This is a genomic window from Streptomyces sp. NPDC127068, assembly GCF_042724695.1.
GTDB lineage: Bacteria > Actinomycetota > Actinomycetes > Streptomycetales > Streptomycetaceae > Streptomyces.
On record NZ_JBHXEN010000023.1, the window covers coordinates 1 to 89,292 of the forward strand.

The 89,292-nt window shown below is 72.9% G+C and carries 81 protein-coding genes and 1 pseudogene; 31 read left to right on the forward strand and 51 right to left on the reverse strand.

What is annotated here, in order from left to right; genetic code table 11:
• Positions 1-362: 362 nt before the first annotated feature.
• Positions 363-1,409: a transcriptional regulator gene (locus ACFWIA_RS16390; protein ID WP_387005009.1), complete on the reverse strand. Its 1,047-nt coding sequence runs from the start codon at positions 1,407-1,409 to the stop codon at positions 363-365.
• 102 nt (positions 1,410-1,511) lie between these two features.
• On the opposite strand from ACFWIA_RS16390, the gene ACFWIA_RS16395 reads away from it, so the two are divergent.
• Positions 1,512-2,768, forward strand: coding sequence for an MFS transporter (locus ACFWIA_RS16395; RefSeq protein WP_387005012.1), 1,257 nt, complete (start codon positions 1,512-1,514; stop codon positions 2,766-2,768).
• A gap of 140 nt (positions 2,769-2,908) precedes the next feature.
• Here the strand turns inward: ACFWIA_RS16395 and proC are convergent, their stop codons facing one another.
• From proC to ACFWIA_RS16415, 4 genes are all read right to left on the reverse strand, one after another.
• Entirely contained in the window at positions 2,909-3,721 is an 813-nt protein-coding gene (proC, locus tag ACFWIA_RS16400) for a pyrroline-5-carboxylate reductase (protein WP_385484016.1), read from the reverse strand.
• Between the two features lie 83 nt (positions 3,722-3,804).
• A complete protein-coding gene (locus tag ACFWIA_RS16405; RefSeq protein WP_387005016.1) occupies positions 3,805-4,542 on the reverse strand; it encodes an ABC transporter permease in 738 nt (245 codons plus the stop codon).
• Between the two features lie 31 nt (positions 4,543-4,573).
• The gene (locus tag ACFWIA_RS16410) at positions 4,574-5,344 is read right to left on the reverse strand and encodes an ABC transporter ATP-binding protein (RefSeq protein WP_387005019.1); all 771 of its coding nucleotides are present in this window, start codon (positions 5,342-5,344) and stop codon (positions 4,574-4,576) included.
• 61 nt (positions 5,345-5,405) lie between these two features.
• On the reverse strand, positions 5,406-5,891 hold the full coding sequence (locus tag ACFWIA_RS16415) for an EamA/RhaT family transporter (protein ID WP_387005022.1): 486 nt from the start codon (positions 5,889-5,891) through the stop codon (positions 5,406-5,408).
• Between the two features lie 367 nt (positions 5,892-6,258).
• Between ACFWIA_RS16415 and ACFWIA_RS16420 the strand changes: the two genes are divergently transcribed.
• Positions 6,259-8,601, forward strand: coding sequence for a PQQ-binding-like beta-propeller repeat protein (locus tag ACFWIA_RS16420; protein ID WP_387005024.1), 2,343 nt, complete (start codon positions 6,259-6,261; stop codon positions 8,599-8,601).
• Positions 8,602-8,677: 76 nt separating this feature from the next.
• Here the strand turns inward: ACFWIA_RS16420 and ACFWIA_RS16425 are convergent, their stop codons facing one another.
• The 5 genes from ACFWIA_RS16425 to ACFWIA_RS16445 form a co-directional block, all read right to left on the reverse strand.
• Positions 8,678-8,998 carry an SH3 domain-containing protein gene (locus ACFWIA_RS16425; protein ID WP_387005027.1) on the reverse strand — a complete coding sequence of 107 codons (321 nt, stop codon included), beginning with the start codon at positions 8,996-8,998 and terminating at the stop codon, positions 8,678-8,680.
• A gap of 229 nt (positions 8,999-9,227) precedes the next feature.
• Positions 9,228-11,078: a dihydroxy-acid dehydratase gene (ilvD, locus tag ACFWIA_RS16430; RefSeq protein ID WP_387005030.1), complete on the reverse strand. Its 1,851-nt coding sequence runs from the start codon at positions 11,076-11,078 to the stop codon at positions 9,228-9,230.
• Positions 11,079-11,520: 442 nt separating this feature from the next.
• Positions 11,521-12,225: a TetR family transcriptional regulator gene (locus tag ACFWIA_RS16435; protein ID WP_387005033.1), complete on the reverse strand. Its 705-nt coding sequence runs from the start codon at positions 12,223-12,225 to the stop codon at positions 11,521-11,523.
• Positions 12,222-13,073 carry a sugar phosphate isomerase/epimerase family protein gene (locus ACFWIA_RS16440; protein ID WP_387005036.1) on the reverse strand — a complete coding sequence of 284 codons (852 nt, stop codon included), beginning with the start codon at positions 13,071-13,073 and terminating at the stop codon, positions 12,222-12,224. Before ACFWIA_RS16440 ends, ACFWIA_RS16435 begins: the two co-directional genes overlap by 4 nt.
• Positions 13,074-13,150: 77 nt before the next feature.
• Positions 13,151-14,116: a Ppx/GppA family phosphatase gene (locus ACFWIA_RS16445; RefSeq protein ID WP_387005039.1), complete on the reverse strand. Its 966-nt coding sequence runs from the start codon at positions 14,114-14,116 to the stop codon at positions 13,151-13,153.
• A 72-nt stretch (positions 14,117-14,188) separates the two neighbouring features.
• Between ACFWIA_RS16445 and ACFWIA_RS16450 the strand changes: the two genes are divergently transcribed.
• Positions 14,189-15,124 (forward strand): hypothetical protein, encoded by a 936-nt coding sequence (locus tag ACFWIA_RS16450; protein WP_387005042.1) that lies wholly within the window; start codon positions 14,189-14,191, stop codon positions 15,122-15,124.
• Positions 15,125-15,144: 20 nt separating this feature from the next.
• Here ACFWIA_RS16450 and ACFWIA_RS16455 read toward each other — a convergent pair whose 3' ends face one another.
• Complete coding sequence (locus ACFWIA_RS16455) at positions 15,145-17,082, reverse strand: hypothetical protein (protein WP_387005045.1); 1,938 nt, start codon at positions 17,080-17,082, stop codon at positions 15,145-15,147.
• A gap of 119 nt (positions 17,083-17,201) precedes the next feature.
• Between ACFWIA_RS16455 and radA the strand changes: the two genes are divergently transcribed.
• The gene (gene radA, locus ACFWIA_RS16460; protein WP_387005048.1) at positions 17,202-18,611 is read left to right on the forward strand and encodes a DNA repair protein RadA; all 1,410 of its coding nucleotides are present in this window, start codon (positions 17,202-17,204) and stop codon (positions 18,609-18,611) included.
• Between the two features lie 127 nt (positions 18,612-18,738).
• Positions 18,739-19,797 carry a DNA integrity scanning diadenylate cyclase DisA gene (disA, locus tag ACFWIA_RS16465; RefSeq protein WP_387005277.1) on the forward strand — a complete coding sequence of 353 codons (1,059 nt, stop codon included), beginning with the start codon at positions 18,739-18,741 and terminating at the stop codon, positions 19,795-19,797.
• A 251-nt stretch (positions 19,798-20,048) separates the two neighbouring features.
• On the opposite strand, the gene ACFWIA_RS16470 is transcribed toward disA, so the two are convergent.
• Positions 20,049-20,909, reverse strand: coding sequence for a hypothetical protein (locus tag ACFWIA_RS16470; protein ID WP_387005051.1), 861 nt, complete (start codon positions 20,907-20,909; stop codon positions 20,049-20,051).
• Between the two features lie 185 nt (positions 20,910-21,094).
• Between ACFWIA_RS16470 and ACFWIA_RS16475 the strand changes: the two genes are divergently transcribed.
• Complete coding sequence (locus ACFWIA_RS16475) at positions 21,095-21,688, forward strand: phosphatase PAP2 family protein (protein WP_387005054.1); 594 nt, start codon at positions 21,095-21,097, stop codon at positions 21,686-21,688.
• On the opposite strand, the gene ACFWIA_RS16480 is transcribed toward ACFWIA_RS16475, so the two are convergent.
• Positions 21,682-22,371, reverse strand: coding sequence for a response regulator (locus ACFWIA_RS16480; protein WP_387005057.1), 690 nt, complete (start codon positions 22,369-22,371; stop codon positions 21,682-21,684). The genes ACFWIA_RS16475 and ACFWIA_RS16480 overlap by 7 nt on opposite strands.
• Positions 22,368-23,978, reverse strand: a complete 1,611-nt coding sequence (locus ACFWIA_RS16485) for a sensor histidine kinase (RefSeq protein WP_387005059.1) — start codon at positions 23,976-23,978, stop codon at positions 22,368-22,370. The genes ACFWIA_RS16480 and ACFWIA_RS16485 overlap by 4 nt, the downstream gene beginning before the upstream one ends.
• A 205-nt stretch (positions 23,979-24,183) precedes the next feature.
• Between ACFWIA_RS16485 and ACFWIA_RS16490 the strand changes: the two genes are divergently transcribed.
• The 5 genes from ACFWIA_RS16490 to cseC all read left to right on the forward strand — a co-directional run bounded on the left by ACFWIA_RS16490 (position 24,184) and on the right by cseC (position 28,862).
• Positions 24,184-25,131: an A/G-specific adenine glycosylase gene (locus ACFWIA_RS16490; protein WP_387005062.1), complete on the forward strand. Its 948-nt coding sequence runs from the start codon at positions 24,184-24,186 to the stop codon at positions 25,129-25,131.
• Positions 25,132-25,520: 389 nt separating this feature from the next.
• Entirely contained in the window at positions 25,521-26,060 is a 540-nt protein-coding gene (locus ACFWIA_RS16495) for a SigE family RNA polymerase sigma factor (RefSeq protein WP_387005064.1), read from the forward strand.
• 104 nt (positions 26,061-26,164) lie between these two features.
• Positions 26,165-26,776 carry a hypothetical protein gene (locus ACFWIA_RS16500; protein ID WP_387005067.1) on the forward strand — a complete coding sequence of 204 codons (612 nt, stop codon included), beginning with the start codon at positions 26,165-26,167 and terminating at the stop codon, positions 26,774-26,776.
• 21 nt (positions 26,777-26,797) lie between these two features.
• The gene (gene cseB, locus ACFWIA_RS16505) at positions 26,798-27,523 is read left to right on the forward strand and encodes a two-component system response regulator CseB (RefSeq protein ID WP_387005070.1); all 726 of its coding nucleotides are present in this window, start codon (positions 26,798-26,800) and stop codon (positions 27,521-27,523) included.
• A gap of 7 nt (positions 27,524-27,530) precedes the next feature.
• On the forward strand, positions 27,531-28,862 hold the full coding sequence (gene cseC / locus ACFWIA_RS16510; protein ID WP_387005073.1) for a two-component system sensor histidine kinase CseC: 1,332 nt from the start codon (positions 27,531-27,533) through the stop codon (positions 28,860-28,862).
• A 105-nt stretch (positions 28,863-28,967) separates the two neighbouring features.
• Here cseC and ACFWIA_RS16515 read toward each other — a convergent pair whose 3' ends face one another.
• Entirely contained in the window at positions 28,968-29,681 is a 714-nt protein-coding gene (locus tag ACFWIA_RS16515; RefSeq protein ID WP_387005076.1) for a M23 family metallopeptidase, read from the reverse strand.
• Positions 29,682-30,331: 650 nt separating this feature from the next.
• On the opposite strand from ACFWIA_RS16515, the gene ACFWIA_RS16520 reads away from it, so the two are divergent.
• Positions 30,332-33,352, forward strand: coding sequence for an NACHT domain-containing protein (locus ACFWIA_RS16520; protein WP_387005079.1), 3,021 nt, complete (start codon positions 30,332-30,334; stop codon positions 33,350-33,352).
• Positions 33,353-33,440: 88 nt separating this feature from the next.
• Here ACFWIA_RS16520 and ACFWIA_RS16525 read toward each other — a convergent pair whose 3' ends face one another.
• Positions 33,441-35,969, reverse strand: coding sequence for an ATP-dependent Clp protease ATP-binding subunit (locus tag ACFWIA_RS16525; RefSeq protein WP_387005081.1), 2,529 nt, complete (start codon positions 35,967-35,969; stop codon positions 33,441-33,443).
• Positions 35,970-36,402: 433 nt separating this feature from the next.
• Between ACFWIA_RS16525 and ACFWIA_RS16530 the strand changes: the two genes are divergently transcribed.
• The gene (locus tag ACFWIA_RS16530) at positions 36,403-37,041 is read left to right on the forward strand and encodes an SCO3374 family protein (RefSeq protein WP_387005084.1); all 639 of its coding nucleotides are present in this window, start codon (positions 36,403-36,405) and stop codon (positions 37,039-37,041) included.
• On the opposite strand, the gene ACFWIA_RS16535 is transcribed toward ACFWIA_RS16530, so the two are convergent.
• The 11 genes and pseudogenes from ACFWIA_RS16535 to ACFWIA_RS16585 all read right to left on the reverse strand — a co-directional run bounded on the left by ACFWIA_RS16535 (position 37,014) and on the right by ACFWIA_RS16585 (position 46,855).
• Positions 37,014-37,355 (reverse strand): Lsr2 family protein, encoded by a 342-nt coding sequence (locus ACFWIA_RS16535; protein ID WP_385484077.1) that lies wholly within the window; start codon positions 37,353-37,355, stop codon positions 37,014-37,016. The genes ACFWIA_RS16530 and ACFWIA_RS16535 overlap by 28 nt on opposite strands.
• A 239-nt stretch (positions 37,356-37,594) precedes the next feature.
• Positions 37,595-38,182, reverse strand: coding sequence for an amino-acid N-acetyltransferase (locus ACFWIA_RS16540; protein WP_387005087.1), 588 nt, complete (start codon positions 38,180-38,182; stop codon positions 37,595-37,597).
• 9 nt (positions 38,183-38,191) lie between these two features.
• Entirely contained in the window at positions 38,192-38,683 is a 492-nt protein-coding gene (locus ACFWIA_RS16545) for a BlaI/MecI/CopY family transcriptional regulator (RefSeq protein WP_387005090.1), read from the reverse strand.
• A 163-nt stretch (positions 38,684-38,846) separates the two neighbouring features.
• A complete protein-coding gene (locus ACFWIA_RS16550) occupies positions 38,847-39,032 on the reverse strand; it encodes a hypothetical protein (protein WP_387005093.1) in 186 nt (61 codons plus the stop codon).
• A 19-nt stretch (positions 39,033-39,051) separates the two neighbouring features.
• The gene (locus tag ACFWIA_RS16555; RefSeq protein WP_387005096.1) at positions 39,052-39,780 is read right to left on the reverse strand and encodes a hypothetical protein; all 729 of its coding nucleotides are present in this window, start codon (positions 39,778-39,780) and stop codon (positions 39,052-39,054) included.
• Between the two features lie 518 nt (positions 39,781-40,298).
• Positions 40,299-41,096, reverse strand: coding sequence for a type III pantothenate kinase (locus ACFWIA_RS16560; RefSeq protein WP_387005099.1), 798 nt, complete (start codon positions 41,094-41,096; stop codon positions 40,299-40,301).
• 5 nt (positions 41,097-41,101) lie between these two features.
• Positions 41,102-42,121 (reverse strand): carboxylating nicotinate-nucleotide diphosphorylase, encoded by a 1,020-nt coding sequence (nadC, locus tag ACFWIA_RS16565; RefSeq protein WP_387005102.1) that lies wholly within the window; start codon positions 42,119-42,121, stop codon positions 41,102-41,104.
• A gap of 161 nt (positions 42,122-42,282) precedes the next feature.
• Positions 42,283-44,007, reverse strand: a pseudogene (locus tag ACFWIA_RS16570) (L-aspartate oxidase); the annotation flags it as partial.
• Positions 44,004-45,050, reverse strand: coding sequence for a pantoate--beta-alanine ligase (gene panC / locus ACFWIA_RS16575; protein ID WP_387005105.1), 1,047 nt, complete (start codon positions 45,048-45,050; stop codon positions 44,004-44,006). The gene panC and the pseudogene ACFWIA_RS16570, both read right to left, overlap by 4 nt.
• Positions 45,047-45,976 carry a Rossmann-like and DUF2520 domain-containing protein gene (locus ACFWIA_RS16580; RefSeq protein ID WP_387005107.1) on the reverse strand — a complete coding sequence of 310 codons (930 nt, stop codon included), beginning with the start codon at positions 45,974-45,976 and terminating at the stop codon, positions 45,047-45,049. Before ACFWIA_RS16580 ends, panC begins: the two co-directional genes overlap by 4 nt.
• 693 nt (positions 45,977-46,669) lie before the next feature.
• On the reverse strand, positions 46,670-46,855 hold the full coding sequence (locus ACFWIA_RS16585) for a hypothetical protein (RefSeq protein ID WP_387005110.1): 186 nt from the start codon (positions 46,853-46,855) through the stop codon (positions 46,670-46,672).
• 141 nt (positions 46,856-46,996) lie between these two features.
• Between ACFWIA_RS16585 and ACFWIA_RS16590 the strand changes: the two genes are divergently transcribed.
• Positions 46,997-48,115, forward strand: coding sequence for a DUF5937 family protein (locus ACFWIA_RS16590; RefSeq protein WP_387005113.1), 1,119 nt, complete (start codon positions 46,997-46,999; stop codon positions 48,113-48,115).
• Between the two features lie 36 nt (positions 48,116-48,151).
• Here the strand turns inward: ACFWIA_RS16590 and ACFWIA_RS16595 are convergent, their stop codons facing one another.
• From ACFWIA_RS16595 to ACFWIA_RS16605, 3 genes are all read right to left on the reverse strand, one after another.
• Positions 48,152-48,829: a response regulator gene (locus ACFWIA_RS16595; protein ID WP_385484107.1), complete on the reverse strand. Its 678-nt coding sequence runs from the start codon at positions 48,827-48,829 to the stop codon at positions 48,152-48,154.
• 125 nt (positions 48,830-48,954) lie between these two features.
• Complete coding sequence (locus tag ACFWIA_RS16600; protein WP_387005117.1) at positions 48,955-50,178, reverse strand: sensor histidine kinase; 1,224 nt, start codon at positions 50,176-50,178, stop codon at positions 48,955-48,957.
• 76 nt (positions 50,179-50,254) lie between these two features.
• On the reverse strand, positions 50,255-50,575 hold the full coding sequence (locus tag ACFWIA_RS16605; protein ID WP_387005120.1) for a hypothetical protein: 321 nt from the start codon (positions 50,573-50,575) through the stop codon (positions 50,255-50,257).
• Positions 50,576-50,726: 151 nt separating this feature from the next.
• Between ACFWIA_RS16605 and ACFWIA_RS16610 the strand changes: the two genes are divergently transcribed.
• Positions 50,727-51,800, forward strand: coding sequence for an SAM-dependent methyltransferase (locus tag ACFWIA_RS16610; RefSeq protein ID WP_387005123.1), 1,074 nt, complete (start codon positions 50,727-50,729; stop codon positions 51,798-51,800).
• A gap of 39 nt (positions 51,801-51,839) precedes the next feature.
• Here ACFWIA_RS16610 and ACFWIA_RS16615 read toward each other — a convergent pair whose 3' ends face one another.
• Positions 51,840-53,021 carry an NADH-quinone oxidoreductase subunit D gene (locus ACFWIA_RS16615; protein WP_387005279.1) on the reverse strand — a complete coding sequence of 394 codons (1,182 nt, stop codon included), beginning with the start codon at positions 53,019-53,021 and terminating at the stop codon, positions 51,840-51,842.
• Positions 53,022-53,061: 40 nt separating this feature from the next.
• Here ACFWIA_RS16615 and ACFWIA_RS16620 point away from each other — a divergent pair, with 40 nt between their 5' ends.
• A complete protein-coding gene (locus ACFWIA_RS16620; protein WP_387005126.1) occupies positions 53,062-53,583 on the forward strand; it encodes a PH domain-containing protein in 522 nt (173 codons plus the stop codon).
• An 80-nt stretch (positions 53,584-53,663) separates the two neighbouring features.
• Positions 53,664-54,947 (forward strand): PH domain-containing protein, encoded by a 1,284-nt coding sequence (locus ACFWIA_RS16625; RefSeq protein ID WP_387005281.1) that lies wholly within the window; start codon positions 53,664-53,666, stop codon positions 54,945-54,947.
• 174 nt (positions 54,948-55,121) lie between these two features.
• On the opposite strand, the gene ACFWIA_RS16630 is transcribed toward ACFWIA_RS16625, so the two are convergent.
• The 4 genes from ACFWIA_RS16630 to ACFWIA_RS16645 all read right to left on the reverse strand — a co-directional run bounded on the left by ACFWIA_RS16630 (position 55,122) and on the right by ACFWIA_RS16645 (position 58,888).
• Positions 55,122-56,180, reverse strand: a complete 1,059-nt coding sequence (locus ACFWIA_RS16630; protein ID WP_387005129.1) for a hypothetical protein — start codon at positions 56,178-56,180, stop codon at positions 55,122-55,124.
• 128 nt (positions 56,181-56,308) lie between these two features.
• Positions 56,309-57,373, reverse strand: coding sequence for an ABC transporter substrate-binding protein (locus tag ACFWIA_RS16635; protein WP_387005132.1), 1,065 nt, complete (start codon positions 57,371-57,373; stop codon positions 56,309-56,311).
• A gap of 76 nt (positions 57,374-57,449) precedes the next feature.
• Positions 57,450-58,130, reverse strand: a complete 681-nt coding sequence (locus ACFWIA_RS16640) for an ABC transporter permease (RefSeq protein WP_387005135.1) — start codon at positions 58,128-58,130, stop codon at positions 57,450-57,452.
• Positions 58,127-58,888, reverse strand: coding sequence for an ABC transporter permease (locus ACFWIA_RS16645; protein WP_387005137.1), 762 nt, complete (start codon positions 58,886-58,888; stop codon positions 58,127-58,129). The genes ACFWIA_RS16640 and ACFWIA_RS16645 overlap by 4 nt, the downstream gene beginning before the upstream one ends.
• A gap of 244 nt (positions 58,889-59,132) precedes the next feature.
• On the opposite strand from ACFWIA_RS16645, the gene ACFWIA_RS16650 reads away from it, so the two are divergent.
• From ACFWIA_RS16650 to ACFWIA_RS16675, 6 genes are all read left to right on the forward strand, one after another.
• Entirely contained in the window at positions 59,133-60,290 is a 1,158-nt protein-coding gene (locus ACFWIA_RS16650; protein WP_387005140.1) for an ABC transporter ATP-binding protein, read from the forward strand.
• 67 nt (positions 60,291-60,357) lie between these two features.
• The gene (folP, locus tag ACFWIA_RS16655; RefSeq protein WP_387005142.1) at positions 60,358-61,218 is read left to right on the forward strand and encodes a dihydropteroate synthase; all 861 of its coding nucleotides are present in this window, start codon (positions 60,358-60,360) and stop codon (positions 61,216-61,218) included.
• Positions 61,215-61,775 carry a nuclear transport factor 2 family protein gene (locus tag ACFWIA_RS16660; protein WP_387005145.1) on the forward strand — a complete coding sequence of 187 codons (561 nt, stop codon included), beginning with the start codon at positions 61,215-61,217 and terminating at the stop codon, positions 61,773-61,775. Before folP ends, ACFWIA_RS16660 begins: the two co-directional genes overlap by 4 nt.
• A 115-nt stretch (positions 61,776-61,890) precedes the next feature.
• Positions 61,891-62,250: a dihydroneopterin aldolase gene (gene folB, locus ACFWIA_RS16665; RefSeq protein WP_387005147.1), complete on the forward strand. Its 360-nt coding sequence runs from the start codon at positions 61,891-61,893 to the stop codon at positions 62,248-62,250.
• Positions 62,247-62,843, forward strand: a complete 597-nt coding sequence (gene folK / locus ACFWIA_RS16670; protein ID WP_387005150.1) for a 2-amino-4-hydroxy-6-hydroxymethyldihydropteridine diphosphokinase — start codon at positions 62,247-62,249, stop codon at positions 62,841-62,843. Before folB ends, folK begins: the two co-directional genes overlap by 4 nt.
• Positions 62,844-62,946: 103 nt before the next feature.
• The gene (locus ACFWIA_RS16675; RefSeq protein WP_385484145.1) at positions 62,947-63,441 is read left to right on the forward strand and encodes a DUF3180 domain-containing protein; all 495 of its coding nucleotides are present in this window, start codon (positions 62,947-62,949) and stop codon (positions 63,439-63,441) included.
• A gap of 52 nt (positions 63,442-63,493) precedes the next feature.
• Here ACFWIA_RS16675 and folE read toward each other — a convergent pair whose 3' ends face one another.
• From folE to dacB, 6 genes are all read right to left on the reverse strand, one after another.
• Positions 63,494-64,099: a GTP cyclohydrolase I FolE gene (gene folE, locus ACFWIA_RS16680; protein WP_387005154.1), complete on the reverse strand. Its 606-nt coding sequence runs from the start codon at positions 64,097-64,099 to the stop codon at positions 63,494-63,496.
• A 171-nt stretch (positions 64,100-64,270) separates the two neighbouring features.
• On the reverse strand, positions 64,271-66,313 hold the full coding sequence (gene ftsH, locus ACFWIA_RS16685) for an ATP-dependent zinc metalloprotease FtsH (RefSeq protein WP_387005157.1): 2,043 nt from the start codon (positions 66,311-66,313) through the stop codon (positions 64,271-64,273).
• A 219-nt stretch (positions 66,314-66,532) separates the two neighbouring features.
• On the reverse strand, positions 66,533-67,093 hold the full coding sequence (hpt, locus tag ACFWIA_RS16690; protein ID WP_385484153.1) for a hypoxanthine phosphoribosyltransferase: 561 nt from the start codon (positions 67,091-67,093) through the stop codon (positions 66,533-66,535).
• Positions 67,094-67,138: 45 nt separating this feature from the next.
• Entirely contained in the window at positions 67,139-68,221 is a 1,083-nt protein-coding gene (gene tilS / locus ACFWIA_RS16695; protein ID WP_387005161.1) for a tRNA lysidine(34) synthetase TilS, read from the reverse strand.
• Between the two features lie 364 nt (positions 68,222-68,585).
• Entirely contained in the window at positions 68,586-69,719 is a 1,134-nt protein-coding gene (locus ACFWIA_RS16700) for a zinc-dependent metalloprotease (protein ID WP_387005164.1), read from the reverse strand.
• A gap of 554 nt (positions 69,720-70,273) precedes the next feature.
• The gene (gene dacB, locus ACFWIA_RS16705) at positions 70,274-71,818 is read right to left on the reverse strand and encodes a D-alanyl-D-alanine carboxypeptidase/D-alanyl-D-alanine-endopeptidase (protein ID WP_387005284.1); all 1,545 of its coding nucleotides are present in this window, start codon (positions 71,816-71,818) and stop codon (positions 70,274-70,276) included.
• A 240-nt stretch (positions 71,819-72,058) separates the two neighbouring features.
• Between dacB and ACFWIA_RS16710 the strand changes: the two genes are divergently transcribed.
• Both ACFWIA_RS16710 and ACFWIA_RS16715 read left to right on the forward strand, forming a co-directional pair.
• The gene (locus tag ACFWIA_RS16710; protein WP_385485152.1) at positions 72,059-72,550 is read left to right on the forward strand and encodes an inorganic diphosphatase; all 492 of its coding nucleotides are present in this window, start codon (positions 72,059-72,061) and stop codon (positions 72,548-72,550) included.
• 377 nt (positions 72,551-72,927) lie between these two features.
• Positions 72,928-74,574 (forward strand): threonine/serine exporter family protein, encoded by a 1,647-nt coding sequence (locus ACFWIA_RS16715; RefSeq protein WP_387005288.1) that lies wholly within the window; start codon positions 72,928-72,930, stop codon positions 74,572-74,574.
• Between the two features lie 383 nt (positions 74,575-74,957).
• On the opposite strand, the gene ACFWIA_RS16720 is transcribed toward ACFWIA_RS16715, so the two are convergent.
• Positions 74,958-75,629, reverse strand: coding sequence for a VTT domain-containing protein (locus ACFWIA_RS16720; RefSeq protein WP_387005167.1), 672 nt, complete (start codon positions 75,627-75,629; stop codon positions 74,958-74,960).
• 209 nt (positions 75,630-75,838) lie between these two features.
• Between ACFWIA_RS16720 and ACFWIA_RS16725 the strand changes: the two genes are divergently transcribed.
• On the forward strand, positions 75,839-76,204 hold the full coding sequence (locus tag ACFWIA_RS16725) for a YbjQ family protein (RefSeq protein ID WP_387005170.1): 366 nt from the start codon (positions 75,839-75,841) through the stop codon (positions 76,202-76,204).
• 54 nt (positions 76,205-76,258) lie between these two features.
• Here the strand turns inward: ACFWIA_RS16725 and ACFWIA_RS16730 are convergent, their stop codons facing one another.
• Positions 76,259-76,507: a hypothetical protein gene (locus ACFWIA_RS16730; protein ID WP_387005173.1), complete on the reverse strand. Its 249-nt coding sequence runs from the start codon at positions 76,505-76,507 to the stop codon at positions 76,259-76,261.
• Between the two features lie 151 nt (positions 76,508-76,658).
• A complete protein-coding gene (locus ACFWIA_RS16735) occupies positions 76,659-77,417 on the reverse strand; it encodes a MerR family transcriptional regulator (protein WP_387005290.1) in 759 nt (252 codons plus the stop codon).
• A 150-nt stretch (positions 77,418-77,567) separates the two neighbouring features.
• Between ACFWIA_RS16735 and ACFWIA_RS16740 the strand changes: the two genes are divergently transcribed.
• A complete protein-coding gene (locus tag ACFWIA_RS16740; protein ID WP_387005176.1) occupies positions 77,568-78,980 on the forward strand; it encodes a glutamate decarboxylase in 1,413 nt (470 codons plus the stop codon).
• A 40-nt stretch (positions 78,981-79,020) separates the two neighbouring features.
• On the opposite strand, the gene ACFWIA_RS16745 is transcribed toward ACFWIA_RS16740, so the two are convergent.
• From ACFWIA_RS16745 to ACFWIA_RS16770, 6 genes are all read right to left on the reverse strand, one after another.
• The gene (locus ACFWIA_RS16745) at positions 79,021-79,842 is read right to left on the reverse strand and encodes an ABC transporter permease (protein WP_387005179.1); all 822 of its coding nucleotides are present in this window, start codon (positions 79,840-79,842) and stop codon (positions 79,021-79,023) included.
• Positions 79,839-80,771 carry an ATP-binding cassette domain-containing protein gene (locus ACFWIA_RS16750; protein ID WP_387005182.1) on the reverse strand — a complete coding sequence of 311 codons (933 nt, stop codon included), beginning with the start codon at positions 80,769-80,771 and terminating at the stop codon, positions 79,839-79,841. The genes ACFWIA_RS16745 and ACFWIA_RS16750 overlap by 4 nt, the downstream gene beginning before the upstream one ends.
• A 139-nt stretch (positions 80,772-80,910) precedes the next feature.
• On the reverse strand, positions 80,911-81,552 hold the full coding sequence (locus ACFWIA_RS16755; protein ID WP_387005185.1) for a PadR family transcriptional regulator: 642 nt from the start codon (positions 81,550-81,552) through the stop codon (positions 80,911-80,913).
• A gap of 49 nt (positions 81,553-81,601) precedes the next feature.
• The gene (locus tag ACFWIA_RS16760) at positions 81,602-82,138 is read right to left on the reverse strand and encodes a DinB family protein (protein WP_387005187.1); all 537 of its coding nucleotides are present in this window, start codon (positions 82,136-82,138) and stop codon (positions 81,602-81,604) included.
• 122 nt (positions 82,139-82,260) lie between these two features.
• On the reverse strand, positions 82,261-83,727 hold the full coding sequence (locus ACFWIA_RS16765; RefSeq protein ID WP_387005190.1) for an aldehyde dehydrogenase family protein: 1,467 nt from the start codon (positions 83,725-83,727) through the stop codon (positions 82,261-82,263).
• A 76-nt stretch (positions 83,728-83,803) separates the two neighbouring features.
• Entirely contained in the window at positions 83,804-84,691 is an 888-nt protein-coding gene (locus ACFWIA_RS16770; RefSeq protein WP_387005193.1) for a helix-turn-helix domain-containing protein, read from the reverse strand.
• A 273-nt stretch (positions 84,692-84,964) separates the two neighbouring features.
• Between ACFWIA_RS16770 and ACFWIA_RS16775 the strand changes: the two genes are divergently transcribed.
• Positions 84,965-85,486 carry an ATP-binding protein gene (locus ACFWIA_RS16775; RefSeq protein WP_387005196.1) on the forward strand — a complete coding sequence of 174 codons (522 nt, stop codon included), beginning with the start codon at positions 84,965-84,967 and terminating at the stop codon, positions 85,484-85,486.
• A gap of 313 nt (positions 85,487-85,799) precedes the next feature.
• Here the strand turns inward: ACFWIA_RS16775 and ACFWIA_RS16780 are convergent, their stop codons facing one another.
• Positions 85,800-86,021: a DUF397 domain-containing protein gene (locus ACFWIA_RS16780; protein WP_385485154.1), complete on the reverse strand. Its 222-nt coding sequence runs from the start codon at positions 86,019-86,021 to the stop codon at positions 85,800-85,802.
• 370 nt (positions 86,022-86,391) lie between these two features.
• On the opposite strand from ACFWIA_RS16780, the gene ACFWIA_RS16785 reads away from it, so the two are divergent.
• The 3 genes from ACFWIA_RS16785 to ACFWIA_RS16795 all read left to right on the forward strand — a co-directional run bounded on the left by ACFWIA_RS16785 (position 86,392) and on the right by ACFWIA_RS16795 (position 89,188).
• Positions 86,392-88,587: an FUSC family protein gene (locus ACFWIA_RS16785; protein WP_387005199.1), complete on the forward strand. Its 2,196-nt coding sequence runs from the start codon at positions 86,392-86,394 to the stop codon at positions 88,585-88,587.
• 101 nt (positions 88,588-88,688) lie between these two features.
• Positions 88,689-88,853, forward strand: coding sequence for a 50S ribosomal protein L33 (gene rpmG, locus ACFWIA_RS16790; RefSeq protein WP_387005202.1), 165 nt, complete (start codon positions 88,689-88,691; stop codon positions 88,851-88,853).
• A gap of 80 nt (positions 88,854-88,933) precedes the next feature.
• A complete protein-coding gene (locus ACFWIA_RS16795) occupies positions 88,934-89,188 on the forward strand; it encodes a type B 50S ribosomal protein L31 (RefSeq protein ID WP_385484205.1) in 255 nt (84 codons plus the stop codon).
• Positions 89,189-89,292: the final 104 nt, after the last annotated feature.

Genomic DNA, 89,292 nt, shown 5'->3' on the forward strand with positions numbered 1-89,292 from the left:
CCTTCGGTGTTTCCGACTCTATCAGATCTTTCCGATCCGATTTCCTCGGTGCTTTCCGGGAGAACGCTTTTCGGCGTTTTCCTTTCCGGCGATTCTGACTCTATCAGACTCTTTCAGGGCCTGACCCCCAGTCAGCGGGGCTTGTCTTTGCGGCTGTTGGGCCGTTCCGACGAGTGAGACTTTAGCGGACTCCTTGGCGTCCCGCTAATCGGGACGGCGCTCTTATCGAACGCGGATTCCTCATTCCGAAAAACACATGCGAAGAGACCGATGACGGATCATCGCTACTTGATGGGTGGAGACGGAATGGCTGTCCGGGGACCGACCGGAGTCGGCGCTCACGTCGGACAGCTCGGAGAACATTACGTACGGGGTCGAGGAGTGTCAAATCCGGGGCGGGGGCTGCTGCCGCCGGTCTGGACGTCGACCAGGGCGTCGGCGAGGGGGGTCCGGTAGTAGAGGACCGAGCGGCCCGCTCGGCGGCGTTCCAGGAGACGGGCGTCGAGGAGCACCTTGAGGTGGCGCCCCACGGTGCCGAGGGCCTGGCCGGTGAGGGCGACCAGGTGCGTGGTGCTCTTGGGGGTGTCGAGGAGCGTGAGGACGTGGGCGCGCACCGGGCCCAGGAGGCGGACCAGGGCGGCGGGTGCGGGGGTGGTCCCGTCGCCGCCGGGGTGGGACGGGGTGAGGAGGGGGCCGGTGCAGGGATAGGTGACGGCGTGGGTCCTGTCGTTCCAGGAGACCCAGCCGTGGTCGGTGGTGACGGGGACGAAGAGGAGCTGGGTGCCGGTGAGGTCGCGGGGCGGGTACTCGTGCACGTTGATCTGGAGGCGGCCGGCGCCGAGCCAGCGCAGTCCGGGGCGCAGCCCGTTCAGTGCGGTGGCCCAGCCGCCCCGGGTGAGGTGTTGGAGGCGGGCGATGACGTCGGCTTCGAGGACGCTGCGGCGGTGCGGCCAGGTGGGGAGGACGGCGCGGGTCCAGACCCAGTGGAGCAGGTCGGCGGTGCGTTCGGGCAGGTCGGGGCGGTCGAGGGCGGGGGGCAGGGGGCCGGGGATGGAGCGGGTGAGGTGAGTGCGGGCCGCTGTGGGGTCGGCGCTGCGGACGGCGTCCAGTTCGGTCTCGAAGGTGGCCGTCGCCTCGTCGGTGGGGGTGTGCTCGCCGGTCGGGGCGGGGGTGAGGAAGTCGGCGAGCCAGTAGCGGCCGAGGGCGGCCCGGATCAGATGGGCGGTGACGGGGTCGGCGGCGAGGCGGGACCGGTAGGCGGGGCGGTGGGCGGCGAGCCAGGCGCGGTCGCCGGGGTGCGTGGCGGTGCCGCGTTCCAGGCTCATCAGCGCGGCGGTGGTCTCGCTGAGCGGGGAGACCACGAAACGGCTCGCGGCCAGGGTGTCCGTGGTGACGTGCCACCAGCCCATGGGTGCTTGCTCCTCGGTCGCGCGGCGCTCGGTTCGAGGGTGTCGTTTCGCCCGGGTGCGAAAGAGTAAGGGTTGCGGGGAGGGGCTGCCCAGACTCCGGGGATGCGGACCTATCGGGAGTTGTTCGGGGTGCCGGAGTTCGCGCCGTTGTTCTGGAGCACCACCTTGAACACGGCGGCGGCGACGGTGAGCGGGCTGGCGTTGGGGGTGTTGGTCTACGGGGCGACGGGCTCGCCGTTGCTGGCGGCGCTGAGCATGTTCGGGGCGTCGTTGGCGCAGGTGGTGGGTGCCGTGTTCCTGATGTCGGCGGCGGACCGGGTGCCGCCGCGGGGCGCGTTGGCGGGGCTGGCCGCGCTGTTCGGGGTGGGGACGGCGGTGCAGGCCGTGCCGGGGATGCCGGTGGGGGCGCTGTTCGTGGTTCTGCTGGGCTTGGGGACGGCGGCGGCGCTGGGCGGCGGGGTGCGGTACGGGTTGCTGAACGAGGTCCTCGCGCGGGACGGGTTCCTGCTGGGGCGGTCGGTGCTGAACATGGTCACCGGGCTGGCGCAGGTCGTCGGTTTCGCGGTGGGCGGGGTGTTGGTGACGGTGCTGTCGCCGCGCGGGACGTTGGTGTTGGGGGCGGTGCTGTACCTGGGGTCGGCGGTGGTGGCGCGGTGCGGGTTGCGGGCGCGGGCGCCGCGGGTGACGGGGCGGGCTTCGGTGGCCGAGACGTGGCGGACGAACCGGTTCCTGTGGTCGTCACGGGCCCGCAGGTGCACGTACCTCGCACTGTGGTTGCCGAACGGGTTGGTCGTGGGGTGCGAGGCGTTGTTCGTCTCCTACGACCCGGGCCGTGCGGGGTGGCTGTTCGCGTGCGCGGCGCTGGGGATGTTCGTGGGGGACGCGGTGGCCGGGCGGTGGGTGCCGCCCCGGTGGCGGGCGCGGATCGACCTGCCGTTGCGGTTGTTGCTGGCGGTGCCGTACGCGGTGTTCCTGTTCGGGCCGCCGTTCGCGGTGGCGCTGGTGGCGGTGACGGTGGCGTCCGTGGGCTTCGCGGCGACGCTGTTGTTGCAGGAGCGGCTGATGGCGATGACCCCGGAGGCGATGGGCGGGCAGGCGCTGGGGCTGCACGGGGCGGGGATGATGACGGCGCAGGGGGTGTGCGCGGGGCTCGCGGGGGCCCTGGCCGAGTGGACTTCGCCGGCCGTGGCGATGGGGGTGTTGGCCTCGGCTTCGGTGGTGGTGACGGTGGCCCTGGTGCCGGGGCTGCGCGGGAGCCCGGTCGGGGCCGGGGCTCCGGGCGGGGCGGGGAGTACGGGCGGCGCCGCGGGGGCCGGGGGTGTGGCCGAGTCGCGGGTGGCCGGGGACGGGGTCGGCTGACGGGGCGGTGGGGGGTCGCCGTTGCGGCGCCGCCTCGTGGGGGCGCCGGGTGGTGGGCCGTCTCGTGGGGGCCCGGGGGCGACGGTCGGCCGGTCGGGGGTGACCCGGGGCGGGACCTGGTGCTCGGTGATGCCCGGTCGTCAGGTGCTGGTGCCGGAGGCGAGTTCGCGGCTGCGGTCGCGGGCCGCTTCGAGGGCGGCGATCAGGGCGGCGCGCACGCCGTGGTTCTCCAGCTCGCGGATGGCGTTGATCGTCGTACCGGCGGGTGAGGTGACGTTCTCACGGAGCTTGACGGGGTGTTCGCCGCTGTCGCGGAGCATCACGGCGGCGCCGATCGCGGCCTGCACGATCAGGTCGTGGGCCTTGTCGCGGGGCAGCCCGAGGAGGATGCCCGCATCGGTCATCGCCTCGACCAGGTAGTAGAAGTACGCGGGTCCGGAGCCGGAGAGGGCCGTGGCGGCGTCCTGCTGACTCTCGGGGACGCGGAGCGTCTTGCCCACCGCGCCGAAGATCTCCTCGGTGTGGGCGAGGTGCTGCGCCGTGGCGTGGGTGCCGGCGGAGATCACGGACATCGCCTCGTCCACCAGGGCGGGGGTGTTCGTCATGACGCGGACCACGGGGGTGCCCTCGGGGAGGCGTTCCTCGAAGAAGGTGGTCGGGATGCCCGCGGCGCCGCTGATCACCAGCCGGTCCGCGGGCAGGTGGGGGGCGAGTTCTTCGAGGAGGGCGCCCATGTCCTGGGGCTTCACCGTCAGGATCAGGGTGTCGGCGCTCTTGGCGGCCTCCTGGTTGCTGACGGGGGTGACTCCGTAACGGGTCCGGAGTTCTTCGGCGCGTTCCGGGCGGCGGGCCGTGACGAGGAGGTCGGCGGGCGGCCAGCCGGACCGGATGACGCCGCTGAGCAGGGCCTCGCCGATCTTTCCGGTGCCGAGGACTGCGACTTTCTGGGGCATGACGGGGCCTTCCGCAGGGTCGTTCGTTGCCGGTCATCCTCGCAGAGGGGGTGCGGCGGTCCGCGGGTGCGGCGGGTGGTCCGTCAGGCGGTGCGGCGGCGGAGGGTCGCCGCGCCGAGGGCGAGGACGAGGAGGGCGCAGCCGGCGACGACGCCGACGTCCCGGAGGAAGGCGTCGGTGACCTCGGGGTGCCTCAGGACCTCGTTCATGCCGTCGACCGCGTAGGACATGGGGAGCACCTGGGAGACGGCCTCCAGGACGGGTTGCATCTCCGCTCGGGGGGCGAACAGTCCGCACAGCAGGAGCTGGGGGAAGATCACGGCCGGCATGAACTGGACGGCCTGGAACTCGGAGGCCGCGAACGCCGAGACGAACAGGCCGAGCGCGGTGCCGAGTACCGCGTCGAGGAGTGCGACGAGCAGCAGCAGCCAGGCGGAGCCGACCACGTCGAGCCCCAGGACCCACAGGGCGAGGCCGGTGGCGAGGGCGGACTGCACGACGGCGACGGCGCCGAAGGCGAGGGCGTAACCGGCGATGAGGTCGGCCTTGGCCATGGGCATCGCGAGGAGCCGTTCGAGGGTGCCGGAGGTGCGCTCGCGCAGGGTCGCGATGGAGGTCACCAGGAACATGGTGATCAGCGGGAAGATGCCGAGGAGTGCGGCTCCGATGGAGTCGAAGGTGCGGGGGCTGCCGTCGAAGACGTAGCGGAGCAGGAACAGCATCAGGCAGGGCACCAGCAGCATCAGGGCGATCGACCGGCGGTCGTGGCGGAGTTGGCGCAGGACGCGGGCGGCGGTGGCGCGGGTGCGGTGGATGTTCACGGGGCTCACTCTCCGTGGGTGGCGGTGCGGGTCAGGGGGCGGGCTGCGGGGCGGCGGGGTCGACCAGGGCGAGGAAGGCGGCTTCGGCGGAGTCGGTGCCGGTCTGCTGGCGCAGGGCCGCGGGGGTGTCGTCGGCGAGGAGGTGGCCGTCGCGCATGAGGAGGAGGCGGTGGCAGCGTTCGGCCTCGTCCATCACGTGGGAGGAGACCAGGATCGTGACGCGGCGTTCGGTGGCGAGTCGGTGGAAGAGGTCCCACAGGTCGCGGCGGAGCACGGGGTCGAGGCCGACGGTCGGTTCGTCGAGGACGAGCAGTTCCGGGGTGCCGAGGAGGGCGACGGCGAGCGAGACCCGGCTGCGTTGGCCGCCGGAGAGCCGGCCGGCGAGGTCGTCGGCGTGCGAGGTGAGGGCGACGTCGGCGAGGGCGCGGGCGACGTGCTGGCGGCGGCGTTCGGCCGCGGCGGGGGCGGGGTCGAGGACGGCCGCGAAGTAGTCGAGGTTCTGGCGGACGCTCAGGTCGTCGTAGACGGACGGGGCCTGGGTGACGTAGCCGACGCGGGGGCGCAGCGGTGGGGTGCCGGCGGGGTGGCCGAGGACGTCGAGGGTGCCGGTGACCTTGGCCTGGGTGCCGACGACGGCCCGCATCAGGGTGGACTTGCCGCAGCCCGAGGGGCCGAGGAGGCCGGTGATCTGGCCGCGGGGGACGGTGAAGGTGAGGTCGTGCAGAACGGTGCGGGTGCCTCGGACGACCCGGAGGGAGTCCGCGCGGACGGCCGGCGACTCCTTCCCGCTTTTATTCATCATGTGATGAATACTGCTCCTGGCGGTGGCACCCGTCAAGCGCTGCGGCTGACTCCGGGGGTGCTCAGGTGCGCCGGCGCTTGGCCGGATGGCCCGCTCGGCGTGCGGTGCGGCGTGCGTACTGGGCGCGTTGCGTCTCGTACTCCGCGCGCAGTCGTTTCTCGCCGGGGGCCTCGGTGAGGGAGCGCAGGAAGTACGCCAGTAGGCCGCCGAGGAATCCGATGGTCCGTACGCCGCGTCCCGCGGAGGGGTCGACGGCCCGGGGCGGGGCCTGGGTGAAGCCGTCCCAAGTGCGACGGAAGGCGAGCGCCGAGCAGACCGTGAACATCAGGACGACCGCCACGTTCACGAAGGGGCCCACCCGTGCGGCGGCCATGCCTTCGTAGGCGAAGCGCAGGACGAGGGCGCCGGCTGCCGTGGCGGCGAGGGAGGCGGTGGTCGCGGTGATGCGGCGGGCTGCGTAGTGCTGGTCGTGGTGCAGCCAGGCGGTGCCGAAGAAGCGGAGGGGGGCGGGCTGGGGGCCCGCGGGTGGGGTCGGGGGCTCGCTCACGGGGTGAGTATCCCGTGCTGGGGCGGGGTGGGCCGGGTGCGGAGTTCGTGCGTGTCGCGTGCGGTGTCCCGTGCGGGTGCGCTGCGGTTTTGCGCAGTTCCCCGCGCCCCTGTCGGGGGCCTTCCGGTCTGCGTGGCGCAGAGGTGCCCCGATCAGGGGCGCGGGGAACTGCGCAAAACCGGGGCGGACGCCGACCGAACAGCGCACCCCGGGCTGGACGTACCAAGGGGCGCGGGGAACCTACCGGTGGGTACGGGTGGGGAAATGCTGCGTGGCCACCGCGCCGTCACCCGTACGGACCCGGTGACCCGCTAGTTTGTTCACTGGTGGTGGGATCTGTTGGCCGTGGACGGATGAGGTGGGAGTCGTGCAGCTCCGGGGCGGGGACCCTGAGGAGATCGGCGGCTACCCGGTGGAGGCGCGCCTCGGTTCCGGGGGCATGGGCACCGTCTTCCTGGCCCGTACCGCATCGGGCCGTCCGGTCGCGATCAAACTCATTCACCAACACTTCGCAGGTGACGAGGAATTCCGCATCCGCTTCCGTCAGGAGGTGTCGGCGGCCCGGCGGGTGAGCGGCGTGTTCACGGCGGCCGTCGTGGACGCCGACTCGGAGGCGCTGCGGCCCTGGATGGCGACCGCGTACATCTCCGGCCCCACGCTCGCGCAGCGGATCGCCGACGAGGGGACGCTGTTCGGTCCCGAGCTGCGCACGCTCGCCATCGGGCTGGCCGAGGCGCTGCGCGAGATCCACCGGGCGGGGGTGATCCACCGGGACCTGAAGCCGTCGAACGTGGTCCTCTCCCCCGACGGGCCGCGGGTCATCGACTTCGGCATCTCCCGTGCTTCGGGCAACCAGACCCTCACGATGACCGGGCGGGTGATAGGGACCCCGCCCTTCATGTCGCCGGAACAGTTGCAGACGCCGCGGGCGGTCGGGCCCGAGTCCGACGTGTTCTCGCTGGCGACGCTCCTGGTGTTCGCCGCGACCGGGCAGGGCCCCTTCGACGCGGACAGCCCGTACATGACCGCGTACCAGGTGGTGCACGAGGCGCCCGATCTGAGTGCGGTGCCCGCGGTGTTGCGGGAGGTGGTGGAGCCGTGTCTGACCAAGGTGGCGAAGGGGCGGCCGTCCGCCCACGAGTTGTTGGTGGCGTTGCGCGGGCTCCCCGAGGACCTGGGGTCGTCGTCCGCGCCGATGGCCGAGTTGAAGACCTTGCCGGGGACCCGGCGGTCGGGCGTTCCCGGTCCGCCGGACGGGTGGGACCTCGGGTCCGTCACCGATGACACCCCGGGTTCGACACCGGGTTCGCTACCGGGTTCGGCAGCGGGCGATGACGTCTCCGGACCCGGTGCCGCCTCCGGTTCCGGTGCCCGCTCCGGTCGGCGCCGGGCGTCCCGCAAGCGTCGCCGGTTCCTGGGCGCGGGCGTCGTGACCGCGCTGGTCACCGCGCTGGTCGTCGCCGGGGTGGTGGTGCTCGGATCGGGCGGCGCGGACCGGCCGGAGGCGGGCGGGGGGCGCGAGACGCCGGCCCGGGGGCAGGGGGTCAGCGGGAGTGCGGCACCGCTGCCGGCCGGGTTCGCCCCGTGGCGCAAGACCGTGCGCGGAGGACAGCAGCTCGGTGACGAACTGCGCTGTGTGGCGGCCGGCGGTGACGACCTGTTCTGCGGGGGCGGCGGCGTGGTGGCCGCCCGGCTGCGCGCCTCCGACGGCAGGGTGCTGTGGCGCACGACGTATCCGGGCGTCCCCATGCAGGGGCTGCACCTGATCGGGGTGACCGGGGGTTCCGGCAAGGGCCTCGCGGGCCGTACCGTCCTCGGTTACCACCTGCCCAAGGCGGGCTCCGAGCGCACCGAGGTGGTCGCGCTCGACGCGGCGAGCGGCGAGGAGCTGTGGCGGACCCGGGTCGGCACCAAGGCCACGTACCTGCTGCGGGAGCCGCAGCACGCGGTGCTGACCGGGTCCACCGTGCTGACCGTGGACCCGGGGTCCACCCGGTTCGAGGCGCGTTCGGCGCGCGACGGACAGCTGTCCTGGACGACTGCGCTGCCCAGCGGTTCGTGGTGCGCGCCCTTCCCGGCGGGCGGGAAGGCGTACGCGATGTGCGCCCCGTCGACGCAGGTCACGCTGGGCCGCCCGGCCGAGGTGGGGTTCCACACGCTGGACCCGAACGGCGGCGCCCTGGGGCGGGCGGTGACCGCGGACGGCGCGTTGCGGCCGGTGGGCGCGCTCGGCGGCAGGCTGCTGCTGGTGCGGGAGGCGGCGGGCGCTGGGGAGACGGGCTTCTCGCAGGTGGTCCGGCTGGACATGGCCACCGGCCGCCGGGAGGCCGATCGGCTCCGCGGGTACGGGGGCACGGTGCCGGGCTTCGCGGACGGCACGCTCTACTTCACCTCGCCCACCGGGGAGGTGAGCGCGGTCGACCCGGGAACGGGACGGCGGAAGTGGCACACGCGGACCGCCGCGGAGTGGGCCTCGGCCCCGCTCGCCGCGGGCGGGGTGCTGTACGTGGGGTCGGCGACCGGTCGGGTCACCGCGCTGGACGCGCGGAAGGGTTCCGAGCTGTGGTCGACGTCCCCGCACGCGCAGAGCCCGGGCGGGTTCACCGGTTCGAGCCCCCGGCTCACCCTGGTGGGCCGGGTGTTGGTGGCGGCAGCGGCCGACAACACCCTGTCGGCGTTCGACCTGGCGCAGCCGCCCCGGATTCCGTGAGGCGGTGCGCCACGGGCGGTGCCCCTGCCGCGGAGCGTGGCTCCGCGGCAGGGGCACCGTCAGTGGTCGGGCCGGGTCAGGGGCATTCCGGGCGGACGAAGCCGTCGTTGCCCGTCTGGACGTAGGCGTCGGACACGTAGCGTCCGTTGCCGATCTTGTCCCAGATGTTGGTGGTGCCGAGGGGCCCGGTGATCGTGGTGCCGCGCTTCTGGCAGGTGATCGAGACCCGGGTGCCGCCCGCGATCTGGACCACCACCGGGTACGAGAGGCCGGGGCCGCTGCGCGCGTTCACCGTGGCCACCACGAGGTAGGTGGTGGCCCTCGCGGCCTGGGCGGCGACGGTGTCGCCGCCCACCTGATCGGGACCGGCGCCGAGTGTCGTGATCTTTTCGCTCATGTGTTCCTCCCCCGAGGAGCGTGACGGGTGGTTCCGGCCACGCACGGCAGGGCCGCACGTACCGGTGATACCTCCCCCTGACTGGTGCCCACCCATGTGGGACACATAAGAAGACGCCCCTCACGGGTGCGTAGTTGCACCGTGAGGGGCGTAAGTCTCCCGGGATTTTCGGGGGATTCCCGTGACGCCCGGGAGACGCAGCGTGCGCCCCGCCGGACGGCCCGGCGGTTCAGCCCAGCTTGCTCACATCGCGCACGGCGCCCTTGTCGGCGCTGGTCGCCATCGCCGCGTAGGCGCGCAGCGCGGCCGAGACCTTGCGCTCGCGCTGCTTCGGCTCGTACACGCCACCGAGTGCTTCACGCCGTTCGGCGAGCGTGTCCTCGTCCACCAGGAGGTCGATCCCGCGGTTCGGGATGTCGATGCGGATGAGGTCGCCGTCCTGGACCAGGGCGATCGTGCCGCCGGAGGCCGCCTCGGGGGACGCGTGGCCGATGGACAGGCCGGAGGTGCCGCCGGAGAAGCGGCCGTCGGTGACCAGGGCGCACACCTTGCCCAGGCCGCGGCCCTTGAGGAACGAGGTCGGGTAGAGCATCTCCTGCATGCCGGGGCCGCCGCGGGGGCCCTCGTAGCGGATGACGACGACGTCGCCGGCCTTGATCTCCTTGCGGAGGATCTTGTCGACGGCCTCGTCCTGGGACTCGCAGACCACGGCCGGGCCCTCGAACGTCCAGATGGACTCGTCCACGCCCGCGGTCTTCACGACGCAGCCGTCGACGGCGAGGTTGCCCTTCAGCACGGCGAGGCCGCCGTCCTGGGAGTAGGCGTGCTCGACGTCGCGGATGCAGCCGTGCGCCGCGTCGGTGTCCAGGGTGTCCCAGCGTTCGGACTGGGAGAACGCCTCGGCGGAGCGTCGGCAGCCGGGGGCCGCGTGCCAGAGTTCGACGGCCTCGTCGGAGGCGCTGCCGCCCCGGACGTCCCAGTCGTCGAGCCACTGCTTGATGGACGGGGAGTGCACGGTGTGGACGTCCTCGTTGAGGAGTCCGCCCCGGTACAGCTCGCCGAGGATCGCGGGGATGCCGCCGGCGCGGTGCACGTCCTCCATGTAGTACGTGGTGGTGGGCGCGACGTTCGGGGCGATCTTGGCCAGGCAGGGGACCCGGCGGGAGACGGCGTCCATGTCGGCGAGGCCGTACTCCAGCTCGGCCTCCTGGGCGGCGGCCAGCAGGTGGAGGATGGTGTTGGTGGAGCCGCCCATCGCGATGTCCAGCGCCATGGCGTTCTCGAACGCGGCGTGCGTGGCGATGTTGCGGGGCAGGACCGAGTCGTCGTCCTGCTCGTAGTGGCGGCGGGCCAGCTCGACCACCGTGGCGCCGGCCCGCTCGTAGAGGGCGCGGCGGGCGGTGTGGGTGGCGAGGACGGAGCCGTTGCCGGGCAGGGAGAGCCCGATCGCCTCGGTGAGGCAGTTCATCGAGTTGGCGGTGAACATGCCGGAACACGAGCCGCAGGTGGGGCAGGCGTTCTCCTCGATGCGGAGGATGTCCTCGTCGGAGATGCTCTCGTCGACGGCGTCGGCGATGGCGTTGACCAGATCGAGCTTGCGGACCGTGCCGTCGACCAGGGTGGCCTGGCCGGCTTCCATGGGACCGCCGGAGACGAAGATCGTGGGGATGTTGAGGCGGAGCGCCGCCATCAGCATGCCGGGGGTGATCTTGTCGCAGTTGGAGATGCAGATGAGGGCGTCGGCGCAGTGGGCCTCCACCATGTACTCGACGCTGTCGGCGATCAGGTCGCGGGAGGGCAGCGAGTAGAGCATGCCGCCGTGGCCCATGGCGATGCCGTCGTCCACGGCGATGGTGTTGAACTCGCGCGGGACGGCCCCGGCGGCCTTGATCGCCTCGCTGACGATCCGGCCCACGGGCTGGAGGTGGGTGTGGCCGGGGACGAACTCGGTGAAGGAGTTGGCGACCGCGATGATCGGCTTGCCGATGTCCTCGCTGGCTACCCCGGAGGCGCGCATCAGGGCGCGGGCACCTGCCATGTTGCGGCCGTGGGTGACAGTGCGGGACCTCAGCTCGGGCATCGTCGCTCGCTCCTTCTGGGTGGCTCCGCGCGCGGCTGCGCGGGGCCGGTCAAGGCAGGTATGGCTGTGCCGAGCCTACGCCGGCCCTCCAAGATCCGGACAGGAGTTTCCGGAATGTGAGACGGATGTCTCGGAGGTCGAACGGGTCGGCCAGCGCCGCACCACTCGTCGGTACGGCCTCTCACCTGCGTGTACGGGGCTACGGGGGCTACGGGACTACAGGGCCACGGGAGTGCGCGGCCGGACGCGGGCACGACCCCGAACGCGGGTGGGTACGCGTACGGGCGCCGCAACGGGTGTGCGGCCATGCGGTTCGCGCCGGATCGTGCGCCGGGGTGCGTACGGGGCGGGGTGTGCTCCTGGGCGCACGGTCCGTGCCGCCGGGCGGGCGTCCGGTGCGGAAGGGTGGTTCCGTACGGAAGGGTCCGGTACGGAAAGTGTGTCACGTGCGGGACGCGGGTCCCGTACCGGTCGGGTCCGGGCCGGGTTCCGTCCCCGGGTGCGCATCGGCGGTCGCGGGCGGCGTCGGCGGCGGTGCGGCCTCGGTCAGGTAGCGCTGGAGGGTGGGCGCGACCATCGTCACGATCTCCTCCGGGTCGGCGCTCGCCATCGGCTCCACCTGGATCACGTACCGCAGGATGGCGATGCCGATCATGTGCGAGGCGGCGAGCTCCGCGCGGAACCGTGGATCGGGCACGTCGAGTTCCCGGGCGATCCGCTCCAGCAGCTGCCGCAGCACGAAGCCCCGCAGGACCTTGGCGGCGGCCTCGTGGGTGAGGGCGGAGCGGACCACCGCGAGCAGCGGGGCCCGGGTCGTCGGGTTCTCCCAGATGCCGAGGAAGTGCCGGGCCAGCCGCTCGCCGATGCCCTCGCTGCCCGCGCCGAGCACCGAGGCGACCGTCACCGCCGGCTCCAGGGAGACCTCGATGGCCGCGGCGAAGACCTCGTCCTTCGTACCGAAGTAGTGGTGCACCAGCGCCGGATCGACCCCGGCGGCCTTGGCGATCTGCCGTACGGACGTCTTGTCGTAGCCGCGGGCCGAGAACTCCTCGCGGGCCGTGCGCAGGATCAGCTCCCGGGTGTCCGGGCCGTGCGCGGCCTCACCGCGGGAGGGGCGGCCCCGGCGGCGCGGGGTGGCGGAGGTCACGGGCGGCGCGCCCCCCGGTGCGGGTCCACGGCGCCGGGGTCCGGGACGCGGGCGAGGTGGCGGCGCGCGAAGGCCAGCGCCTCGGCGAGATCGGCCTCGCGTTCGGCGCTGGACATCGCACGACGCGTGTTGACCTCGACGACCACGTGGCCGTCGAAGCCGCTGCGCGTCAGGCGCTCCAGGAACGCGGCGCACGGCTGGTCACCGCGGCCGGGCACCAGGTGTTCGTCCTTGGCGGAGCCGAAGCTGTCGGCGAGGTGCACGTGCCCCAGCCGCCCGCCCATCCGGTCGGCCATGACCAGGGCGTCGGAACGGGAGGTCGCCGCATGGCTGAGGTCCAGCGTGAAGTGCGGGTAGTCCTCCTTGGTGACGTCCCAGTCGGGTGCGTAGGCGAGCGCCTCGCGGTCGCGGTAGCGCCAGGGGTACATGTTCTCCACGGCGAACCGGACGTCCGTCTCGTCGGCCATCCGCTGCACGCCCCGGACGAAGTCACGGGCGTACTGGCGCTGCCAGCGGAAGGGCGGGTGCACCACGACGGTCGCGGCGCCGAGGCGCTCGGCGGCGGCCCTGGCCCGCTGGAGCTTGGTCCACGGGTCGGTGGACCACACCCGCTGGGTGATCAGCAGACAGGGCGCGTGCACCGCGAGGACGGGCACCCCGTAGTGGTCCGACAGCCGGCGCAGCGCCTCCACGTCCTGGCTGACCGGGTCGTTCCACACCATGACCTCGACGCCGTCGTAGCCGAGGCGCGCGGCGACCTCGAAGGCCGTCGCCGTCGACTCCGGATAGACCGAGGCCGTCGACAGGGCGACCTTCGCGTCCGGAACGCGCGCCTTCTGTTCTGCCACGAGCACAGCGTACGGGGGTCCGGAACCCTCCGGGGCGCCCCCGGGGTTCCGGCCCCGCCGCCGGGTGCGCGGCACCGTCAGGGCAGCTCCGCGGTCGGGTGGCTCGGCGTCCGGGAGTTCGGCAGGTGGTCGAGGTGACGCAGGATGACGCCCTCGCGCAGGGCCCAGGGGCAGATCTCGACCGTCTCCAGACCGAACAGGTCCAGCGCCGCTTCGGCGACCAGCGCGCCCGCGAGCAGCTGCCCCGCCCGGTTCTCGGAGACGCCCGGCAGCCCGGCCCGTTCCGCGGAGGTCATCGCGGCCAGCTTCGGCACCCAGCCCTCCAGCGAGCTGCGCCGCAGCTCCCGCTGCACGTACTCCCCCTCGGCGCCGCGCGCGGCGCCCGCGATCCGGGCGAGCTGCTTGAACGTCTTCGAGGTGGCGACGGCGTGGTCGGCGCCCCCGAGGCGGGTGAACTCCCCGACCGTCCGGGCGATCTGCGCCCGCACGTGCCGCCGCAGGGCCCGCACGTCCGCCGGGTCGACCGGGTCGTCGGGCAGCCACCCGGCGGTGAGCCGCCCGGCGCCCAACGGCAGCGAGGCGGCGGCGTCGGGTTCCTCGTCTATGCCGTACCCGATCTCCAGGGAACCGCCCCCGATGTCGAGGACCAGCAGCTTCCCGGCCGACCAGCCGAACCAGCGGCGGGCGGCCAGGAACGTCAGCCGGGCCTCCTCCTCGCCGGTGAGGACCTTGAGCTCGACACCGGTCTCCTCGCGCACCCGGCGCAGCACCTCGTCGGCGTTGCTCGCCTCCCGGACCGCGGAGGTGGCGAACGGCAGCAGCTCCTCGACGCCCTTGTCCTCGGCCGCCTGGAGCGCCTCGTGGATCGTGGAGACCAGCCGGGCGACGCCGTCCTCGCCGATCGCGCCCTGGGCGTCCAGGAGCTGGGCGAGCCGCAGCTCCGCCTTGTGGGAGTGCGCGGGCAGCGGGCGCGCACCGGGGTGCGCGTCCATCACCAGCAGATGAACCGTGTTCGAGCCCACATCCAGGACACCAAGTCTCATGAGCGCCAACGCTACTGTGCGCTCGGGCACCGGCCCGCCACACGTGACGCTCGGCACGCATACCCTTGATGTGTGCCAAAGACGAAAAAGGCGAAGCGCGAGGAATCGACCGGTCCGTCCGCCCAGGACCCGACCGCCGCCCAGGACCCGACCGCCGGCAAGGCGGCGAAGGCCGGGCGCGGCGGCAAGGGCGCGCTACCGGTGGCCGGCCGGTCCGGTGGCGCCGCGGTGCCCGACGAGAAGGGCATCGACTTCGCGCGGGCCTGGGTCGAGTTCCCCGACCCGGCCGACGACGAGCAGGTGTTCCGCTGTGACCTGACCTGGTTGACCTCCCGCTGGACCTGCATCTTCGGCAGCGGCTGCCAGGGCATCGAGGCCGGGCGCGCGGACGACGGCTGCTGCACCCTGGGCGCGCACTTCTCCGACGAGGAGGACGAGGTCCGGGTCGCCGGTCACGTGGCGCGGCTCACCCCCGAGATGTGGCAGCACCACGAGGTCGGCAACCGGGCGGTCGAGGACGGGGGCGGCTGGGTCCAGGAGGACGAGGACGGGGACCGGCAGACGCGGCGCTGGAAGGGGTCCTGCATCTTCCAGAACCGTCCCGGCTTCGCGGGGGGCGCGGGCTGCTCGCTGCACATCCTCGCCCTCAAGGAGGGGCGCGAGCCGCTGGAGACCAAGCCGGACGTGTGCTGGCAGCTGCCGGTCCGGCGGACGTACGAGTGGATCGACCGGCCCGACGACACCCGCGTCCTCCAGGTGTCGATCGGCGAGTACGACCGCCGGGGCTGGGGTCCGGGCGGCCACGACCTGCACTGGTGGTGCACCTCGGCGACCTCCGCGCACGGTGCGGGCGACCCGGTGTACGTGACGTACCGGGCGGAGCTGACGGAGCTGATGGGCAAGGACGGCTACGACCGGCTGGTCGAGCTGTGCGAGCAGCGGCTCGCCTCGCGGCTGCCGCTGCTCGCGCCGCACCCCGCCGACCCGGCGCGGCCCGCCGGGCGCTGAGGCCGCGCCGGCGGGGCCGCTCAGCCTGCGGGCCCGCTGCCGTCCGGTGGGGGTCGCCCGGTGCCGCCGGGCGGATCGCCGCCGGTCCCGTCCGTTCCCCCGGGGGTGCCCGGCGCGCCCGTCCCGGTCCCGGGTTCCGGGGGTGCGGGCGTTCCCGGGTCGGGCGGCGGGGCGGAGTGCGTGGCGGTGGGCGGGGGGCTCGGCCGCGGGGTCGGTCCGCCGCCCGAGGTGTCGGAGCCGCCGGTGGGGCCGGACGGGCCCGGCGTCCCGGACGCGGGGGGACGCGGGACCGCACCCTGCCCCCGGACGACCACGAACGCACCGGCGGGGTCCAGGGAGATCCGGGCCGTCCAGGAGCCGGGCGGTTCGGCCCGCGGGTCGAGGTGCACCCGGAGGACGACGGCGTCACCGGGTGCGAGGGTGCCCGTGGTGCGGGAGAGCCGGAGCCAGTGGGCGTGCGCGGTGGCGGACCAGGGCACCGGGGCGTCCCCGAGGGCGGTGAGGACGAGGGTGGTGGCGCCGCCCCGGCAGTGGACGGCGACGCCGAGCCGGTCGGCGCCGGGGACGACCCCCTCCGGGGTGATGACCTCGGCGGACACCCGGGCCGGGCTGCCGGGCGGGTCCGCCGTGACGGGGGTGTCGCCGTAGCCCCCCGTCTTCCCGGCCGGGCCCGGATCGCCCCGGCCGGACGGGACGTCGGGCGCCTGCTCGGTGCCGGTCCCGCCGATCCGCTCCACCTCGCTGGCGGTGGTGGGGGCGCCGTCGGCGCTCCGCGGCTGGTCGCGGGTGGTCCACAGGGCCAGCACCGGCGCGGCGACCACCGTGGCGACGACGGTCGTGGTCACCGCGCGGGCCCGTAGCCGGTCCCGACGGTCGGTGTGCTCCTGCGGGGCTAGCGGGAACCCCCGGCGGTCGAAGCGGGGCGCCCCGCGCCGGGCGCGCGGGGCGTGCGCCATGGCCGCCCGGACCTCGGGGCGGGGCGCCGTCAGTATCGGCAGCGCCGCGGGGGTCACGCTGGTCCCGGGCCAGGCGTCCGGCCGGGCGCGTTCGGCGGCGCGGCGACAGAGCGGACAGTCGTCCACGTGGCGGACCAGCTGTCCGCGCAGGGTGGGGTCGAGGAGGACCCGGTCGTCCTCGGCGAGCCCGGACGCGCCGGGGCACGAGCCGGCTCGCACGACGGTGAGGGCGGTCCGGGTGCGCTCCACCTCGCAGGCGGCGGAGGCGAGCAGGTCACGGGTGCGTCCGGTGTCGAGGCCGAGGACGGCGGCCACCTCGTGGGCGGTGAGTTGGTGGCGCACGGCGAGTTCGAGCGCTTCGCGCTGCTCGGGGGTGGTTCCGGCCGCCTCCGGCCAGGCGAGCAGGGCGAGTTCGCGGTGCCGCGCGCGGACCGTGCCCCCGGCCGGCCCGGCGGCCCCCGCCCCGGCCCCGGCCCCCGGCCCCGCCCCGGGACCTGATCCCGTCGGATCGGGCGCAGGCGGATCGGGCGCGGCTGTGGCGTCCGCGGTCACGGCATCCGCGGTCGTCACGTCCGCGGTCGTGGCATCCGCGGTCACGGCGTCCGCGGTGGGGAGCGGGGCCCGGTGTCGGCCCGGTATCCGGCTGCCTTGACGTTTCTTCTTCTCGGCCGACTTGCCGTTGCGCACCTCCGCGAGGCGCCGCAGGCACGTCCAGCGCGCGAGGGCGTAGAGCCAGGCCCTGCGTTCCGCCTCGGCGGCGGGTCCGCGGGCCCGCCGCCGTTCGGCCAGTACGAGGACCTCACCGAGGGCGACCGCCGCGGCCTCGTGGTCGCACAGCACGGAGAGGCAGTACGTGAACAGCCCGTCGAGGTGCGGCTCGTGGCGCGGGGACGGGCGGGGGGCCGGGCCCCCCTTCCGGGAGCCGGCCCGCTGGTGCGCGGACCTCGGTGCCCGGTGTGCTCCGGTGGTGCGGGCGGGGTGGCCCGCCCTGCTGCTCGTCACGCGTGCGACCGTAAGCGGCCCTCCACGGCCTCTCCCGCACCTTGAGCGCATTTAACCCGTACGGGTGATGGGGTCCCTCGAAAGGGGAGCTGTCAGCGGGTGCGGCTACGGTTCGGTGCATGGCTGCCCGTACGAAGACCGCGAAGGACCGTCCGTCCTACCGTTGCACCGAGTGCGGCTGGCAGACGGCCAAGTGGCTCGGCCGCTGCGCCGAGTGCCAGGCGTGGGGCACCGTCGAGGAGTACGGCGCGCCCGCCGTCCGCACCACGGCGCCCGGCCGGGTGACCACCTCCGCCGTGCCGATCGGGCAGGTCGACGGCCGGCAGGCCACCGCGCGCTCCTCGGGCGTACCGGAGTTGGACCGGGTGCTGGGCGGCGGTCTGGTGCCCGGCGCCGTGGTGCTGCTGGCGGGTGAGCCGGGCGTCGGCAAGTCCACGTTGCTGTTGGACGTCGCGGCGAAGTCGGCCAGCGAGGAGCACCGCACGCTGTACGTGACCGGCGAGGAGTCCGCGAGTCAGGTGCGGCTGCGGGCGGACCGCATCCACGCGATCGACGACCACTTGTACCTCGCGGCCGAGACGGACCTGGCGGCGGTCCTCGGCCATCTGGACGCGGTGAAGCCGTCCCTGCTGATCCTGGACTCGGTGCAGACGGTGGCCTCCCCGGAGATCGACGGCGCGCCCGGGGGGATGGCGCAGGTCAGGGAGGTCGCCGGGGCGCTGATCCGGGCGTCCAAGGAGCGCGGGATGTCGACGCTGCTGGTGGGGCACGTCACCAAGGACGGCGCCATCGCGGGCCCGCGGCTGCTGGAGCACCTGGTGGACGTGGTCCTCCAGTTCGAGGGCGACCGGCACGCCCGGCTGCGGCTGGTGCGCGGGGTGAAGAACCGGTACGGGACCACCGACGAGGTGGGCTGCTTCGAACTGCACGACGAGGGCATCACCGGTCTGGCGGACCCGTCGGGCCTGTTCCTGACCCGGCGCGACGAGCCGGTTCCTGGCACCTGTCTGACGGTCACCCTGGAGGGCCGCCGCCCGCTGGTCGCGGAGGTGCAGGCGCTCACCGTGGACTCGCAGATCCCCTCTCCGCGGCGCACCACCTCGGGGCTGGAGACCTCGCGGGTGTCCATGATGCTGGCGGTGCTGGAGCAGCGGGGCCGGATCAGCGCGCTGGGCAAGCGGGACATCTACTCGGCGACGGTCGGCGGGGTGCGGCTGTCGGAGCCGGCCGCCGACCTCGCGATCGCGCTCGCCCTCGCCAGCGCGGCCAGCGACAGCCCCCTGCCGAAGAACCTGGTGGCGATCGGGGAGGTGGGGCTCGCCGGGGAGGTCCGGCGGGTGACGGGGGTGCAGCGCAGGCTCTCGGAGGCCCATCGGCTCGGCTTCACCCACGCCCTCGTACCAGCCGATCCGGGGAAGGTCCCGGCGGGCATGAAAGTGACCGAGGTGGCGAACATGGGGGACGCCCTGCGGGTGCTGCCGAGGAGTCGTAGGGGAGAGGCCCCGCGGGAGTCCGAGCACCGCCGGTAGACTTTGCCCCGGTCTCGCCCGTCCGTACGAACCCGGGCGCCCCCAGAACCGCGACCGGAGGAGAGCAGTGGCAGCCAACGACCGGGCAGCGGCTCCCGGAAAGTCCGGCGGGAGCGGCGACGGCCTGATGCGGGCCGCCCTGAGCGCGGTGGCGCCGGGCACGGCCCTGCGGGACGGACTGGAGCGCATCCTCCGCGGCAACACGGGCGGACTGATCGTCCTCGGGTTCGACCGGAACGTCGAAGCGATGTGCAGCGGCGGCTTCGTGCTGGACGTCGAGTTCACGGCGACGCGCTTGCGCGAGCTGTGCAAGCTGGACGGCGGCATCGTCATCGACAAGGACATCACCAAGATCCTCCGGGCGGGCGTGCAGCTCGTCCCGGACCCGACGATCCCGACCGAGGAGACCGGTACCCGGCACCGCACGGCGGACCGGGTCAGCAAGCAGGTCGGCTACCCGGTGGTGTCGGTGTCGCAGTCGATGCGGCTGATCGCCCTGTACGTGGGCGGGCAGCGGCGGGTGCTGGAGGACTCGGCGGCGATCCTGTCCCGGGCGAACCAGGCGCTGGCGACGCTGGAGCGCTACAAGCTGCGGCTGGACGAGGTGGCGGGCACCCTGTCGGCGCTGGAGATCGAGGACCTGGTGACGGTCCGGGACGTGAGCGCGGTCGCCCAGCGGCTGGAGATGGTGCGCCGGATCGCCACCGAGATCGCCGAGTACGTGGTGGAGCTGGGCACGGACGGTCGGCTGCTCGCCCTCCAGCTGGACGAGTTGATCGCGGGCGTCGAACCGGAGCGGGAGCTGGTGGTGCGGGACTACGTTCCCGAGCCCACGGCGAAGCGGTCCCGCACGGTGGACGAGGCGCTGTTCGAGCTGGACGCGTTGACCCATGCGGAGCTGCTGGAACTGCCCACGGTGGCCCGTGCGTTGGGTTACACCGGTTCGCCGGAGGCGCTGGACACGGTGGTGTCGCCGCGCGGGTTCCGGCTGTTGGCGAAGGTGCCGCGGCTGCCCGGCGCGATCATCGACCGGCTGGTGGAGCACTTCGGCGGGCTCCAGAAGCTGTTGGCCGCGAGCGTGGACGACCTCCAGGCCGTCGACGGGGTCGGTGAGGCACGGGCCCGCAGTGTCCGCGAGGGGCTGTCGCGGCTCGCGGAGTCGTCCATCCTGGAACGCTACGTCTGACCCGTCCGCCCGATGACGCAACCGGCGTCCCGCCCGTGGGGGCGGAGCCGGACGGGGGGGGCGCTCGGGTCGCCTCGGTGTGCGGTTCCGCGGGCGATGTGGGCGTTTCACCCCTCCGTACGACCGGCGTCCGACCGGCGTCCGCATGGCGGGAAGCCGCCAATCCGCGGGGGTCTCCGCGGCCCGCGCCGCACCCGCCGAACGGCGGGCCGCCGGCCGGTCCGGCCCGCGCTCGGTCCCCTGCGGCGGGCTCAGTCCTTGCGCAGGACGAACGAGGTGCGCGCGGTCGCGAGGCCGGGGGCCTCGGCCTCGACCAGATACGTTCCGGGGGCCGCCGAGCCGGCGGGGGCCGTGGCGCACTCGGGGGCGCTCTGCTTGCGGTTCCACTCCAGGGTGCGGGTGGCGGATTCGTTGGCGGGGACCCGTAGCAGCAGGCTCTTCGCGTCCTTCGCGCAGTGGTCGGAGGCCCAGACGTCCTTGTCGCCGTCGGACTGGGTGATCGTCACCACGGCCCGCTCGGCGCCGAGGTCGACCTTGCAGTCGGCGTCGGAGGAGTTCTCCGCGATCAGCCGGAACTTCGGGGTCTGCCCGGGGGTGTAGGTGTTCTCGACGCTGCGCAGCGTCAACTTCACCGCGGCGGACGTGCAGTTGGGCAGGTTGGACCCGGCCGGCAGCCGCTGCCCCGAGCCCGCGCCACCCGTACCGCTGGCGCCCTCGCCGTCCCCGGAGCCGTCCGTACCGTCGCTGCCGCCCGTACCGCCGGACGAGCCGCCGTCGGAGCCGGACGAGCCGCCGGACCCCTCACCGGTGTCCGTGCCGGCCGTGGCGCCCGGGGAGTGCGTGCCGCCGGAGCCGCCGGAACCGGACTCGTCCCGTCCGCCCGGCTTCTCGCTGATCGCCGGGCCGGAGCCGGAGGGCCCGGGGGTGATGGACGCCACGGGGTTCTTGTCGCCGGAGCCGTTGGTCTTGTCCCCGTTGCCGCCCCCGCCGCTGGTGCTGACCATCCAGATGATCAGCAACGCCAGCACGGCGGCCAGGCTCAGCAGAATCGCCCTCCGCCGCCAGTAGATGTTGGAGGGAAGCGGCCCGACCGGATTGCGCAGAGATCCCACGGCGGCAACTGTACGAGAGATCGGCGGCTTCTCCCGCCCCACCCGCCGCCCCCGGGGCAACTTTTCCGGATCATCATCCCGGAGACGGACCGTCACCGTCCCCCGGGACCCTGTCTTTCGTCAGGTGGGAGCCCTGACGATCGCTGGGTGTGACGGGCGGGGCCGGTTCCGTACGGTCCGTGACCATGACGGATTTCAGTGAAGAGCTGTACCTGGACATCACCTCGCTGGCCCGGGATTCCCCCTCCTGGCTCCAACACGCCGCGGAAATAGGCACGGAGGCGGGGATCGTCGTCTTCGTGGCGCTGTTCGTGGCGGCCTGGTGGCGGGTGCGGCGGTCGACGGGACGTCCGCTCGCCGCGGCCCTGCTGGCGCCCGTCGCCACCGGTGTCGCCTACGTGCTGAGCGAGGTGGCGAAGACCGTGTTCGACCAGGACCGGCCGTGCCGGTCGGTGGCGGGCGCGGCGGCGTCCCTGGTGGCGTGCCCGGAGCGGGGGGACTGGTCGTTCCCCAGCAACCACGCCACGATCGCGGGGGCTTCGGCGGTGACGCTGGCGCTGGTCTGGCGGGGCCTGGTGTGGGTCACCGTGCCGCTGGCGCTGCTGTTGGCGTTCTCCCGGGTCTTCGTGGGCGTGCACTTCCCGCACGACGTGGTGGTCGGCCTGGTGCTGGGGGCGGTCGTGGCGCCGCTCGTCCTGCGGCTGGCGACCGCGCCCGCCGCCCGGGTGCTCGACTCCGTACGGCACCGGGGGCGGGGGCGGCACACGGCGGGTCACTGAGCCCCGGAGTCGGTGAGCCCCGCCTCGTACGCCACGATCGCCGCCTGGACGCGGTTCCTGACGGACAGTCGGTCCAGGATGGCGCTCACGTACGCCTTGACGGTGCCCTCCACCAGGTGCAGCCGGGCGGCGATCTCGGGATTGGAGAGCCCGGCGCCGAGCAGCGCGAGCACCTCCCGTTCGCGGGGCGTGAGGAGGTCCGTGCGGGCCCGGGCGGTGGTGGCGCGGGTGAGTCGGACGGCGCCGAGGTGGTCGATGACGTGGCGGGCGACCTTCGGCGAGAGGAACGCCGCCCCGGCCGCCACCGCCCTTACTCCCGCGAGGAGTTCGTGCGGGTCCCCGGACTTCAGCAGGAAGCCGGTGGCGCCCCCGCCGAGGGCCCGGGCGACGTACGCGTCCTCGGAGAAGGTGGTCAGGATCGCGACGGCGGTGCCGGGGACGCTCCGCAGCACTTCCTCGGCGGCGGCGAGCCCGTCGAGCCGGGGCATGCGGATGTCCAGCAGCGCCACGTCCGGACGGTGCGCCAGGGCGAGCCGGACCGCCTCGTGACCGTCCCCCGCCTCGGCGACCACGTCGATGCCGTCGTCGGCGGCGAGGATCGCCCGGACGCCCGCGCGGATCATCGCCTCGTCGTCGGCGAGCAGCACCCTGACCGGTTCGTTCGGTCCGTTCGGTCCGTTCATGGGAGAGTCCCCTCCTCCGCGAGCCGCGCCCGCGGGACCACGTCCTTGGCGACCAGGACGCCGTCCCGGTCGAAGCAGAGCCTGAAGTGTTCGACCATCGTGAAGAGCTCCCCGTCCGCCCGGTAGTAGTGGCACTCACCGGCCGCCGCGGGCCGCGGGGGCGCACGGTCCACCGGGGGGTCGGAGGCCGTCCGGTCGGGGAGTGCGGGGCGCAGTTGGTCCAGGGTCGCGCCGGGGCGCAGCGCGGCGTACGCCGCGGGCTCCAGTACGGAGTGCGCCTGGGCGTACGCGTACCAGGCGAGCGCCCCGCCGAAGAACAGCGCGCCGAGGGCCGGCACGACGACGACGGCCGGCACCCGGCGGAGCCGGTCCAGGCGACTCCGGTACGGGGTCCGTGCGCCGTCGCCGGCGGCTGACCGTCCGGGCAGCCGGGCGTGGACGCGGAAGCCGGTGCCGTGGCGGCCCGCGGTGAAGGTCCCGCCGAGCGCGGTGACCCGGGTGCGCAGCCCCGACAGCCCGAAGCCGCTGGAGCCACGGGCGGGTGCGGCGGTGGGCCCGTGCGACGGGGGAGCCGCTCCGCTGGTGACGGTGACGGTGGTGCCGTCCGCCCCGCGCTCGGTGCGCACCGTGACGGGGGCGCCCGGAGCGTGCTTGGCCGCGTTGGTGAGCGCCTCCCGCACCACCGACCGGGCCAGCTGCTCGGCGAGCGCGAGCGCAGGCCGCACCGATCCGTCCCCACCGGACTCACCGGTGCCGCTCGGGTGCTCCGTCCGCACCGTCATCCCCGAGGCCGTCGCGCGCCGCACCAGGGACTCGATGGAGTCGGTCGGCGCGGGCTCCAGCGGTACCGGCTCGTCCGGTTCGCGCAGCAGCCCGATCACCGCGTGCAGCCGGTCCGTGGCATCCGCCGCGGCCGACCGCAGCTCCGCGGCGGCCAGCCGGTGCCGCTCGGGCAGGTCCCGGGCCAGTTGCAGCGCGCCCGCCCGCAGCGCGATCAGGCTGAGTTCGTGGCCCAGCGAGTCGTGCACCTCCTGGGCGATCCGGGCCCGCTCCCGCAGCCGCGCCCGGTCGGCCACGATGCGTTGTTCGCGCTCCAGCTGCGCGGCCCGGGCCCAGCCCGCCTCGGCGAGGGCCCGGCGCTGGCGCCAGTGCCGTCCGCACAGCCAGGGGAACACCACGACGAGCAGCAGGGCCGAGACCAGGACCAGCATCTCGCTCACCGGGTCGGCCCCGCGCACCGCGCTGCGGCCGAGTCCGAGGAGCAGCACCGCGCCGAAGGCGTACAGCGCGGGCCCGGCACGATCGGCGCGCACGCCCAGCAGCAGGGCGAACGCGGTCAGCGCGGCACCGGTCTCCAGGGTCAGCAGCGCGGAGCCGGTGGCCAGTGCCAGGGCCGCCACCAGCAGGAAGGCGAGCAGCGGGCGGGCGCGGCCCAGCACGGTGGCGGCGGCCAGCAGGGCGAGCGCGGCGATCCGGTGTGCCGGGGGCAGGGGTTCGCTGAACCCGAGCGGGCCGGCCGCGAGGACGGGCACGCAGAGGGCCGCCCACAGCGCCCCGCCCGCCCGTCGGCGGCGGTGAGTCCCCCGGACGTCACCCTGTGCGTCCACGCTCACTCCCCTTCCGTCCCGGTCCGCTCCGGGCGCCGTGCGGCGCCCCTGACGGAGACGCGTCGGGACGCATCGCACCTGACCGGGCCCCTGTTCCGGCGGGTCCGCTGGCCCGGCGGCCGGTGCGGGAGCGGGCTCGACCCGCCCCCGCTCGGCCGCATATCCCGGACCGTGCCCGGGTGCCCGTGGCAGGATCGGCGGTGCCATGACTGTGCCGACGAAGCCCACGCCCCGTACCGCTCCCGACCCCCGTACCTCCCCGGAGGGCCCGCTCCGCGCGCTGCCCGCCCTGCACGACCCGGCGATCGCCTGGTTCGACGACCACGCGCGCGATCTGCCGTGGCGCCGTCCCGAGGCGGGCCCCTGGGGCGTGATGGTCAGCGAGTTCATGCTCCAGCAGACACCGGTCAGCCGGGTGCTGCCGGTGTACGAGCAGTGGCTGGCCCGCTGGCCGCGCCCCGCCGACCTCGCGAAGGAGCCCTCCGGTGAGGCGGTCCGGGCGTGGGGGCGGCTCGGCTACCCGCGCCGGGCGCTCCGGTTGCACGGGGCGGCCGTCGCCATAGCGGAGCGGCACGGCGGTGACGTCCCCACGGAGCACGCCCAGTTGTTGGCGCTGCCGGGGATCGGTGAGTACACGGCCGCCGCGGTGGCGTCGTTCGCCTACGGGCAGCGGCACGCGGTGCTGGACACCAATGTGCGTCGGGTGCTGGCGCGTGCGGTGGCGGGCACCCAGTACCCGCCGAACGCGACGACGGCCGCCGAGCGCAAGCTCGCCCGCGCCCTGCTGCCGCAGGACGAGGCGGTCGCCGCGCGGTGGGCCGCCGCGTCGATGGAGCTGGGTGCGCTGGTGTGCACGGCCCGCAACGAACGCTGCGAAAGCTGCCCGATCGCGTCGCTGTGTGCCTGGCGGCTGGCGGGCAAGCCGGCGCACGAGGGCCCGCCCCGGCGCGCCCAGACGTACGCGGGGACGGACCGCCAGGTGCGCGGCAAGCTGCTCGCGGTGCTGCGGGAGGCGACGGTCCCGGTGCCGCAGACGGTGCTGAACCGGGTGTGGGACGAGCCGGTGCAGCGGGCCCGGGCCCTGGACGGTTTGGTGGCGGACGGGCTGGTGGAGCCGCTGCCCGGCGGCCTGTACCGGCTGCCGCACGTCTGACGGCCCCGCTCCCGGCGGGGCCCGTCCGAGGGTGCCGGGACGGTTGCCGGTGCTCCGTCCCGATGCCGTACCGGTCGTGTCACGGGGACTCCCCGCCGGAGGGCGGTGGACGGGCGCGACGGGGGCCCCGGGTGCGGTGATGTCACGGTCACGCCCCGGCCGGCCTCACCCCGTGTCACCGTGGCCCCCGGGAAACCACCGCGAACACGCATCAAACGCCGGCCCCCTTACCGCTTGCCTACATCTGTTACACAACCGACGGACAGCCGTGCGTCCGCCGCGTGCTGGCCCGCACAGTGCCGTGACAACTCCTCCGTAACTTCAGTGTTGTGCCGTCGAGGCACACCACGGGAGACATCGGCCAGGGGCCGGATCGGAGGCGACGGGGAATGGCGCACGGCGAGGTGCTCGAATTCGAGGAGTACGTCCGCACGCGGCAGGACGCACTGCTGCGCAGCGCCCGCCGACTGGTCCCCGATCCGGTGGAGGCGCAGGACCTCCTCCAGACCGCCCTGGTCCGCACGTACGGGCGCTGGGACGGGATCGCGGACAAGCGGCTGGCCGATGCGTACCTGCGTCGCGTGATGATCAATACGCGGACGGAGTGGTGGCGCGCCCGGAAGCTGGAGGAGGTGCCCACCGAGACGCTGCCCGAGCGCAGCGTCGAGGACGGCACCGAACAGCACGCGGACCGCGCGCTGTTGATGGACATCATGAAGGTCCTCGCACCCAAGCAACGCAGTGTCGTGGTGCTGCGACACTGGGAGCAGATGTCCACGGAGGAGACGGCCGCCGCCCTCGGCATGTCGGCCGGTACGGTCAAGAGCACGCTGCACCGAGCCCTCGCACGGCTCCGCCAGGAGTTGGAGAGCCGGCGTCTCGACGCGAGCGCGCTCGAACGTGAGGAGCAGGAGCGTTGCGCGGCCTAGGAATCCGGTCCGGGAAGGAGCGGGACACCGCTCCACCCGAGCCGACCGTCGTCCGGACGCGTCGCGTCCGGGCCACGCGCACGCCGAGGGCGGGGAGTACGGCCGTGGCCGCACTCACCGCCGTCGGCGTTTTCGGCATGCTCAGTGTCTTCCTCGTGGCGTGCACCGACGGCGGCACGGGCACCCGCGACGAGGGGCCGGCACGCAAGGAACTCAACGGGCAGTCGGTCGCCCCGCCCACGGCCTCGGCATCGCCCGCCCCCAAGCGGGTCAACGCCTTGCGGCTGCTGATGGACGACCCCAAGGTCAGCGAGGGAGTGAAGAAGGACCTGCGGCCCTGCACGGGCGTGGAGGACAGCCTCCCGGTGGACGTCAGCTACGGCAACCTCACCGGCGCCGCCCACCCCGACGTCGTCGTCAACGTCCTCTCCTGCGGGGACAACGTGGGGCTCGGCGCGTACGTGTACCGTCCCCAGGGCGGTGACTACACGAACGTCTTCCGGTCCGAGGAACCCCCGGTGTACGCCGAGATCGACCGCGGTGACCTCGTGGTCACCCAGCAGGTCTACGCCGAACAGGACCCGGTCGCGTTCCCCTCGGGCGAGGACGTGATCACGTACCAGTGGGCCGACGGCGCCTTCACGGAGCAGGCCCGCACCCACAACGACTACAGCAACGCGGTGGGCACCCCCAGCGCCGAGCCGCCCGGGAACTGAGAGCGACGGATACGGATTCCGATGGCAGAGCAGACCCACGTCCTCTTCGTCGAGGACGACGACGTCATCCGCGAGGCGACCCAGCTCGCACTGGAGCGGGACGGCTTCGTGGTCACCGCCATGCCCGACGGGCTGTCGGGCCTCGACTCGTTCCGGGCGGACCGCCCCGACATCGCACTGCTCGACGTGATGGTGCCCGGGCTGGACGGGGTGAGCCTGTGCCGCCGCATCCGGGACGAGTCGACCGTCCCGGTGATCATGCTTTCGGCGCGCGCCGACTCCATCGACGTCGTCCTCGGGCTGGAGGCGGGCGCCGACGACTACGTCACCAAGCCCTTCGACGGCGCCGTCCTGGTGGCCCGCATCCGGGCGGTGCTGCGCCGCTTTGGGCACGCCAGCGGCACGGGCTCCACCGGTGCGGGCCACCAGGACGGCGCCGTCGGGGCGCAGGGCGGGGTCGGGGGCGTGCTGACCTTCGGCGACCTGGAGATCGACACCGTCGGCATGGAGGTGCTGCGCCTGGGCCGCCCCGTCGCGCTGACCCCGACCGAGATGCGGCTGCTGCTGGAGTTCTCGGCGGCGCCCGGCACCGTGCTCTCCCGCGACAAGCTGCTGGAACGGGTGTGGGACTACGGCTGGGGCGGGGACACCCGGGTGGTCGACGTCCATGTGCAGCGACTGCGCGCGAAGATCGGCCAGGACCGCATCGAGACCGTGCGCGGCTTCGGATACAAGCTGAGGGCCTGAGATAGACGTGTGGGGGAAGGTACGCGGACTGAGCCTGCGAACGGGTCTGCGCTGGAAACTGAGTGCCGCCATCGCGCTCGTCGGCGCCCTGGTCGCCCTGGTGCTGAGCCTGGTCGTCCACAACGCCGCCCGCGGGTCCATGCTGGACAACGCGCGTGACCTCCAGGACGAGCGGGCGCAGGTCGCCCAGCGGATCTACGAGGCCACCGGACGGCTCCAGTTCGGCGCCCGGGTGGACGACCCGGACACCCCGGGCGAACTGCGGGCGAAGGCCGTCGAGGGGCGGCGCGCCACCTATGTCGCGGCCGGTGACGCGAGCAGCAGTCCCGACATCTGGGCGGCGGTGCCGCTCAAAGACGGCCGGGTGCTGTCCCTGCACAGCCCGTTCCGGGACCGCAGTGCGACGATCATGCGGGACCTGGACCAGGCGCTGATCATCGGCTCGACCGCGGTGGTGCTCGGCGGCTGCGCCCTGGGGGTGCTCATCGGGGGCCAGCTGTCCCGGCGGCTGCGCAAGGCGGCGGTGGCCGCGGGCCAGGTCGCCCAGGGGAACACCGAGGTCCGGGTCGTCGAGGCGATCGGCGGGATGGTCCGGGACGAGACGGACGACCTCGCCTGGTCGGTGGACGCGATGGCGGACGCGCTGCGCCAGCGGTTGGAGGCCGAGCGCCGGGTCACCGCGGACATCGCGCACGAGCTGCGCACCCCGGTCACCGGGCTGCTCACCGCGGCCGAGCTGCTGCCCCCGGGCCGCCCCAGCGAGCTGGTCAGAGACCGGGCGCAGGCGATGCGGACCCTGGTGGAGGACGTGCTGGAGGTGGCGCGGCTGGACAGCGCCACCGAGCGCGCCGAGCTGCACGACATCATGCTCGGCGAGTTCGTGACGCGTCGGGTCGCGGTCCGGGACACGGAGGTCCGGGTCAACGTCCTCCACGAGTCGGAGGTCACCACGGACCCGCGCCGTCTGGAGCGGATACTCGGCAACCTCCTCGCGAACGCGGCCAAGCACGGTCGGACCCCGGTGGAGGTCACCGTCGAGGGCCGGGTGCTGCGGGTGCGCGACCACGGGCCCGGCTTCCCGGAGGAACTGCTCGACGAGGGACCGAGCCGGTTCCGCACCGGCAGCAGCGACCGGGCGGGGCACGGACACGGGCTCGGGCTGACCATCGCCGCAGGTCAGGCCCGGGTGCTGGGCGCCCGACTGACCTTCCGCAACATCCGTCCGCCGGGCGCGCCGGCGGACGCGCCCGCCGAGGGGGCGGTGGCGGTGCTGTGGCTGCCGGAGCACGCGCCCACGAACACGGGGAGCTTCCCGATGCTCAACCCGCCCGGCGAGTGACCCGGGTCACGGGGAACCCCAGACGGCGGACACGGCGAGGCCCCCGGTCACCGCACGGAAGCGGTGGCCGGGGGCCGGGGTGCCCTGGGGCGTGGGACGGTCGGGTCAGAACGAGACGCCGACGCCCTTGAGGAACGCGACCGGGTTGATCGCGGAACCGTAGTTGGCGGTGTTGCGGATCTCGAAGTGCAGGTGCGGGCCGCTGGAGTTGCCGGTGTTGCCGGACAGGGCGATCAGCTGACCGGCGTTGACCTTCTGGCCGATCTGCACGTTGACCTTCGACAGGTGCGCGTACTGCGAGTACTTGCCGTTGTTGTGCTTGATCACGACGGCGTTGCCGTACGCGGGACCGTCGCCACCGCCGTTGGGGCCCGCCTTGACGACGGTGCCGCCGCTGATGGACTTCACGGGGGTGCCGGTCGGGACGGCGAAGTCCTGGCCGGAGTGCTTGCTGGCCCACATGCCGCCGGCCTGGGCGTAGCTCGCGGACAGCGCGTAGGAGCTGAGCGGCTTGACCCAGCCGGTGCTCTTCTGCGCGGCGACCGGCTTGGCGGTGACGGACTTCTTGGCCTTCGCGGCCTCGGCGGCCTTGGCCTGCGCCGCGGCGGTGGCCTTGGCGGCCTTCGCCTGGGCGGCGGCCTGGACCTTGACGGACTCGGCGACGGTGCTCGGGGCCGAGGTGACGGCGTGACCCGGGGTCGCAGCCGCCGCGACCCCGGCGCCCAGTGCGGCCGAGACTCCGACGCCGGCGACGACGGCGACCGTCCGGGTACGAATCAGGGACGAACCGGACTTGAGGGACGTGGCGAACTTAGACATACGGGAACCTCCGGATTGGGGGGACGTACGCGTCCTGAGGGAGCCGCGCGGGTCGCTGTGACGCTCTCGGGTGAGGCATCGGGACCGTGGGGTGCGCGATCTCGGACAGGTACGGGATGACCCGGCGTACGTCGCTGTACCGACCGGGGTGCGATTCATTGGTAACCCGCCACCCCACATCGGTTCAAACCCCTCCACTACTAGGCGAACTCGTATATAAACGTCACAGCGGAGGGGCCTTGACAGCGTTCACCCAGCGTCCTTTTTCAACCGAAATGGGCCAGAAAAAACCCTGAGGTGGAGGGTTTGACGCAGCGGACCGCCTCAACGCCGGCCCTCCCCGGCCCCACCTCGCACACCCTCCGCCCACGCCCCGTGACCACCCCGCCCCGACCGTCCACCACCTCGGGCCGCCCACCGCGAACAATCCACTAATCCCCGTAGTACCGGACAAAACACCTGTGCCCCATGTCACCGGGAGGCAAGATCCAGCACCCCCCGAATGTGACCCGGGCTACTCTCGACCCGGCGTTCCGGGCACCTCCGCGGACGTCGAATCGGGCTCGCTCGGGGCCGATTCGGGGCGGCGGAGGTGACCCAGGGCACACGCAGACCACGAGGACCACGGGGAAGACCACGGGGGAGACCGGATGGACCCATCGGTACTGGGCGCACGCCTCGCTTCCAGCGCGATCGCACCCCTGGTCAAGAAGCTGTTCGTGACGGAGGGCCCCGGCGCGGGACTGGTCGACAAACCCGTACGGCTCTCGGCCTACGTGTCCTTCCGGGGCGAACGCCGCACCCTCTCCGAAGCACAGCTGCGCCGGCTCGCCGGCCACCTGGTGCGCGAGGCCCTCACCTCACCCGGCGAACGCGCCTTCCCCGCCGACGAGGAGACCGCCGTCACCGACGCCCTCGCCCGTACGCTGCTCGCCCTCGGCGACCTCGACATGGACGACGTCCAGGCCGTGCAACTCGGCCACCGGGACCTGGCCAAGGCCCTGTACGCACGGGCCGCCGAGGACACGGGCCCGCCCCCGGACCACCACCTGTCCGCCGACGCAGCGGTGTTCTACGCGTCCGCCGTCGAGTGGGCCTGTCTGCACGTCCTGCACTTCTTCACCCAGCGCTCCACCTTCATCGCCCGCACCCTGGTGACCCAGAGCCGCGTCCAGGCCGAGACCATCGCCAAGCTGGACGAACTCATCACCCGCATCCCCCGCCCCGACGCCCTGCGGGCCGCCTTCGAACGCCGCTACCGCACCCACGTCGCCACCAAGCACAGCAAGCTCACCATCTACGGCATCGACCTGACCGCGACACCGGGCGCCTGGCCGCTGGACCTGGCGTACCTGAGCCTCACCTCCACCGAGGAGCCCGTCGAACCGCCGCACTCCGGCGCCCTCGCCGACCACCTCACCGCCCCGCGGCCCGCCACCACCCACCTCGCCGACCGGGTCCTCGCCACCCACCCCCGGGTCCTGCTGCGGGGCGTCGCGGGCTCCGGCAAGACCACGCTCGTCCAGTGGCTCGCCGTCTCCGCCACCCGCGCCACCCCGGACGGCCCGCTGGCCCACCTGTACGACCTCGTGCCGTTCGTCCTCCCGCTGCGCACCCTCACCCGGCACGGCGAACGGCTCCCCGGCCCGGAACGCTTCCTCGAAGCCATCGGCTCCCCGCTCGCCGGCGCCCAACCCCAGGGCTGGGCCGACCACGTCCTGACCAGCGGACGCGCACTCGTCCTCGTGGACGGCATCGACGAGGTCCCCGACGCCGAACGCGACCGCACCCGGGCCTGGCTCGGCGACCTGGTCTCCGCGTACCCCGGCAACCGCTGGCTGGTGACCTCCCGCCCCTCCGCCGTCCGGGAGAACTGGCTGGCCGACGAGGGCTTCACGGAACTCACCCTCTCCCCCATGAGCCGCACCCACGTGGACTCCTTCATCCACCGCTGGCACTCCGCGGCCCGCCACGGCACCGACGCGCCCACGACGGCGCTGCTCGACTCCTACGAACGGCAGTTGCTCACCGCCGTCACCACCAAACCCGACCTCGGCCGGCTGGCCACCAACCCCCTGATGTGCGGACTGATCTGCGCCCTGCACCGGGACCGCCGCGGCTACCTCCCGCACGGCCGCAAGGAGTTGTACGAGGCCGCCCTCGCGATGCTGCTCGCCCGACGGGACCGGGAGCGCGACGTCCTCGCCACGGTCGGCCTGGAGCTGCGCCAGGAGCCGCAGACCCAACTCCTCCAACGGCTCGCCTACTGGCTGATCCGCAACGGCCGCACCGAACTCGACCGGGACCGCGCCGAGGCCATCATCGGCGAGGCGCTGCCCGCCGTGCCCGAAGCGGCGGCCCTCGGCGACGCCCGCACCGTCTTCGCCCACCTGCTGCTGCGCAGCGGCCTGCTCCTCGAACCGTCCCCCGGCGCGGTGACCTTCGTGCACCGCACCTTCCAGGACTACCTGGGCGCCCGCCGGGCCGTCGAGGAGTGGGACATCGGGCTGCTGACCCGGCACGCCGCCGACGACCAGTGGGAGGACGTCATCCGCATGGCGGTGGGCCACGCCCGCCCCCGGGAACGCGCGGAGATCCTGGACGGCCTGGTGACGGCGGGCGACCGGGCGACCGAGGGCCGCGACCGCAGCCGCATCCACCTGCTGGCCGCCGCCTGCCTGGAACACGCCACGGAACTCGACCCCGCGGTGCGCGAACGGGTCGGCGAACGGCTGAACGCGCTGATTCCCCCGCCGAATCCGGAAGCCGCCCGGGAACTCGCCGCGGTGGGCCCGCTCGTCCTCGACCTGCTGCCCGGACCGGGCGAACTCGGAGCGATGGAATCCCGCATGGTGGTCATCACCGCCTCACACGTCGAGTCCGAGGCCGCGATTCCTTTCCTCGCCCGCTATGCACACGTCTCGTCCCTTTCCCTGCGGTCGCAACTCGCGTGGGCCTGGCACCGTTTCGACACCTCTCGGTACGCCACGGAGGTCATCGCCCACCTCGCCCCGGAAGGGCTCTACTTCTCGGTGCGGAGCGAGGCGGAACTCCAGGCCCTGGGAGAACTGGGGGGACGCCCGGGAGTACAACTGGGGGGCGACATCGGAGCGGACGCGATCGCCTCTCACATTTCCCGGTATCAGCCACGGGAACTGAGGATCCTGAACCACCCTTCCCTGTCCGGTCTCCAGTGCCTGCGTGGTGCCGAGAAGCTCCGCTCACTGCTCATTCAGGGCTGCGACGAACTCCTGGACCTCTCCGCGCTGACGGCGCTTCCGGCCCTCCGCCGCCTGGACTACACCTCGGATCTGTATCGCCCTCCCTGGGAATCCTTCGAGGCGCTTGGCGAACTGGACGAACTCACGGTGTGGGCCCTTCACCCCGAGATGTCACCCGACGACTGGGAGGTCGTAGGAGCAGTTCGGCACCTGACGGAACTCGGGCTGTCCGCAGACCTGCTCATGGCCATGCCGGACACGTTCGCCCTGCCGAAACTCAGGCGTCTGGTGCTGTACTACGCGCGCCATGAGAGCCGGGTCGACGTTTCTTCGTTCGTCTCGCGATTCCCCCGGCTCGCACAGCTGAGGATTCCTTCCATGGACGGCGACGAAGTGTCTCTGCACGGCCTCGACCGACTTCCCGAGACCGTCGAGGTCATCTACGCCTGAAGCCCCGCACGCACGGAAAAGGGGTTGCCCCCGGACTCGTCGAGTCCGGGGGCAACCCCTCAGCGTGTGCGGTCCGCGCGGGGCGGGCTCACGCTTCCTTGCTCAGGTTGGGGCCCGCGCCCCCACCGGCGGCCTGCTCGATCGGCGGGACGTCCGGCAGCGCGGTCTTCTCCTCGCCGCGGAAGGTGAAGGCGATCTCCTCGCCCTCGCCCTCCGTGTCGACGACCACGATGTGACCGGGGCGCAGCTCACCGAAGAGGATCTTCTCGGAGAGGATGTCCTCGATCTCCCGCTGGATGGTCCGGCGCAGCGGCCGGGCGCCCAGGACGGGGTCGTAGCCGCGCTTGGCGAGCAGGGACTTGGCGGTGGGGCTCAGTTCGAGACCCATGTCGCGGTCCTTGAGGCGCTCGTCCACCTTGGCGATCATCAGATCCACGATCTGGATGATGTCTTCCTCGGTCAGCTGGTGGAAGACCACCGTGTCGTCGACACGGTTGAGGAACTCCGGGCGGAAGTGCTGCTTCAGCTCGTCGTTGACCTTGGCCTTCATGCGCTCGTACCCGGTCTTGACGTCGCCCTGGGCGGCGAAGCCCAGGTTGAAGCCCTTGGAGATGTCCCGGGTGCCGAGGTTGGTCGTCATGATGATGACGGTGTTCTTGAAGTCCACGACCCGGCCCTGGCTGTCGGTGAGACGGCCGTCCTCCAGGATCTGGAGCAGGGAGTTGAAGATGTCCGGGTGGGCCTTCTCGACCTCGTCGAACAGCACGACGGAGAACGGCTTGCGGCGCACCTTCTCGGTGAGCTGGCCGCCCTCTTCGTAGCCGACGTAGCCGGGGGGCGAGCCGAAGAGCCGCGAGACGGTGTGCTTCTCGCTGAACTCCGACATGTCGAGGGAGATCAGCGCGTCCTCGTCGCCGAACAGGAACTCCGCGAGGGTCTTCGACAGCTCGGTCTTGCCGACGCCGGAGGGGCCCGCGAAGATGAACGACCCACCGGGGCGCTTCGGGTCCTTCAGACCCGCCCGGGTGCGACGGATCGCCTGCGAGAGCGCCTTGATGGCGTCCTTCTGGCCGATGACCCGCTTGTGGAGCTCGTCCTCCATGCGCAGCAGGCGCGAGGACTCCTCCTCGGTCAGCTTGAAGACCGGGATGCCGGTGGCGGTCGCGAGGACCTCGGCGATCAGCTCGCCGTCGACCTCGGCCACGACGTCCATGTCGCCGGCCTTCCACTCCTTCTCGCGCTTGGCCTTCGCGGCGAGGAGCTGCTTCTCCTTGTCGCGCAGGGACGCGGCCTTCTCGAAGTCCTGCGAGTCGATCGCGGACTCCTTGTCGCGGCGGACGCCGGCGATCTTCTCGTCGAACTCGCGCAGGTCCGGCGGCGCGGTCATCCGACGGATGCGCATCCGGGAGCCGGCCTCGTCGATCAGGTCGATGGCCTTGTCCGGCAGGAAGCGGTCCGAGATGTACCGGTCGGCCAGCGTGGCGGCCTGGACCAGGGCGTCGTCCGTGATGGAGACGCGGTGGTGCGCCTCGTAGCGGTCGCGCAGACCCTTGAGGATCTCGATGGTGTGCGGGAGCGACGGCTCGGCGACCTGGATGGGCTGGAAGCGGCGCTCCAGGGCGGCGTCCTTCTCCAGGTGCTTGCGGTACTCGTCCAGCGTGGTGGCACCGATGGTCTGGAGTTCACCGCGGGCCAGCATCGGCTTGAGGATGCTCGCCGCGTCGATGGCGCCCTCGGCGGCCCCCGCACCGACGAGGGTGTGCAGCTCGTCGATGAACAGGATGATGTCGCCGCGGGTGCGGATCTCCTTGAGGACCTTCTTCAGGCGCTCCTCGAAGTCACCGCGGTACCGGGAGCCGGCGACCAGCGCGCCCAGGTCGAGGGTGTAGAGGTGCTTGTCCTTGAGGGTCTCGGGCACCTCGCCCTTGACGATGGCCTGCGCCAGTCCCTCGACGACGGCGGTCTTGCCGACGCCGGGCTCGCCGATGAGGACCGGGTTGTTCTTGGTGCGGCGGGACAGCACCTGCATGACCCGCTCGATCTCCTTCTCGCGCCCGATGACCGGGTCGAGCTTGGATTCCCGGGCGGCCTGCGTCAGGTTGCGACCGAACTGGTCCAGGACCAGGGACGTCGACGGGGTGCCCTCGGCGGGACCTCCGGCGGTGGCCGTCTCCTTGTTCTGGTAGCCGGACAGCAGCTGGATGACCTGCTGCCGCACCCGGTTCAGGTCGGCACCCAGCTTGACCAGGACCTGGGCGGCGACGCCCTCGCCCTCACGGATCAGGCCGAGCAGGATGTGCTCCGTGCCGATGTAGTTGTGGCCCAGCTGGAGGGCCTCGCGGAGCGACAGCTCCAGGACCTTCTTGGCACGGGGGGTGAAGGGGATGTGCCCGGACGGGGCCTGCTGGCCCTGGCCGATGATCTCCTCCACCTGCTGGCGGACCGCCTCAAGAGAAATCCCGAGGCTCTCCAGGGCCTTAGCGGCGACACCCTCACCCTCGTGGATCAGGCCCAGGAGGATGTGCTCAGTGCCGATGTAGTTGTGGTTGAGCATCCGGGCCTCTTCCTGAGCCAGGACGACAACCCGCCGCGCGCGGTCGGTGAACCTCTCGAACATCGTTAATCGCTCCTCAGAGCGGTCAGGCAGTGAAAGGGGTCGGTCCCCTCCCTGTCCTTCCGCAGCTTAGTCCCGCAAGCGGGGACCGCTCATTCCAACTGCCGACACCCGTGCGTGGCCTCCTGACCCCGAACGCCGACATCTGCTCCAACCCGATGGTGCGAGACGATGTTCCCGCAGGCCAGGCAGTTACCCCTACCATCAGTACGCCGATGGCGAACGGGGACCGCCCGGGCCTTGCGTGTCGCCCCTCCCCACTAGGGATGTCTTACCCGCACGTACGGACAGTCCATGCGGGAAGCCCCCCTCCCCTCCGCTACGGGCGAACAACCGCGCGGCGTGACCGTGGGTCGTGCGCACCCGTTTCGGCCACCCTGGGCCGACCCGTGACCACGGTGCGTAACCGCGGCCCGGCTCCGGCTGTTGTTCCGACATGGCTCCCACCGTTCCCCGCCCCCGACGTCCGCTCCCCGACGGCGGCGGGGTGCGCCAGTGGTACGAGAACGAGCTCGGCTGGCCGACGGTTCCCGGGACCCCGCGGGGGGCCGGCACGGGGCCGGGGGTGCTCCTGGTGACCGGAGTGCGCTTCGACGCCCTGGAGGTTCCGTCACGGGCGGCCCGCGCGGTGCTGGAGCGACCGGGCAGGGCGGCGGTGGGGCCGGTGGCCCGCTGCGGCCCGCGCACGCGGTTCCTGGTGGCCGCCGGCGCCGCCGACGAGGTGCCGGGCCTGCTCGCCTGGCTGGAGTGGGGGGCGCTGGCCGGGGAACTGGGACTGGTCGCCGTCGGCGCGGGCCGGACGATCGAGGCGCCCCGGCCGCCGGGCTGGCCGGCGCCGGGCGGCGGCCCGGCAGGGGCCCCCTCCTGGGTGCGGCCCCCCGAGCCGGGGCGGCCGGTGGAACCGTCGCTCCCGGCGCTACGCCCCCTCGCGGCGCACCATGTGCGAGGGAACGCGCGCGGGGGCGGTGGGGACGCCCCCGACCTCGTTCGGCTCGTGGACGCCGTGGCCAGCGAGTGCCTACGGCTCCGGTTGGGCCGAGCGCGTGATCAGCGGTGGGCGTCGTCGTACGCCTGACGGATGTTCGCCGGGACCCGGCCCCGGTCGTTGACCTCGTATCCGTTCTCCTTCGCCCAGGCACGGATCTGGGCCGTCTCCTGGCCGCTGCCGCCGGCCGCCGCGGCACGGGCCTTGCCCCGACCGCCCGCGGACCGGCCGCCGGTGCGGCGCCCACCCTTCACGTACGCCTCCAGCAGGCCGCGCAACTTGTCCGCGTTGGCCGTCGTGAGGTCGATCTCGTAGGTCTTGCCGTCCAGCGCGAACGTCACGGTCTCGTCGGCCTCGCCACCGTCGAGGTCGTCGACAAGAAGGACCTGAACCTTCTGTGCCACCGGATTTTCCTTTCATCGATAACGTGCGGGTCGGTCCCCGCGGCACCCGCCGCCGATTCGCCGTCCCTTGTTATATGCAGTACAGCAGTACGTCGGAAAGCAAACCGCTTTTGCTGGAAAAACACAAACCCCTAGGCGAGACCGCCCGGACCGATCGCTCCCGAGAAGCCTAGGAAACACACGCGTTTCGGACATAGGGCACCGCGGCGGGGACTGAGCGGAATACGATGTCCGGTCGCTCACAGATGCAGAAGCATCCGGCTGTTGCCCAAGGTGTTCGGTTTCACTCGTTCGAGTCCGAGGAACTCGGCTACGCCCTCGTCATAGGAACGCAGCAGCTCGCCGTACACATCCGAGTCCACGGGCGCCTCGCCGATCTCGACGAAGCCGTGCTTCGCGAAGAAGTCGACTTCGAAGGTGAGGCAGAAAACGCGCCGAACACCGAGCCAGCGGGCGGTCTGGAGCAGCTTCTCCAGCAGTTGATGGCCGACGCCCTCGCCCTTGAGCGCGGGGTTCACGGCTAGTGTGCGCACTTCCGCGAGGTCTTCCCACATCACGTGCAACGCCCCGCACGCGACGAGCTGGGCGTTGTCGTCGCGTTCCGCCACCCAGAACTCCTGGATGTCCTCGTAAAGCGTGACCGTGGCTTTGTCGAGGAGGATGCGCTTGTTGACGTAGACGTCAAGGAGTCGGCGCACCTCGGTGACATCACTGGTACGGGCCCGTCGGACGGTGACCGCTTTCCTGACGGGTGCGGGTGCCCCGGTGACCTCGGAATCTGGGACATTCGTCGGGACCGCCGGAACTCCGGGTTGCTCTGCTGGCATGAACGGACGCTATCGCCCGTCCTCCGCGTTCGACGCGGGGGGCTCGCCCTCGGGGCTCCGGGTCGGCTCCGCGGGCTTCCCCGCATCGTTAGCCGCGTCGTGCGCGGGTTCGTTTCGCGGTGCGGGCGGGGGCGGAGTTTCGGGGCCCTGCACCATGCGTACGGCGTCGCTGAGGGCTTCGCGCTGTTCGGGCGACATCATGCCGAAGAACGCGACGAGGGCGGCGGCCGGATTGTCGGTCTGCGACCACGCCTCGTTCATCAGCGCGGCGGAGTAGGCGGCCCGGGTGGACACGGCCTCGTACCGATAGGCGCGCCCTTCGGCCTCGCGGCGCACCCAGCCCTTCTGGTGGAGGTTGTCGAGGACGGTCATCACGGTGGTGTACGCGATGGTGCGTTCCCGCTGGAGGTCTTCGAGGACCTCTCGCACGGTCACCGGACGGTTCCACTGCCAGACCCGCGTCATGACCGCGTCTTCGAGTTCTCCCAGGGGGCGAGGCACAGCTCGCACCATATCCGGATAATTCGCCTGCGGCGCGCTACAAATCGCCGTGGTCGGGTGCGGTATCGCGAAAGGGTGCGCCGCCGCGCGGGGTGCGCGCGGCGGCGGGTTCAGCGGGCCCGCGGTGCGGGGCTCCGCCGGGGCTCGGCTGCTCGGACGGGCCTCAGGCGCTGTCGTCCCGGACCGCGGCCGACCGGCGGGTCTGCTCCGCCTGACGGAGGGCGTAGTCGACGGCCGCGTCCTCCTTGGCCTTCTTGTCGCCCCCCTGGGTCTTCACGATCGTCACGATGAGCGCGGTGAAGAACACGGCCATCACCGTGGGGGGCAGCAGCGCGGAGACGTAGTCCATGGGGCCAGGGTAGCGAGCGCTATCCGGCCGCCCGTTGCTGGGGCGGTTCGGCGGGCGGCGCCGGATCGGGCGCGGGGGTACCGCCGGGCTTCGCCGGGGCCGCGGGGCGCCGGCGCGGCGGGAACACCTCGGCCGGGGTCGGCACCGGGCGGTGCGGCGGTGCGGGGTCCGTCGGGCCGGCCGGTTTGGGGCGCTCGGCGGGGGCGTCCCCGCTCGCGGCGCGCGGGGCGACCAACCCGCCGGGCAGGGCGGTCAGTCGGGCCCGGGAGGCCGGGACGACGGCCACCGCGGTGCCGCCGGGGCGGCCGGCGGGCGCGTACGCCGGTGCGGACGGTGCCGGCACCGTCCGGGCGGCGAGGCGGATGCCCACCGCGCGCTCGGCGAGGACCCGACAGCGTTCCAGGAGCGCCGCGGCGACCGGGCTGCCCCGTAGCGCGCGCAGTGCGGCGAGGTCGTCCGGGACGGGCCGGTACCCGACCGCGAGCACCTCCTCCAGGAGCGTCAGGTAGCCGCTGGCGGTGCCGGGCAGGGCGGCCCGGTAGCGGGTCAGGTCGGCGATCAGGAAGGCGCGCAGCCGGGCGCCCTCGTACAGTGCCTCGTCCACCGATTCGGCGAGGCGGAGGCAGTCCTGGACGTCCTCGGCGGATACGGGCCGGGGGTGGACGGCGAGGGCGAGGGCACGGCGGAGCACACGTAGCTCCTCGGCGCTGAACGCGAGGCCGCCGCAAGATCCGTAGGGCGTGGGCATGGGGTGACGATACGCGCTAATCAGACAAAACTCGCCTTTTGTCGGCGTGTCTCGTTCCTCCGGTGCGATCTGCTGCGCGCGTGCGTTGTCCAGTTGGGTGCGATCCGCTGCGCGTGCGTTGTCCGGCGGGGTGCGCTGGTGCGTTGCGCAGTTCCCCGCGCCCCCTATCGGGTGCGATCCACTCGCCGTGCGCTGCTCTGCTCGGTGCGCTCCGGATTCGCGCAGTTCCCCGCGCCCCTGATCCGGTGCGATCCGCTCGCCGTGCGCAGTCCTGCTCGGTGCGCTCCGGTTTTGCGCAGTTCCCCGCGCCCCTATCGGGGGCGCTCCTGGTGGGGCCGCCTGCGGGCGGACGTGCTCGGCCCGATGGACAGGGGGCGCGAAGCAACAGCGCACCCCGCTGAACAACGCACGCACAGCCGATCGCACCAGATCAGGGGCGCGGGGAACTGCGCGAAACAACAGCGCACCCCAGCGGAGCAGCGCACGGGGAGCGGGACGTACCTGCGGCCAGCGCAGCGTCACATGCGGGCGACGTTGCGTTCGTAGACGAGACGGAGCCCGATCAGCGTCAGCCACGGCTCGTGCTCGTCGATGACGGACGCCTCCCCGAGCACCATCGGCGCGAGCCCCCCCGTCGCGATGACGGTGACGTCGGAGGGATCGGGCGCCAACTCCCGCGCCATCCGCGTGACGACCCCGTCGACCTGCCCGGCGAAGCCGTACAGGATGCCCGACTGCATGGCCTCCACCGTGTTCTTGCCGATCACGCTCCGCGGCCTGGCCAGCTCGATCTTACGCAGCTGCGCACCACGCACCCCGAGCGCCTCCACGGAGATCTCGATGCCCGGGGCGATCACCCCGCCGGTGTACTCCCCGCGCGCGGACACCGCGTCGAAGGTCGTCGCCGTACCGAAGTCCACGACGATCGCGGGCCCGCCGTACAGGTCGACCGCGGCGACCGCGTTGATGATGCGGTCGGCGCCGACCTCCTTGGGGTTGTCCATGAGGATCGGCACCCCGGTCTTGATGCCCGGCTCCACCAGGACGGCCGGGACGTCCCCGTAGTAGCGCCGGGTGACCTCGCGCAGTTCGTGCAGCACCGACGGCACCGTGGAACAGATGGCGATGCCGTCGATGCCCTCGCCCAGCTCCATCCCGAGCAGCGGGTGCATGCCCATGAGTCCCTGGAGCAGGACCGCGAGTTCGTCGGCGGTGCGGCGGGCGTCGGTGGAGATGCGCCAGTGCTCGACGATCTCTGCACCGTCGAACAGCCCGAGCACGGTGTGGGTGTTGCCCACGTCGATCGTCAGCAGCATGGGGTCTACTCCGCTCCGCCGTCGGGCGTCCGGGGCGCGGGCGCCGCCTCGCGCAGGTCCAGGCCGATGTCCAGGATCGGCGCGGAGTGGGTGAGCGCGCCCACCGCGAGGAAGTCGACTCCGGTGTCCGCGTACGCGCGGGCGTTGGCGAGGGTGAGGCGGCCGGAGGACTCCAACAGCGCACGGCCCTTCACCAGGGCGACGGCCTCCGCGGTCTCGGTGGGCGTGAAGTTGTCCAGCAGGATCAGGTCGGCGCCCGCGTCGACGACCTCGCGCAGCTGGTGCAGGGTGTCCACCTCGACCTCGACCGGCACCTCGGGGAACGCCTCGCGGACCCGGGCGAACGCCTGGGCGACCCCGCCGGCGGCGACCACGTGGTTGTCCTTGACCAGGGCCGCGTCCGACAGCGACATCCGGTGGTTGACGCCGCCGCCGCAGCGGACCGCGAACTTCTCCAGGGACCGCAGCCCGGGGGTGGTCTTGCGGGTGTCGCGGACCTGCGCGCCGCTGCCCTCCAGGACGTCGGCCCAGGCGCGCGTCGCGGTCGCGATGCCGGACAGCCGGCACAGCAGGTTCAGGGCGCTGCGCTCGGCGGTGAGCAGGTCGCGGGTGCGGGAGGTGACGCTGAGCAGCGGCTGCCCGGCGGTCACCCGGTCGCCGTCCTCGACGTGCCGTTCGACCTCGAACTCGTCGGTGCAGACGATGGACAGCACCGCCTCGGCGATCCGCAGCCCGGCCACCGTGCCCGCCTCGCGGGCGGTGAAGTCGGCGGTCGCGACGGCGTCCTCCGGGATGGTCGCCACGGTCGTGACGTCGACCCCGCCGTCCAGGTCCTCCTCGACGGCCAGGTGGGCGATGTCCTCGACCTCGACGGGGTCGAGTCCGGCGGCGGCCAGCAGGGCGGCGAGCGCCGGGTCGAGACCGCACTCGGCGGCCTCCTCGTACGCACCGTCGGCGGGCGCACCGCAGCCGCAGCCGTCGCCGCAGCCGGCTTCGGGGACGAGGGGAAGATGGGTGTCGCTCACGGCTCAGTGCTCCTGGGGACGGCGGTCGGGCGGTCGGCGGTACGGGTGCCGCGGGGCGCCCCTGGGGAGCCGTCAGCCGGTGCGGGCGCGGCGCCAGCGTACGCGCCCGGGCGGGTGGGGTCGTCGGCGGGCCCGGGGGCGGCGGCGGTCGACGCGGTGACCTCGGCGGTCGGAGGGAAGTCCGCCGTGGGCGTCGTGTCGAGCAGGAGCGCGCGGTCGGGGGCGAGCGTGACGACGATGTGGCGGCGCCACTGCGCGTCGTCGGGTCCGGCGTGGTCCTCGCGCCAGTGGCAGCCGCGGGTCTCCTCGCGGCGCAGCGCGGCGGCGACCAGGACCCGCGCCACGCACAGCAGGTTGGTGGTCTCCCAGGTGTCCACGCCGGGTTCGGCGGTCTTGCCGTGCTCCGCCAACGCGTCCCGTGCGGCGGTGTGCAGGTCCTGGAGCCCGCGGGCCGCCCGGGCGAGCGACTCCCCGGAGCGCAGCACCCCGGCGCCGTCGGTCATGATCCGCTGGATGCGGAACCGGTCCTCCGCGGCCAGCAGGGGGTGCGCGGGCGCCGCCGGGTGCGCGACCGGCTCCGGTGCGTGCTCCGGTCCCCGCGGGTGCTGATCGGCGCGCACGATGGCGGCGGCGATGCGCTCGGCGTAGACCAGCCCTTCGAGCAGCGAGTTGGAGGCCAGCCGGTTGGCGCCGTGCACGCCGGTGCAGGCGACCTCCCCGCAGGCGTAGAGGCCGGGGACGGTGGTGCGGCCTTCGGCGTCGGTGCGCACGCCCCCGGAGGCGTAGTGCGCGGCGGGTGCGACGGGCACCGGTTCGGTGACCGGGTCGAGTCCGTGCGCCCGGCAGGCGGCGAGGATGGTCGGGAAGCGGTGTTCCCACATCTCGGCGCCGAAGTGCCGGGCGTCCAGGTACATGTGTGCGGCGCCCTGTTCGCGCATGCGGCGCATGATGCCCTTGGCGACGACGTCCCGGGGCGCCAGTTCGGCGAGTTCGTGCTGCCCCACCATGAAGCGCACCCCGTCGGCATCGACCAGGTGGGCGCCCTCGCCGCGGACCGCCTCGGAGACCAGCGGCTGCTGGCCCTCCGCGTCCGCGCCGAGGAAGAGGACCGTGGGGTGGAACTGGACGAACTCCAGGTCGCTGACCTCGGCGCCGGCCCGCAGCGCCAGGGCGACGCCGTCGCCGGTGGACACGGCCGGGTTGGTGGTCGCGGCGAACACCTGGCCCATGCCACCGGTGGCGAGCACCACGTGCGGGGCGTGGACGGCGCCCACCCCGTCGTGCTGGCCCTCGCCCATCACGTGCAGGGTGACGCCCGCGGCCCGGCCCGCGGCATCGGTCAGCAGATCCAGGACCAGGGCGTTCTCGACGGTGGGTATCCCCCGGGCGCGGACCGCGTCCACCAGGGCGCGGGAGATCTCCACACCGGTGGCGTCACCGCCGGCGTGCGCGATCCGGCGGCGGTGGTGGCCGCCCTCCCGGGTGAGCGCCAGGCCGCCGTCCGCGGACTCGTCGAAACGGGCGCCGGTGTCGATGAGCCGGTGCACGGCGTCCGGGCCCTCGGTGACCAGCAGCCGTACGGCGTCCTCGTCGCAGAGTCCGGCGCCGGCGACGAGGGTGTCGTCGAGGTGCTGGCGCGGGGTGTCGCCCTCGCCGAGGGCCGCCGCTATGCCGCCCTGCGCCCAGCGGGTGGAACCGTCGTCCAGCCGGGCCTTGGTGACGACGACGGTCTCCAGGCCGGCTGCGGCGCAGCGCAGTGCGGCGGTCAGCCCCGCCACTCCGGAGCCCACGACGACAACGTCGGCGGTGAGTGACCAGCCGGGGGCGGGCGCGTGCAGGCGGATGCCGGTGCTGCGGTCGCGGCGGGAAGGTGCTGCGCGGGTCACGAGACGGCTCCCAGGAGGTCGGACGCGCCGGCGGCGGCGGGCGTGCCGAAGGTGAGGGGCAGATTGTCGATGAGGCGGGTCGAGCCGACCCGGGCGGCGACCGCGAGCACGGCGTCGCCGGTGTAGTCGTCGGGGACCTCCGTGAAGTCGGAGGGGTCCACCAGCGCCAGGTAGTCGAGGACGAGCGGCGGGTCCAGCCGGCTCGCGGCGTCCAGGCACTGGCGGGCGGCGGCCCGCACGGCGGCGGGTCCGCCCGGGGCGGCCCCGGCGACGGCGTGCGCGTCGGCCGCCGCCCGGGCCTCGCCCAGGGCGCCCAGGGCTTCGGCCCGGGCGCGGCTGCTCGGCGCGAGCGCGGCCCGGGCCCGCAGCGCCTCCTGCGCCGCGTGCCGGTCCCGGCCCGCGAACAGGGCCTTCGACAGGGACAGCGCGGTGCGGCGTTCGGCGGCGGAGAGGTAACGGTTGCGGCTGGAGCGCGCGAGACCGTCCTCCTCCCGGACGGTGGGCACGGCGACGACGTCCACCCCGAAGTTCAGGTCCCCCACCATGCGCCGGATCACGGCGAGCTGCTGGGCGTCCTTCTGCCCGAACAGCGCCAGGTCGGGGCGGGTGAGGTGGAGGAGCTTGGCGACGACGGTGAGCACGCCGTCGAAGTGGCCGGGGCGACAGGAGCCCTCCAGCCGCTCGCCCATCGGTCCGGCGGTGATCCGCACCTGGGGCTCGCCGCCCGGGTAGACCTCGTCGGTGCCGGGGGCGAAGACCAGGTCGGCGCCCGCCCGCCCGGCCAGCTCCACATCGGCGGCCAGGGTGCGCGGATAGCGGTCGAGGTCCTCGCCGGCGCCGAACTGGAGGGGGTTCACGAAGACGGTGACGACGACCTCGCCGGCCGCGCCGACCAGCCGGCGGGCGGTGCGGATCAGCTCCGCGTGGCCCGGGTGGAGGGCGCCCATCGTCATGACGACGGCCCGGCGGGCAGCGGGTGCCGCACCCGGACCGGTGAGCGGCCCGCGCAGCTCGGCTGCGGTGTGCAGCAGCCTGGCGGTCATGGGGCGGTGCCTTCCGTGGGGCCCGGGTCCCCCGCGAGGACGTCGAGGAGGTCTTCGGCGAGTTCGGGCTTCAACAGTCCGTGCGCGAGCGCCCGGTCGGCCGTGGCGCGGGCCATCGCCAGGTACCCGGCGACGGTGCCGGGCGCGTGCACGCGCAGCTGGGCGACGTGCGCGGCGACCGTACCGGCGTCCCCGCGGGCGACGGGGCCGGTCAGCGCCGCGTCGCCGGAGCGCAGGGCGTTGTCCAGGGCGGCGCCCAGGAGGGGGCCGAGCATCCGGTCGGGGGCCGCGACGCCCGCCGTCCGCAGCAGGTCCATGGCCTGGGCGACCAGGGTGACCAGGTGGTTCGCGCCGAGGGCGAGGGCCGCGTGGTAGAGCGGCCGGGACTCCTCGGCGATCCACTCCGGTTCGCCGCCCATCTCGATCACCAGCGCCTCGGCGGCGAGCCTCAGCTCCTCGGGCGCGGTGACCCCGAACGAACAGCCCGCCAGGCGCTGCACGTCCACGGGGGTGCCCGTGAAGGTCATCGCCGGGTGCAGGGCCAGCGGCAGCGCGCCGGCGCGCAGCGCGGGGTCGAGGACCCGCACGCCGTACCGGCCGGAGGTGTGTGCGATCAGCTGGCCGGGACGGACCGCGCCGGTGTCCGCGAGTCCTTCGACGAGGCCGGGCAGGGCGTCGTCGGGGACCGTCAGCAGGACGAGTTCCGCGCGGGCCAGCACTTCCGCGGGGGTGACCAGCGGGACGTCCGGGAGCATGTGCGCGGCGCGGCGCACCGAGGTCTCGGAGACGCCGGACACGGCCACCGGACGGTGGCCGGCGAGTTGCAGCGAGGCGGCGAGGGCGGGGCCCACGCGGCCCGCTCCCACGACGCCGATGGTGAGGCGGGCGGGGCGGTCCCTGGGGTCGGGGGGGTGGAGCGCGTTCACTCGGTGACGACCTTCCGTTCCAGTCCGCTCGGGGTACCGGACGACTTCTCGTCATGCTAACGGTGGTTCTTGGGCGGCTGCTGTGCGATGCCCTGCGGGGTGCGTTGTGGTTGTCCGCGCAGTTCCCGGCGGCCTCTCCGGTACGTTCCGCTGGGCGTGCGCGGTCCTGCGGGGTGCGCTGTTGCTTCGCGCAGTTCCCCGCGCCCCTGATCGGGCGCGTCCTGCTCGGCGTGCGCGGTCCTGCGCGGTGCGCGGTCCCTGATCGGGTGCGATCCGCTCCACGTGCGCTGCCCTGCGCGGTGCGCTCCGGATTCGCGCAGTTCCCCGCGCCCCTGAACAGGTGCGATCCGCTCGGCGCGCGCTGCTCTGCTCGGTGCGCCGTGGTGTTGCGCAGTTCCCCGCGCCCCTGATCGGGCGCGTCCTGCTCGGCGGGTGTGATCCGGTGCGCGTGCGTAGCTGAGCCTGGTCTGCGGGCATGAGCCACGACGGATAGGGGCGCGGGGAACTGCGCATCACACGTCAGACAGTGCAGGACAGCGCACGAGGAGCCGGACGTACCGGAGATCAGGGGCGCGGGGAACTGCGCAAAACAACAGCGCAGCCCAGCTGGACCGCGCACGCGCAGCGGAACGTACCGGAGGGGGCGCGGGGAACTGCGCAACGCCACGGCGCAGCCCAGCTGGACGTACCGGGTCAGCGCACCGTGCGGAGCAGGGTGCGCCACCAGCGGCCCCGCGCCGGGCGCCCCCGCCGCAAACGGGAGAATTCACGGAACTCCCCGAGGGTCCGCCAGTCATGGCGCCCCGGCGCCGGAGGCAACGGCTCCTCCCGCCGCCGAGCCCGGTACAGGTCCAACGCGTACTGCTGGGTGAGGCTCATGCGACCCCTCGTCTCGTAGGCGGATCGGCCGGGCGCCGAACTCCCACGAGCGTGCGGCGGGCCCCGTCCCCCGGTCACGCCGATTGACGCCGCCCGTCAATCGGCATGAGCACCGCCCCCGACCGGGTGCACCATGGCCCCATGAGCGTGCGCATCGACATCGCGGGCCTGCCGCCCGAGCGGATCGTCTTCGAGCCGTCCCCCCTCGCGGAGCTGGGCCTCGCGCTGCACGCCCTCGCGGAGCCGGGTCACCACCCGGGCCTGCACGGCTGGGCCACCGCGACCTCCGCGTCCCTGAAGCCGGACCTGGCCGACCGGCTGTGCGAGGCGGACTTCCTGTGGCGGACGACGTTCTCGGACGTCTTCATGCCCTTCGCGGGGCTACGCGGTCACCACGGCCGACCGGCGGCGACCCTCGCCGAGGAGCTGGACGTGCTCGACCGGTTGGACGACGAGCGGTTCGTGAACGCCGCGCTGGAGTTCACCTGCAACCAGACCTACGACCAGGGCCGGCCGTCCCCGCTGACCGACCCCGCGGTCGCCGCCGAGTCCCTGGAGCTGGCCGCCACCCGGGGCCCGCGCCAGACCGACTTCACCCGCCGGCTGCTGGCGGACCCGGCGGCCGTGCGCGCCTGGGTGCGCCGCCTCATCGAGGACTGCGAGGAGGCGTTCTTCGCCGACACCTGGCGCCGCGTCCAAGGCCAGCTGGCCGCCGACGCCCGGCACAAGACGGAACTGCTGCGCCGCAAGGGACTCGCGGAGGCGCTCACCGCGGTCTCCCCCGCCCTGTCGGTCGACGAGGACCGCCGGTACGTGTTCCTCGACAAGCTGGCGCAGGGCTCCACCACCGCCGTGGACCCCGCGGTCGGCACCGGACTGGTGCTCGTCCCCTCGCACTTCGGCTGGCCTCACCTGCTGGCGCTGCACGCCCCGGGCTGGCGGCCGGTCATCCAGTACCCGGTGGCGACCGGGGAGCTGCCGGCGCCCGCCTCCGTGGAACTGCTGGAAAGCCGGCTGGAGGCACTGGCGCACCCGGTGCGGCTCCGGCTGTGCCGCAACATCGCCCGTTCCCCGTACACCACGGGTGAGCTGGCGCACGCCCTGGGCATCAGCGCCCCGGAGGTGTCCCGGCACCTCTCGGTGTTGAAGAAGGCCGGGCTGGTCAGCACCCGTCGGCGCGGTCGCTACGTGCTGCACCAGCTCGACGTGACGGTGGTGGCCCGGCTGGGGGTGGACATCCTGGAGGGCATCCTGCGCTGACCGGCCGACGCCGGCGCGCGCCCCCCGCGCACGGGCTCAGCGGGCCCCGCCGCCCGCGCGCACCAGGCCCGTCTCGTAGGCGAGCACCACGACCTGGACCCGGTCCCGCAGCCCCAGCTTGGTGAGGATGCGCCCCACATGGGTCTTCACGGTCGCCTCGGACAGCACCAGACGGGCCGCGATCTCCCCGTTGGACAGGCCCTGGGCGACCAGCACCATCACCTCGCGCTCCCGGTCGGTGAGCCGTTCCAGCTGCTTGTTCCGCGGCTGGGTGCCGGTCTCCGGGAGCATCGGCGCGAACCGGTCGAGCAGCCGCCGGGTGGTGGAGGGCGCAACCACGGCGTCACCACTGTGCACGGACCTGATGGCGGTCAGCAGCTCGGCCGGGGGCACGTCCTTGAGCATGAACCCGGAGGCGCCGGCCTTCAGCCCGGAGAAGGCGTACTCGTCGAGGTCGAAGGTGGTGAGGATCAGGACCTTCGGGGGGTTGGGGCCCGAACAGATCCGGCGGGTGGTCTCGACCCCGTCCAGCTTCGGCATGCGCACGTCCATGAGGACGACGTCGACGGAGGACGCGCGCAGCACCTCCAGGGCCTCGACCCCGTCGCCCGCCTCCGCGACGACGTCCATGTCCGGCTGGGCGGCGAGCACCATCCGGAAGCCGGTGCGCAGCAGCACCTGGTCGTCGACGAGCATCACCCGGATCGGGGTCATGAGGGACTTCCCTTCCTGTACGGACATCGGCCGGGTCGCCCGTGACGACCCGGCGGCCCCGGGGAACCGCGGGCGCGGCACGGCCCCGGAGCGGACCTTCAGTGTGCTCTGTGCGCTCTGTGTGTTCAGTGTGCGGGCTTGAGGGGCAGCAGGACGCTGATGCGGAATCCTCCGCCCGGGCGGGGACCCGCGTCCAGGGTGCCGCCGACCATGCCGACCCGCTCCCGCATGCCGATCATGCCGTGTCCGCGGCCGTCGGCGCCGCCGTCCTCGTACAACTCGTGCGGGGCCCCCTTGCCGTCGTCCTCCACGAGCAGGCCGAGGCCGTCGTCGAAGTAGACCAGCCGGACGCTCGCGCCGGCGTTGGGGCCACCGTGCTTGCGGGTGTTGGTGAGGGCCTCCTGCACGATGCGGTACGCCGTCAGCTCCACCCCGCTGGGCAGCGGGCGGGGCGTGCCCTCGACCTTGAAGTCGACGGGGAGCCCGGCCGTGCGGCACTGCTCCACCAGCTCGCCCAGTTGCTCCACGTCGGGCTGCGGAACGTACTCGCCGGACTCCTCCGGCTCCCCGGTGCGCAGCACGCCGAGCAGCCGACGCATCTCCGCGAGCGCCTGGCGGCCGGTGCCGGAGATGGTCTCCAGCGCCTTGCGCGCCTGGTCGGGGGCGGCGTCCAGGACGTAGGCGGCGCCGTCGGCCTGGACGACCATGACGGAGACGTTGTGCGCGACCACGTCGTGCAGCTCGCGCGCGATGCGGGCGCGTTCGGCGGCGACCGCGACCTTGGCCTGGGCCTCCCGCTCCCGCTCCAGCCGGGCCGCGCGCTCCTCCAGCTGGGCCAGATAGGCGCGGCGGGTGCGGATGGAGTCGCCCAGCACCCAGGCGAGGGCGAACGGCACCATGAGGAAGACGATGAACAGCGCTTGGCGGACCACCGTCTGGTCGGGTTCCGGCCAGCGGAGGATCGACACGGGTGCCGCGGCGAGGCCCACGACCAGCGCGAACCGGGAGGCCCAGCCGGCCCCGTCCGCGGCGACGGTGTAGACGATCACCAGCATGGCGAAGTTGACCAGCATCACCGGCACGTCCAGGGCGACCTGGGCCAGGCCGACGACGGTGGCGAGGACCAGCATCCGCTCGGGCACCCGGCGGCGCAGTGCGACCACCAGTGCCAGCAGCAGCGACGCCACCACGGACGGGACGCCCAGCACGGCGCCCGGCGCCTCGTCCGGCGGCGTCGGGCTGTCCGCCGTGCTGATCAGTCCCGCCAAGTTGATCCCGAACAGGAAGACGGCCCAGAAGACGTCGACCCCGGTCGGGTGTCTGCGGAGGAAGTCATAAACGCGCTGCACGTAACCCAGGGTAGGTACGCGTGCCCTGTGCAGGGGTCAACCGGAGGTCTCATCCCCATCGGCCACGCGTACTCCCCTAGGTGGAGGCGGCACCGTCCGCACCGCCCGGCCGGGGCGGCTCCGAGCCGGTGTCCGGGCCGGTGCTGCGGACCTGAGGGGTCCGGTTCCGTGCCCCGTCGGACCGGGGGCGCCGGCTGCTCGGCCGGATCCACGGCCAGTAGGCGACGCACACCACGAAGGGGGCGACGAACGCGGTCAGCAGCCACAGTCCGACGCTCGCCGGCGAGTAGACGTAGTAGTGCCAGCGCTGCGGCAGCAGCGCCGAGGGCGCGACCAACAGCACGATCAGCACCACCCAGGTGATCAGTACGGTCGTCACCAGGCGCAGTGCCGTCATCGCCGTCGCCCCCCTCGCCCTGCGTGCTCGTGATCCGCCCCGGACGAAGGGTAGTGCCCGGGACCGCGGGGCTGACGGCGCCCCGGGGCACGTCACCGCTGGTCAGGAGGGGGGCGACGGGCCCGCGCCGTACAGCGCCTAGCCTGGCTCCGTGACGGATCAGACGACGCCCGGCCCGGAGCAGCCCACCGACCCGACCGAGCCCACCGGGCCCCCGGCGACGGGTGGGGGCCGGGCGCCGCGCGGATGGCGGGCGGCGGCCGAGGAGGCCCTGTACGGGCCGCACGGCTTCTATCTGCGCCCCGAGGGCCCCGCCGGCCACTTCCGGACCTCCGTGCACGCCTCCCCCTTGTTCGCCGGGGCGGTGGCGCGCCTGCTGTGCCGGGTCGACGCGGCGCTCGGGCACCCCGGGGAGCTGACCTTCGTGGACATGGCCGCCGGCCGCGGCGAACTGGTCACCGGGGTACTGGCCGCGCTGCCGCCCGAGGTGGCCCCGCGCACCCGGGCGGTGGCCGTGGAGCGCGCACGGCGGCCGGTGGACCTCGACCACCGGATCGAGTGGTGCGCCGAGCCGCCCACCGGGGTACGGGGCCTGCTGTTCGCCAACGAGTGGCTGGACAACGTCCCCCTGGACGTCGCCGAGACCGACGCCGACGGGGTCCTGCGGCGGGTGCTGGTCGCCCCGGACGGCACGGAGTCCCCCGGCGAACCGCTCGCCGGCGCGGACGCGGAGTGGGCGGCCCGCTGGTGGCCGCTCGACGCCGGGACCGACCCCCGCCCGGCACCCGGTCTACGGGTCGAGATCGGCCGCCCCCGGGACGCCGCCTGGGCCGGTGCCGTGGCGACCCTGGCCGCCGGACTCGCGGTCGCGGTCGACTACGCGCACCACCGGGCCGCCCGCCCCCCGTACGGCACGCTCACCGGTTTCCGCGCCGGCCGCGAGGTGCTCCCCGTACCGGACGGGTCCTGCGACCTCACGGCGCACGTGGCGCTCGACGCGTGTGCGCTGCCGGGCGCCGAGCTGACCGGGCAGCGGGCCGCGCTGCACGCCCTCGGGGTGAGCGGCGGGCGTCCGGCGCTGGCCCTGGCGTCGAGCGACCCGGCCGGCTACGTGCGGGCCCTCGCCCGGGCCGGCGAAGCGGCCGAGCTGACCGCGCCGGGCGGCCTCGGGGACTTCGGCTGGCTCCTCCAACCGGTGAACGTCCCGAGCGCACTGCTGGACTGAGCCCCCCGCCCGGTCGTCGCTACTTGGCGCTACTTGGCGCTACTTGTCGATGTCGCCGACGACGAAGAACAGCGAACCGAGGATGGCGACCATGTCGGCCACCAGCGTCCCGGGCAGCAACTCGGTCAGGGCCTGGATGTTGTTGAACGACGCCGAGCGCAGCTTGAGCCGGTACGGGGTCTTCTCGCCCTTGGACACCAGGTAGTAGCCGTTGACGCCGAGCGGGTTCTCCGTCCAGGCGTAGGTGTGGCCCTCGGGCGCCTTGAGCACCTTCGGCAGACGCTGGTTGACCGGGCCGGGCGGCAGGTCGACGATCCGGTCGAGACAGGCGTCGGCGAGGTCCAGCGCGTTGTGCGTCTGCTCCAGCAGGCATTCGAAGCGGGCCAGGCAGTCGCCCTCCTCGCGGGTGACGACCTTGAGCACGTCACCGAGCTCCCCGTACGCGAGGTACGGCTCGTCGCGCCGGAGGTCGAAGTCGAGACCCGACGCCCGCCCGATGGGGCCGCTCACCCCGTACGCGTGCACCGCTTCGAGCGACAGGACGCCCACGTCCCGGGTGCGGCCCCGGAAGATCTCGTTGCCGAGCACCAGCCGGTCGTACACGTCCATGCGCGAGCGCACCGAGGCGACGGCCGCCCGGGCGCGGGTGGTCCAGCCGACCGGCAGGTCCTCCTTCAGACCGCCGACCCGGTTGAACATGTAGTGCATGCGCCCGCCGGAGATCTCCTCCATGACGGTCTGGAGTTCCTCGCGCTCGTGGAAGGCGTGGAACACCGGGGTGATGCCGCCGAGCTCCAGCGGGTAGGACCCGAGGAACATCAGGTGGTTCAGGACGCGGTTCAGCTCGGCCAGCAGGGTGCGCATCCACACCGCGCGCTGGGGCACCTCCATGCCGAGCATCCGCTCCACCGCGAGGACGACCCCGAGTTCGTTGGAGAACGCGGACAGCCAGTCGTGTCGGTTGGCCAGCATGACGATCTGCCGGTAGTCCCGGGCCTCGAAGAGTTTCTCCGCGCCGCGGTGCATGTAGCCGATCACGGGTTCCGCGTGGCGCACGCGTTCACCGTCCAGAACCAGCCGCAGCCGCAGCACTCCGTGGGTGGACGGGTGCTGGGGGCCGATGTTGAGCACCATGTCGGTGTTCTCCGCGGCGCCGCCGATGCCGACCACGGTTTCCGTCGTCGGCCCCCCGAGAGCGGCCTGCGCGGCCCCGGACGTCATGGATGTCATGGCCCCAGTCTCCCTTACGTACGCTGGCGGTATGGAAACGGGGAGCGCGGGCGGGTCCGCGGCGGGGAACGTGACGGAGGGTACGGGGAGCGGGCCGGACTGGATCGCGCTCCCACCGGGGCTCCTGCGCATGCGCCGGCTGCTGTTGGTGGTGTGGCTGGTGCCGTTGACGGTGGCCACCGGGGTCCTGCTCGGGATCTTCGTCGGACCCCCGTGGGCGGCCTTCGCGGTACTGCCGCTGGCGCTGTTGCTGTGGGGTTGGCCGATGCTGGGCCGCAACTGGCGTTCCTGGCGGTACGCGGAACGCGCCGACGACCTGCTGATCAGCCGGGGGGTGCTGTGGTGGGAGCAGACCATCGTGCCGTACGGGCGGATGCAACTCGTCGAGGTGACCTCCGGTCCGGTGGAGCGGCACTTCGGGTTGGCCAGCGTGCAGCTCCACACCGCCGCCGCGGCGAGCGACGCGCGCATCCCGGGCCTGCTGCCCGAGGAGGCGGAACGGTTGCGTGACCGGCTCACCGAGCTGGGCGAAGCACGATCGGCGGGCCTGTGAGCGGGTCCGGGGCCGGCGATCCGGCGGACGAACCCCGTCCGAACGTACCGACCGCGCCGGACGGGCAGGCGGACGCCGCCGTGAACGAACGGCGGCTGCACCCCGTCACCCCGCTGCGCCGCGCCTGGGCGCCCATAGCGATCCTCGCGGGCTGGGCGGTGCACGACCCGGGCGGCACCCAGGAGCGGGTCACCTCCCTCGACACCACCACACTCGTCGCCTCGGGCGCCGCCGTCCTGATCCTGGCCGCCCTGTACGGCGTGCTGACCTGGTGGTTCACCCACTTCGCGGTCACCGGGACCGAGCTGCGCATCCGCACCGGGCTGCTGTTCCGGCGGACCGCGCACATCCGACTCGACCGCATCCAGGCGGTGGACGTCACCCAACCCCTGTTGGCCCGGGTGGTCGGCGTCTCCAAACTGAAGCTGGACGTCGTCGGCACCGAAACCAAGGACGAGTTGGCGTTCCTCGGCGCCGACGAGGCCCGGTCGCTGCGGGCCGAACTGCTGGCGCGTGCGGCGGGGTTCGCCCCCGAGGACGCGCAGGAGGTCGGCGAGGCCCCGGTCCGGGAGCTGATCCGGGTGGGGCCGCGGCAACTGGCCGTCTCGCTGCTGTTGAGCGGCGGCCCCTGGTTCGCGCTGGCGGGCGCGCTGGCCGTGCCGACGTTCCTGTGGTTCCTCACCCACAACCTGTGGACGGTGCTCGCCACCGCGCTGCCGCTCGCGGGCGTCGCGGTCACCAGCACCGCCGGACGGTTCGTGAAGGAGTACGACTGGACGGTCGGGGAGTCGCCCGACGGACTGCGCATCGACCACGGGCTGCTCGACCGCATGCACGAGACGGTGCCGCCGGGCCGGGTGCAGACCGTCCGGATCGAGGAGCCGTTGCTGTGGCGGCGCCGCCAGTGGGTACGGGTCGAACTGGACGTGGCGGGCTCGTCGAACTCCGTCCTGGTGCCGGTGGCTCCGCGGGCGCTGGCCGCTGAGGTCATCTCGCGCGTGCTGCCCGGGGTGACGGTGCCCGAGGAGTTGTCCCGGCCGCCGCGGTCGGCACGCTGGTGTGTGCCGCTGTGGTGGCGGGGTTACGGGTTCGCCGTGAGCGACACGGTGTTCGCGTCCCGGCACGGGTTGCTGCGGCGCAGCTTGTCGTTGGTGCCGCACGCGAAGGTGCAGAGCGTGCGGTTGCTCCAGGGGCCTTGGCAGCGGCGGCACGGGGTTGCGGACGTCCGGGTGGAGACGGGGGCGAACCGTTCCGTTCCGGCTCGGATGCGCCCTGCGGGCGAGGCGGCTCTGTTGTTGGCTGCGCAGGCGGAGCGGTCGCGCACGGGGCGGCGGGCCGCGCGCCCCGACCGCTGGATGTCCTGACGCGGGGTGGGTGCCTCCGGGGGTACGTCGTCCCCTGCGGGTGCATCGTGGCTGGTCGCGCAGTTCCCCGCGCCCCTAAAGGGGCGCCCTGCTGGACCTTCGAGCGAGAGGGCGCCCCGATAGGGGCGCGGGGAACTGCGCGAGCAACCACCGCGCCCCCGCGAGGGATGAGCGTCAAGCGCGCAGGGCCGAACGAAGGCCCTGCATGTCGATCGGCTCGGTCTCGTCGTGCGCGGTCAGGTCCACGACCTGACCGACCCGCTCCGCGTCATCGGACACCTTGAAGTCCGCCTCGGACTCCGCCTTGTGCAGCGCCAGCGCCTCCTCCCCGACGACATCGGCGAGGTCCTCGTTCTGCACGGCTTCCAGCGCGGCCCGCGCGGGCTCGCTCTTGTTGCCGAAGAAGTCGAAGCCGCCCTGAACGGTCCGCGGACGGACGGGCGGCACGGGAACGACCGCCACCGCCGCTGCCCGCGGCACGTTGACGTGACCGGCCGCGGGGCCGGCCCCCGCGGGTGCGGCGGCGCGCTCGTGGCCACCGGTGGCCGGCTCCTGCGCCCGGGCCCGGACGGCCGCCGGCGCACCAGCCGGCGCATCCGCACCGCGGCGCTGCTTCGGAGGCGAAGGGGGCGAAGGGGGTGACGGAGGCGAAGGGGGAAGCTCCCGGGACGGGCCGCCCGCCGCACCCCGCTCCAACCGGTCGAGCACCGCATTGGCCCGCAGGTACAGCGCCACGGTCGCGACCGGCGACACCTCGTCCGTCGCGCGCAGCGCCTTCGACGCCGTAGCCGGCGCCGGCACCGCGGAGGACGCCGCGTCCGCGGGGGCGGCGGCGGGCGCCTCCATCGCGAGCTGCCGGCGGCCCTCCAGCGCACTGGCCCGCTCGGTCTCGGCGGTGGCGTACCGGCGCAACAGCCCCGCGTGCTCGCCGCGCAGGGCGGCCAGTTCGGCGCGCTTGGCGCGCAGCCGCTTCTCCAGCTTGCCGCGCACCGCGCGCGCCGACTCCAGTTCGCCCTCGAACTCGGCGACGCGTTCCTCGAAGCGCCACTCGTCGCTCGTGCGCGCCCGCAGCAACTCCGCGACCCGTCGGCCCGCCGACCGGTCCCAGTTCCGCATCACGACCGAGCCCGCGACGGCCGCCACGGAGGCGCCCACCACGAGCCCGCGCAATATCGCGGCCTCCGAGACGAACCAGGCGCCGGTGGCGCAGAGGACGGAGGCTCCGGCGATCACCGTGGGAGGGAGCAGCCGGTGCAGGGGTGGTGAATGGCGGTGGCGTCCACGAGGCATAGCGAGAAACTTACCGCGCGTGGGGGATTGTTGCCGCCCCGCCCGCACAAAAACGCGGCGCCGCCCGGTCTTTACTTCTTGAGCAAGCCCTTCGACTCCAGATACTCCTTCGCCACATCGGCCTCCTTCTGCCGCTCGGCGTCGACCTTGCGGTTGAGTTCTACAAGATCATCTGTTGAGAGCACATCGGTCAACTTGGCCAGGGCGTCGGCTATCTCCTTGTCCCCGGCGTCCGCGGCGTTCACCACCGGAAGGACGTTGTCGGCGTTCTGGAGCTTCTTGTCGTCGGCGAGCAGGACGAGCCCGAAGGAGTCGAGGGTGGCGTCGGTCGTGGTGGTGAGGACCAGTTGGGCCGTGCCGTTCTTGACGGCCTGCTTGGACTGGACGGTTCCCACGCCCTTGGGGTCCACCCCGGCGACGTCGATGCCGTACGTCTTCTTGAGGCCCGGTGCGCAGAAGGGCCGCACCTCGCATTCGTCGCCGGCCGCGATCGTGACCTTCTCGTTCGTCTTGCCGAGATCCGAAAGAGACGTGAGGTCGTGCTTCTTCGCGAATTCCTCACTCACGGCGAACGCGTTCTGGTCGACGGCCTTGCCGGCGGGCAGCACCTTCAGCCCGCGCGGTTCGGCGAGCTTCTTCAACTCGGCGACGGTCGCCTCGACATCGGACGATGCCACCGGCTCGGCATCCGGACCGTTTTTGTCCGCGTTGAGGAATTCGGCGAGCGTCGCCGCGTATTCGGGGACGACGTCGATCGTGCCCTTCTCCAGCGCCGGTTCGTAGATCTCACGGTTCTCCACGGTCTTCACGGAGGTCGAGTAACCGGCGTCGGCGAGAACCTGCTTGTACAGCTGGGCGAGCACCTTCGCCTCGGTGAATCCCGCGGCGCCGACGACCAGCGAACCCTTCTTGCCACCGCCCGAACCGCTGGAGCCCTCCTCCTCCAGGCTGTCGCCGGAGCAGCCGGCGGCGGCCGTCAGCGCGGCCACGGCCAGCGCGGCGAGCGCCGTCCGCCCCGCTCTGCGCGGTGTTCGGGGTCGACCGCGACCCGTGTGCGGTGAGCTGCCGTCGCCGAACGCGCCGGGGGCGCCCGCGGGGGCCCGGTGGTCCGTGCCGTGCTGGTGAGTGCCGTTCATGTCGACCGTCCCTTTTCGTTTTCGTGGAAGGAGCCGTTCTCCTTCGCGACGGGGCGCGCGCCCCGTCGGCGGAGAGTCAGCGGGTGGCGCGGGCCCGTCCGCGCATCGGGTCGAGGAGGCGGCCGGTGACCACCAGCACGCCTTCCACGAGCAGGGCCAGCGCCGCCACCAGGAAGGCGCCCGCGACGACCTGGGGGGTGTTCTGGAGGCTGAACCCGGCGGTGATGATCCGTCCGAGGCCGCCCTCCCCCGCCATCGCGGCGAGGGTCGCCGTCGCCACCACCTGCACCGCCGCGGACCGGACCCCGGCCATGACCATCGGGTACGCCAGCGGCAGTTCGACCCGGGCGAAGAGTTGCCGTCCGTTCATCCCCATGCCCCGGGCCGCCTCCACCACCGACCGGTCCACCTCGCGCATGCCCAGGTACGCGTTGGTGAGCAGCGGCGGCACCGCGAAGAGGACCAGGGCGACGAGGGTCGGCGCGTCCCCGTGGGTGCCGAGCGGGGTCAGGGTGAGGAGCACCAGCACGGCCAGGGTGGGCACCGCCCGGCCGATGTTGGAAAGGTTGACCGCGAGCGCCCCGCCCTTGCCCAGGTGGCCGAGCCAGAGGGCGAGCGGCAGCGCGATCAGGCAACTGATCAGCAGGCAGACCCCGCTGAAGTAGAGGTGTTCGGCGAGCCGCTGCCACACGCCGCGCTCGCCCTGCCAGTTGGCGCCGGTGGTCAGCCAGTCGTACGCCCCCGATATCGCGTTCATATCGCTTCGGCCGCCTTCCCCGTGCCGGAGGTGCTGGAGGTGCTGGAGGTGCCGGAGGTGCCGGAGGTGCCGCGCCGCCGGCGGGGTGCGCGCGGGGTGCGGCTCCAGGGGGTGAGCAGCCGCCCGACGCCCAGCAGCAGCAGGTCCGCCGCCAGCGCCAGCAGCACGCACAGCACCGAAGCGGTGAGCACCTGCGCCTTGAAGCTGGTGTCCAGGCCGTCCAGGATCAGGGTGCCGAGCCCGCCGTAGTCGACGATCGCCCCGACGGTGGTGAGCGCCACCGTGGCCACCGTGGTGATCCGGACCCCGGCGAGCAGCGCGGGCAGCGCCAGCGGGAGTTCGACCTCCCAGAGTCGGCGCACCGGCCCGTAGCCCATGCCCCGGGCGGCCTCCCGGACCTCCTCGGGGACGGACTCCAGGCCCATCAGGACGTTGCGGACCAGGATCGTCAGCGAATACAGCACCAGGCCCGTGACCACCAGGGCGGCCGACAGCCCGAAGACCGGCAGCAACAGGGAGAACATCGCCAGCGAGGGGATCGAGTACAGCAGGGTCGTGAGCCCGAGGACCGGGCCCGACAGCACCGGCCAGCGACGGACCAGCAGCGCCAGCGGCACCGCCACGACCACGCCGATCAGCACCGACACGGAGGTGATCGCGAGGTGTTCGAGCGTCGCGTCCACCAGTTCCTGGCTGCGGGAGCGTACGTACTCCCCGCAGATCCAGTCGTTCGCCACCAGACAGTCGCGCGTGCTCATCCGAACACCCTCCCCCCGTTCCTCCCCGGCCACGGCTGCCCGGGCTCCCCGTGCAGCCGGTCCCGCCGGTCTTCCCGCAATCCCGGTTTCCCCGCTTTTCCGGCGGGCACTCCTCGAACGTACATCTGACAACCTTGGACATTCGGTCGTGCTGGCGACCCTAACCCCGGCCACTGACAACCACCGGCGCGGCCCGTACCGGTGCAACACGGCCTTCACACTTCCCGTACCCCTGGGGGACTGCATGATCCGGTTCGAGAACGTGAGCAAGCGTTACCCCGACGGCACCACGGCCGTGGACGACCTCTCGTTCGAGGTCGCGGCCGGCGAACTGGTCACGCTGGTCGGCCCGTCGGGCTGCGGGAAGACCACGACGATGAAGATGGTGAACCGGCTCGTCGACCCGTCGAGCGGCCGGATACTCCTGGACGGCGCCGACATCGCCGACGGCGACCCGGTCGAACTGCGGCGCCGCATCGGCTACGTCATCCAACAGGTCGGGCTGTTCCCGCACCGCACGGTCCTCGACAACACGGCCACCGTCCCGCACCTGCTGGGCGTGCGGCGGGCGAAGGCGCGCGAACGGGCCGCGGAACTCCTCGACCTGGTGGGCCTCGACCCCTCGGTCCACGGCGACCGCTACCCCGACCAGCTCTCCGGCGGCCAGCGCCAGCGCGTCGGCGTGGCCCGCGCGCTGGCCGCCGACCCGCCGGTGCTGCTGATGGACGAGCCCTTCGGCGCGGTCGACCCGGTGGTCCGCGAACGCCTCCAGTCGGAGTTCCTGCGCCTCCAGCAGTCGGTGCGCAAGACCGTGCTGTTCGTCACCCACGACCTGGAGGAGGCCGTCCGGCTCGGTGACCGGATCGCCGTGTACGGGCAGGGGCGCATCGAACAGTTCGACGTCCCGGCGACCGTGCTGGGCGCCCCGGCCAACGACTACGTGGCCGACTTCGTCGGCGCGGACCGGGGCCTGAAGCGGCTGTCGGTGACGCCGATCGAGGAGGGCGACCTGGAACAGCCCCCGGTGGTGCGGCTGGACGACGCGCTCCCCCGGGAACTGGACGCGCGCTGGGCGGTCGTCCTGGACTCCGCGGGCGCCCTGCACGGCTGGCTGTCCGCGGAGCGGGCCCGGGAGAGCACCGGCACGGTCCGCGAGCACGCCCGCCGGATGGAGGCGTGGCTCCCGGTGGGCGCCTCGCTGAAGCAGGCGTTCGCCACGATGCTCCAGCACGACGCGGGCTGGATCGCCGTGCTCGACGAAACCGGCGCAGGGGGCGCGGGACGGTTCCTGGGGGTGCTCACCCCGGGCGGGCTGCACGAGGCCCTGCGCAGGTCCACGGCGGCCCAGCTGCGGGACGTGCCCCGTACCGAGGTCGCGCTGGAGACGGTGTCCGGGAACTGACCCGCCCCCGGGCGGCCCGGGGCGGCCGGAGGGACCGGCACCGCCCGCGCGGGCCTACGCTGGGAACATGAACCAGTTCCCAGGCCGCGGACGAGTCGCCGGACTGCCCGAGTGGGACCGCTGCGCGGTCATGGGCGTCGTCAACGTGACCCCGGACTCCTTCTCCGACGGAGGTCGGTGGTTCGACACCACCGCCGCCGTCAAGCACGGCCTCGACCTGGTCGGCCGGGGCGCCGACCTGGTCGACGTCGGAGGGGAGTCCACCCGGCCCGGGGCCCGTCGGGTCGACGAGGACGAGGAACTGCGGCGGGTCGTGCCCGTGGTGCGGGAGCTGGCCGCCGAGGGGGCCGCGGTCTCCGTGGACACCATGCGCGCCAGCGTCGCCGAACAGTCGCTCGCGGCGGGCGCGCTCCTGGTCAACGACGTCAGCGGCGGCCTCGCCGACCCCGCCATGGTCCCGGTGGTCGCGGCGGCGGGCGCCCCCTTCGTGGTGATGCACTGGCGCGGCTTCCTGGAGGGCCCCCAGATCCGGGGCGTCTACGCCGACGTCGTCACCGAGGTGGTGGACGAGCTGCGCACCCGGGTGGACGCCGTGATAGCCGGCGGGGTGGCCGCCGACCGGATAGTCGTGGACCCCGGCCTCGGCTTCTCCAAGGACGTCGACCACGACCTGGCGCTCCTCGCCCGGCTGGACCGGCTGCGCGCCCTCGGCCACCCGGTGCTGGTCGCCGCCTCCCGCAAACGTTTCCTGGGGCGGGTCCTCGCGGGCCCCGAGGGCGCCCCGCCACCGGCCCGCGAGCGGGACGCGGCCACCGCCGCCGTCTCCGCGATCGCCGCCCACGGCGGCGCCTGGGCCGTCCGCGTCCATGAGGTGCGGGCCACGGCCGACGCCGTCCGGGTCGCCCGCGCCGTCGAGGGAGCCCGATGAGCACTCCCGGTACGCCCGGCACGCCCGACGGCCCCGCGGGTCCCGACGGACCGGCCGGTCCGCAGACCCCCCGCACCGAGCGGGACGAGGTCGAACTCGCCAACACCGCCTTCTACGAGGCCTTGGAACGGGGCGACTTCGACGCGCTCTCGGACGTCTGGCTGGACGAACGCGACCTGTCCGACGTCTCGGGCCCGGCGCCGGAGATCTCCTGCGTGCACCCCGGCTGGTCCCCGCTCACCGGCCGCGGCGAAGTCCTCAGGTCCTATGCGCTGATCATGGCGAACACCGAGTACATCCAGTTCTTCCTGACCGACCTCTTGGTCTCCGTGTCCGGCGGGACGGCCCTGGTGACCTGCACCGAGAACATCCTCAGCGGTGGCCCCGCCCCCGAGGACGGCGGCGAGCTGGGGCCCCTGGTGGGGCAGCTCGTGGTCGCCACGAACGTGTTCCACCACACCCCGCTGGGCTGGAAGCTCTGGTCGCACCACGCCTCCCCGGTGCTCTCCGAGGCGGTCGGCGACCCGGACGGCGAGCCCGGCGAGCCCACCGGTTGACCCCGCCGGGTCCGCAGGACGCGTCCGTGCCGGCGCACCCCGCGGAGGGGTGGCGTCGGCGGGCCCGGGTAGCCTCGTTCGACATCCCATTTCGACGACGAGCAGGAGGACGGGCGTGGATCGTGTCGCGCTGCGCGGCCTGAAGGCCCGTGGGCACCACGGCGTGTTTCCCCGGGAACGCGAGGAGGGCCAGACGTTCCTCGTGGACGTGACCCTGAGCCTCGACACCCGTCCGGCGGCGGCCGGCGACGACCTGGAGAAGACCGTCCACTACGGCATCGTCGCCGAGGAGGTCGTCGCCATCGTCGAGGGCGAGCCGGTCAACCTGGTCGAAACGCTCGCCGAACGCATCGCCACCGCCTGTCTGGGCCACGACGCCGTCCAGGAGGTCGAGGTGTGCGTCCACAAACCCGACGCGCCCATCACCGTCCCCTTCGACGACGTGACCGTCACCATCACCCGGAGCCGCGTATGACAGCCCAGCCGGACCCCACCGTGCAGCCGGTGCCCGCCTCGGTGACCGCGCAGGTGGACGCCGCCGACACCACCCTCAGCAACCCCAGGCTCGCCGTGCTCTCCCTCGGCAGCAACCTGGGCAACCGGCTGGAAACCCTCCAGGGCGCCGTCGACGCCCTGGAGGACACCCCCGGACTGCGGGTCACCGCAATCTCCCCCGTCTACGAGACGGAGCCCTGGGGCGTCGAGTCCGGCTCCCAGCCCTCGTACTTCAACGCCGTCGCCGTCGTCCGGACCACCCTGCCGCCCGGTTCGCTGCTGGAGCGCGCCCAGGCGATCGAAGAGGCCCACCAGCGGGTGCGGGACGAACGGTGGGGGCCGCGCACCCTGGACGTCGACATCGTCACCTACGCCGACGTGGTCTCCGACGACCCCCAGCTCACCCTCCCCCACCCCCGGGCCCACCAGCGCGCCTTCGTCCTGGCCCCCTGGCACGACGTCGACGCCGCCGCCGAGCTGCCCGGACACGGCCCCGTCGCCGACCTGCTGGCGGGCCTCGCCCCCGGCGCCGTCACCCCGCGCGGCGACCTGGAACTCCAGTTGCCCGAGTAGTCGTTAAGGTCAACCGAGGGCACCACCACCGGCTGCCCCCACCACCGGCCACCGGGCCGGTCGTAGGACGGCTGTAGGACTGCCGTAGGACTGAAGGGACGACGTGAATCAGCTGCGCATCAGGACCCTGCTCGGTCTCTTCGTCGGGACCGGGGTCGTGTCCTGGGCGGGAGCCCGCCTGTGGGACTCCGTCGGCACCCTGCCGGGCGTGCCGCTCGCCGCACCGATCGTGCTCGCGGTGATCGCGGCGGTGCTCACCGCCACCGCCCTGTCGCTACGGGCGCGGCTGCGCGCCCAGCGGGACCGGGAGCCCGGGGCGAAGGGCGTCGACCCGTTGATGGCGGCGCGGGCCCTGGTCTTCGGCCAGTCCAGTGCGCTGGTCGCGGCGCTGATCTCGGGGCTCTACGGCGGGATCGGGATCTTCCTGCTCGGCTCCCTCGACGTCCCGGTCCGTCGTGACCAGGCCGTCTACGCCGGGTTCTCGGTGCTCGCCGGGATCGCCGTGGTGGCCGCCGCGCTCTTCCTCGAACGCGTCTGCAAGCTCCCCGAGGACGACGACACCCCGCACCCCCCGGGCACCGAGGCCCGCGGGGTCTGAGGCCCGCGGGGTCCGCGCGCACGGCCCCCGGGCGCCGCACACCGGCGTCGGCTCACCTCGCCAGGATCAGGCTCATCGCCTCCGCGCGGGTCGTCGCGTCCCGCAGCTGCCCGCGCACCGCGGACGTCGTCGTCTTGGCGCCCGGCTTGCGGATGCCCCGCACCGACATGCACATGTGCTCGGCCTCCACCACGACGATCGCGCCCCGGGCCTCCAGGATGCGCATCAGCGAGTCGGCGATCTGGGTGGTCAGCCGCTCCTGCACCTGGGGGCGACGGGCGTAGACCTCGACCAGCCGGGCCAGCTTCGACAGCCCGGTGATCTTGCCGGACTCGGCCGGGATGTACCCGACGTGGGCGACGCCGTGGAAGGGCAGCAGGTGGTGCTCGCAGAGGCTGACGATCTCGATGTCCTTCACCAGGACCATCTCGTCGTGTCCCAGGTCGAACGTCGTCGTCAGGACGTCCTCCGGCTGTTGCCACAGCCCGCCCAGGATCTCCCGGTACGCGCGGGCGACCCGGGCCGGGGTTTCCCGCAGGCCCTCCCGGTCCGGGTCCTCCCCCACGGCGATGAGCAGCTCCCGGACGGCGTCCTCCGCGCGCTTCGCGTCGAACTCGCCTATCGTGCCCTCGCCGTCCAGCGTCACGGGGTCGGTCATGGTCTGCCTCGTTCCTTAGCCGTACAGACGGGTACGTGCGGGACACACGAAAATGCCGCGCCCCCCAAGAGTAACTAGGGGGGCGCGGCACACATTCCGGGCCCGATGGGCACCGGCGCGGCCACGGAACGGGGCGGTGAGCCCCGGGGCGGTCGCGCCGGCGACGCGCGGTCAGCTGTCCGCGCGACCTTCCTCCTGCGGGGAGGGGGCCTCGACCGGGGCGACCGGGGTCGCCTCGGCCTTGGTCGTCAGCGACGGGGTGGCGCCACCGGCGCCGTTCGTCAGCGACAGTTCCTTCGGGGAGAGGACCGGCGGACGCGTCGAGGGCGTACGCCGCGAGGAACCCGTCCACGCCGGGCGGGCCGGGCGCTTGATCAGGGAGGAGAAGATCTCGGCGATCTCCTCCTTGCCCAGGGTCTCGCGCTCCAGCAGCTGGAGCACCAGGTTGTCGAGGACGTCGCGGTTCTCGACGAGGATCTCCCACGCCTCGTTGTGCGCGTTCTCGATGAGCTTCTTGACTTCTTCGTCGACGAGCGCGGCGACCTCTTCCGAGTAGTCGCGCTGGTGCCCCATCTCCCGGCCGAGGAACGGCTCGGTGTTGTCGCCGCCGAACTTGATCGCGCCCAGCCGCTCGGTCATGCCGTACTGCGTGACCATCGCGCGCGCGGTGGTCGTGGCCTTCTCGATGTCGTTGGCCGCGCCGGTCGTCGGGTCGTGGAAGACGAGCTCCTCCGCCGCGCGCCCGCCCAGCATGTACGCGAGCTGGTCGAGCATCTCGTTGCGCGTGGTGGAGTACTTGTCCTCCTCGGGGAGGACCATCGTGTAGCCGAGGGCACGGCCGCGCGACAGGATCGTGATCTTGTGGACCGGGTCGGAGTTGGGCGAGGCCGCCGCGACCAGGGCGTGTCCGCCCTCGTGGTACGCGGTGATCTTCTTTTCCTTGTCCGACATGATCCGGGTCCGCTTCTGCGGGCCCGCCACGACGCGGTCGATGGCCTCGTCGAGCATGTGGTTGTCGATCAGCTTCAGGTCGCTGCGGGCGGTAAGCAGGGCGGCCTCGTTGAGGACGTTGCTCAGGTCCGCGCCGGTGAAGCCGGGGGTGCGACGGGCGACGGCCGCGAGGTCGACGTCCGGTGCGACCGGCTTGCCCTTCTGGTGGACCTTGAGGATCTCCAGCCGGCCCTGCATGTCGGGACGGTCGACGGCGATCTGCCGGTCGAAACGGCCCGGACGCAGCAGCGCCGGGTCGAGGATGTCGGGCCGGTTGGTGGCGGCGATCAGGATGACGCCGCCCTTCACGTCGAAGCCGTCCATCTCCACGAGCAGCTGGTTCAGCGTCTGCTCGCGCTCGTCGTGGCCACCGCCGAGACCGGCGCCGCGGTGGCGACCGACCGCGTCGATCTCGTCGACGAAGACGATCGCCGGGGCGTTCGCCTTGGCCTGCTCGAAGAGGTCACGGACCCGGGAGGCACCGACACCGACGAACATCTCGACGAAGTCGGAACCCGAGATCGAGTAGAACGGCACGCCGGCCTCGCCGGCGACGGCGCGCGCCAGGAGCGTCTTGCCGGTTCCGGGGGGGCCGTACAGCAGCACGCCCTTGGGGATCTTGGCGCCGACGGCCTGGAACTTCGCCGGCTCCTGGAGGAACTCCTTGATCTCGTGGAGTTCCTCGACGGCCTCGTCGGAGCCCGCCACGTCGGCGAACGTCGTCTTCGGGGTGTCCTTGGTGATGAGCTTGGCCTTCGACTTCCCGAAGTTCATCACTCGGGAGCCGCCGCCCTGCATCTGGTTCATCAGGAACAGGAAGACGACCACGATGAGGACGAAGGGCAGCAGGGAGAGCAGGATGCCGAGGAAGGGGTTGTCCTTCGAGGGCTGGACGGTGTAGCCGTCGGGGATCTGCTTGTCCTGGTACTTGGCCTGGAGGTCGGCGGCGAGGTCGGCGCCCTGGTCGCCGATGTAGCTCGCCTGGACCTTGGTCTGGCCCTCGACCTTCTGGCCGTCCTTCAGCGTGATCTTGATCGTCTGGGAGTTGCCCGTGGTGAGCTGGGCAGACTTCACCTGGTTGTTACTGATGGCCTGGATGACCTGGCCGGTGTCCACCGTCTTGTAGCCGCCGGACGAGCCGACGACCTGCATCAACACGACCACGGCGAGGACGGCCAGCACGATCCACATCACGGGCCCACGGAAGTATCGCTTCACGTCCATCCATACGGAGCGGTGCCGCCCCGTCCCTCCTGCCATAGTGAGTTTGATAAAGACTGTTCTTCGGACGGTACCCCAGCATTGTCACCCGAAGCCGCAGCGTGCTGGTGCCAATCCCGCGGCAATGCCGCGGCGATCCCGCCTCCGCTTGCTCCAACGGCGGGAAGGCCCCGAGGGTTCCCGGGCGCCCCGTCCGCCCGGCCCGGGGCCGTGCCGAACGGCTCAGCCGCCGTACACGTGGGGCGCGAGCGTACCCACGAACGGCAGGTTGCGGTACTTCTCCGCGTAGTCGAGGCCGTAGCCGACGACGAACTCGTTGGGGATGTCGAAGCCGACCCACTCGACGTCGATCGCGACCTTGGCGGCCTCCGGCTTGCGCAGCAGCGTGCACACCTTGAGGGTCGCCGGTTCGCGGGAGCCGAGGTTGGAGATCAACCAGGACAGGGTGAGCCCGGAGTCGATGATGTCCTCGACGATCAGGACGTGTTTGCCCTTGATGTCGGTGTCGAGGTCCTTGAGGATGCGCACCACCCCGGAGGACTGGGTGCCCGCGCCGTACGACGACACCGCCATCCAGTCCATCGTGACGGGGGTGGACAGCGCGCGTGCCAGGTCCGCCATCACCATCACGGCGCCCTTCAGGACACCGACGATCAGAAGGTCCTTGCCCGCGTACTCCGCGTCGATCTTCGCAGCCAGCTCAGCCAGCTTCGCGTCGATCTCTTCCTTGGTGATGAGCACCGACTGGAGGTCGGTGCCCATGTCTTTCGCGTCCACCCGCATCACTTTCGGTTGTCCGAGCCGCTGCCGGGCCCGCCCGGGCCCGGCTCAGCTTTGCCGGATCACCAGTCTGCCACCCTGCCGCTGGGCCACGACCCGGCCGGGGAGATTGATGGCGCCCTGTCCCCGCCAACCGGTGATGAGACGGTCGACCTCCTCGATGTGCCGGGCGAAGAGGGAGCCCGCGGGGGCGCCCGCGTCAATGGCCGCGCGGCGCAACACGCGCCGGCGCACGGCGGACGGCAGGGCGTACAACTTGGCGCACTCAAGGAGCCCGGACGGGTCACGGACCGCGCTGTCGGCCTGGGCGGCCCAGGAGTCCAGGGCGTCGGCGTCGTCCCGGGACAGCTGGGCCGTCCGGGCCAGCGCCTCCACGACCCCCTTGCCGAGCGCCTTCTCCAGCGCGGGCAGGCCCTCGTGGCGCAGCCGGGACCTGGTGTAGGCGGGGTCGGTGTTGTGCGGGTCGTCCCACACCGGCAGGTGTTGGACGAGGCACGCCTTGCGGGCGGTCTGTCGGTCGAGGTGCAGGAACGGGCGTCGGTAGCGGCCCGCGGCGCCCGAGACCGCGGCCATCCCGGACAGCGAGCGGATGCCGGAGCCCCGGGCGAGGCCCAACAGGACGGTCTCGGCCTGGTCGTCGCGGGTGTGGCCGAGCAGCACGGCGACCGCCCCGTGCCGCTCGGCGGCGGCGTCCAGGGCGGCGTAGCGGGCGTCCCGGGCGGCGGCCTCGGGTCCGCCGTCGCGGCCCACGGTCACGCCGACGGCCTCGACCGGGGCGAGACCGAGGGCGGTGAGGCGGGCGGCCACCTCGTCGGCGCGGGCCGCGGAGCCGGGCTGGAGTCCGTGGTCGACGGTGATGCCGCCGGCCCGGATGTCGAGCTTGGGGGCCTCGAAGGCGAGTGCGGAGGCCAGCGCCACCGAGTCGGCGCCGCCGGAGCAGGCGACGAGCACCAGGGGGGAGGAGGTCGCGGCGGTCCGCGGCGCGCGGGGCGTGCGCGAGGGCGTACGAGGTGGGGGTGCGCTGGCGGCCGGGGGTGCGGGGTCCGCGCGCAGGTCGTGTTCGGTGAGCAGGTCGTGGAGGACGCGGCGGACCGCCAGGCGTATCGCCGCGACCGCAGGATGGGGACCCATGTCCGGTTCCCTTCGTGAAGTTCGGGGGTGGGGGCTCGGATCTGTCGACCGATCTCCGGGCTGTCCGGGGTCACCGGAACCGCGTGGAGCGGGGCGCCCTTCCGGATCGCCGGGATCACCGGGATCTCCGGGCCGACCGCCGGCGTGCGTCCCGGGAGTCCCCGGGTGCGCCGCCCGTGATCGTGCTGCCGTTCGGTCTCCGGACGACCGGAACGGGCCGCTGTGCCGCCGCGCCCGGTCACTCAGAGTGTGTCGATGGTGACAGAGCCGAGCCGTTCCCCGAGCATTGCACGCCTGTCAGGGGCTCACGGTCCCTCGGACGGGTGATTGCGAAGGCGTTCCCCTGCCGTCGGCCGCCGGGGGTTCACGCCTCTGCCTTACCGTGCACCCGCGCGATCCAGTCCGCCGGTTTGCTGATCTCCGCCTTGGTGGGCAGCGTGTTCGGGGAGGTCCAGGCGCGGTTGAAACCGTCCATGCCGACCTGGTCGACCACGGCCCGTACGAAACGTTCGCCGTCGCGGTACTGACGGAGCTTGGCGTCGAGTCCGAGGAGCTTGCGCAGGGCCTGGTCGAGTCGGGAGGCGCCGCGGGCGCGGCGCTGCTGGAACTTCTCCCGGATCTCCGCGACGGACGGGACCACGGCCGGGCCCACTCCGTCCATGACGTAGTCGGCGTGGCCTTCGAGCAGGGACATCACGGCCGTCAGCCGGCCCAGGACCTCGCGCTGCGCCGGGGTCTGCACCAGTTCGACGAGCGACCGGCCGCCGTCGTCCTCCTCGCCCTCCGGGCGGCCCCCGGCCAGCGACTGCGCGGCTTCCCTGATGCGTTCGAGGAACGTCATCGGGTCCACATCGGTCTCGGCCAGGAACGTCTGGATCTCGCCCTCCAGATGGTCGCGCAGCCAGGGGACGGCGGTGAACTGGGTCCGGTGGGTCTCCTCGTGGAGGCACACCCAGAGGCGGAAGTCGCGCGGGTTGACGTCCAGCTCGCGTTCCACGTGGACGATGTTCGGCGCCACCAGGAGCAGTCGGCCGCCGCCGTTGGCGCCCGCCGGGAGTTCCCGGGTGGCCGGGGCGAAGGTCTCGTACTGGCCGAGGACCCGGGACGACAGGAACGACAGCAGCATGCCCAGTTCCACGCCGGTGACCTTGCCGCCGACCGCGCCGAAGACCGCGCCGCCCGGGGTGCTGCCGCGGCGCTCCTGCATCTTCTCCAACAGGGGTTTCAGGATCTCGCGGAAGCCCGCGACGTTCGCCCGGACCCAGCCCGGGCGGTCCACCACCAGGACGGGGGTGTCGTGTTCGACCGGGTGTTCCGGTCCGACCATGCGGGTGTAGTTCCGCACGTGTTCCTCGGACGACTTGGCGTGCCGACGCAGTTCGGCGACGATCGCTCGCGCCTCGTCCCGGCTCACTTCGGGGCCCGGTCGCACGAGTCGGGTCGCGGTCGCCACCGCGAGGTTCCAGTCGACCATCTCCGCACCACCGATGCTCGTCATGCGTCAACGGTACGGGACCCGTGCGGGTCCCTGCGGGGCTTGGGGGGTTCGGGGGGTGGTCGTGGCGGTTCCCCGCGGGTGCGTGGTGTGTTGCCCGCGCAGTTCCCCGCGCCCCCTGCGGTACGTCCCGCTGCGCGGTGCGTGGTTCCTGTGCGGGTGCGTTCCGCTGCGCGTGCGTGGTCCGGCTCGGGTGCGCTGTGGTTCCGCGCAGTTCCCCGCGCCCCTGATTGGGTACGTCCTGCTCGGGTGCGCTGGCCCTGGGCGGGTGCGTTCCGCTGCGCGTGCGCGGTTCCTGGGCGGGTGCGCTGTGGGATTGCGCAGTTCCCCGCGCCCCTATCGGGGCACACCGGTCGGGAGGCACCCGGCCCAACAGTCGCGCAGGCGATAGGGGCGCGGGGAACTGCGCGAACCATCAGCGCACCCGCACAGGGACCGCGCACGCCCACGAGGACGCACCCGATCAGGGGCGCGGGGAACTGCGCAACCGCACCGCGCACCCGAGCTGAACAGCGCACGCCGAGCGGGACGTGCCGTGCGGAAGGTCAGCGGAGCGTTTACGCGCAGCCGCAGGCGACGAGCGTCGCGGCCATGCGGTCGAGACGCGACTGCGCAGCCGCGGGGTCCGTCGCGGGACCGTCCGTCATGAAGGAGAACGCGAGCAGCCGGCCGTCCCGGTCCACGACCGTCCCGGCCAGCGCGTGCACCCCCGTGAGCGTCCCGGTCTTCGCCCGGACCAACCCCGTGCCCTCCGCACCCGCACCGGAGGAGTAACGATTTCTCAGGGTTCCGGTGAAGCCGGCGACCGGCAGCCCGGTGAGCGCCGGCCGCAGCGCGGAACCGTCCGGCCGGGCGGCCCTGGCGAGCAGCGCGGTCAGCGTGCCGGGCGACAGCCGGTCGGCCCGGGCGAGCCCGCTGCCGTCCGCGAACCGCACCCCGCCCAGGGGCACGCCGACCTTGTCGAGCTCCTGCTTTATGGCCGCGCCGCCGCCCTTGAAGCTCGCCTCCCGGCCCGCGGCGATCGCCGTCTGCCGGGCCAGCGCCTCGGCGAGGTCGTTGTCGCTGTACGTCAGCATCCGCTCGACCAGGGCCGCCACGGGGGGCGAGGTGACCGCGGCCACCTCGCGGGCGCCGCCGGCCGCCTTCCGGGAGGCCGGTGCGCCCTCGACCTCGACGCCCCGGTCGGCGAGCAGGTCGGCGAACCGGTCGGCCGCGTCCTTCGCCGGGTCCGCGCTGCGGGGGGCCGGGCCGCTGGAGGAGTCGTCGAGGCGGCCCTCGTCCACCATCAGGGCGGTGACGGTGGCGATGTTGTCGTTGCGCCCGATGGGGTGAACCGGGGGCCCGGCGTACAGGGAGGTGTCGTACGCGAGCCGCACCTCGCGGGTGCCGGTCTTCGCCAGGGCGCGCGCCGTGCGGTCCGCGAGGTCGCGCAGGGAGGCGTTGCCGCGGGCGTCCGCGCGCGCGGTGAGGGTCGGGTCGCCGCCCCCGACGAGGACCAGCCGGGCCGGGTCCTTGCCGGCGGCCGGTTCGAGGACGGTCCGGGTGGTGATCCGGTGCTCGGGGCCTGCGGCGGCCAGGGCGGCGACCGCGGTCGCGACCTTGGTGGTAGAGGCGGGGGTGAGCGCGTCGGCGGGGTCCTTGCCCCAGAGCAGTTCGCCGGTGGCCGCGTCCACGACGGCCGCCGCGGTGCGGGTCCCCGGAGGCGCCTCCTTCAGCAGGGGCCCCAGGCGGTCGGCGAGGACGCTGCGGCGCGGCAGGGGGTCCCGGGCGTCCGGCACCCCCAGCGCGTCCAGCACTGTGGGGGCGCGCGGTGGGACCTTGCGCGCCCGGGCGCCCGAGCCTCCGGCGGCCTCGTGATGTGCGCCACCCCCGGAGCGCAGCGCATCGGCCCGGTCACGTTCCGCCGTACGCTGGCCCGACGCATCCCACGGGCCCGCGATCGCCAGGGATCCGGCCGCCAGCGCCAGACCGGCCACGGCGGCACCCGTCGTGACCTGCCAGGTCCCGAGCTCCGTCGGACGTAGCGTCCGGACCGCGGTGAGCAGCGCCTTCGAGCGCTCCACGAGCCGTCTGACGTGCAGCGACGGCTTCGGCTCCGGCAGCTCCGGCACGACCGACCAGCCCCTTTCGCGATCACACACATGCGTGAGGGACACTTAACCACTGCGTCTTGCCGGGGGTACGACATCCCGGCAGACCCCGACCACCATCCGGGCGGGGGCGGGGGGCCGTACGGCGGTAGCCGCCCCCGGGCGCCGACCGCGTCGGGCGCCCCGAGGGGTGGCCCCCCGCGGGCGGCAGGGCGTTGTCAGAATTATGGGCTGATCATGGAGGAGCCACCGGTGGAGTTCGACGTCACGATCGAGATTCCGAAGGGTTCGCGCAACAAGTACGAGGTGGACCACGAGACCGGTCGCATCCGCCTCGACCGTCGACTGTTCACGTCGACGAGCTACCCGGCGGACTACGGTTTCGTGGAGAACACCCTCGGCGAGGACGGTGACCCGCTGGATGCGCTCGTCATCCTGGACGAGCCGACCTTCCCGGGTTGCCTGATCCGTTGCCGGGCGATCGGCATGTTCCGCATGACCGACGAGGCGGGCGGCGACGACAAGCTGCTGTGCGTGCCCGCGTCGGACCCGCGGGTGGAGCACCTGCGGGACATCCACCACGTGTCCGAGTTCGACCGCCTGGAGATCCAGCACTTCTTCGAGGTCTACAAGGACCTGGAGCCGGGCAAGTCGGTCGAGGGCGCCGACTGGGTGGGCCGCAGCGAGGCCGAGGCCGAGATCGAGCGGTCCTACGAGCGGCTCAAGGAGCAGGGCGGCCACTGACGGTCGCATCCGTACGCCAACGGGCCGTGCGTCCCCCATCCGGGGGGCGCACGGCCCGTTCCGTTGGGGGCGCGCATACTGAGCGTGCGCAACGGGACCGCGGTGCGGGAACCGCACGGACGTCCGGGAACGGCAGGACGTGCCGGCCCGGTTCCCGGGTACGCGGTCCCCATGCGGCCGTTCCCCGGGCGAGCCCGTACGGCGCCTTCCCCGTGCGGTTCCCGGGTCGGCGTGGAACAAGTGGAGGACGGACGGGAGAGGCGGCACCCGGGCACGGTACGGAGAGGGGCGCGGTGAGCGAGCGGAAAACCCCGGGAGCACGGAACGCCCCGGAGCAGACGGGCGGGTCGACCTCCGCCGAACCGGGCGGCGGTCCGGTGGACACGAAACCGGTGTCCGACGAGGCGCACAGCGCCTTCGCCCAGCCGGCCGGGGTGCAGCCGCAACCGGCGGCGGCCGACGAGGACTCCCAGACGACGTCCGAGTTCACGGTGCCCGAGGGCGTTCCCGAGCCGTCCGGCACCGAAGCCGCCGAGGCCGCCAGCTCAGGGGGGTCGGCGTTCAGCACGCCGCGCACCTACCGCGCCAAGTCGGCGCCGCCCGCCTTCACCCCGCCCTCCGGGATGCCCCTGGTCCGGCTGACCGAGGAGGCGCCCTGGCAGGACCGCATGCGCACCATGTTGCGGATGTCGGTCACCGAGCGCCCCGCGCCCGAGGCCGTGCAGCGGCACGAGGACGACGCCGGACCCGCGGTGCCCCGGGTGCTCGACCTGACCCTGCGGATCGGGGAGCTGCTGCTCGCGGGCGGCGAGGGCGCCGAGGACGTGGAGGCGGCGATGTTCGCCGTCTGCCGTTCGTACGGGCTCGACCGCTGCGAACCGACCGTGACGTTCACCCTGCTGTCCATCTCGCACCAGCCGTCGCTGGTCGAGGACCCCGTGACGGCGTCCCGCACGGTGCGCCGACGCGGCACCGACTACACCCGCTTGGCGGCCGTCTTCCGACTGGTGGACGACATCAGCGATCCGGGGCACGAGGTGTCGCTGGAGGAGGCGTACCGGCGGCTCGCGGAGATCCGGCGCAACCGGCACCCGTACCCCGGGTGGGTGCTCACCGCGGCGAGCGGGGTGCTGGCGGGCTCGGCCTCCGTCCTCGTCGGCGGTGACCTGCTGGTGTTCGTGGCTGCGGCGGTCGGCGCGATGCTCGGGGACCGGCTGGCGTGGCTGTGCGCGGGGCGCGGGCTGCCGGAGTTCTACCAGTTCATCGTGGCGGCGACCCCGCCCGCCGCGATCGGGGTCGCCCTCACCCTCGCCCACGCGGAGGTAAGGGCCTCGGCGGTGATCACCGGCGGGCTGTTCGCGCTGCTGCCCGGACGGGCGCTGGTGGCCGGGGTGCAGGACGGGCTCACCGGCTTCTACATCACCGCGGCGGCCCGGCTGCTGGAGGTCACGTACTTCTTCGTCGGCATCGTCACGGGCGTGCTGCTGATCCTGTACTTCGGGGTGCGGTTCGGTGCGGAGCTCAATCCGGACGCCGCGCTGTTGGTCATCGAGCGGCCCGTCTGGCAGATCGCGGCGTCGATGATGCTGACCCTGGCCTTCGCGGTGCTGTTGCAGCAGGAGCGGTCCACCGTGCTCGCGGTGGCCCTCAACGGGGGCGTCGCCTGGGTCGTGTACGGGGCGATGCACTACGCGGGCGGGATCTCGCCGGTGGCGTCCACGGCGGTGGCCGCGGGGCTGGTGGGGCTGTTCGGGCAGTTGCTGTCGCGGTACCGGTACGCGTCGGCGCTGCCGTACGTGACGGCGGCGATCGGGCCTCTCCTGCCGGGGTCGGCGACGTACTTCGGGCTGCTGGGGATCGCGCAGAACGAGTTGGACGCGGGGCTGGTGTCGCTCACGAAGGCCGCGGCGCTGGCCATTGCGATCGCCATCGGGGTGAACCTCGGGTCGGAGGTGTCGCGGCTCTTCCTGCGGGTGCCGGGGGCGGGGGCGCGGCGGGCCGCGAAGCGTACGCGCGGCTTCTAGTGAACCCGTTCGCGGCGGGTGGCACTTTCCCCTGCGGGTGCGCTGCCCCTGGTCGGGTGCGTTCCGGTGCGCGTGCGCGGTTCCTGGGCGGGTGCGCTGTGGGGTTGCGCAGTTCCCCGCGCCCCTATCGGGGCACACCTGTGGCCCAACGGCATCGGAAGGTGCCCCGTCAGGGGCGCGGGGAACTGCGCGTATCCGCAGCGCACGGGGAGCGGGGCGTACCCAAAGGGGCGCGGGGAACTGCGCGAACGGCCACGACGCACCCGCACGGAGCCGCGCGCCCCAGCACGACGCACCCGAAAGGGGCGCGGGGAACTGCGCAAACGCACAGCGCACCCGAGCCGGACAACGCACGCCGAGCGGGGCGTACCCAAGGGGTAGCGCTAGCGGTCAGCGGTCTTGTCGGGGTCTGGGGTCGCCACGGGAACCGCAGACCCACGCTTCCTGCGGGCCCGGAGGAACTCGACGACGATCGGGACGACCGACAGCAGGACGATCCCGATGAGCATCAGCTCGATGTTCTCGCGAACCCACCCGTGCTTGCCGAGCCACGCCCCGAGGAGCGTGACCCCCGCGCCCCACAGGACGCCACCGATGACGTTGAAGGTGATGAACGAGCGGTACCGCATCCCGCTGACGCCCGCGATGATCGGCGTGAACGTCCGCACGATGGGCACGAACCGCGCCAGCACCAGCGACTTCGGACCGTGCTTCTCGAAGAACTCGTGCGCCTTGAGCACGTTCTCCTGCTTGAAGAAGCGGGAGTCCGGCCGGTTGAAGAGCGCGGGGCCCACCTTCTTGCCGAAGAGGTAGCCCACCTGGTCGCCCGCGATCGCCGCGACGCAGACCAGGGTGCAGATCAGCCACAGGTCCGTGGTGAGCGTCCCGGTGGTCACCAGGAGGCCCGTCGTGAACAGCAGGGAGTCCCCCGGCAGGAAGAAGCCGAAGAAGAGGCCGGACTCGGCGAAGACGATGATCAGCAGGCCGTAGATCCCGAACTCGTTGAGCAGGAAGTTCGGGTCCAGCCAGCTCGGGCCGAGCGCAAGCGTCGTCACGGTGGTGGGCTCCAGAGGGGTGAGGGAGGGCAACGGGAGGGCACGGTGCGGGCCCAAGCTACCAACGCCCGGCGGTCACGCACCGTTGTCGGAGCCCTCAGGATGCACCCGTCGGCGAGCCGGGCAAAGCTGGGCAGGAGGGATGAGAACAACACCATTCACATCGGCCACATCAGTCACACGGGTCGGCACGACGACAGGGAGTGAGCGTGGGCATCGATGAGTACGGGGGCGGGCTGAACCCCCAGTCGGACGTCCTCGTCGTCACGACGAACGACGTGCCGGGTCACCGGGTGGACCGGGTGATCGGCGAGGTCTTCGGCCTCACCGTGCGCTCGCGGCACCTGGGCAGTCAGATCGGCGCGGGGCTGAAGTCCATGATCGGCGGCGAGCTGAAGGGCCTCACCAAGACCCTGGTGGAGACCCGCAACCAGGCGATGGAGCGGCTGATCGAGCAGGCCCGCGCCCGGGGCGCCAACGCGGTCCTGATGTTCCGCTTCGACGTGACGGAGGCCGCTGACGTCGGCACCGAGGTGTGCGCGTACGGCACGGCCTGCGTGATCACCCCGCTGTGAGCGCCCGGCGGCACGTGGTGCCGCCGGGCGGCGGTCCGGGGTGCGGACCGGTGGCTACTTCCAGACCCACAGCTGGTAGGGCGCGAAGGAGTCGCACCGCCACCGGTCGATGAGTTGCATCTGCGGCGAGGACAGGTACGTGCCGATCTGCACGCAGTGCGCGTACGAGGAGTGCGGGCCGAAGGTGACCCAACCGGTGGCGCCCGGCGGGGGTGCGGCGTGCGCGGCGGGAGCGGTGAGCAATGCGGCGCTCGCCAGGGAAACGGCGACCGCGGCGGTGGAGAGCGTTCTGTGCAAGGACACGGTGCACACTCCTTCTTCACCAGTGCCCGCCGGAGCCACTGCTCCGGCGGGTTGCGTGAAGCATCCCGCCGCGCGCCCCCCGGGACAACGGGAAGCGCACGTTCCCGTTCGGTCGGTGCGCCCCCCCCGTGCGGCGGGGGGCGCCGGCGGCTCATACGTGCCGGGCGGCGTTCGCCAGCATCGCGTCCCGCAGGTAGCCGGCGAGCCCCGGCTCGATCGCCTCGTACGTGGCGGTGAACCGCTCGTCGGCCACGTACATCTCGCCCAGCGCCACGTGCATCTCGTAGCCGCAGGCGTAGGACGTGTCGGAGATGAACCGGCGGTGGTCCTCGGCGACGTCCATCGCGGCCGGCGAGTCGGCCTCGACGCCCTGGGCCAGCAGGTCGCCCATCCGGCGGTGGATCGCGGCGAACTCGCGGCCGACCCGCGCCCAGTCGTCCTTGGTGTACGCGCTGGTCCTGCGCCGCGACTCGCGGTGGGCTTCGGTGCCGCCCCAGCGTTCTTGGACCTCCTCCTCGTGGGCGTCCGGATCGAAGTCTCCGAACACCTCGAACTTCTCTTCCGGTGTCAGGTCGATGCCCATGCTCCGTGCCTCCATTGCGGTCTCCACCGCGGCTGCCATGAGCCGCAGTCTTTCGATGCGGGCGGTGAGCAGGTCGTGCTGGCGCCGCAGGTGCTCGCGCGGGTCCGCGTCCGGGTCGTCCAGCAGGACGGCGACCTCCTCCAGCGGGAACCCGAGTTCCCGGTAGAAGAGGATCTGCTGGAGCCGGTCGAGGTCCGCCTCGCCGTAGCGGCGGTGCCCCGCGGGGCTGCGCTCGCTCGGCGGGAGCAGCCCGATCTCGTCGTAGTGGTGCAGCGTGCGCACCGTGACCCCGGCGAACCCGGCGACCCGCCCCACGGAGTAGCTCATGCCCTCGCCCTTCCTCGTGACGTCTCCCACGGTGCCTCCTCACGTCGCGTGAGGTGCAAGCCGGTCCTACGGTGGTGCGTGGGCCCCCGGCGCGCGGCCCCCGTGGGACGCCCCCACGCCCACGGCTCCCCACACCCACCGGAGGCGACCGTGTCGCTGCACCGAGGTGCCGATCAGTCCGCCGGGCGCAGCCTGTCGGTGAACCCCTTCTACGGTGACGCGAACCCGCTGGGCGACATGCTCGACGCACCGCCCGCGCACCGGTTGCCGGACGGTCCGCTGTCCCCGACGGCCGCCTACCAGCTGGTGCACGACGAGCTGATGCTCGACGGCAACGCGCGGCTGAACCTGGCGACCTTCGTCACCACCTGGATGGAACCGCAGGCCGGGGTGCTGATGGCCGAGTGCCGCGACAAGAACATGATCGACAAGGACGAGTACCCGCGGACCGCCGAGTTGGAGCGGCGGTGCGTGGTGATGTTGGCCGACCTGTGGAACGCCCCCGATCCGGGCACCGCCGTCGGCTGTTCGACCACCGGTTCCAGCGAGGCGTGCATGCTGGCCGGGATGGCGCTGAAGCGGCGCTGGGCCCTGCGCAACGCCGACCGCTACCCGTCCCCGCAGGCGCGGCCCAATCTGGTGATGGGCGTCAACGTGCAGGTGTGCTGGGAGAAGTTCTGCACCTTCTGGGAGGTGGAGGCCCGCCAGGTCCCCATGGAGGGCGACCGCTTCCACCTCGATCCGGCCGCCGCCGCGGCGCTCTGCGACGAGAACACCATCGGGGTGGTGACCGTGCTGGGCTCGACCTTCGACGGCTCCTACGAGCCGGTGGCCGAGGTGTGCGCGGCGCTGGACGAGCTCAAGGAGCGCACCGGTCTCGACGTTCCGGTCCATGTCGACGGGGCCTCCGGGGCGATGGTCGCGCCCTTCCTCGATCCGGAGCTGGTGTGGGACTTCCGGCTGCCGCGGGTCGCCTCGATCAACACGTCCGGGCACAAGTACGGGCTGGTGTACCCGGGGGTGGGCTGGGCGCTGTGGCGCTCGCCCGCCGAGCTGCCCGAGGAGCTGGTCTTCCGGGTGAACTACCTGGGCGGGGACATGCCGACGTTCGCGCTGAACTTCTCCCGGCCGGGCGCCCAGGTGGTGGCGCAGTACTACACCTTCCTCCGGCTGGGCTTCAGCGGCTTCCGGGCGGTGCAGCAGTCGACGCGGGACGTGGCCCGGGGGCTCGCCGAACGGATCGAGTCCCTCGGCGACTTCCGGTTGTTGACCCGCGGCGACCAGCTGCCGGTGTTCGCGTTCACCACGGCCGACGACGTGACCGCGTTCGACGTGTTCGACGTGTCGCGACGGCTGCGGGAAGGGGGCTGGCTGGTGCCCGCGTACACCTTCCCCGCCCACCGGGAGGACCTGGCGGTGCTGCGCGTGGTGTGCCGCAACGGGTTCTCGGCGGACCTGGCGACGCTCTTCGTGGCGGACCTGGAGCGGTTGCTGCCGGAACTGCGGCAGCAGGACGGCCCGGCGGTGAAGGACCGGGCCGCCGCGACGGGCTTCCACCACTGAGCCGGACCGGTGCGGTGGGGGGCGGCCGTCGCGGCCCCGGCTACCTGCTGAGCGCCCCGAACCTACGGACCGCCAGCGGGAAGAACACCGCGAGCAGGGCCAGCGGCCAGAGCACCGCCAGGAGCGGTGCGTGTTCGGCCGCCCAACCCATCGATTCCGCCCCCGCGTCCGAGCCCGCCGGGCCGCCGGCGGCGCCGAACAGGTCCCGCACCGCGGTCGCGGTCGCCGACATCGGGTTCCACTCGACCACCGCGCCCAGCCAGGACGGCATGGCCCCGGGCGTCGCGAACGCATTGGACAGGAACCCGAACGGCCAGACGAGCACCTGCACCGTCTGCACCAGCTCCGGGCGCCCCGCGACCATCGCGAGGTGGATGCCGAGCCACAGCATCGCGAACCGGAGCAGGAGCAGCAGCCCGAGCGCGCCCAGGAAGCCCGCGAAGGTGCCGTGCGCCCGCCAGCCCACGGCGAGGCCGACCGCGAGCATGACGGTGAGCGCGGCGAGGGACTGGAGCATGTCGGCGACCGCCCGCCCCACCAGGACCGCGCCGTTCGCCATCGGCATCGAGCGGAAGCGGTCGATCACGCCCTTGTTGAGGTCCTGGGTGACCGCGACCATGGTCGACTCCAGGCCGAACGTCATGGAGAGCACCAGCATCCCGGGCAGCAGGTAGGTGAGGTAGTCGCCTTCCACCGCGCGGCCGCCGCCGACCAGGTAGCCGAACATCAGCAGCAGCATCACCGGGAACAGCAGCCCCACCACGACCTGGACCGGTCGGCGGGCCCAGTGCGCCAGTTCGCGTCGGGTCATGGTCCAGCAGTCGGTCAGTGCCGGGGCGACGCCCGTCCCCTGGCGGCTCATGCCGTCGCCCCCTTCGTGAGTTGCAGGAAGACCTCGTCGAGGGTGGGCCGGCGGATCGCGACGTCCTCCGGCTCGATGCCGGACCGTTCCAGTGCGCGGACGGCCGCGGTGAGCGCGGCCATCCGGTCGGTCACGGGCACGCTGACCAGCCGGCGGTCCGGGTCGACCGTGGCCCCGTCCGGCAGCAGCCGCGCCACGGCGCCGAGTCGGGTGCCGTCCCGTACGACGACGTCGAGCCGGTCGCCGCCGGCGCGTGCCTTCAGCGCGTCGGCCGTGCCGTCGGCGATCACCCGGCCGCCGTCCACCACCGAGACGTGGTCGGCGAGTTGGTCGGCCTCCTCCAGGTACTGGGTGGTGAGCAGGACGGTGGCCCCACCACCGACCAGGGCGCGGACCGAGTCCCACACCTCGGCGCGGCCCCGCGGGTCGAGACCGGTGGTGGGCTCGTCCAGGAAGAGGACCTCGGGGTCGGTGATCAGGCTGGCGGCGAGGTCGAGCCGGCGCCGCATGCCGCCGCTGTACTGCTTGACGGGTTTGCTGCCGGTGTCCGTGAGCCCGAACCCGGTCAGGAGTTCCCCGGACCGTGCGCGCGCTCCCCGGGCGCCCAGGCGGTACAGCCGGCCGAACATCTCCAGGTTCTGCCGACCGCTCAACTCTTCGTCCAGGGCGGCGTGCTGGCCGAGCAGTCCGATCTTGCGGCGGACGGCGTCGGCTTCGGTCCGCACGTCGTGCCCGGCCACCGTGATGCGGCCCGCGTCGGGCCGCAGCAGGGTGGCGAGGATGCGCACCAGGGTGCTCTTGCCCGCGCCGTTGGGCCCGAGGACGGCGTGCACGGTGCCCCGGGCCACCGTCAGGTCGATCCCGCTCAGCGCCCGTTTCGCGCCGTACTCCTTCTGCGCCCCCTGGACCACGATCGCGTCATGACTCACCCGGACCCCCACTAATCAAGCTTGACTACTTGGTCGATCGGTGAAGGTACTGCCCATGGGGAGGTTTAGTCAAACTTGATTAGCAACGCCTTCGCGAGGGGGACGCTCCGGGGTTCGGCTCCGTACGGGGCGCCCGCCCTCAGCGGCGGTCCCCCGGGTGCGTCTCGCCCGTGGCGTACGGATTGACCTCGCCCTCCGCGAGCACGCCCACGAAGGGCTCCCCCTCGCCCGCGAAGACGTAGGCGCCGCCCTCGATGCGTTCGACCAGCTCTCGGGTCCACTCCGCGCCCCCGTCGGCCGAGTGGAGCCAGAAGTTCATGATCTCGCCGATGTGCTGGAACTGTCCGGGCCCCTTCTCGGGCGCGTAGTACTCCAGCACCGCGGCCCGCCACTCCTCGATGGCCCGCACCCGCCGCCCCAGCAGTTCCACGACCTCGCCGCGGGGCAGGGAGACCATGAAGCCGAGGGCCGCCGACAGGATGTCCGGCTTCTGGTCGTACGAGGTCAGCGCCTCGCGCAGCAGGGCGAAGAACTCCTCGTCGCCGCGCGGGGTCACCTCGTACTCCACCCGGGGCGGGCCGCCGACCGTCGAGGGCGCCACCTCGTGCGCCAACAGCAGCTCCTGCTTGGCCATCTGCTTCAGTGCGTGGTAGATCGACCCCGGCTTGGCGTTGGACCACTCATGGGCTCCCCAGTACTCCAGGTCGTTGCGCACCTGGTAGCCGTGGGCCCGCCCGTGGCCGCGCACCGCACCGAGGACGAGCAGCCGGATCGCCGACATCCCACACCCACCACCTTCAACGGAAATCTACTGGTCAACTTTGACCAGACTAGCCCCGTTCCGCTGCGACCAACGCGAAAGCCGTCTTCCCGTCCAGGGACTCGCGGATGATGTCGGCATGTCCCGCGTGCCGGGCCAGCTCCTCCACCAGGTGCAGCATCAGCCACCGCATCGACACCGCACCGTCCTTGGGGAACCAGGGGGCCTCCGGCAGCGGGAAGGTGTCGTCCAGGCTGGGCACCGACCGGATGAACTCCTCGGTCTCCTCGGCCACGCCCGCCCAGTGGGCCAGCGTGCCCGCCACGGTCTCGTCGCCGACCAGCCGGAAGCCGTTCTGCCAGTCCTCCTCGGTCGTGACCTGCTCGTTCGGGCGCTGCTGGGCCATCCGCAACCACGACAGCTCGGCTCCGGCGGCGTGTTTGACCAGGCCCGACAGCGAGAGTTCGCTGGCGCTCGGGACGCGGGCCGCCTGCTCGTCGGTGAGGCCGAGCACCGCGCGCCGCAGCGCCCCGCGCTGGGCCTCCACGAAGGCGAGGAGCGCGCCGCGCTCGTCGCCGCGGGCTTCCGCGGGTACGTGAGTGACCATGGGTGCCGCCTCCAGTGATGCCGTGTCCTGCTCGACATCTCCCACCCTAGGCAGCCATTAGGTCAGTCGCGGTCCTGAATGGGCCAGGGAGGCGAAGCAGCCCGCGCGGACGGGGGCGCGGGTCAGAACGGGAACGCGGGGCGTTCGCGCTGTACGGAGATCCACTTCCAGGTCGTGAACGCCTCGATCGTCGCCTCGCCGCCCAACCGGCCGGGCCCCGACTGCTTCTGGCCGCCGTAGGCGACCAGCGGATCGTCCTGGATGGTGCTCCCGTTGACGTGGAACATGCCCGTGTCGACGCGCCGGGCGAACGCCACCCCGCGTTCGGCGTCGGCGGTGTGCACGGCCCCGCCGAGCCCGTAGGGGGTGTCGTTGACGATCCGGACCGCCTCGTCCTCCCCGTCGAAGGGGATGAGCAGCGCGACCGGGCCGAAGATCTCCTGCCGCAGCAGCGGGGAGTCCTCGGGCAGCCCGGTGAGGACGGTCGGCTCCACCAGGTTGCCCACCGTGGAACCGTGCACCAGCGCGGTGGCCCCCTCGGCGAGCGCCTGGTCCACGAGGTTGCCGAGGGCCTCCGCCTGGAAGTCGTTGATCACCGGGCCGATGTGGGTCTGCGGATCGCGCGGGTCACCGACGCGCAGCGCACGCACCCGGGCCAGGAACCGCCGGGTGAACTCGGGCTCCACGCTGCGGTCCACCAGGATGCGGTTCGCCGCCATGCAGACCTGGCCCTGGTAGACGTAGCGGCTGAACACCGCCGCGTCCACCGCGTAGTCGAGGCCCTGTTCGTCGAGGTCGTCCAGCACCACCAGGGCGCTGTTGCCGCTGAGTTCGAGGACGCAGCGCTTGAGGTGGCTCGCGGTGACGGCGGCGACGTGGCGGCCCACCCGGTCCGATCCGGCGAACGACACCACCTCGGGCACCGGGTGCTCCAGCAACGCGTCGCCGATCTCCGCGATGTCGGTCACCAGGACGTTCAGCAGCCCCGCCGGCAGCCCCGCCTCGGCGAAGATCCGGGCGATCAACCCGCCGCCGACCACCGGGGTGTTCTGGTTCGGCTTGATCACCACCGCATTGCCCAGGGCGATCGCGGGTGCAACGGACTTGAGGGTGATCAGGAAGGGGAAGTTGAACGGACTGATCACGGCGACGACGCCGACCGGGACGCGGTAGAGGCGGTTCTCCCTGCTCTGCTCCGTCGAGGGCATGATCTGCCCCTCGGGACGCATGGCCAGGTGGATCGCCTCGCGCAGGAACTCCTTGGCGAGGTGCACCTCGTGCTCCGCCTTGGCCCGGGTGCCGCCGAGTTCGTCGATGATCGCCTCGACTATCTCGCCTTCGAGGTCCTCGGTGATCCGCAGCGCCCGCTCCAGCACCCCGCGACGCGCGTAGGGGCCGACCTCGGCCCACGCCGGCTGGGCCCGCTCGGCGGCCCGGTAGGCGGCGTCGACCTCGGCGCGCGTGGCGACCGTCAGGGAGGCCAACTTCTCGCCGTTGTACGGGTTGAAGTCGATGATGTCCCAGGAGCCGCTGCCCGTACGCCACTCACCGTCGATGAACTGGTGGGCCAGGTCAGTGAAGAAGGACATACGATCCCCAACCGCAGAAGGCATGCGCGGGCGCCGGCACCCGATGAGACGTCTGGGACGTCATCGTACTGGTGTCTTACGACAATTGGAGCAGTCCCCGGAGCAGGTCTCGGGTGTCCGACGGACCGGGACTGTCCGCCGTGAGCTGTTCCATGACGTTTGCGTACTGCGTGACCTCGTCCGGCTTGTCCACGTAGAGGGCGCTGGTGAGCTGTTCCAGGTACACCACGTCGGAGAGGTCCGACTCGGGGAAGCTCAACATCGTGAAGCTGCCGCTCTCGCCGGCGTGCCCGCCGAAGCTGAACGGCATCACCTGGAGGGTGACGTTGGGCCGCTCCGACACCTCGATGAGGTGCTGGAGTTGGCCGCGCATCACCTGGCGGTCCCCGTACGGCCTGCGCAACGCCGCCTCGTCCAGCACCACGTGGAAGGTCGGCGGGCGTTCGGACACCAGCGCCTTCTGCCGTTCCAGGCGCAGCGCCACCCGGCGGTCGACGTCCGCCCGGCTCGCCCCGCCGCGCGACACCACGGCGTGCGCGTACGCCTCGGTCTGGAGCAGACCGTGGACGAACTGCACCTCGTAGACGCGGATCAGCGAGGCGGCGCCCTCCAGCCCCACGTACGTCTGGAACCAACCCGGCAGCACGTCCGAGTAACTGTGCCACCAGCCCGTGACGTTGGCCTCCTTGGCGAGGGCGAGGAGCGGCCCGCGCTCCGCGTCGTCGGTCACTCCGTAGAGGGTCAGCAGGTCCTCGACATCCCTGGCCTTGAAGCTCACCCGTCCCAACTCCATGCGGCTGATCTTCGATTCGGAGGCACGAATCGAGTACCCGGCCCGCTCCCGGGTGATCCCGCGCGACTCCCGCAGGCGCCTGAGTTGTGAGCCCAGCAGGATGCGACGCACCACCGAGCCACCCCCGGCGCTCTGGCCCTGGGGGTCCCCCCATGACTCGCCTGCGGTCACTTCGTCAGCCTCCCCAACGTCTTCAGGGGGCGAAGTCTGCCACTAAAACCTTCCAGCCCGTACTCATTCGGTTACGGAAAGGGGAAAGCGGGCGCGGGGGCACGACGAGAAGTACGGGGAAGAAATCGTTGCCAAGGCATATGGTCCAGTCCAAAACCGGCCCGTGCACGTGCATCTGCCCTTGCATCTGCTGTACGCATTGGGAACCATGGTCGACGCACCACCGAGCAACCGGAGTACCGCTACGGCCGCGAATCCACGGGAGTGCCTCGCATGGGGACGAACGGATCGACCATGCTGGAGCCGTTAAGGCAGGGGCTTCCCCCCATCGACCCGACGGCGGTGTCCAGCGCCACCTCGTGTGCGCTGTCCGCCCGTTACGAGGCGGTCGGCGAAGCACGGCGGTTCACCCGGCGCACGCTCACCGAGTGGTGCGCGGACGAACGCTTCGACGACGTCTGCCTCGTCGTGTCGGAACTCGTCACCAATGCGATGCGCCACGCGCTTCCCCAGGACGTCCACCCCGGAGAAGTCCTTCCGGTGCGGCTCCATCTGATGCGCTGGACCCAGCGGTTGGTGTGCGCGGTGCGCGATCCGAGCGACGCGACCCCGGTCCCCGGGTACTCGGGGCTGCTGGGCGCCGCGGGTCCGGGGGACGGTGACCACCCCGAGGAGTTCGCCGCCGAGTCGGGGCGCGGGCTGTTCCTGGTGGACTCCTTCAGCGACAGCTGGGGGTGGCACCCGCTGACCGCCGCGCCGGGCGGCAAGGTCGTCTGGGCGCTGTTCCGCCTCTGACGTCCCGCTGCGGGTGCGCGGTGCCCGTGCGGGTGCGCGGTGGTCGTCCGCGCAGTTCCCCGCGCCCCTATCGGGGCGCACCCGCACGGGACCGCGCACCCGCAGCAGGACGCGCCCGATCAGGGGCGCGGGGAACTGCGCAAAGCAACCACGCACCCGCACGGGAACCGCGCACGCCCACCGGAACGCACCGCAGCAGGCGCAGCGCACCGCACCGCGCGGGCGGTTCGCTTTCCGTCCGCACACGTCGGCACGGACGTCGCCCATCGCGCCGAACTCCCGTTCCGCGCGGCGGCGAACCGTGCGCGGGAGGTCAGGAACCGGCTACCAGGTGGTCGAACTCGCCGTCCTTGACGCCCAGCAGCATCGCCTCGATCTCCGCGCGCGTGTAGACCAGCGCCGGGCCGTCGGGGAAACGGGAGTTGCGCATCGCGACCGCACCGTCCGGCAGCCGGGCGAACTCCACACAGGACCCCTGCGAGTTGCTGTGCCGGCTCTTCTGCCACACCACCCCCTGGAGCTGTGTGGCGGCCATGCCGTTGGACACGTCATGCACGGGTCGCTCCCAGTGGCGCAGAGGCTGATGTGGCGTTTGCTGCAACGGTCAACTGACCCGGATCATAGCTGTGTTTCACGTGCACGCGCGCAAGCATATGCACGTGCACGCGGGTGGCGTCACGACTACGGACCATGATCATGTTCCGAACCGTCGGTCGAGGGGGTGCCGCCGTTCATCGGGCGGCCGTCGCACCATCTGACATGCATACGTCACCCGATCACCATGATCGAGGGCCGGGCACCGCCACCGCAGGCCGAATTCGCGTCACCTCCACTCGTGGGACAAGACGCGGCCCGGCCCGATCCTGTTGCGCCGTGCCCGGCGGCGGCCTCCCTATCCTGTCGCCGTGAGCTGGCTCCGGGCACTGCGGGTGTCCGCCCGATCCGGGTTGACCATCGAGCGGAAACGGCTGGAACCGCTCCTTGCGCTGCGCGCCGCCGGTGGGCTCGCCCTGGTCATCGCCCTCGGGCTGTGGACCCTGGGGCCCGTCGCCGCCGTGAGCTCCGCCTTCGGGGCGTTCCAGGCGGCCATCGCCACCTTCCAGCGCAGTTGGCGCCCGAGCCCCGAACTGGCGGTCGTCTCCGGCGCGAGCCTCGCCGTCTCCAGCTTCCTCGGGTACGTCACCCGGCCGCACCTCGGGCTGTTCCTCGCGCTGCTGGCGGCCTGGACCTTCCTCGCCGGCCTGACCTGGGCGGTCGGCCCCACCATCGGGCTGATCGCCTCCACCAACGTGGCGATCATGCTGATCACCATCACCCTGCCCACCTCGGTCGCCCAAGCGGCCCTGCACGCCGCGATGATGGTCCTCGGCGGGCTGGTGCAGGCAGCGCTGCTGGTGCTCTTCCCGATCCGCCGGTGGGGCGCCCAGCGCGACGCCCTCGCGGACGCGCTCGCCGCCGTGGCGGACTACGCGCGGCGCCTGCGGAACGACCCCGTGGCCCCCTTCGACCCGCGCCCCCTGATGGAGGCGCGGGCCGCCGCCGCGGTGACCGCCCGGCAGGCCCGCCGCCGCCCCGCCGAGCTGCACGGCACCCGCCCCCTGGCGGAGCGCGTCCGTCCCGTACTCGCCGCACTGGCCGACCCGGCGCTCGGGGTGCCCGCACAGGGGCCCGGGCGGGACCGGGTGCGCGAACTGCTCGCCGCCGCCGGCGCCGTCCTGGACGCCACCGCGCACGCCGTCCGGAGCGCCGCTCCGGTGCACGCGCCGGCGTGGGCGGTCGCCGCGTTCCGCACCCCCGACACGGGCGCGTTGCTGTCCGGGCCGGCCCGGCGGGCCGCGCTCCGGCTCGGTGCGCTGCTGGACGAGATGGCGCAGATCGCGGCCGGGGCGGGCACGGACACCGCGCCCGCCGGTGCGGGCGGCCGGAGTGCGCTGGTGCGGCCCTCGCTGGCGGAACTCGCCCCCGCGGCCGTCGCCACCGTGCGGCGCGAACTGCGGCGGGGCTCCCCCGTCCTGCGACACGCGATCCGGGTCACCTTCGTCACCTGCGTCGGGTACCTGGCCGGGGCCCTCCTCGACCTGGGGCACGGGTACTGGGCCCCGCTGACCTCCGTGATGGTGATGCGCCCCGACTTCTCCCAGACGTACGAACGGGCCGTCGGTCGGTTCGGCGGCACCCTGCTCGGGGTGGCACTGGCCACCGCACTGGTGCAGTCGGCCCGGCCCGGCAGCCTCGTCCTCGGGGCGCTCGCCGTGCTGTGCGCCGGGCTGATGTACCTGCTGCTGCGCACCGGACAGTTCGCCGCGCAGGCGTGCGTCGCCGCGTACGTCGTCCTGCTGCTCGGCATGGGCGGCGAGGGCTGGACCCAGACGGTGCCGGAACGGGTGCTGCTGACGCTGGTCGGCGGGCTGCTCGCGATGCTGTCGTACGCGCTCTACCCGGCCTGGGAGACGCCCCGGCTGCGCTACCGGCTCGCCGACTGGCTCACCGCGGTGGGCCGGTACGCCGCGACCGTCCTGGAGCGGTACGCGGTCCCGGCCGGACCGGAGGAACCGGCCGGCCCGCTGGCCCGGACCGGCGACCCGGGCCAGCGGGTACGGGAAGCGCTGCGCGACGCCCGGACGGCGCGCGCCGCGTGGCACGACTCGGTGGAACGGGCCGCCGTCGAGCCCGTGCGGCACCGGGGGCCGGCGCCCGAGCGGGCCGCGGCCGCCGAGGAGGCGCTGGCCCGGGTCGGCCGGGCGGCGATCCTGCTGGAGGCCCTGCTCCCGGAGCGCGGCAGCACCCCCGTGCCGGAGGCCGCGCACCTCGCCGAAGTGCTGCGCACCACCGTGGACGGGGCGGCCCGGGCGGTCCGCGAGCGACGGGTCCCCGACTGGGAACCCCTGCGGGCGGCGCTGGACGGGTCCCCCGACGCGCCGGGGACGGGTCCCGGACGCGGCGAGGAGTACGTGCGGCACGGGGGCCGGCTGCTGCTGGCGGCGCTGGAGGACTTCGGCCGGGCCCTGGAGGGCGGGCAGGACGGGGCGGGAACTCAGCCGGCGCAGCGGGCCGACCGGGCGGGCGGTGAGCCCCCGGGAACGGGGCGACGCACGGGCTGACCTGCGAGGCGGCGCACTGCACGACCGTACGGAGCGAGCGCGAGGCGGGCACGGATCGCAGCATACTTGAAAACGGTATTCATTTTCAGTACAGTAGCGGCATGGCTCGCAACGAACTCCGTCCGCTCGTAGCACTCAGGTCCACGGCGGGCACCGGCCACACGTACGTGACCCGCAAGAACCGGCGGAACGACCCCGACCGGCTGGCCCTGCGCAAGTTCGACCCGGTCGCGGGCCGTCACGTCACGTTCCGCGAGGAGCGCTGACCGACACCGCAGGCCCGACCCCGTGGCCCTGAACGGCCACCGGACACCCCCGTCGTCCCAGGAAGGACACAGGTACCGCCATGAAGCCCACCATCCACCCCCCGTACGGGCCGGTCGTCTTCCGTGACCGGGCCGCCGGCCACGCCTTCCTCACCCGGTCCACCGCGACCAGCGACAAGACGGTCGTCTGGGAGGACGGCGCCACCTACCCGGTGGTCGACGTGGAGATCTCCAGCGCCAGCCACCCCTTCTACACCGGCACCGCGCGCGTGCTCGACACCGCGGGGCGCGTGGAGCGCTTCGAGCGCCGGTACGGGCGGCGCGCACCGCGTTGACCTCGGCTCACGCCGCGCCGCGGCCGCCCCCCGGCCCGCGACGACCGGGCCGGCCCCCCGCCCCGGGGGCGGCCGAAGCCCCCGCCCCAGGCGCCGGGCCACGC

Excerpts from the sequence above, each read along its gene's own strand:
- ACFWIA_RS16525 (WP_387005081.1), bottom strand. The coding sequence starts at position 35,969 with ATGTTCGAGAGGTTCACCGACCGCGCGCGGCGGGTTGTCGTCCTGGCT.
- radA (WP_387005048.1), top strand. The coding sequence starts at position 17,202 with ATGGCTGCCCGTACGAAGACCGCGAAGGACCGTCCGTCCTACCGTTGC.
- ACFWIA_RS16490 (WP_387005062.1), top strand. The coding sequence starts at position 24,184 with ATGACTGTGCCGACGAAGCCCACGCCCCGTACCGCTCCCGACCCCCGT.
- ACFWIA_RS16615 (WP_387005279.1), bottom strand. The coding sequence starts at position 53,021 with ATGACGTCCGGGGCCGCGCAGGCCGCTCTCGGGGGGCCGACGACGGAA.
- ACFWIA_RS16475 (WP_387005054.1), top strand. The coding sequence starts at position 21,095 with ATGACGGATTTCAGTGAAGAGCTGTACCTGGACATCACCTCGCTGGCC.
- ACFWIA_RS16515 (WP_387005076.1), bottom strand. The coding sequence starts at position 29,681 with ATGTCTAAGTTCGCCACGTCCCTCAAGTCCGGTTCGTCCCTGATTCGT.
- ACFWIA_RS16645 (WP_387005137.1), bottom strand. The coding sequence starts at position 58,888 with ATGAGCACGCGCGACTGTCTGGTGGCGAACGACTGGATCTGCGGGGAG.
- ACFWIA_RS16620 (WP_387005126.1), top strand. The coding sequence starts at position 53,062 with ATGGAAACGGGGAGCGCGGGCGGGTCCGCGGCGGGGAACGTGACGGAG.
- ACFWIA_RS16585 (WP_387005110.1), bottom strand. The coding sequence starts at position 46,855 with ATGAGCCTCACCCAGCAGTACGCGTTGGACCTGTACCGGGCTCGGCGG.
- folE (WP_387005154.1), bottom strand. The coding sequence starts at position 64,099 with ATGACCGACCCCGTGACGCTGGACGGCGAGGGCACGATAGGCGAGTTC.
- ACFWIA_RS16480 (WP_387005057.1), bottom strand. The coding sequence starts at position 22,371 with ATGAACGGACCGAACGGACCGAACGAACCGGTCAGGGTGCTGCTCGCC.
- ACFWIA_RS16700 (WP_387005164.1), bottom strand. The coding sequence starts at position 69,719 with ATGACGAGCATCGGTGGTGCGGAGATGGTCGACTGGAACCTCGCGGTG.
- ACFWIA_RS16650 (WP_387005140.1), top strand. The coding sequence starts at position 59,133 with ATGATCCGGTTCGAGAACGTGAGCAAGCGTTACCCCGACGGCACCACG.
- ACFWIA_RS16520 (WP_387005079.1), top strand. The coding sequence starts at position 30,332 with ATGGACCCATCGGTACTGGGCGCACGCCTCGCTTCCAGCGCGATCGCA.
- ACFWIA_RS16560 (WP_387005099.1), bottom strand. The coding sequence starts at position 41,096 with ATGCTGCTGACGATCGACGTGGGCAACACCCACACCGTGCTCGGGCTG.
- rpmG (WP_387005202.1), top strand. The coding sequence starts at position 88,689 with ATGGCTCGCAACGAACTCCGTCCGCTCGTAGCACTCAGGTCCACGGCG.
- ACFWIA_RS16755 (WP_387005185.1), bottom strand. The coding sequence starts at position 81,552 with ATGTCGGCGATCCGGCTGCTCGTCCTCGGTGCGGTGCGCGGCCACGGG.
- ACFWIA_RS16775 (WP_387005196.1), top strand. The coding sequence starts at position 84,965 with ATGGGGACGAACGGATCGACCATGCTGGAGCCGTTAAGGCAGGGGCTT.
- ACFWIA_RS16735 (WP_387005290.1), bottom strand. The coding sequence starts at position 77,417 with ATGAGCTACTCCGTGGGGCGGGTCGCCGGGTTCGCCGGGGTCACGGTG.
- hpt (WP_385484153.1), bottom strand. The coding sequence starts at position 67,093 with ATGCGGGTGGACGCGAAAGACATGGGCACCGACCTCCAGTCGGTGCTC.
- ACFWIA_RS16540 (WP_387005087.1), bottom strand. The coding sequence starts at position 38,182 with ATGCCAGCAGAGCAACCCGGAGTTCCGGCGGTCCCGACGAATGTCCCA.
- disA (WP_387005277.1), top strand. The coding sequence starts at position 18,739 with ATGCGGGCCGCCCTGAGCGCGGTGGCGCCGGGCACGGCCCTGCGGGAC.
- ACFWIA_RS16445 (WP_387005039.1), bottom strand. The coding sequence starts at position 14,116 with ATGAGACTTGGTGTCCTGGATGTGGGCTCGAACACGGTTCATCTGCTG.
- ACFWIA_RS16530 (WP_387005084.1), top strand. The coding sequence starts at position 36,403 with ATGGCTCCCACCGTTCCCCGCCCCCGACGTCCGCTCCCCGACGGCGGC.
- ACFWIA_RS16640 (WP_387005135.1), bottom strand. The coding sequence starts at position 58,130 with ATGAACGCGATATCGGGGGCGTACGACTGGCTGACCACCGGCGCCAAC.
- ACFWIA_RS16590 (WP_387005113.1), top strand. The coding sequence starts at position 46,997 with ATGAGCGTGCGCATCGACATCGCGGGCCTGCCGCCCGAGCGGATCGTC.
- ACFWIA_RS16780 (WP_385485154.1), bottom strand. The coding sequence starts at position 86,021 with ATGGCCGCCACACAGCTCCAGGGGGTGGTGTGGCAGAAGAGCCGGCAC.
- ACFWIA_RS16660 (WP_387005145.1), top strand. The coding sequence starts at position 61,215 with ATGAGCACTCCCGGTACGCCCGGCACGCCCGACGGCCCCGCGGGTCCC.
- ilvD (WP_387005030.1), bottom strand. The coding sequence starts at position 11,078 with ATGCCCGAGCTGAGGTCCCGCACTGTCACCCACGGCCGCAACATGGCA.
- ACFWIA_RS16390 (WP_387005009.1), bottom strand. The coding sequence starts at position 1,409 with ATGGGCTGGTGGCACGTCACCACGGACACCCTGGCCGCGAGCCGTTTC.
- ACFWIA_RS16555 (WP_387005096.1), bottom strand. The coding sequence starts at position 39,780 with ATGCCCACGCCCTACGGATCTTGCGGCGGCCTCGCGTTCAGCGCCGAG.
- ACFWIA_RS16765 (WP_387005190.1), bottom strand. The coding sequence starts at position 83,727 with ATGTCCTTCTTCACTGACCTGGCCCACCAGTTCATCGACGGTGAGTGG.
- folP (WP_387005142.1), top strand. The coding sequence starts at position 60,358 with ATGAACCAGTTCCCAGGCCGCGGACGAGTCGCCGGACTGCCCGAGTGG.
- folK (WP_387005150.1), top strand. The coding sequence starts at position 62,247 with ATGACAGCCCAGCCGGACCCCACCGTGCAGCCGGTGCCCGCCTCGGTG.
- ACFWIA_RS16795 (WP_385484205.1), top strand. The coding sequence starts at position 88,934 with ATGAAGCCCACCATCCACCCCCCGTACGGGCCGGTCGTCTTCCGTGAC.
- ACFWIA_RS16760 (WP_387005187.1), bottom strand. The coding sequence starts at position 82,138 with ATGGTCACTCACGTACCCGCGGAAGCCCGCGGCGACGAGCGCGGCGCG.
- tilS (WP_387005161.1), bottom strand. The coding sequence starts at position 68,221 with ATGGGTCCCCATCCTGCGGTCGCGGCGATACGCCTGGCGGTCCGCCGC.
- ACFWIA_RS16635 (WP_387005132.1), bottom strand. The coding sequence starts at position 57,373 with ATGAACGGCACTCACCAGCACGGCACGGACCACCGGGCCCCCGCGGGC.
- panC (WP_387005105.1), bottom strand. The coding sequence starts at position 45,050 with ATGACCGCCAGGCTGCTGCACACCGCAGCCGAGCTGCGCGGGCCGCTC.
- ACFWIA_RS16410 (WP_387005019.1), bottom strand. The coding sequence starts at position 5,344 with ATGATGAATAAAAGCGGGAAGGAGTCGCCGGCCGTCCGCGCGGACTCC.
- ACFWIA_RS16395 (WP_387005012.1), top strand. The coding sequence starts at position 1,512 with ATGCGGACCTATCGGGAGTTGTTCGGGGTGCCGGAGTTCGCGCCGTTG.
- proC (WP_385484016.1), bottom strand. The coding sequence starts at position 3,721 with ATGCCCCAGAAAGTCGCAGTCCTCGGCACCGGAAAGATCGGCGAGGCC.
- ACFWIA_RS16745 (WP_387005179.1), bottom strand. The coding sequence starts at position 79,842 with ATGAGCCGCCAGGGGACGGGCGTCGCCCCGGCACTGACCGACTGCTGG.
- cseB (WP_387005070.1), top strand. The coding sequence starts at position 26,798 with ATGGCAGAGCAGACCCACGTCCTCTTCGTCGAGGACGACGACGTCATC.
- ACFWIA_RS16495 (WP_387005064.1), top strand. The coding sequence starts at position 25,521 with ATGGCGCACGGCGAGGTGCTCGAATTCGAGGAGTACGTCCGCACGCGG.
- ACFWIA_RS16550 (WP_387005093.1), bottom strand. The coding sequence starts at position 39,032 with ATGGACTACGTCTCCGCGCTGCTGCCCCCCACGGTGATGGCCGTGTTC.
- ACFWIA_RS16605 (WP_387005120.1), bottom strand. The coding sequence starts at position 50,575 with ATGACGGCACTGCGCCTGGTGACGACCGTACTGATCACCTGGGTGGTG.
- ACFWIA_RS16595 (WP_385484107.1), bottom strand. The coding sequence starts at position 48,829 with ATGACCCCGATCCGGGTGATGCTCGTCGACGACCAGGTGCTGCTGCGC.
- ftsH (WP_387005157.1), bottom strand. The coding sequence starts at position 66,313 with ATGGACGTGAAGCGATACTTCCGTGGGCCCGTGATGTGGATCGTGCTG.
- ACFWIA_RS16425 (WP_387005027.1), bottom strand. The coding sequence starts at position 8,998 with ATGAGCGAAAAGATCACGACACTCGGCGCCGGTCCCGATCAGGTGGGC.